Origin of the sequence: Pontibacter sp. Tf4 (genome assembly GCF_014212495.1) — a bacterium.
In the GTDB taxonomy this organism is placed as follows: Bacteria; Bacteroidota; Bacteroidia; order Cytophagales; family Hymenobacteraceae; genus Pontibacter.
Map to the genome: position 1 here is coordinate 57,672 of NZ_JACKZC010000001.1, position 115,343 is coordinate 173,014.

Consider the following 115,343-nt stretch of genomic DNA (forward strand, 5'->3'; position numbering starts at 1 on the left):
GGTCAACTCTGGTTGCGATTGTCATCCCCCTACCCCCTTCAAAGGGGGACTTGGGAAGAAGTATAATTCCACTCCTTGGATGGATTGGGAATAGACCAGCTATAGTAAGCCAACAATTTAACCTTTAACAATTTAACAATCCCCAACCTATCGGTTGGTGTACTGCTCCTGGTAATAGTGTGTATAGTTGCCGCTGGTCACGTGCTCCAGCCACTCGTTATTTTCCAGGTACCAGTCTACGGTTTTGCTCAGGCCCTCTTCAAAGGTAACTGAAGGTTTCCATCCCAGCTCGTTTACCAGTTTGCTGGAATCAATAGCATAGCGCAGGTCATGGCCGGCACGGTCTTTTACAAAGGTGATTAGCTTGCGTGAGTGGCCTTTCTCACGACTCAGTTTTTCGTCCATCACATCACATAGCAGCTCTATCAGGTCAATGTTCTTCCACTCGTTAATGCCGCCAATATTGTAGGTATCGCCTACTTTGCCTTCATGGAAGATCACATCAATGGCACGGGCGTGGTCCAGCACATAGAGCCAGTCGCGCACGTTCTCTCCTTTGCCATATACCGGCACCGGACGCTCGTTTTTAATGTTGTTAATGGCCAGCGGAATCAGCTTTTCCGGGAAGTGGTTCGGGCCATAGTTGTTGGAGCAGTTGGATATTTTTACAGGAAGGCCATAGGTATGGTACCAGGCACGCACAAAGTGATCGGAACTGGCCTTGGAAGCCGAGTAAGGTGAGCGTGGATCGTATGGGGTTTCTTCTGTAAACAGACCATCTTCGCCTAGTGAGCCATATACTTCATCGGTAGAGATATGGTAGAACAGGTGTTTGCTCAGATCATCTGCCCAGTACTTTTTAGCCGCATGCAGCAGGTTCACGGTGCCTATTACGTTGGTCTGCACAAAAGCCAGCGGGTCAGCAATAGAGCGGTCCACGTGCGACTCAGCCGCCAAGTGGATTACCGCATCAAACTTATAGTTGGAGAAGATCTCGTCCAGGTAAGCGGCATCTACAATGTCGCCTTTCAGGAAACTATAGTTCTCTTTGTGCTCTATGTCTGTCAGGTTCTCCAGGTTACCGGCGTAGGTCAGCTTGTCCAGGTTATAGATCTGGTAGTTCGGGTACTTGTTTACAAACAACCGCACCACATGCGAGCCGATAAAACCTGCCCCGCCTGTTATTAATATCTTCATGTTATAAGTTTGCTGTAGTGTTTTGTAAATGTAATTGCCAGTCCCAGGCGCTTCTCATGGCTTCTTCCAGGGTGCTGGTAGTTTTAAAGCCGAGCTCTTCGGTTGCTTTGGTTACATCGGCATATATTTTAGGCACATCGCCCACGCGGCGCGGACCAATTTTATAGTTCAGTTTTACGCCTGTAGCACGCTCAAAAGCATGAATGGCTTCCAGCACAGTATTCCCCTGCCCGGTGCCAACATTAAAGAACTCAATAGCATCTGCTTTATTTTGCAGCAATCTTTCAATAGCTACCACGTGCGCTTTTGCCAGATCCACTACGTGTACATAATCGCGAATGCAGGTGCCGTCCGGGGTGTCGTAATCGTCGCCGAAAACAGTGATCTGCTCGCGGATGCCGGCAGCAGTTTGCGTAATAAACGGCACCAGGTTGTTTGGTACACCCAGTGGCAATTCGCCGATCTGTGCAGAAGGATGCGCACCGATCGGGTTAAAGTAGCGCAGGGCTATACTTTTGATGTTGCTGTTGCCGCTGTTGGCCAGGTCGGTCAGGATTTCTTCGCATACTTTTTTGGTGTTGCCATATGGCGAGTTGGCTTTCTGCACCGGCGTTTGCTCCGTTACTGGCAGTTGCTCCGGAATGCCATACACCGTGCACGACGACGAGAACACCAGTTTCTGTACATCAAACTCCTGCATTACCTGCAACAGCGTTACCAGTGAGCCAACATTGTTGTGGTAGTACATCAGCGGCTTCTCCACCGACTCCCCTACTGCCTTATAAGCTGCAAAATGGATAACGCCAACTATGGTTTGCTCCTGTTCAAACACATTGCGCATCGCGTCGGCATCCGTACAGTCGATGCGGTGGCATGTTACATCGCGGCCAACTATAGCTTTTATGCCTTCCAGCGAGCGCTCCTCGGAGTTAGAAAAATTATCAACTATAACCGGCTCATAGCCTGCCTGCAACAACTCTACTACCGTGTGTGAGCCAATGTAGCCGGCGCCGCCTGTCACTAAAATCTTTTGCATGTTTTATATGTTCAGCTCCGAGAGCCGGGTTTAATCTTTTATTCTTTGTAAAGTTACAACATTCTGTTTAATCATCTAACTGCCCGCACCATACGGTCTTTTCCAAACAGATCCTGTACTATTTTGGCTTCCGCAAAACCAGCCTGCAAGAGTACATCGCAGGTTTCCTGCCCGTAGCGCTCGTTTATCTCGAAGTATAGTTTGCCGCCTGGTTTCAGCAAACTATAGCCAACTACAGCAATGTGCTTGTAAAACTTCAGCGGGTCGGTGTCGGGTACGAAAAGGGCCAGGTGCGGTTCGTAGTCTAGCACGTTAGCACGCATTAGTTGCTGCTCTTTTTCCAGCACATAAGGCGGGTTGCTGGTGATAATGTCTAACGAAGCCGGAGCTATAGTTTGTACATCGTCAAAAATATCCTGATGCAGCCAGTTTATAGGTTGGTTATAGTTTGCGGCATTTGCTTTTGCCACTTCCAGCGCGTCTCCCGATACTTCCAGGCCATATACTGCTTCCGTTTTCAAGTTTTCAGCCAAGGCTATAGGAATGCAGCCGCTGCCGGTGCAAATATCCAGTACCCGTAAGTTTTGCTGATTCCGGTGCTCCTTTATCACCAGGTCCACCAGTTCTTCCGTTTCGGGGCGCGGAATAAGCACGTTCTGATTTACCTGCAACTCTAATCCATAAAAATGCGCTACGCCCAACACATACTGCAGCGGCTCGTGTTGCAAAAGACGTTTAACTATAGTTTGTAGCTTATTTTGCTGATCTATAGTTACTTCCTGAAGTTGATTTAAACTCAGCTGCACACGGTTCTGCTCCAGTACATGCTCCAGCACCTGCTGGGCCATAGCGCCTGCTTCAGACTCCGGGTAAATTGTAGTAAGCTGTTGTTTTAAAGTTTGTGCTATTTGCTGAACGGTGGCCACGGCTATAGTTTGTGTTGATTTCAATATCTTTGCAAAGTTAACTTTATCTATTTGAAAATTTGGAGATCTGAAGATGTGGAGATGAATTTGCACGTCTAACCAAAGACGCAAATGGAAAAGACGCAAAATCTTGCGTTTCTACATTCATAACTTTCTAACTTACAAACTTTTTAACTTTCTAACTTGAGCGAAGTGTCTTACATGCGGCGTGCACTGGAACTAGCCAGGTTGGGCAGCGGTTACACCGCTCCTAACCCAATGGTAGGCTGCGTGGTAGTGCATAAGGGGCAGATAATTGGCGAAGGATGGCACCAGCAGTATGGTGGCCCGCACGCCGAGGTAAATGCCATTGCCAGTGTGCAGGACAAAAGTTTGCTGCCTGAGAGCCGTATATATGTAACCTTAGAGCCTTGTTCGCATTTCGGTAAAACGCCGCCCTGCGCTGATCTTTTGATTGATAGCGGCGTGCGCGATGTGGTTATCTGTAACTTGGACCCGAACCCCTTGGTAGCCGGACGTGGTGTGCAGAAGTTGCTGAATGCAGGCATAAAAGTAGAAACCGGCTTGCTGGAGCAGGAAGGACTGGAACTGAACAAGCGTTTCTTTACCAGCCATCGTTTAAAGCGGCCTTACATTATCTTAAAATGGGCTGAAACTGCTGATGGTTTTGTAGCCGGCCCGGGTTGTAAGCAACTACAGATCAGCGGGGCGCTGGCCAAATGCTTTGTGCATAAACTACGCGCCGAAGAACAGGCCATTATGGTAGGCACCCGCACTGCACTGCAGGACAACCCACGCCTGAACACCCGACACTGGAGCGGCAAAAACCCGTTACGTATAGTCATAGATCGCCAGCTAATTTTGCCCCAAACTATAAACCTGTTTGATGGCAGCCAGCCAACTATAGTTTACAACTATAAGAAACAGCAAGACCAAGAGAATCTATTCTTTGTGCAGCTGCAGGAAACTGAACCGTTGCTACCACAGATAATGACCGACCTGCATAAGCGGAATGTGATCTCTGTTTTGGTAGAAGGTGGTACCTACCTGCTGGAAAGCCTGTTGCAAGAAAATCTGTGGGACGAAGCCTTCATCCTGAAAAACACTGCCCTAACTATAGCCGAAGGCACAAAAGCCCCAACTATGAACTTTGGCACCTTAATAGAGCAGCAAACATTAGGCACCGACCAACTGTTGCATTACAGAAATCAGTGAACAGTAATCATTTAACAATAAGCAATTAACAATTGCTCCTTTATTCAATCATTCAAAATTCAGTTATTCAAAATTAAACCCCATGGCCGAATCGCTTATCGTTGACCAGAACCTTAGCAAAGAAGAAAAATATAAAAGCCTGTTACCGCAGATCGAAGCCTTAACAACCGGCGAAACCGACCTGATTGCCAACATCTCGAACCTGGTAGCTGCCCTGAAACAGGGGTTTGGTTTTTTCTGGGTTGGCGTTTATTTTAACAAAGAAGGACAACTGGTGCTAGGTCCGTTTCAGGGGCCGATTGCCTGCACTCGCATACCATACCACAAAGGCGTTTGCGGCGCAAGCTATACCCGCCGGGAAACTATAGTTGTTCCTGACGTGGAAGCTTTCCCGGGCCACATTGCCTGCGCCAGCGAATCCAAATCCGAAATTGTAGTGCCGGTTATAAAAGATGGCGATGTAAAACTGGTGCTGGACGTAGACAGCGATAAACTAAACGACTTCGACGAAACAGATCAGAAATACCTGGAGCAGCTGATGAAGCTGGTAGAAAGCTGGTATTAAATATAGATGCTGGATTTTAGACTCAAGACATTAGACTTTATAATTTAAAGCTATAGTTACAAGAGCAAATCTATAGTTTGGGCTCGGTTCGAAAACTCATAGTCCAGATCAACGCTTAAACTATAGTTCTATAGTTTTAAAAACTGGCGCCGGTATCTGACCGGTGACGCACAGTGGGTGCGAGCCTCCAGACTCGCTTGGCTATAGTTGCAATGTACTGCCAAACTATAGTTGAGCCTATAGTTTCATAGCGGAGACGCAAAATCTTGCGTCTCTACATCAAATCCTGACAATCCTATAATCCTGTAAATCCTGATTCAGACAAATAAAAAGGCCGCTGCAACTATAGTTACAGCGGCCTTTTTGTTTTTATAGTCTAATGTTTAGCGTCTAATATCTAACGTCTTTAAAACCTTACCCGAACAAGGTTGGAGCTTCGGTTTTCAGCTGGGCAATTACGGTTTCGCCGCCTTTGGTTTTCTGCCCTAACTGTACTTTAATCTCCGTGTCCAGCGGTACAAAAACATCTACACGCGAACCAAATTTAATAAAGCCGAACTCCTCGCCCTGGCTAACTTCATCGCCTTCGTTTACATACCAGACAATACGACGGGCCATAGCGCCGGCAATCTGACGGAACAACACCTCAGGGCCTGCAGTAGACTCTACTACCACTGTAGTGCGCTCGTTCTGTGTGCTTGATTTCGGGTGCCAGGCTACAAAATAGTTACCCGGATGATACTTAAAATACTTTACGATGCCTGAAACCGGGTTACGCGTAACGTGCACGTTTATCGGCGACATAAAAATAGAGATCTGCTTACGCTTGTCCTTAAAGTATTCCGGCTCTTCTACTTCCTCTATTACCACTACTTTCCCATCGGCAGGGGCTACCAGCAGGTCTTCGTGCAGCAGCAGGTTGCGGTACGGACTCCGGAAAAACTGAAGTATAAGCAGGAACAGCACTGCAGATACACCGGAGAAAATTTTGTTGAAGGTATTGTTTTCGGAGTTGAAGTGGTAAAGCAACAAGTTGATTGCTACTAACCCTAACAATGTAAAAAACAGAATTTTTCGTCCTTCTTTATGAATCTTCATTCTTGTGTTGTGAAATTACTGCAGCTACTTTTATAAGTTATAATAGCCCATCCAGTTTCGTGGATGGGCTATTATCTGCATCAAAATTATATAAACTTTCGCTTATTTTTATAAAAATCTTTGCTTAGAAGCCTCCGCGGTATTTGTACGTCATGGCTACCTTGTCTATAGCCACAATGTAAGCGGCAATACGCATTGGTACATTATACTTTTGCGATGTGGCATAAACACGCTCAAACGACTCGTTCATGATACGCTCGGCACGCTCGTTTACGCGGTCCAGTGTCCATTTAAAGCCCATGCGGTTCTGTACCCACTCAAAGTAAGATACGGTTACACCACCTGAGTTTGCCAGGATATCCGGCACCACCATAATACCTTTTTCGTTGATGATGTTGTCGGCTTTGTAAGAAGTTGGTCCGTTGGCACCCTCCACAATCAGGCGGGCCTGTATCTTATCAACGTTCTTGATCGTGATCACATCTTCCACAGCAGCCGGGATGATCACATCTACTTTAGAAGTAAGCAGTTCATCCGGGTCCATCATTTCAGCACCTTTGTAACCTTCCAGTCGGCCGTTGTGTGCGTTCTTGTACTCAATGGCATCTTCAATATCAATGCCGTTATCGTTCCAGTAAGCGCCGCTCACGTCGCTCACGCCTAATATCTTCACGCCACGTTCGGCCATCAGTTTAGCAGCCCATGCACCTACGTTACCAAAGCCTTGTATAGCAGCCGTAGATTTTGAAGGGTCCATGCCCAGTTTATCCATCGCTGCCATCGCCGATACCATCACACCACGGCCGGTAGCCTCTACGCGGCCAAGCGAACCGCCCAGTACAAGCGGCTTGCCGGTTACTACAGCGTGTACCGTAGAGCCTTTTGTTTTAGAGTACTCGTCCATCAGCCAGGCCATTTCGCGCGGACCTGTACCCATGTCCGGAGCCGGAATATCCTGATCCGGGCCAAAAGTATCAGCCAGTGCAGCAGTGTACGCTCTTGTCAAGCGCTCTATCTCGCCGGCCGACATGGTAAACGGATCGCAGATGATACCGCCTTTTGCACCGCCATAAGGAATATCCACCACCGCGCATTTCCAGGTCATCCAGGCAGCAAGGGCCTTTACTTCATCCAGAAATACATCAGGAGCATAACGTATACCGCCTTTCGAAGGGCCCAGTATAGTAGAGTGTATTACACGGTAACCTTCAAATACGCGAACCTTGCCGTCATCCATCGTTACAGGCACGTTCACGATCACCTGGCGGGTAGGCGATTTTAATACGTTATATGTCTCTTCATCCAACCCCAATACTTCAGCAGCAATATTGAAGCGTGACATCATCGATTCGAACGGGTTCTCCCTATCCTTGATCGGTGCTGGCTCTTTGTATAACATTATTTTAATCTTTTGATTTGATCAGTTTGATTAAGATTTATGAAGTAAAGGTATATAATTTATGCATACAACCGCCTACTATACAGCAAACAAAAATCAGAAGATCTGAAGGAAAGCAACTATAAACGGGATGGCTATAATCAGGCTGTCGAAGCGGTCTAAAATGCCACCGTGCCCGGGCAGCAACGTACCCGAATCCTTAACCCCCAGGCTGCGCTTCAGCAACGATTCTACCAGGTCGCCGAGCACACCGAAGACCGATACGATCACGCCTATTCCCAGCCATTGGTACACGGCCAGGTCCTGCAGGTACAGGCTTAAAATAAAAGCTACTATCAAGGTAAGAACAGAGCCGCCTATCCAGCCTTCCCAGGTCTTGCCCGGCGATACGCGCTCCATCAGTTTATTTTTCCCGAAGTTTTTACCGGCAATGTAAGCGCCCGTATCGGATGACCAGATCAACAGCATCAGGCCAAGTACGGGTTGCCAGGTATAGGCCTGGGGCAGGTAGGCAATTTTGTGCAGCAGGCCAAACGGCAATGCTACATACAGTACGCCCAGCAATGTAAAAGCAATATTAGTGAATGGCTGCGGCTGCTTCCGGTATAGTTCCAGCACAAACGCCAGCCCCAGCAGCGGCATGGTCAGGTAAAGCAGTTCGCCCCCTATCAGGTCTTCTTCTATCAGGAAAAGGGCAACGTAAAGTACAGCTCCGAGGGTAATGCCTATAAACTTATTGGGTTTTATGCTTTGGGCTCCGGCCAGTTTATAAAACTCGAACAGCCCAAGCAGCATCAGCCCCAGAAAAAGCAGAAAATAGGTCCACTCGCTTACAACTATACCGCCCACAAACAAGGCCGCGCCCAACACTCCTACTATTATGCGTTGCCATACATTGCTCAGTCCCGAAATTTTCTTACCCATGTAGTAGAGGATGCTATTAGAGCACTAAAGGTATAAAATTATCTATATTTTAAGATACCTATAGTTCAGATTCTGCTGCTGGTTCCGGAAGCGCATCGTTGCGTCGCGGTACTTCCTTAAACTCAGTATAAAGGTAATAAAGCACGGCAGCGCTCAGCAGGAACGAGATCAGTACGCTCCACCAGTTCATCGGCTCCGTCGATTCCACGTCAAAATCTACCGCACCGGTTTGCTGCAGGTACAGCAGCAGCACCGTGAAACCATTGTTGAAAAAGTGTGCAACTATAGGCACCGAAATCCGCCCCGACCAGAAATACAGGTAGCCAAACAAAGCACCTAAAATAGCGCGCGGCACAAACCCGAAAAACTGTACGTGAATGGCAGCAAACACCAGCCCGGCAATCCAGATGGCCACATGCGGGTTGCCTGTCCAGCGGTGCAACTGTTTCTGCAACACACCCCGGAACACAATTTCTTCGCCAATGGCCGGTATCACGGCAATAACCAGCAGGCCTACCAGCAGTTTCGGCACATCATCAAAATTGGCGATCAGTTTGGTCAGTTCGGCCAGCTCATCTTCCTTGGCACGCGCCCACTGCTCAAACTCGTTCATAAAGTCCGGGAAGTTTAGCGTAGCGTTCCAGTTAATGACAACCGAGTTGGCCGGCATAATAATGATCATCAGAATACCCGACAACAAAACCAGCAGCGGCGTTACAGGCATTTTCCAGTTCAGGTATGGATCGATCTTATACCGTAAAACCCGCAGCATGATAAGCGGACCAACTATAAAAGACATAAACTGCACCACGCCCTGCAGTAGCAGCATAATGTTGCGCCCGCTGGGGTGCGAGGCCGGGTCAAGTGCTATATCAGGCATCTCGACAAAGCCAATATTGAAGACAGTGGTAGCCAGTACGGCAAATATAAAACTGCCCACAAAATAGCCGCCTATCATAAATGCCAGCAACAGCAGGATCACATAAACCGGATGTGTCTCTTTAGAGATGAAACCTTTCATACAGGAGTTTAGGTTAAATTGGTGTAAATTTACGCGAATAATTAAATTTTGCTTTGGTAAAGATAGCGAACATAGAACTGGGCGAGTTCCCGCTGCTGCTGGCACCTATGGAAGACGTGAGCGATCCGCCGTTCCGGAAAGTGTGCAAAGCCAACGGGGCCGACCTGATGTACACTGAATTTATTTCCTCTGAAGGTTTGATACGCGACGCAGCCAAAAGTGTGCAAAAACTGGACATTTTTGACTACGAGCGCCCCATTGGAATCCAGATCTTCGGCTCCGATATTGAGTCGATGCGCGAGGCGGCTATAGTCTCTTCACAAGCCGGCCCTGACCTGATAGATATTAACTATGGTTGCCCTGTAAAGAACGTGGCCTGCAAAGGTGCGGGTGCTGCCCTGCTGCGCGATGTGCCCAAAATGGTGAAGATGACCGAGGAGATTGTGAAAGCAACCAACCTTCCGGTTACTGTTAAAACCCGCCTTGGCTGGGACGAAAACACCAAGTACATAGTTGAGACCGCCGAAAGATTACAGGATATTGGCATAAAAGCCCTGAGCATACATGGCCGCACACGCGTGCAGATGTACAAAGGCGAAGCCGACTGGAGCCTGATTGCCGAAGTAAAGAACAACCCGCGCATGCACATCCCGATCTTCGGAAACGGCGATATCGATTCTCCCCAGAAAGCGCTGGAATACCGCAACCGTTATGGCGTAGATGGTATCATGATTGGCCGCGCCAGCATTGGCTACCCGTGGATCTTTAATGAGATAAAGCATTACATGGCCACCGGCGAAATGTTAGCAGGCCCGACCCTGGAGGAACGTGTGGAAGTTTGTCGCCAGCACTTTACGCACTCCCTGGAGTGGAAAGGCGATAAACTGGGCATTTTTGAGATGCGCCGCCACTATACCAATTACTTCCGTGGTCTGCCGCACTTCAAACCGCTCCGCATGAAGCTGGTACAGTCCGAAGATATTCAGGAGATTTATGATACGCTTGACGAGATTGCTGCCACGATGAGCTATGCGGAGTTAGAAAGCTGATTCAGTTAGAAAGTTAGAAAAGTATAAGTTAGAAAGTTATACGATAGGCGCCTGTTGCTTTTTGCGGCAGGCGCTTTTGTTTTTGGACCAGTGATTAAGGGGATTTTTCTGATTATCAGGATTCCTGTCTGAACTGCGGATTAATGGAGATTTAATGGATTTTGGGATTCGTTATAGTTTGATCTATAGTTCTATAGTTGCTGCAGCTACATATATTCGCTGGCGCGGGTTTTCAACCCGTGTCTGATTGTAGGGTTGAGTTTGCAACTCAACTGGCCCGAAAGGGACAGGCTTCAGCGCTGGCTATAGTTCTATAGTTGCCTTTTTAACCCACCCCTACCCCTCCCGAGAGGGGAATTTCAGCCCCTGCTATAGTTTGAGCTACAGTTCTATAGTTGCTGCTGGTCATCCCCCTACCCCCTTCAAAGGGGGCAATTCTGCTAAAATCATAAAAAATAACGCCCTCGCTCGCCTCTGGCGAGTGTGAGCTATTTGGTGGCGTCTCGCCACCTGCGCCTTAGGCGCAGCTTTAAGCGGCCTGAGTCCGCAGGTAACGCACGCTCGCCAGAGGCCGGCGAGGGCAAAATAATAGAATGAGACAGCCTTGCCTTTGAAGGGGGAAAATTCTGCTGTTGCTATAGTTTACCTCTACTTCTTTAATTCATACTTCCTAAACTCTTACTTCCAAACTTTTTAACTTTCTAACTATAAATTCCTCTACTTTTGCGCACTTCTAAATCTTAACTTTCTAACTCGCTTGTCTACTATTACTCAACATCAAAAAACCGGAATGCCGGCGCTTGCCTGGTTCCTGGTCGTTATACTGGCGCTTATCTGGGGCACCTCCTTTATCCTGATCAAAAAGGGACTGGTGGTGTATTCGTCGGATGAGCTGGGGGCCTGGCGCATAACAATTGCCTTTCTTACCCTGCTGCCATGGGCAATCAAACATATCCGGCAGGCAAAGCCGCGCCACTGGAAGTTTTTACTGGGCAGCGGCCTGCTGGGCAACCTGATTCCGGCTTTTCTGTTTGCCTATGCCGAAACCCGTCTTGCCAGCGGGCTGGCTGGTGTGCTTAATTCGCTGACAGCTCTTTTCACGCTGCTGGTGGGTGCCGTCTTTTTTCACCAGGCCATTACCTGGATGCGGATGCTGGGTATCCTGATCGGTATTGCGGGCACAGCGGTGCTTATCTTTTCGGGTGGCGAGAATACCAACTTCGACAATACTATGTATGGGCTGTACATTGTAGTGGCTACCATCTGCTACGGCGGCAGCGTAAACATCATCAAGTATAAACTGCAGGGTTTGCAGCCGTTTGTCATGTCGAGCCTGGCGCTGCTGACAGTGGGGCCGATGGCATTTGTTTACCTGCTCACCACCGATGCTTTTAACAAATTGCAGCATACACCGGGCGCCGGCGAAGCGCTGCTCTACATTGGCATCCTTGCCGTATTCAGCACAGCTGTCGGGTTGGTGCTATTCAATAAGCTTATTCATATCTCTACGCCGCTGTTTGCCAGTTCATCCACGTACCTGATACCTATAGTTGCGCTGATGTGGGGCGTGCTGGACGGCGAAACCATTCACCTGTGGCATTATGTAGGCATGGTCATTATCCTGGTTGGGGTATTTATCGTGAACCGCGCCAGGTAGCGGCATAAACTATAGTTATAAGAAAGGCTCCCGCAGAACAGGAGCCTTTTCTTTTGCAGAAACTATCAGGGTTTTATTCTTTGATGAGCTTCAGCGTTTGTTTGTGGTTGCCCAGCGTTACGGTGAGCAGGTACAGGCCGCGCGGCAGGTTCTGGTTTAGCACCAGCTGCAGCACCGATGCTCCCTGGGCTACCTCCTGCTCCTGTTGCAGCACTGCTTTGCCTGCAGCTGTGTATAAAGCTATAGTTGCTTTGCCGCTCTGCTCGGCCTTCACCCCGATCTGCACATCTTTTACAAACGGGTTAGGGTAAGCCATAAACGTGGTAGCGGTTACCTGCCCGAAATCGATGGCGCGGGGAGCGTATAGTTTTGATGTTCCGTCGTGGTCTGTTTGTTTGATGCGGTAGTGCAGCACGCCAAGTTTGCCATTGCGGTTATCGGTAAAACTATAGTTCTGGACTATGGCCGAAGTGCCTGTTTTGCTTTCTACAAAGCCAAGTTTCTGGTACGTTTTGCCATCTGCAGACACCTGCACCTCAAAGCCGGCATTGTTTTTCTCAGAGGCTGTTTTCCATTCCAGTACGGCATTCAGCCCATCCTTCCAGACTCTGAAATAAACCAGTTCCACAGGCAGCGGTATCAGGCGGCTACCCAAGGTAAAGCGGGCCAGCTTTTGCGCTCCGTTCAGGGTCACTATCTTTCCGGTTACATCCGGTTCGTTAGTAGTGGTCTCCAGTTTCCAGTTATCGGTGGTGTTGCTCAGGTTGGACGAAGAATAAATGGCCAGGTCGGTTTCTGTTAAGCCATTCAGTTCGTGGCTGTAGTATTGGAGGCTAACTGTCGCGTTCAGGTTCTGGTTTTCGCCCTGGGGCTCTACTTTATAGTTGCGCAGAATGCTGGTGCCGGATGTGCCCACGGTTGTGCCGGTTACGCGTGTTACTTTTGTTAAACCGGGTGCGCCGGCCGTAGGCGTAATACTGATGCCCAGCCCGTTAAAGGTCTCTGTGGTGTTTGCGGTAAGAGTACGTTCCGTTTCGATGGTGCCTTTTAAATAGCCCTGTGTATTGCCTGTTTCGGAGAGGGAACCGGTCGCGCCGTGCAAAATCACTTTATTGGCCGCTCCTGTCAGCAACTCCCCGGCGGTAAGGGTCAGCGCTTTCTCTACCTCTATAGTTCCGGCCAGGGTTTTAATGCCGGCAGCTGTAACGCTCAGGTTCTTATAGTTCAGGGCAGGTACCGTCTGGGTTGCGCCATCAAAAATGATCGTATTTTCTGCAGTCGTAAGGTCTGCGGTGGCAGCGCCGGCTAAAGTAAAGGCGCCATTCACAGCACTTATACCCGCAAAAGCTTTGGTACCGGAACCACTCAGGGTAAGGTTGTTATAGTTGAGCGGCAGCACCTGCTGGTTACCGGCTTTGGTATAGTTGATGGTTGTAGCATTGGTACGTGCGTCTACCGGCATCGTCCCTGTTCTGGTAAAGGCCTCTGCTATCCGGGTCTCGCCAGTGGCAAAGGTTTTAGCGCCTGTGCTGCTCAGCGTGAGGTTGTTATAGTTAAGTGCTGCCACCAGCTGCGCTCCGGCCCCGTTGTATTCTATCGTTAAGGGTGTAACTACTGTGGCTTCAGTTCCTTTTACCAGGTTGCCGGCAACGCGGGCTGTGCCTGCCTCAAATGTTGCTGTTCCTATATTTTGCAGGTGCAGATTCCCATATTGTATGCTTTTCACAAGCTGGTTGCTGCCTTCGTACACCGCAAAGCTGGCAGGGGCCAAACTATAGTTATCAAAGGTCGGCAATGTACTTGTACCAGCTACGCGCATGGTAGCAGCATCAGCAATTGTCAGTACCGATGTGCCGGTGGCTTTCTCGGTGAGGGTGCGGTTGGCAGCATTCAGGGTTCCGGTCAGTACATCTATGGTTTGCAACCCCGAAATATCTGCTGAGAGTGTAACTGCTGTAGCCGGCGCTGCTTTGGTAATACGCAGCTGGTTCATCAGCAAAGTGGATGAAGATGTTACCGTAGCCGCCACTGTGCCCGTAAAGGTTACCTGGTTTGCCGGTGCACTGAAATTGTTCCCGTTATTGGTCAGGTTACCGTACAAAATCAGATCTTTGGAAGCGCTCAGTCCGCTGCCTGTTGCTATGGTCAGGTTATTGATGCTGGTGCCGCCTATACCCGAGCCGTTCAGGTTAGCGGCCGTATTGGTGAACAACAGGTTTGTATTCGGAGCGTTGATAATGCCGTCGGTTGTCAGGTTTCTGTCTAAGGTAAGTGTTGCGGCTGCATCGTTCAGGGTGGTATTGCCGGCAATGTACATCTGGTTGGCTACGCGGGCATCTGCCAGTAACGCTCTCGTGCCCGCACCTTGCAGCGTAAGGTTGCCATACGTTACACCGGCTATGCCAGCACTACCGCCTTCGTAAATGGTGTTGCTGTTCAGCGCCAGTGTATTTGTGCCAAAGCCAGCCGGAAAAACCGCTGTTCCATTTATCTGCAAAGTTGCATTATCGGCCAGCGACAATTGTCCGCCGGCACCGTTGCGGTTCATGGTATGGCCGTTCAGCACAAGTGTTCCGGCATCTATAGTCAGGTTACCGGTTAACGTAGAACTGCCGGTTGTTGTCAGGGTGTTGGCGGTAGTCTTTTGCAGGTTATTAAAGCTGGTAGCAGCAACCAGCTGCGCCGAACTGCCTGAAAAAACAACGGTGCTGCTGCCCGGCACAAACGACGTTGTACCTGCCGTAAGCCAGTTCCCTTTCAAGTCTATAGTTGAGGCATTGCCCTGCAGCGAGCCCGCCAGTATACTTACATGACCAGCTACCTGCAACAGAGGCACCTGCAGATTTAAACCACCTGTGTTGGCTATAGTCAGGTTGCCGCTTATGCCTGGCGCTGTTGTGGCCGTATAGTTGGCGGTACCGGCTGTTTTGTTTATAGTTAAGTGATGATAGGGAACTGCTCCCATTTCCTGCGTGCCTGATCCGTTATAAGTTACTGTGGATGTGCCTGCTGTAAAAGAACCTGCTTCGTAAGTGTAGTTTCCACCAATGTTCAGGTTGCCGGATGCCAGGGAGATACTTCCGGTGCCGCGTTGCTCTATGTTACCGGTAACTATAGTTGTACCAGCTCCACTGCCAAACGACAGGCTGTTTCCGGTGCTGCCATCATTCAAAATCAGGTTGCCGCCTATAGTTACTTGCTGGGCTCCTGCATTCAGTTGATGTTGCACACCTGCTCCTGAGCCAGTGGCTACCAGGTTATAGTTTGTGCGCAGCGAGCCCGAAGCTATAGTTAGCTGCATCTGGTTCGCGCCGAAAAACTTAATATCCCTAACCCATTCTGCTGCACTTATAGTTGGTTGTGTTTGCGGCACCAACCCACCCAGTTCAACAAAATCAGAGCTGATCGGGCCTGTAATCCCACGGGTAGGGGCGCCATCGGTCCATACCTCCCAGTTCGCTCCATCTGACCATGCTATAGTGTTTGCGCCTCCATCCCATTTGTAAGTGCTCGGGTTATCGGTCAGGGTCCAGAAACCATTTATAGTGGCAAGGTTGTTCCGGCGCACCCAGTTTTGTGTCGCATCGTAAGCATGCCTGCTGGCATTAGACCAGGTTCCTGCCCCGGTTGGCGAATAGTATAGTTTCAGGCCATCTTCTTCACACCCGTTCAGCTCCGCATCTTTATACTGCAACTGCAGGCTGGCACTACTAAAGCTTCCGGATGGCATCTGTATTTCATAAAGCCTGTTGATCGATTTTCCGTTAACGAAACCTGTTGGCTGAAACCCCGCCGCTCCGGTCCGCATGGTTACCTCATTTATACCAGATGCTCCGGCAAAGGATAGTGTGGCAAGAGGCCCGTTAAAAGCATAACTGGTGCCGGAGGCAAAGGTGTGTAGCCGGGTTAAGGTCCCAACCACCCATCCGTTTCCTGTTCGGTTACCGAGTAGCGTTACCTTGTTTGCTCCGGTGTGTAAATCGCCGTTTGTCAGGCTTAAATTGGTGGTTGTAACATTGCTGTTAAGGGCAACATAGTTGATGGCAGCAGTCTTGTTTATAGTTAAGCCGCTGAAAGTGGTTTCGCCGGTTATAGTGGTATTGACAGCACCATTAAACGCAACCGTGCTTGAGCCCGGCACGAAAGCACCGTTGTTAACCCAGTTGCCTGCTACCGTGTGGGTAAGCGACGTTCCGCCATTAAAAGTGGATCCGGCCCCGATTGTTACATGCCCACCTATAGTTAAGGCATTGCTGGCGGTGTAGGTAGTATTGGCTGTGCTTGTCAGGTTGCCCGCAATGGTCATGGCTTCGGCAGGCATTGTTTTGGCAACGGGGCTGCTACCTGTCGTACTAAAAGTTAAATGCCCGTAGGTGTTGTGCTGAACTGTCTGGGCGCCTCCATAATACTCTACGGTGCTGGCCGGGCTAAACGTGCGGGATGTAAAGTTTACCGGTGTGTTCGCAGGCCCACCTATTTTAAGGGTGGCTCCAGCTGCAACGGTAAGGCTTCCGCCCGTTGCCTGCCGCACCAGTTGGTGAGCTCCCAAATCAAGGGTAGCACTGTTTACATTTACCTGTGTATCTGTCGCTCCCGACGAAACAGTGGTAGGCCCGATAAGCCGCTTTACACCAGAACCACTTATCACGAGTTTTTGATATACTATCTGATCATATATATTCTGATCTATAGTTCCGGCATAGTCTATCGTACTGGTATGTTCTATGGTCGTTCCATTGTAAGCTATAGTTGGCTTTATAGAATAGTTGTCGAGATAATTCTGAGCTTTTACAAGAATAGTGGCTCCATTCATCAACTGAAAAGCTACTGCGGATTTGTTGCCCCAGCTGATCTTGTAATTTCCTGGATCTATGACAGCTCCCGGATGCACAATCAGGTTACCATAGTTGTAATCAGTCAGATCAATTGTAACATTGTTTTCTAAAGTAAGCCTGCCCTTTACATGAAGCTCTAAAAATTGCGTTTCTTTTGAACCGGAGATCTTTTGGTTTGTACCATTAAATTCTACATAATGTATATTTATCCAATTCTTATTCTGAGCTACAGGTTTTTCAATATAAGTCCCATTATTAACCCAATCTCCTTTAATAAAAACTGGAGTTCTTAGGTTCTCTAAAGTACCATTTGGCAAAATGTTCAGCGTTGTTTCAATGTGCAACCCATTTAAATTTTCGACTCTAAGGTTAGCAGGTTGCTCTCCACCCCCTATTGTTAATGAAAAACATTCTGCTCTCTTGTTTTGCCCCTGATTAGTCTGGATAGATTCGGGTTGTTTCTGCCCCCCTGCACCATTAATAATAACATGCGTGTTAGCATCTGGCACTGCTGCTGGGCTCCAGTTACCTGGTTCCTCCCACTTAGAGTTTATTTTTCCTGTCCAGGTTGCGGTATTGGTTTGGGCAATGGCAGTGGTGCATAAAAGAATACAAAAGGCTGCTGACAGCAACCACCCGAAAACAAGAGACCATTTAGATAAGAGTATACTTCTATCCATCTGTAACTGAAATTAAAGTAAGAGTACCCGCCTCAGCTTTTGCCTATCGCGGTAGTTAGATTTTAATCACATCAGATTGAATTAATTCGTCTAAGCGAAGTAGTTCAATAGCGTAATTCTGTTTGTCAGATTTGGAAGCGAATATTCTATTCAGAAATTGAATTAAATCACAGGGCATTTGTACTTATGTCTTCTGTAAAGAAACCATCTTGTACCGTACTATAAATATATAGTAATTTACGAATACACAAAAGAATTTGTTAGGATTTTTTGTACAAATAATTTAACAGGCTTATTCACATATTCTTTCCCATGATCGAAATATACCAGAGGCTATTTAAGAAGAGTTTATAACATAACAGACCGGTAACTATAGGCTTTATAAAACAGAAAGGCCCCCGCGTTGGCGGAGGCCTTTTCCTTGTAGTTTCAGGTATTTGCGTTTATTCTTTCATCAGTTTAAGGGTCTGCACCTGCTGATTCAGTTCTATAACCAGCATATACAGCCCCGGCGCGTAAGTTCCTGAGCCCAGGTTAAGAGTATGGTCATCTTTACCAGCTTCAACCTGCAGCACTTCTTCCTTCAGTAACTGCCCGGAGACAGTGTATAGTTTAACATGCGCCTTGCCTGCCGTTGGAGTCTCAATAATGACACGCAGGTTATCGGTAAACGGATTCGGGTATACTATAGCCGGTGCAATTTTAGTTACAGTGCCATAGTCAATTACCTTAGGTCCGTATAGTTTAAAAGTACCGTCAAAATCGATCTGTTTGAGGCGGTAATATTGCACTCCATTTTTACCGTGGCGGCTGTCTGTAAAGCTATACTCCTGTTTAATAGCCGAAGTACCTACTCTGCTTTCTACAAAGCCTATTTTCTGGAATGTAAGGCCATCGGTAGAAACCTGCACCTCAAAGCCACTGTTGTTTCTCTCCGAAGCCGTTGCCCACTTCAGCACAGCATTGGTTCCCTGCTTAACCGCAGTAAAGCTCAGCAACTCTACAGGAAGTGGCGTTACATTGCTGCCTAAAGTCATTCTGGTCAGGCTGTTTATACCTGTGGAAGTCAATGAATTCGTGTAGGTATCAGGAGCAGCTCCCGAGTGTTTCACCCACTGATCTTGCGCCCCATTTACCCCTTGAACCAAATTATGTAAACGAAGCTCAGCTTCTTCGGCTTGCAAGCCATTCAGTTCGCTATCGAAGTATTTGAAAACGACTGTTGCATTCAGGTTTGTGCTGTTTACCTGCTGTGTACTTGTCTGAGAGTAGGTGCTGTTACCTGCAGTTGTGGAGCCTGTAAAGGTAAAGTTTCGGTTTATGCTTTGATTACCTGTACCACCTGTTATTGCTGCTCCAGCACCTGTGTGCCGTTCCACTGTAATCTCACCTGGCGCTACAGCCGCAGTAATTTCCAAGCCCATGCCGCCAAATGTTTCGGTGGCAGTGGTCAGCGTGCGGGTTGTTTTAACCTTACCAGAAACAGAATTGCCTTCGCTTTCTATGATCCGGGCAGTCGGGGCTAATGTAAATACTTTCCCTGTTGTAGTGATGTTACCTTTCTCAAGCTTCAGTTCCGCGGCTATGTCAGTATCATCAAGCAACGTTTTAACTCCACCTCCTGATACCAGCAACTTACTGTATGCAATCCGGCCCGGTATATTCTGTGCGCCCGTACCGTTGAAGTCAACAGTAGCTGTGTTTGTGGTCATGTCAACAGATGCATTATTTACTGTAAGAGCATTGGCAACTCCAGTTATGCCGGAGAAGGTTTTTATACCACCGGTACTTAGTGCCAGGTCATAGTAAGCTGTTGGTAAAACATTCTGATTACCTGTCCCATTATAGTCTACCTTAACTCCTGTGTCATCCGCATCAACAATAACAGTTTCTGCTTTGGTAAGAGCTCCGGCTATACTTAAGGTTCTATTACCTACTGCTTCAAGCTTTGCACTAAACGTTTTTGTTCCTGCATTGCTTAACACCAGGTTTTTATAGGCAAGCGGTGCTACTGTCTGATCGCCTGCACCATTGAATTCTACTGTTTCAGGAGCTACTACTACCTGAGTAGATTCGCCTTTAACAGTTAAGCTTCCTGCTATTTTTGCAATGCTAGCACCTTCTGAGTTGTTCTCAAAAGTAGCTGTGCCAGTATTCATCAGGGCAAGATTACCATACTGCACACTCTTTACCTGCTGGTTTGCTCCGTAATATTCTACTGTACTGGCTGGAGCTAGACTAAATACATCAGCAGCAGGTAATGTACTGTTGCCTCCTACTTTTATAGTTGCCCCTGATAGCACAGCAACTGTTGTATTTACTGGAGTAATGGTAGTAACACCATCTATTGTTTCTGCTAAATCAGGATGTGCTGCTACTTCGTTTGTCTCAAAATCTAATATCCCCGATTCAACTGATACGTTAAGAAGTTTATCTATATTAGCCTTCAGTGCAACCTTTAGTGTCTGGTCGGCTTTAGATACTCTTATATTCGACAAGCTAAGCGGCACCTTTGGAGTTGCAGCCATTCCAGTAGGCGCTGAAATGTCTGATGGACCAGCACCTACAAAACATATTGTTGCGCTACTTGCATTAAAGGAGCTTCCATTATGTGTCAGGTTACTGTACAGGTTTACATTGTTATTAACGGTAAGCTTTGAATTTGATGTCGTTACAATGTTACCTAAGCTAGTAATGCCTGTACCATTTATATTAGCGTTTTCATCAGTAAAAGTAAAAGTTGCCCTTCCTGCGGCCAAAGTTCCATTATTTACCAGATTACCACCTATGTAATAGTTGATTTTCAGCGAATCTCCATTTACTGGATTATAAACGAGGTTTGAACCACCCTTAAAGGTAACTCCTGCACCAATTGTTAAATTACCGGTAATGTTCCAGGCACCACCTAATAGTGGCATCAAGGTTTTATGTAGTGCCTCTCCTTTTACACCAAAAGCACTTGTGTTCGCTATAGTTAAGTTATTTAGAGTGGTCGGCACCGCTCCCAATAAGGCAACTGGCTCTGTTCCACCTATTCTCAAAGTGCCTGAGCTTTGGAATGCATCACCGCTAGTACCGAACTTCAAAGGATAATATGGCTTTGTAGGTAACAAATCAACTATTCCCTGATTTATAGGGCTAAAATCAATCAGGCCGGAGCTTGTGATCGTCCCTTCATTTGATATACCTGTGTATATGGTATGTGTATAACTTCCTCCATGAAACTTAGCTCCAGAAGTTACAGTTAGCACTCCTCCGACTGTCCAGTTAACGCTTGTGGTTACACCACCCGTATTGCTGATTACTACGTTTCCGAACAATGGTGCGGCAGTAGAGTTTAATACGGGAGAAACAGTGCCAGCGAATATTACAGTCGGAGGTCCGGCTGCCCCAGGTATAATTGGTGCTAACAACTGAATTGTTTGTGGTCCAGTCCCAGCAAAAATTGCTTGACCGCTCGCCTTTAAAATTCCGGTATTTATAAAATCCCCAACTACTTGTACTAATCCTTTAGCAGCATCTAAAGCACCCTTAATATCTACTTTACCAGCAATTACCATCACCGGATTAAGTGTTGGGTTTGCAGTACCTTCTAAAGTTTCTAACTTGTATTTCGCTCCGTCCTGAACAATCAGGTTATAAAAATTCAATTGATTTGTAGGTGCTGAATTAGTGCCCGCTGTACCTTTCAGGACCTTTTCGGTGCCATCAGAAGAAGCCAAGATAAGTGTACTTGCACCTCCTTGCTGGGTTGTTCCGTAGTTGATGAAGTTATCGCTAATTGTTAAGGTCTTTCCGTTTGCATTAAATATGGCTGAACTGTTAATTATAAGTTCTCCGGTTGCACCAGTTGTTCCTTCTAACTTCTTAGCAAAACCATTGCTGCCGCCGTTAGAAAAAACTAATTTACCATAGTTCAGCGCCCTAACATTTTGCTCAACAGTAGAGCCTGAATAAAGCACTGTACTACTACGATCTATTGTACTAGTGGTAAAGTTGGCAGGGAAGTTATCAGCGCCCTTCAGATCCAGACTAGCTCCTGCTGCAATAGTTAAGACACCACCAACGGTACTTCTGTTCATGGTAAAAGATTCCAGGTTTAGGATCCCCCGCTCCAAAGTCACATTACCATTCACAGCGAGATTACCTGCTACTGAAGCACCGGTTGCTGAAGTATTCTTAAAGACAAGATTGTTGAATGAAGATGCTGTTATAGTTTGAACTACCGTACCTTCAAATATAACAGTGCCTGTGCCAGGCACAAAGCTACCAATAGTTCTATACCAGTTGCCTTTTAAATTAATATTAGAATTTGTGGCGTTAAGCAATCCAGTAGTATTTGTTCCAGAATTCCCGATTACCACATTCCCGTTAATCGTTACAGTACCAGGCGCGTCTAAAGCTGCTTGTAATACTAACGTACCATTGAATACATTTAAATTACCAGCTATAGTTCTGCTGCCTGTAGTACTGTATTGTGCTGCACCACTGGCTTTCTCTATTGTAAGATTGTAATAGGGCACATTTGCAACGGTTTGCGCTGCGCCGCCATTATAAATTACAGTACCCATAGCAGTAGTAAACTTACCTGTTCCCAGTGCAGCCTTATTATAGTCTCCACCCACGTACAGGTTACCACTGCCAATGTATATGTTCGCCTTATCCTGGTTTATCGAGCCCTTAGCCACAATATTACCTGCTGATTTTTTCAGGTGCACTACCTGATTATCACTCTCCAGAATTAAGCTACCATTTATAGTCAGGTCTCGGTTTGCTGTTCTGATTTCATGCTTGGCTGTACCTGCTCCAATAGCTGCTAAGTTACCTCTTACAAGTAAGCTATAGGCTGGAACAGCAGTTGCAGTTGAATCTATAGATAGCGTCATGCCTGCATTAGGTTTGAACTGCAGACCTTTCACTTTCGCTTCTGACCGGATAACGGGCTGACGGTTATTAACTGGCGCAACAGAGCCTAATTCAACTATATCAGATGTTCCAGGAGCAGGTTTACTAACAATTAAATCACCCTTTGCATCATATGCTGACCAGTTAGCCGGAACTTCCCATGCATCACTCACACTACCATTCCATACATACAAGTTAGATTGGTCTGTTAAGGTCCAGAAGCGGTTCAGGTCAGTAATATTTTTTCTCGCTACTCTATTCTCATCAATATTCCAGTCGTGCTTTAGGCCAGAATCCCAACTCGTAGAACTATTCTCTGAAGTAGAATTTGCTAGCTTCAGGCCTTCTTCGTCCTCGCGCTCTGTGTTACCATTAAGTTCTGACTCTTCGTACTGTATCTGGAAAATAGCCTTCTTATAAGCACCATTTTCCACTTTAACTTTATACAGTCTATTTATTGGCACCCCGCTGGTTACTCCCTGCACAATCTGTGGTACTGAAGTAACCGAGATGCTTGTTATTTTGCTAGTAATGTTTGATGTTTGAGCATCAATATTCGGGAAGATTATTTTAACAAGCGGGCCATTAAAGCTATAGCCATCCGTTGCAGTAACCGTTATTCTTTCATCAGCCCGGTTATCTACGATTTCCTGCTGCTGAAATCCCTCAGTCAGTTCCCGTGTTATCGTTCCAATTACCCAGCCGTTACCTATCCGGTCTTGTAGCACTTTAACTTTGATGGCTGAAGCGCCAAACGGATCCACACCTGATTTTATAGTCGATATAGAGCCTTTAGTTAAGTTGAGCGTGTTAGTCGTTATATTAACTTCTGTAGTAACTACACTGGCAACCGTTTTGTCTAAAGTAAGGGTAGCAACAACTATAGCTGCAGCCGTAGTCGGGCCAGAGATTTTTGCATCAGAAGTTCCAGCAAATATGAGACTGCTGTTTGCGCCTGAATATATTCCGTTGTGTACCCAATCTCCATAAAGCGTATGTATATAGCTTCCTGCAGTAAGAGATACTCCACTATCTATAGTTAGTGTACCGAGTGTGGCAATATTTCCGGCCGCTGTTTTCGTCGCTGACACACCAGCTTTCGACAATTCTAAATGATAGTAAGTAAAGTTATTTACAGTTTGTCCGTCTCCGTTATAAACTACTGTGTTTGGAGCTGTTGCAATAAAATTTCCGGTGAGTCCGGTAAATGCGCCTTTCACACTCATCTTAGAGGCTGGCGCCATAGTAAGTGTAGTTCCGTCTGTTATAGTTACATTATTCAATTTATGAATACCACCAAAGGTTGAGTTTCCATTAAAAGTGACGGTTCCTGCAGTAGCCTCCAGGTTATTACCACTCAGGTTAGACCTGATAAAAAGATTTGTGCCTGTTTCAACGACCGCGTTTGTAGTAGCACGGGCGATGTTTAAATTAAAGAACTGCGTGACCCCGGCACCAGCATGAGAAATTGCATACTTAACTGATGGGTTTAAAGTGCCCATCGTCACTGTACCGGCTGTGGCAACAAATGATCCCCCGGAACTGGTGGTAAAATTGCCGTTAACCAGAAATGATGCAACCGTACTTGTGTAACCAGCAATTGTAAGGTTATTCAGCGTAATTCCGGAACCGCTTATAGTTGCTGGGGTTGTGTTTGTGCCCCCAGCCATTAACAATCCGTTAGTTGCTTGTGTTAGTGTACCTGCGCCTGTGGTAACCAGATTACCATTTATAGTTAAGTTTTGTCCGGTAGGTATTGTTATTGTGGTCCCTAAACCTGCAACCTGCAGGTTGTTGAATTCATTTTTGAGTGTTGTACTTAGCGCAACAGTTGATGTTCTTTCTATTTTTTTGCCGGTACCAGTTAATATGACTGTACTCGTATTTCCTGTAAAATCTGCATCATTAATCCAGTTCCCACCTATTGTATGCGTAAAGCTGCCACCTCTAAAAGATGCTGTTCCACTCAGGTGCACATCTCCGGCAATATTTATGTTGCTTAAAGCAGTGAAAGAAGCAGATCCTGCTCCTTTTAAATTACCTGCTATTACCAGCGTAGTACCTGTAGATGGTACAGGCATTGTCTTTACACCGGTACCTATTAAATGTAAGTTACCGTAACCTTTGGCTACCTCGGCCACGTTCTGTGCACCACCATAGTATTCTACTGTGCTTAAAGGCCCTAAGTCTACTGTTTGATAATTTGAAGGAAAGTTTGAAGCGCTCAACATGAGCTTTGCTAAGTTGGCGACGTTCATTGTTCCACCTAAGGCCGTTCTGTTTAAGGTAAAGGTTTTAATATCCAATGTAGCAGCATCCACAAATAAGTTCGACATCACGTACGAGTCTGCTAACAAGGTCTTTGTGCCAGTACCGCTAATCCTGAGCACGCCATAGCTATATTGCGCTCCTGAAAGTATATCCTGATCTATAGTTCCGGAATAGTTTATTACACCAAGTGCGCTTAACACAGTAGGAAACATATCGACTGTCGCAGTATGATTAGTGTAATTCCCCCTAAATGTAGCTGCTTTTACTAATAGAGTACCTCCCTCTGCTACCGTGAATACCGGAGTTAGTCTGCTATCAGCACTTGTTGTAATTCTAACCTGATTCGATTGTGGGTCAAGAATACCAGATGTACTTATTGTTAACTCTGGTCGGTTGGTAGTAACAATTTGATTGGGATTATTTGTTTTATAAGCATTTACCTGAATGATATTCAGGGTTTTTGATAGTGTGATGGCATTAGAAATTGTCAGGCTACCAAAACCACCTCCATTAGGGGCAATGTCTATTATTTTATCTTTACCTAAGAACTCTGATTCAGGCCAGATCTTGCTTCCGCTTCCTCTACCATTATTTTCTGAGTAGGCACTTTCTCTATATAAGCCCCCAACTGCAACAGTAAAACTTCCATGATAGTAGCCTGTAGCTCCCTGGTTCCAAAGAACACCATTAGCACCAATTCTTACATCCCCCGTTATTGTCATAGACCTTGGTGCCATCTTAAACTCAGCATCAAAGCTTTCACCTATTGTTAAGGAATTAATAGTATAATCATTCCAATCGTTTATAATCGGATACCTGTTGGCATTTATAAACCTGTCACCTATAACCACATCATCAGCAGGTCCTGGTATACCCATAGGAGCCCAATTACTCCCTGTATTCCAGTCGGTACTTGTGGCGCCTGTCCATGATTTTTTTTCTGCAAAGCTGTTAAAAGCTACAAACAGAAGTACAACGCATACAGCAGCCGAAAAACGCTTAGCTGACAGCAAGCTGTTAATGAATGTAAAGGTTCTCATAGGGTGAAATAAAGTATACTAATATGTATGGTGTTTTATGTAATGGTAACCGCTCATAAACTTTTAGAGCGTATGAGGCCAGGCTTTGGCGTGAATGTTAGGAGCGGAATAGAATTTTTCATAGTTTTCACTTCCAAAAGCCTGTAATTTTTCCTGTTTTGCATACTTAGCTGTTCATATCAAAACAGGCCATATTTCAACATAACGAGCATTTTTTCAAGTATTAAATATACTATAACAACACCCATCGTCTTATATTTATAGAAGTTATAGAAGGATTAACACTTAAACAATAGTCCACGCAGTGAGCATTATTCGATCTCAACTATATACAATACCCACCCTGCCGTATATCAAACAGGAACACACACGCATGGTAAAGTGCAACAAAAAACTTTATTAAATACCGAAACAATTAGCTTAAAGATACCGTATAAGCGAATCAGAATATTAGCAATATAATATATTGAACTTTTCTTAGCTATTTTTAAAAATAGCACAACAGCAGGCAAATCTTTTACTCAAAAACTTATAGATAATAAATCTGACCTGTTGGCGGGATTTAGCTCAGCTTTGGCACTTGATTTATAGAATCTTACTTACTTTACAGGTAGGCTATAAAAATCGTGGGTGAGGGCGCGGGCACCGTAGCTTTCTTTATACTGCACAAGGCTCTGATTTAAGAATTGGCCCTGTTGCTCCGTAGAAACCCCAAAACTAAAGTATAGTTTATGAGTAAATACGGCTGAGATCAGATGGTCTGTAAGCAAACCCAGCGCGCCAATACTTTGTCCCTCAGGAGTAGCAGCTATATACTGGCAGTGCGCCACAGTAGCTGTTTCGTAGATCAGGATGCCGGCCAGCATGTTGCCTTCTTTTTCAGCAGTATATAGTTTGATGTTACCGGAGAAGCGGGAAGCAAGCAGTTGCATTTCTGCAGCGGTGTGCGCTGGCGTGGTGCTATACTTTTCGGCAAGAACCTGACGAACTATAGTTTGGAAAGCTTTGTAGTTATGGCTCTGACCGAGTGTTATTCCCTGTTGCCTGGCTTGCTTTAACCTTCGTTTGCGAAGTGTATTGTATGGCAACCGATTCTGCAGTGAAATGACAGTGTTCAGGTCGCGGCGGTAGAAGACGGCTTTATTCCTGAAAAGGGCATATAAGTCTTCGTCGGCGGGTTGCTGGTGGTAAATGTGCGGAATGGCTTTATAGTTTATCGTCTCAAAACCAAGCTCCTTGTAATACTGCATCATCGCATCAAACACGTCCAGCATCAGCTGTGCTTTCATAGTTGCTCCGCTAACTATACCGCCGTAGCTCAACCCGCCATGCGACTGCACCTCCAGGCCCACCACATTGGCCGGCAGCAGCGCTACCAGTTTCCCATTTTTATAAAACAGTAACGAGTGGTCTTCAAACCTTTCAGCATGATACTCCATGTAGTCGCGGTACAGCAGAAAGGTGCCGTTTTTGGAAGTGCTTACAAAAGCATCCCAGGCATCTTTATAATTCGCGCTATACTTTACAACTTCCAACAGACCGATGATTAAGGGGATTTTACTGATTTATTATGATTTCTGACTGAACTGCATGTTAATGGGGATAATGGAATTAATATAAGCATCCACCCCCTGCATAACAACACAACAATCAACAATTTGACACTCAACGATTCAGCACGATCCGGAACGTGGTTCCCTTGCCTACCTCCGATGACCGGACATAAAGCCTGCCCTGGTGATAATTGTCAATAATGCGCTTGGCCAGCGCGAGTCCTAAGCCCCAGCCACGTTTTTTGGTAGTATAGCCCGGCAGAAACACAGAATCCATTTTACTTTTCGGGATGCCCTTGCCTGTATCGGTTATATCGATGGCAATGTTGCTTTTGCCCAGCAAAAGGAGTTGCAGCGTTATACTTCCACGACCTTCCATCGCATCCACCGCATTCTTGCAAATGTTCTCTATCACCCAGTCGAAAAGCGGTACGTTTACCTTAGCCGTTATTTCCGGCGAAAAAGTTGTAACCACCTGCATGTCTACCTTGCTCGAAATGCGGTTCTGCAGATAGTTGATGGCATTCTGGGTAACCTGCAGGATGTTCTCGTCACGGAGCAGTGGCACAGATCCGATGTTGGAGAAACGCTCCGTAATTACTTCCAGCCTGCGGATATCTTTCCAGAGCTCGGCAACTATAGGTTCGTTCTCAAATTTGGGGCTGGCCTTCATGTACTCGTACCACGCCATCAGCGACGACAACGGCGTGCCCAGCTGGTGTGCGGTTTCTTTGGCCAAGCCAACCCAAACCCTGTTCTGCTCTGCCTTACGCGAGTAGCTGAATGCAAAATAAGCCATCAGGGCAAAGCAGGCAATTACCATCAGCTGCACATACGGGTAGTAACGCAACTGCGAGAGCAGGTCCGAATCCTTGTAGAAAACATAATTCACCGATCCTTCTGCCCAGGGCACAACTATAGGTTCGTGCTGCGCCTTCATTTTCTCTATCTGGCGCTGCAACAGTTCATTCACTTTCTCGGGGTCGTCTGCAATATGCTGCGGAATGTCGATGTTTTTAGAGTCGAGGATGTTCTCATTTTCGTCGGTCAGGATAACGGGCACTGTAGTGTTAGCCGATAGTATCTCCTCCTCGATGAACACAATGTTGTCGTCGGATGGCGCACTGATCATGTAGCGAAGGCCCTTGGCATAAAGCTGCACCAGTTCCTGCTCCCGCTCCGACAACTTACTGACCAGAATATTGGTATAGGTTATAGTTGCAGCCCCGATAATGAGCGCGATAATAACAACTATAAACTTGATCCGGTTTTTCTGAGAATAGATGGGAATCATGCAGGCAACACGAAAATTATCTGAATTTAGTATAAATTGAATAATAAGGGCAAGTAAGTTTTATTTTTGTTAAATCAAACCGTAAATTTGCGTTTTAGTATTTCTAAAGCCATTATGCTACAGAATTTTAAAGCAATCAGCCTATCCTATAAGAAAGCACCGCTGGATATCAGGGAACTGATTGCCTTAGATGAGACCTCCTGCAGGCAATTCCTCCAGACGCTTAAGGATTTTATCCAGGCGACTGATATTCTGGTCCTTTCTACCTGCAACCGAACCGAAGTTTATTATAACGCCGATACCGACTATAGCCGCGAAATTGTAAAATTGCTCGGCATTACAAAAGGCATCGACAACATATCGCAGTACTTCGATTACTTTACCATCCTGAACGAGCATAACGATGCCGTGCAACACCTCTTTGATGTGTCGATGGGACTGGAGTCGCAGGTGGTGGGCGATATGCAGATCTCGAACCAGGCAAAACAGGCGTACCAGTGGAGTGCCGATAACGACACCGCCGGCCCGTTCCTGCATCGCCTGATGCACACGATCTTCTTCACCAACAAGCGCGTGGTACAGGAAACCGCTTTCCGCGATGGAGCTGCCTCTACCTCGTATGCTGCCGTGGAACTGATCGAAGAGCTGACTGCTGATATTGCTGATCCGAAGATTTTAGTGGTTGGTTTAGGTGAAATTGGTGCCGATGTGTGCCGCAACCTGAAAGACAGCAGCTTTACCGACGTTAAAATTACCAACCGCACCCTTACCAAGGCACAACACCTGGCCGAAGAGTGCAACATGCAGGTACTTCCGTTCGAGGAGATCGTGCAGGGCCTGAAGGAAGCTGATGTGATCATCTCGTCGGTTGCCCGTGAGACACCGTTCTTCACAAAGGAAATGATCCAGCGCCTCAATATCCTGTCATTCAAGTTCTTTATCGACTTATCGGTGCCGCGCAGCGTGGAGCCTGAGGTTGAAACGATACCGGGCGTGCTGCTCTATAACATTGATACTATTCAGAACAAAGCTTCTGAGGCACTACAGCAGCGCATCAATTCTATTCCGAAGGTAAAAGCGATCATCGCTGAGTCTATCGAGCAGTTCAACGACTGGTCGAAGGAGATGGTGGTGTCGCCAACTATAAACAAGCTGAAGAACGCGCTTGAAACTATCCGCCAGGAAGAGATTGCGCGCTACATGAAAAAGCTTGGCCCGGAAGAAGCAAAACACATAGACAATATTACCAAGTCTATGATGCAGAAGATCATAAAACTGCCGGTGCTGCAGTTAAAAGCAGCCTGCAAGCGTGGCGAAGCCGAGACCCTGATCGATGTACTGAACGATCTGTTCAACCTCGAAAATCAATCTGAAGAGATTCAACTATAAGACTATAGAAATAAGTAAATAGCTATTTTTTTTTAGTGAATGAAAAGGCCAAAGGCCCCCGATAATGTGCATAAGAGCAGCGTCGGAGGCCTTTGGCCTTTTAAATAACAGACTGACGTAAGTTAAGTGTAGAGGTATTAGATATCAATACAGCACTCTTCCAGGCAATCTATCACATCAATTAGTTTCGGGATTGAAAGCGAGTAGTAGATCTTTGTGCCTACCTTAAACGAAGAGAGGACGCCTTTATCTTTTAGCGTGATCAGGTGCTGACTGGCAATGGCCTGTGGCAGATTCAGATACTTATATATCTCAGTTACAGTCATTTTCTCCTCCTTGCCCAGCAGGTCAACTATAGCCAGCCTTTTTGGGTGAGCCAATACTTTGAGCATGGCAGCCGCCTTATCTATCTTCTTTGATTCGATGCGAGATAACAAACTTTTCATAATTAATAATTATACCTAACAGTTTCTACATTATTTTCCTATCCTATTCATAATAAGATATATACGAGGCTTACGTTATTTGGCTGAAGTGTTTGCCAGCATTTTTTTAACTTCGCCACATGGATACTTATCACGTGATCGGCTTGATGTCCGGCACATCACTCGATGGCCTTGACATTGCATATTGTAGGCTTACGTATAAAAACGAAAATTGGATATATAATATACTTAATGCTGAAACGTTACCTTACAGCCCCTATTGGATTGACTCTCTCCGGGGTGCCGAAACATCGGATGCACTTACCTTAATTGCACTTGACCATGCTTTTGGCAGATACATGGGCGAGCAGGTGCAGCAGTTCGTGAAAAAACACAACCTTAAACCAGACTTTGTGGCCTCGCACGGTCACACCATTTTTCACCAGCCCGGCAAACACATTTCGCTGCAGATAGGCAACGGCGCTTACCTGGCCGCCCACGCCCAGTTGCCCGTCGTCTGTGATTTCCGGACCCTGGATATAGCCTTAGGCGGACAAGGTGCGCCTTTGGTGCCCATCGGCGACGAACTGCTTTTCTCGGAACATGATTATTGCCTGAACTTAGGCGGCATTGCCAACATATCCTTTAACCACCACGGCCAGCGCATTGCTTATGATATAGCTGCGTGCAACATGCTGCTGAACACACTGGCCAGCCAGGCCGGCTATAGTTATGACAAAGATGGCGACATGGCCCGAAGCGGCAAGCTGGACGCACACCTGCTGGAACAGCTCAATGCCCCGTCTTATTTTTCGGAGCCTTATCCGAAGTCGCTGGGCAAGGAATGGGTACTGGAGCACAGCCTGCAAACTATAGCCAACAGCCCGGCAACTATAGCTGATAAACTGCACACCACCTGCCACCACATTGCGCAGCAAATTGCCAATGCCCTGCAACCTGCCAACTATAAACAACGCGTGCTGGCCACCGGTGGCGGCGCTTTTAACCTGTACCTAATGGAATTGCTGCAGCACTATGCCGGCACCAACTATAGCATAGAAGTACCTGCCCCCGGGATCGTGTCGTTTAAGGAAGCGCTGGTGTTTGCCTTTTTAGGCGTGCTGCGCTGGCGTAACCAGACAAACAGCCTGCAGTCTGTAACCGGGGCCAGCCGCGATAGTGTGGGCGGCGCCATTTATTGGGGCTAACCTGCGTGCTCTATAGTTATTTTGTACCTTTGCCCCACAACCCGAAATACCAGAATAAACATGAAAGATTTACTCGCAAAATTCGAGAATAAAAGACCTGAAATAGTATTTGAGTGGAAAGATGCTGAAACTGAAGCCGAAGGCTGGGTAGTGATCAACTCGCTGCGTGGCGGCGCTGCTGGCGGTGGTACCCGCATGCGCAAAGGCCTGGACAAACGCGAAGTAGAATCGCTGGCGAAGACCATGGAAGTGAAGTTTACGGTATCCGGCCCGGCTATTGGCGGCGCTAAATCCGGCATCAACTTCGACCCTGCCGACCCGCGCAAGCAAGGCGTTCTGGAGCGTTGGTACAAGGCCGTTTTCCCGCTGCTGAAAAACTACTACGGCACCGGTGGCGACCTGAATGTGGACGAGATACACGAAGTAATTCCGATAACTGAAAGCTACGGCTTGCTGCACCCGCAGGAAGGCGTGGTAAACGGGCACTTCCATGCCACCGCATCGCAGCGCGACAAACGAATTGCCCAGCTGCGCGAAGGCGTTGTAAAAGTGATTGAAGACGATAGCTATTCACCATCCACAGCACGCAAGTACACCGTAGCCGACATGATAACCGGTTATGGCGTAGCCGAAGCCGTGCGCCATTATTACAACATCTGGGGCGGCGACCTGAAAGGCAAGCGCGCTATTATACAGGGTTGGGGCAATGTAGGCGCTGCAGCCGCTTATTACCTGGCATCTGAAGGCGTAAAAATTGTCGGCATCATCGACCGCGTGGGTGGCCTTATCAACACCGATGGCTATAGTTTTGAGGAGATAAAAGAACTGTTCCTGAACCGCAAAGGCAACACCCTGCACGCTGATAACCTGCTCTCGTTTGAAGAAGTGAATAACCAGATCTGGTCTGTGAACACCGATATCTTTATTCCGGCAGCGGCATCGCGCCTGGTTACCCGGGAGCAGTTAGAGCGCATGATCGGCAGCGGCTTGCAGGTGATCTCGTGTGGCGCCAATGTACCGTTCCAGGACCCGGAGATCTTTTTTGGCCCGACCGGCGAATTTGCCGACCAGAACATTGCTGTTATCCCCGACTTTATAGCCAACTGCGGCATGGCCCGCGTGTTTGCCTATTTAATGGAGAGCGAAGTAGAAATTACCGACAAAGCTATCTTCTCCGACATCTCTCAAACTATAGCCAATGCGCTGCAGAAGTCGCATGCTAAAAATTCGGGCAAAACAGAGATCGCAAAAACTTCTTTTGAAATTGCTTTAAGCCAGCTGTTATAAGTATGGATTACACGCACTGGAGAGAAATACTGAACTATAGTTTCCTGGGTAATACTGTTTCGAATTACCTGTGGTTTGCGGGCATTCTGCTGTTTGGGTTTATCTTTAAAACGCTGCTATCCAAGCTGCTGTCCGGTATTTTGTACAGACTGGTAAAGCGTTTCTCGCACGAAGATAACCTGCCTGCCTTCCGGCGCCTGCTCATTCAGCCGCTGGAGGTGCTGCTGTTTCTGGTGTTCCTGTATTTCGCTTTCCAGGCGCTTAACTACCCGCTCGACCCAACTGAGATACGGAAAGGCGACCATATCATCAAAACGTTCATGTTCCGCACCTACCAGGTGTTTGTGATCGTGGCGCTGGCATGGGTGGTTCTGCGCTTTGTCGATTTTATCGGCCTCATTTTCCAGCACCGCTCCTCGCTCACAGCCTCCAAGCTCGACGACCAGCTGGTGCCGTTCTTCCGCGATTTTGCCAAGGTAATGGTGGTGATCTTTGCCTTTCTGGTAATGCTGGGCACAGTGTTTGGCGTAAACGTGGCAGGCCTTGTAGCTGGTTTGGGGGTAGGCGGTCTGGCCATTGCCTTTGCCGCAAAAGAGAGCTTAGAGAACCTGCTGGCATCGTTCACCATTTTCCTGGATCACCCGTTTGTGGTCGGCGACCTGGTGGAAGTTGGCGGCATAACCGGAACTATAGAAAAGATCGGTTTCCGGAGCACGCGTATCCGCACCCTCGAGAAGTCGTTTGTAACGGTGCCCAACAAAAGCATGATCGATAAGCCACTTAACAACCTGACGCTGCGCACTTTCCGGCGGGTGCAGTTTGATATACCGCTTACGTTTGATACCACTGCTGCCCAGATCAGAGCCATAAGCACCGAACTGCAACAGTACATCAACAACCACCCGCAGGCCAACCAGGATGCCATTGTGCGTTTCCAGACCATAGGACCGGCTTCTAAAAATATCATGGTGCTGTACTTTGTGGAATCGATGGACTGGACGGAGTATGTGAACATAAAAGAAGAGATGATCTATAAAGTAACAGAGCTGGTGGAGAAGCATGGCGCGCAGTATGCGCCTACGCAATCGGTGTTTATGCAGGCAAGCGGGCAACCATTGCCGGACACTTCCAGGCCAGCTGCAGAAACTAACAAGACATCAGACTTTGAGTAACTACAAATAAAAAAGCCGGAGAAGCTCCGGCTTTTTTTTCACCCTTATATCTTATTTTGTCTGTGTTACGTCAGACGTTATAGTTTCCCGGGTTCAGTTGAACCTATACAGGAAGCTATATCTAAATAAAACCTTATCCCTACAAACTACAACCAATCATAAATTGTAGTTTTGATTTGATTAACGCACCTACAAGGCTATAGTTACAATTTATTTATAATTTTTTCGTTATACCCACCATTTCAGCAGGTAAACATGCCTTATTTTAATGCTAACAAATAATAGGATTTATACAATATAGAACCATACATTTTAAACTATACTATAGTTGTTTGTAAGTGCTTGTTGCTTAGCAATTTAAGAACGCCCTGTGTTAAGGCAACTATAGGTATCAGATGAGAGGTGAGTTGATGGTCAGTTAAAATCGAAGTATTCGCCTTCTTCCAGCTCCACGGTCTTTTCCTTCTTCACGGGCTTTTTACCTTTCAGTAGCTGTTTTAGCTCCTGCCCTTCCTGTTTCAGGTCGTCTTTTATTTTCGCGCGCACGCGGTCATCGTCGTAGGCCAGCTTAAAGTTGTTTTCTTTTCCTTTCAGTGTCAGGAAGAGCATGCTGCTGCCGGCATCCGTATCTTCGGCCACCACACCAAACACAGCATCTTTATCCGGTCGGCGCTTCTGGAACAACGGCATCTTTATTTTATAGTCCATGTCCTGGTCAAAGGTGTGCATCCCCGAAATAGAGACCGAAGGCAGTGGCGACAGGTTGGTGCGGATATCCATTTCCGGGATATAGATGGTGCGGTCCTGGATGTAGAAATTGTTGCGCAGCTCCGAGAACTTCATGTTGGCCAGCTCCGAGCGCTTTACAAAGCCCGACAGCTTTTGCATTGGCGTAAAGTTGATGAGCTGCCCGTTGCGTATAACCGCCTCTATTTCGGCCTGTAGCAGATTGGTTTTCGGGCTGAGCTGGCTATCCAGGTACACATCCGAAATGATATTGGCGGTCAGGCTTCCGCGCAGGTGGCGGTCAACTATAAAATCCTGGTTAAAGTTCTCGAACACATAAAACAGGCTGTCTACGCTCATGTTGTTGAGCCTGGTAGCTGTACTTACCTTAATGTGGTTTCGCTGGCGGGCGTCCATGCTGCCGCGCACGGCAAAGTTGCCGCCAATAGCGTTAAACGAGATGTTTGGCGTGGTAATAACCTGGTTCCGAAGCGTTACCTCCCCTTTTATGTTCTCGCCTTTAAACCTCCGGAACTTCAGTTTATTAACCGATGCCCCCAGATTAAAAGCTATGTTTGGCGAAACCTCCAGCCTGTAACCCGATTCGCTTTTACGGGCGCTGGCCGGCGTGTTCAGGTCTTCGCGCAGCAGCTGGTCAAAGTTCAGGTAATTACTGCTGAAATCGGCATCTACCATCAGGCGTTGCTTGTCCAGCAGCAGCCAGGCCATTACGTTGTTAAACATACCGTTCAGCACAAAATCCGATTCGCCCAGCTTGCCCCTGAAATCCGACACGGCCACATCGTTGCGCTTAAACATAAAGTTGCCGTACATGCCTTTTACCGGCAGCGGCAGGTCGCGCAGATTCAGGCTTACATTGTGCAGCGTTATGTCTCCGGAGGTATTTACCGTCTGGTTACCGGGCCTTGCCTTAAACTCGTTAAAATTACCAGAGAAAGCGATCTTTACATCGGCCAGGCCACTTCCGGATGGCACCTGCTCCAGTTGCAGCAGCCCCAGCACATACGCCACATCCACCATACCGCGCGCATCAAAAGCTATAGTCGGGTTCTTAAAGTTTTTGTAAGACAGGTTGCCTGTAAATATCCTGTTGTTAAGCGAGCCTTTCAGGTTTCTGAGCACCAACTCTGATGTGGTGGCATTCTGTTTTGCGCCGTTGGTAAAGCTGCCTTCAAAGCTTAGTTTCTCCAGTCGCTGCTTTACATCGGGGTGGTAAAAGGCAGCATTGCGGCAGCCAAAGTTAAACGTGATCTCCGGGTTATGCTTCGCCGAGACCTTGCCTTTTACGGCTCCACTGAAGTACACATCGCCATCGGAACGATACTGGTTAAACTCTTTGGTAATGTGCTGCGGCAACAACGACAGCATAGACTGGATGCTCGTATTCTTGCCTTTCAGGGTCAGGTTCAGGTCTGTGGTAGTGGCAAAGTTTATAGTTCCGGCCACTTCGTAGGCAGCATTCTCTACATTTACCACACTTGGTTCCAGGTTTATGGTTTTGCCAATGCCGTCAATGGCCAGGGCCGTGTTCAGCTTTATTTGCTTGCCTTTAAAATACTCGCCACTGTTCAGCTTTATGGTGTTTATAGTTGCATCGCCGCTGGCTTCTATTCCGATCGTTTCCGGATCTATCGTTAAAGCTGCCTGTAGTTGGTGGGCATCTACTTCGTACGCCTGGTTCAGCTTCAGGTCTGTGTAATGGATGGCTACGCGTTTAAGGTCGATGTGCTCGAGGTTAAAGGCAAATTCGCCGTCTTCTGTAGCTGTCGTATCCGTTTTGATGATCTCGTAATTCACGCTGCCATCCTTTAGTACTTTAACATAAATCGCCCCGTCTTCCAGGTACAGCTCGTTCACGTTGTACTTGCCGCGCAGTACATCCCAGATGCTGAAGGTGAAGTATAGTTTGCTCAGCTTAGCCAAAGATGCTTCGCTCTCCGGCACGGCCTCCACAACATTTACTTTATCCAGCGACACGGCCACCTGCGGAAATTTATCGAACAGCGAAAGCGAGATAGTGCCTACTTCCACCTTCGTTTTGATGTGCTTGTTGGCTTCCGTTACAAAAAGTGCGATGATCTTGTCCTGATAAGTGTATACCAGCGCAAAGGCGATCGTAACTATAGCCACAACTATAGCTATCGCATAAAATAGCACTTTTTTAACAAGACCAGTTTGCTTCAAGAGAATTATCAGATTTTAAGCATCTTACAAAAGATAAAGGTACAGCAGTTAATACAGGCGAACAACAGGTGCAGCAGCTCCGAAAAAAAATTTAACAAATTTTTTTGAAATGTTTTGCAGTTACAAAAAATCGCCCCATATTTGCATCATCAAACGGGGACAACAGGTCAACGAAACAATAAAACGGGGTGTTAGCTCAGCTGGTTCAGAGCACCTGCCTTACAAGCAGGGGGTCACTGGTTCGAATCCAGTACGCCCCACAAAGGACAACTTAAAAAGTTGTCCTTTTTTTATGTCCATACTTTTCTGATCTGCACTTCAGTCTTCCTGCCAATCTATAGTTTAACGCCTCACCACAAGCTATAGTATAATTCCCTGATTTCCATTTGCTTGAGTTTGTATTTTTAGTGTATTTAAGGTTTCTATGGCTATAGTTATGTAGTTGCCAAACACACCCCTACCCCTCTCAAGGGGGGAATTTCTGGCTTAGTTATAGTTGGAGTAGCTATAGTTTCATAGTTGCCGGTTTCAAACCACCCCTACCCCTCCTTATCCAAGGAGGGGAACACTGCTACTACTATAGTTTGACTTATAAATTTATAGTTACAGACCACGAACAGGACAGGTTTACCTGTCCCTACAGAATTGCAACCACGAGAAAAACAGATCTGCCTTAACTAAGAAATAATACATCAACTATAGCTAAAGCAGTTGCTATCGAACTGATCTCAGTCTTTGGGTTGAGCGCCTTTGACTTGTTGCGGTGCCGTCAGGCAATCCGACGCAGGAGGATAGCAAGAAGGCAGCAGCGCGATGCCCGAAGACGGGGCCTCCCGGCCCGGGAGGGAGCCAAACAAACTATAGAACTGTAGGTAATTAGAGCTCCCAGGATTGGTAGAAACTATAGAACAATGGCTTGGTTCCAGTGGTAGGCAAAGTCAACTATAGGACTATAGCCAACTATAGTCTGCGATAGATTTCTCACTTTGTTCGAAATGACAATAGGTACTATCAAACACATAAGCTCTCTCGACTTCGCTCGGGATGACAATATTCGCTTAGTATGACAGTAGAATAACTATAGGTTGAGATATACCCTTCACAGCAAAGCCGACTCTTTTTCGACTCTTATCTCAAGAATGCTCAGAATGATAACAGTGAACTTTAGCTTTTAACCAATTCTTTGCCAAAAATGGAAAAAGAAACTATATTTTGGAGAGCAAAAGCTTATGAAGTTGCAGGACTTGCGGTATCAGGAGCTGCTGGTCGTCATTGTAAATGATGTGCTGGGCACGGGCTATTTTCTCCTCTTCCTCCAACTGTTTAGCAATAATGGCTTCCACATCGTGGCGGGTGCGGTGCGGGTCGCGTTGCAGGGTGCGTTTTATGCGTATGTCCAGCGGGGCAGCTACTACTATAATTTCATCCAGCTGTTCCCACGATCCGGATTCAAACAACAGAGCTGCTTCTTTTAAAACATAAGGTGCCTGCTGGTTAGCTTCTACCCATTTTGTGAAGTCGTTGCCTACGTGCGGGTGCACCAGGCTGTTGAGCAGTTCCAGTTTCTGAGGATCATGAAAGGCAACGCTGGCCAGGTAAATGCGGTTAAGTTCGCCAGCTTCGGTATAAGCTTCTGGTCCGAAAGCCTCGGTCAGTTCCTGTTTCAGCGCTTTGTCGTGGTGCATTACCCACTTGGCACGGGTGTCGGCATCATATACAGGCACGCCCAGCAGCGCAAACAGCCGGCAAACTATAGATTTGCCCGCTCCTATGCCTCCGGTTATGCCTATTTTCAGCATGTTAGTCCTGTACTGGGATTACTTTTACGCGCTGTGGCTGCAGCGTTATTTTGCGCACACCTACTGGTTTCTGCACCAGCTCTGTGGCAATAGTAGAGTCCTGAGGGTTATAGTTGGCGAAATTTATGACAGCTTTAAACAGCTCGCGGTTCAACAGGGCCACTGAATCGTCGAACAGCTGGTAGCGCACCACCACTGGTTGTGGCTGTATACTATAGGTTTTCCCCTTCGGAACGTTCACAAGCTCGGGCACCAGTTGGCGCTCCTCGCTTACCAGGGCCTTTACGGTTATAGTTGCCGTTGTTTCTTCTAAACTTGCAGCCACCAACTCAGGCGAGGCATGTGTGATAGGCACCTCTAATTTAGCCGATGCGGTTAAACCTACATTTGGCAGGCGCACCGGGTATGGGCTCGGGAAACTACGGATAATAGAAGATGGCCCGACAAAGGTAACAGAATCCGGCTCGAACTTGATTGGCCCTACCACTTCGTAGTTTTCTGCGGCAACTGCCTGTTTTGGGTCGTGCTGCAGGGCAAGGGTACGGCTTATCTTCCTGTCGAAATTGAAATGAAGGGTATCGGTTACCACAAAGTTGAGCTGCAGGCCATCCATGGCATTTACCAGAGCAGGGCGCAGCGCCGATCCTAAAAGATAGTTGTTACGCGGAAGGTTGCGGATATGGATCTCGGCAGGCTGCACTTCCAGCCGGAGGGCTTTGCGTAGCAGTTTCCAGCCTTTGGCCGTTACGTTTACCAGTACTTCTTCGGGCAGTGGCTTCAGGGGCACCAGTTGCTGCTGGTTGTAGATAAACTTTACGGGATACGTTGTCTGGGTAGAATAACTCTTATTGAGGGCGTTGAGCAGCCAGAACGTAGAAGCAGCCACAAAACAAAGCAGCACTACTCGCCAGTACTGCTTTGTTTGCGGCCTGAATGGTTTCGTAAACCATACAACTATATTTTTGACTCCTTCAAACGGCAATGGCTCTTAGCTGTTTGGTTGCTGATTTACCCTTGCCGTTGCTTCCATCGAAACAGCCGATTTGTCGAAGGTCAGGCGTACACCTTTGTCTACTTCAACAGTAATGGTATCATCATCCAGGGCTACAAGCTTACCATGAAGTCCGCCTATAGTTACAATGTTCATTCCTTTGGTAAGCTCATCACGAAACTTTTTCTGGTCCTTCGCCTTTTTCTGCTGCGGACGGATCATGAAGAAATAAAATACAAGGATGATGGCGCCGAACATCAGCAACTGAGGCAGTACGCCTCCGTCTGCTCCGGCCTGTAAGAGTATGGTTTGCATTAGTGTATTATAAATGTAGAATTAGTTTCTTTTTACCGGACCATCAGCGCCGGCTGTAGGTATGTTGCTGGCCTCTACTGTACCTTTCAGCGATACCTGTGTAATGTTAGGCTCGGTGTTGGCACGGATAGTTACCATTGGTGCCTGCTGGCCGTATTTGCCTGTGCTGTTAAACTGCACTTTTATTTCGCCGGTCTCGCCTGGTGCAACTGGTGTTCTGGTCCACTCCGGTACAGTACAGCCACAAGATGCCGAAGCGTTCTCGATGATAAGCGGCTCTTTGCCTGAGTTAGTGAACGTAAAGGTATGGTTCACTACTTCGCCCTGCTTCACAGTTCCGAAATCGTAAACAGTCTCTTTAAAGCTCATTACCGGTGCATTCGGGTTAGCAGCTGGTGCAGCCGTCTGCTCTGTAGTAGCCACATTCGGGTTGTCTACAGTTGTTTCCGCAGTTGGCATTGTTGCCGTTGCATCTGTTTCCGCAACCGATGCATCAGTCGTGTTTTCCTGGTTGCAGCTGGTAGCCATCAGGGCTACAGCCATTGCAAAAGTGAATATCAGGTTCTTTTTCATACTTATAATAACGTCTGATGTTAGTATTATAGTTTAGCTATGATGTTCTGAGCAAACTCCATCGTACTGGCTTTTCCGCCAAGGTCGCCGGTGCATTCTTCTTTGTTGGCCAGCGTTGCATCCAGCGCCGCCTCAATGCGGTAAGCCTGGTCTTTCAGGTCAATGTGGTGCAGCATCATAATAGCCGAACGTAACAGTGCTGTCGGGTTGGCAATGCCTTTGCCGGCAATATCCGGAGCTGATCCGTGCACAGCCTCAAAAATAGCCATGTCATCGCCAATGTTGGCACCGGCCACCACACCAAGGCCACCTACTAAGCCGGCACAAAGGTCAGACAATATATCGCCAAACAGGTTGGTTGTTACAATAACGTCAAATTGCTCCGGTTTTACAACCAGCTGCATGCACATGTTGTCAATGATCTTGTCATCAGCCTGAATATGCGGGTACTCTTTTGCAATTGCATTGAACTCGCCCAGGAACATAGCGCCTGCGCTTTTCAGGATGTTAGCCTTGTGTACTGCTGTTACTTTTTTGCAGCCGTGCTTATCGGCATAGGCAAACGCAGCCCTAATAATTTTCTGGCAACCTACACGCGTAAGGCGGGCAACCGAGTCAGAGATCTGCAGGCGCTCGTCAAACATCTCCAGGCCAGAGTACAGGCCTTCGGTGTTCTCGCGGAAAAGTACCGAGTTTACGTTCTCGAATTTGGTTACAAGGCCTTTGGTTGTTTTGGCAGGGCGCACGTTGGAGTACAGGTCGAATTTCTGACGCAGCTGTACGTTTACGCTTTTAAACCCTTTGCCCACCGGCGTCGTGATCGGGCCTTTCAGGGCCACTTTGTTTTTCTCTAAAGAAGCGATCAGTGTAGCCGGTATCAGCTCCCCGATGGCATCAAATGTGGTCTGCCCCGCATTTTCTTCTTCCCAGGTTACGGGAACTTGTGCAGCACTAAAAACAGCTTTTACTGCTTCTGTAATCTCAGGGCCTATTCCGTCACCCGGAATCAGTGTGATCTGTCTCATGCTATAGTTCTTTCCTGCTGTTGATCTCGTTAATAAGTAAGTCTACGTCGCCCAACAGTTTTTCTGCCTTGTCTTTTGCATCCTGTATCACGCGTTGTCCTTCGGTTCTGGCGCTGGTTGGTACGCTTTCGCCTTTGGCCACTAACTGCTCCAGCAGGTCAGACAGTGTATCGCGGTACTTCTCTAAGCGGTAGCTAAGCCAGCTACGTGTTTCCTGGCCCTTTTCAGGGGCGAACAGTATACCTGCGGCAGCTCCTACTGCGGCACCTGATACAAAAGCCAGAGCGGCGGTTGTTTTCTTACCCATAGTTGTATATGCTAATATATCGGATCTTAATTATTCAAATTTTCCTTACGGTAATTCCGGCAATGTGGTAAACCGGCGGTGCAGCTTATTTGTTATCAATAAGTCCGCGGCCCGATTTACGTATCTCGCCTTTGTTTACGAGCTCCTGTGCCAGCTTGTCCAGCACACCGTTCACAAACTGCTTGCTTTTAGGGGTGCTGTATATCTTGGATATCTCGATGTACTCGTTGATGGTAACTTTTACAGGTATGCTGCGGAAGATGTGCATCTCGCAAAGTGCCATCTTAAGTATGATCTTGTCCAGCAGGGCCACACGCTCCACGTCCCAGTTCTGTACGCTTTCCGCGATCATGGCTTCGTATTTTTCGTCTTCCTGCAGGGTTTGCTCGTAAAGTTCTTCAAAGAACGCCTTGTCATCTTCCCAGTTCGGCGACAGGTCCAGCAGCGCGATATCTTCGGTGTTGCCTTCTGCTTCTTCCCCGAACATTTTCAGGGTTTTGTTTACCAGGCTCTTTACAATGGCTTTGTTTTCGGCCCAGTTAAGGTCCTGCTCTTCAAACAAAGATTGTAAAGTTTTTTCTTTAAAGATAATGTTTTTATAAATATGTTTCACCAGCTCAAAGTCGTCTGTAAGCGACGGAGACGGGTTTTGCAGGTATGCCAGAAACGCTTCGTCCTGCTTCAGCACGTTGCGGTATACCTGGGTAATTTCACTTACATCGGAACCCCAGCTTATGTTGCGACGGATGATGTGCTGCTGGTAAGATTTGTTGTTTAGAATGCGCTGCACCAGCTGGTTGCGCAGGAATTGTTTTACATCGGGGCCTTTGGCTTCGGTAAAGCGTTTGCTACGCTTTTCTTCCTCTTCCTTTACCAGGTCCGTAAGTACTTGCAGCAGCTGCAGGTTAGCCAGGTAGTGGTCGTAAATGAGCTCTACAGCCGTAAGCATCTGGTTGTGGTAAAAGCGCAGATCTTTACGGGTCTGGTTCTGGTAGCTAACTATAGCTCTGTTCACCGCATCTACTATCACTTTTTCTGCATCTTCTGCATCGAACTGGTGCTTCTCGTACCACTCTTTAAACAGTAGCTGCGCGATCTGCTTTTGCCCTTCAAGCAGTTTTCTGTCCTGCACTTCCATGGTGTTCAGGTCCGGTGCAAAATCTTCTCCGATCTGGTCAAGCGCCAGCAGATAGTCAGAACCTTCAGCCTGCATGTATGCATAGATCGCCTGCATGGCTTTAATTCGTAGTGTTCTGCGGTTAAGCATAATTTTTTATAAAGAACGTGTTGTTTGTGTAAAATTAAAATGGCGCCGGGCGCCGGCTATACCATACGCAGACTGCAAGACAATCAGCCTATAGCACAAATAAATTGGGATACGTAATTAAAGTAAAAGTGCCACAGGTACTGCAGCACTTTTACGTTTATGGTTTCTCAAACAGATCAGGTCCGGATTAGTATCTTGACTTGATCTTGCTGATGCTGTTGATACGCTTCTCAGCCATTTTCATAGCTGCCAGCTGGTTGTGTATACCTTCTTTCTCAGCCAGGTCAAAGATATCCAGGGTGTAGCCATAGATACGCTCTGTCTGGGCGTAAGCGCTCTCACGGTTGTAACCGATCAGCTCAGAGTATACGTTGATCAGACCACCCGCATTGATCAGGAAGTCTGGTGCATAAATAATGCCTTTCTCCACAAGGGCCGGGCCGTGCACTTCTTCTTCGCGCAGCTGGTTGTTAGCCGAACCAGCAATGATCTGGCACTTCAGGCGGCTCAGGGTGTTATCGTTGATAGTAGCACCCAGCGCGCATGGTGAGTAAATATCTACATCCAGGTCATAGATCTCGTCCATGCCTACTACTTTTGCGCCGTATTTGTTAGAGATCTCACGCAGACGGTCTTCGTAGATGTCGGTGATGAAGATCTGGGCATTTTCTTTGGCAAGCAGTTCTACCAGGTAACCACCTACGTGGCCAACACCCTGTACAGAGATCTTTTTACCTTCCAGTGAATCTGAACCATAGGCTTTTTTAGCAGCCGCTTTCATACCCATGTAAGTACCGTAAGCAGTTACCGGCGAAGGGTCGCCGCTACCGCCCATAGACTCTGGCAAACCAGCTACGTGATCTGTTTCCATCTTGATGTACTCCATATCTTTTGTAGTGGTTCCTACGTCTTCGGCTGTAATGTAAGCACCGTTCAGGTTCTTCACGAAACGGCCGTAACGACGCATTAACGCTTCAGACTTATCTTTTTTGGCATCGCCAATGATAACCGCTTTACCACCGCCCAGGTTAAGACCAGAGATAGCAGCTTTGTAAGTCATACCTCTTGACAGGCGCAGTACATCGTTCAGTGCTTCCGCATCCGATGCGTACGTCCACATACGGGTACCACCCAGGGCCGGGCCTAATACTGTATTATGAATACCGATAATAGCCTTCAGGCCAGTATCGTGGTCATGGCAGAAAACAACTTTCTCGTGGTTGTATTCTGAAATCTGACCGAAGATAGAGTTCTCTTTCTTCAGTTCTACTTCTTTAATTTCGACCATTTATGAAATTGGTTTAGTGTTATTCTATCTTTGTGCCGAAGAGTACAGTGCCTATGCCCTTTTGCGCTGCAAAATTAATTCTTTTTTTGATTAATTCAATTTGTACTTTGCTTCTTATCGTAAAAGCTCAAAGGCTTTAATAACTAACTGTGAAATCGTTACGCTACTTAAATAAATACCTGCTTAAATATAAATTCCGCCTCTTCTGGGGGCTGGTATTCATTATTATCTCCAACTTCTTCCAGATTTTGCCGGCCCAGGTGGTACGCTATGCCTTTAACCTGATAAAGGAAGGCATTAACCTGCACAACCTGTACGAGGGCATGGACCAGCAAAGCCTGGTTTATGACATTTTCGCGAAAAGTATTCTGGTATATGGCGTGGTGATACTGGTGATGGCCTTGCTGCGGGGCGTATTTCTGTTTTTTATGCGGCAAACCATTATTGTGATGAGCCGCCTGATAGAGAACGACCTGAAGAACGAGATCTACGAACACTACCAGAGCCTGCCGCTAAGCTTTTACCGCAAAAACAACACCGGCGACCTGATGTCGCGCATCTCGGAGGATGTGAGCCGCGTGCGCATGTACCTGGGGCCTGCCATTATGTATGGCCTTAACCTGGTGGTGCTGTTTGTGATGGTGATCCCGTACATGCTGTCGGTAAACGTGAAACTGACGATGTATACGCTGATACCACTGCCTATCCTGGCCATCAGTATTTACTATGTGAACAACATTATCGAGCGCAAATCGGATGAGATACAGCGCAGCCTTTCGGGCATTACTACTTTTGTGCAGGAAGCATTTTCGGGCATCCGGGTACTGAAATCGTTTGTACGCGAAGACGACTCGCATCATAACTTTACCAAGGCAAGTGATACCTACAAAGAAAAATCGCTGGACCTGAACTTTGTAAACTCGCTCTTCTTCCCACTTATCCTTTTTCTGGTTGGCCTGAGCACCATCATCACCATTTACATTGGCGGCCAGGAGGTTATAAACGGTAGCATCACCACCGGTAACATTGCCGAATTCATCATTTACGTGAACATGCTTACCTGGCCTGTAACCTCTCTGGGCTGGACGGCCAGCCTGGTGCAGCGTGCAGCGGCATCACAGGCGCGCATCAACGAGTTTCTGCATACCAAAAACGACATTGTTTCCCGTGAAAACATCAGCAAGGAAATTACCGGCGATATCCGCTTTGAGAACGTAGATTTTATTTACCCCGATACCAATATCCATGCACTGAAAGGTGTGTCGTTTGACATAAAACACGGCGAAACACTGGCGGTTATCGGCAATACCGGCTCCGGCAAAAGCACAATCGCTACACTGCTTCCGCGCATGTATGATGTAAGCCGTGGCCGTATCCTGATTGATGGCGTGGACGTGCGCGACTATAACATCGAGAGCCTGCGCAGCCAGATAGGTTATGTGCCACAGGATGTGTTTTTGTTCTCAGACAGCATCCGAAACAACATCGGGTTTGGTTTGCCAACTATAACCGAGGAGCAGATGGTGCAGGCGGCCAAAGATGCTGATGTGTATGAGAACATTATGCGTTTCCCGGAGAAGTTTGAGACCAAGTTAGGAGAACGCGGCATTACCTTATCGGGTGGGCAGAAGCAGCGTGTTTCTATAGCCCGGGCACTGGTGCGTGAGCCAAGCATCCTTATTCTGGACGATTCGCTGTCGGCAGTAGATACCAAGACCGAAAATGCTATCCTGAACAGCCTGCGACGCATTATGCAGAACCGTACGTCCATTATCATTTCGCACAGGGTATCGTCGGTGAAGCTGGCGGACAGAATTCTGGTTCTGGATGATGGCGAGATCATTCAGCACGGCACCCACGAAGAACTGATCCGGGAGAAAGGCCTGTACAAAGAGCTTTACGAACGCCAGCTGCAGACGGAAGAACTGGAGTAGTCTGAACCGGGATTAATGGAGATTTGACTGATTTTCAGGATTATCATTTTGCTATAGCCTGGGCTATAGTTCTATAGTTGCTGCAGCATTACACTTCTCCCGCTGGCGCGAGAGTCCTCGCTCGTGCCTAATTATGGTGTTGAGTTTGCAACTCAACTGGCCTGAAAGGACAGGTTTAGTGATGAAGTTGGCTATAGTTTTATAGTTAGGAAACCCACCCCTGCCCCTCCCGAGAGGGGAATTTGGCTATGTTATAGTTTCGGCTATGGTTCTATAGTTGCCGTTGAACATCCCTCTACACGCTTCAAAGAAGGACTTTCTGCCTTTGCTATAGTTTGATCTATAGTTCTTTTTGCTGTTCCGGGCATCCTTATCTAAAACTATAGTTACTGGGGACTTCTCAGCGAGCGCTGAATTAACCCTGAACACTGCAAAATCTTACTTTTTACCTGTCTGTTTTGCCGGATATAACTATGCCATTATTGGGTTGTCGGAATTTTTTAGAGCAGATTCTGTTATAGTTACGTATAGCATAATCACATTCACCACTAAACTTACTATATATGGCTATTGACTTACAGCAGATCGGCAAGAGATTCAGGTTTTACACGCACCTGAACGAGTTGGAAATGAACGACCTGAAAGCGATGACAGGCAGCACAGAAGAAACGCTGAACAACATCCTGAATGGCTGCAATATTTTGTTGGATGAGTTGGTCGCTATTGTTAAACACTTCCCTGACCTGAACCCGCAGTGGCTGATCTATGGCGAGGGCAGCATGTTTAAACCCAAAGACCATAACGGCGACTGCCAGGATACTCCAAAAAACTGCCTGAAGAAAGAAAAGGCCGCTTACCTGCAGCAGATGAAGAATATGCTGCTGGAACTGGATGCCGCTGAAGTAGCAAAAGGCCACCATGCCGATGTTGATGCCCTGATGGCCAAACTGAACGAGCTTAAAACCAAAGCCTCTGAAGCTGAATAATTTACTCCTTCTTGCCTTAGCCCTGTTGCTTACTGCTGATACCGTTCCAGGGAAGCGGAACGGCAAATAGCTATTTTATCAGCTCTGCCTGGCAAACGCACCGGAAGCCCACTTTATCGGATGGGGTGGTGTATAGTTGCCTGTCGGTTATTTTGGAGTTGCTGAGTTCGTCTTTCCAGCTGCCGCCTTTGGCTATGCCTTTCTCGGCCACCATTTCGGCTACGTTGCCCTGCACGTGGTAGGCGCCATAATCATTTGGCCAGCCACCATACACATAAGCTGGCGTCCGGAACTGCAAAAAGTATGGGAGTGGCCGTTTTACATTTATGAACAGGTCATGGACTTCAGTTTCTTTTAAATCCTGTTTAATTTGTGCTACAGGTTTTGGCTCTACTATCTTTTTAGCTATAAAAGCTGCTGCCTTAGGATTTACTTTGTACTTTACTGCACCCGTAGCTGTACTCCAGGGAAATTTATCCTTATCCACTCCGGCAGAAGCTATTATCTCCCACTCCTGCTCTGTGGGCAGCCTATAGGTTACTTTTACTTTTTGCTCCCTTTTGGGAAATGAGTTTATAAATTCTGTCACCACTTTAGAGCGCCACTGGCAATAAGCCACGGCTTGCTCGTAACTCACGCCGACTATAGGGTAATACAAATACTCCGGGTGCCGGAAGTAAATAGAATCTACAGGCATTTGTTCCGACATCTCACGAAGAATTGTATCTCCTCCAATCACACTATAGTTGCGCCCCGCGCCACCACGTCTTCCATAACCTAACTCTTCGTATCGGTGATAGTCGCGTTCATTTAGCTTTATAACGGTAGAATCTGGCAACATGCTTTGGTAAAAGGCAGCTGAAGAATCCCGCTTTATGTAGTGCAGAAATTCCTGCCAATGAATATTGGCTACTTCCGTTTCATCAAAGTATAGCTGAAGTGGGGTTATAAATATACCACCGGGCGTGTATTTAACTGAAATGTCATCCGGGTTATTATCAACTATAACCTTGTTCATTGTTGCCGACTGCGCTTTACGTTCCGCCTCTTTTTCTTCTTTAGTCAGATTAAGCGTATCTACCCATTTTACACTTCCCCATTTAATCAGCTTACTTTCCTGAAAGCCTTTAGAATTATAGTAGACAGGCCAATCGTTGTATAAGCCGGTCTTGGTACTGGATGCTCCAATAAAAGCTGAATTAGGCGTTCTGTAGCTACACGCCGAAAGCAGGCAAACCAGAATCAGCAGAAGAAAACTATAGTTGCGCATAGGCTATAGTTGTTTTTGGGCAGAGATTCCGTTTAGGATTAGCGAAATGGTAAATAACACATCCTGCTCTATTTTGGCGAAGTTTATAGTTGGTAGTTGCTGGTAAAAGGCGCGCTCAAATTCATCGAACTGGATCAGGTCTTTCACTACCATCATAGAGTAGCCTACACGCTCGGCTTCGCAGGGAATAAACACGCCTTTCTCAATGCCTTCTTTTATAACAGCAGCATAGTAGTTGGTTTCCTTGGCCCGTGATTCGGCGAAAAGCTTCTGGAACAGACTGCGCGTTTCGATGAGTACTTTTATGGAAATGGTGTGCTGTGTTACGATCTCCTGGTAATAGCGCAACGACGACCGGATGTATAACAGAAGCTGTTTATGCGGGTCCGGCTCCTGCTCGGCAATTTTCTTTATCCGGTACAAACTATCTTTCCACTCCTGCGAGAAAGCCTCTATAAACAGTACTTCCTTGCTTTTGTAGTAGTAGTACAGGGTAGGTTTTTTCAGACCGATAGCATGGGCAATGTCATCGAGGGTGGCTTTGCTGTAGCCAAGTCTGCCGAACACGGATTTGGCCGCCTCCAGGATCAGCTCTTTTTTTACGTCTGCTTTTTTGCCCAAAGTGTAGCGGCTATAGTTTAGTTAGCCCTACCAAATATACCCGATTATTCTATAGTTGCAAGGTTATTCTTTCAGCGGCACTTCCAGTACTGCTTTGCGGTCCGCCGGAAACCACTCCACGTAAAATTCTTCCAGTTTCAGCTTGTTCTCCTCGGCGTACGCAAACAGATTAGTGTATAGTTTACCCGGCGCGATCATGTAATGGGCATTAATCTCGGAGTGCACTACCTGGCGGCCGCCCGGCACACGCAACAGTTCATAGCCCTCGGGCAGGCTTATAGTTGAGTCCTGGATAACCACGCCTATAAAAGCTCTGATGGTATCGGTTTTACTTTCGGGGTTGCTGTAGTACACATTGCCTAGCACGCCCTGGAGTTTATTTTCGGCCAGCAGCTTAGCGGCCTTCTGGAAAGCGTTTCCGAAAGCTTCGTCCTTCACGGTGCCCTTAAAGGGTTGTCCGGCCAGCAGCAGCGGCTCCGATGTAGCTACCAGCACTTTTGGCTCGCTGAACCCGCCAACGTAGGCATAGATGCCCACCATAATGGCCATGATAACCCCTATCGCTATTAAAAATTTCCTGCTCATATATTGATCATATTCTTGTACTGCATCTGGTATAGTTGGGCGTAATAACCGTTGTGGCGCAGCAGTTCTTCGTGGTTACCCACTTCTTTTATCTCGCCTCTATCCAAAACTATAATCTTGTCTGCTTTCTGTATGGTACTCAGGCGGTGTGCAATAACTATAGAAGTACGGCCGTGCATCAGCTGGTCAATGGCATACTGTATCAGCTCTTCGGTTTCGGAGTCTACGCTGGAGGTGGCCTCGTCTAAAATAATGATCTCAGGATTATACACCATCGCCCGCACAAATGAGATAAGCTGGCGCTGCCCTACTGATAAGGTGGCACCGCGCTCCATTACCTGGTAGTGCAGCCCGCCCGGTAGGCGCTCTATAAACTTGCGGGCACCCACCAGGTCGGCGGCGCGCCACATCTGCTCTTCGGTAATGGCTTTGTTGCCCAGGCTAATGTTGTCGGCTATAGTTCCGGAGAACAGGAACACATCCTGCAGCACCACGCCAATGTGGTGGCGCAGCACGCTCAGGTCGTATTCTTTTATGTCGTGCCCGTCAACTATAATATGGCCTTTGTTTATCTCGTAAAAACGGTTTAGCAGGTTAATGATGGATGTTTTACCAGCCCCGGTGGCACCTACAAAAGCAACCGTTTCGCCGGCTTTTACATTAAAGGATATATCGCGCAGCACCCATTCTTCGTCGTTGTAAGCAAACCACACGTTCTCGAACTGCACATTGCCTTTTATCTTCTCCGGTGTGTAGGTACCGTTGTCGGCAATCATTTCTTTGCTGTCCAGCAGCTTCATTAAACGCTCGGTGCTAACCACGCCTAACTGCAGGGTGTTAAAGCGGTCAGCGATCATGCGTATCGGGCGAAAGAACATCTGGATGTACAGGATAAAGGCCATCAATGTACCCAGCGATGTTTCGTTATCTATCACGCCGTGCGCGCCATACCACACCAGCAAACCAAGGCCAGCCGCACCAATTATTTCGGCTACCGGAAAGTAAATGCTATAGTACAGCACCGACTTCACATTGGCCCGGGTATGCTCCTTGTTGATCTCCCGGAACTTCTCCATTTCGCGCTTCTCGTTGTTAAAGATCTGCACGATGCTCATGCCGGTGATATGCTCCTGCACAAATGAGTTGAGGCGCGCCACAGCCGTACGCACTTCCTGGAAGGTTTCTTTTATCTTCTCTTTAAAAATGTAGGTACTGATGAGCATGATCGGGAAAGTAGACAAGCTGACCAGTGCCAGCTCCCAATCGATGTAGAACATGAAACCCAGGATAAATACCAGCTGCAGGATATCGCCGATCATAGCCGCCAGGCCTTCGCTGAACACATCCGACAGCGTTTCCACGTCCGACACGTTTCTGGTTACCAACGTACCGATCGGGGTGCGATCGAAGAATTTCAGCCTTAAATCCAGGATGTGGCGGTATAGTTTTACCCGGATGTCGCGGACCACGTGCTGCCCCAGCCAGCCGGCAAAGTACGTGTGCAAATACTGAACGATGGCATGTACCACCAGCAGCACGGCCAGTATCACGAACATTTTGTTCAGGCCCTGCCAGTCGTTCTGCAGGATCTCGTTATCTACGGTATATTGTATCAGGAAGGGGCGCACAGCAGCCAGAATAGCCGAGGCAAAGGTCAGGAATACGATAAAGTAGAAAATGCGCACATAGGGCTTCACAAACTCAAAGAGCCGCTTCAGCACATCTGCATCGAATACCCTGCCTGTATTTTTAGGTTTGTCTTCCAAAATCTGCGTTCTGTTTTAAATATAAACGAAGCTCCCGCCCTGCGCGTGCAGGCATTTATACTTAACCAGTCGCAAAGGTAAGTGTTTTTAACAGACTACAGCAGCAGTTAGCGCAGCGGAACGCTATTGTTTTACAACCTTTACGTGCTGCACCCCGCCGGCGGTTATCAACCGGATAAAGTATATACCGGGCAGCAGGCCTGCGGTGTTTACCTCCTGCACAAAAAGCTGGCCTTTGTTGCCATTGCCCTGCTGCAGCATACCGGCCGGTTGCCCCTTTAGTGTGAGGAGTTCCAGGCTATAGTTTCCGGCAGCAGGCAAGGCAAACTCCAAGGTGGTAGTGGCTCCCAGGGGGTTCGGGTAGGCCAGCAGCTTAGCTTCTTCCTCTACATACCCACCCGGCAGAAGCGGGTCGCAGGCGCCCAGGTAGCACCCGTGGTCTAAATGCTCCTGCACTTTACTTTTTGGTACACAAATCGTTTGCCCTTTATGGCAGATAAGTACTTTCTCATTGTTATCGCCGCAGCTGGCATCGGTCACTTTCAGGTAGATTTGCTGCACAGCCAGGCCGCCGTTGTGGTGCCATTTGTCTTCTGCCATCAGCTTTATGGTGTATTCGCCGGCATCGGCTATAGTTGGCGTCCCGGAGAGCACGGCAGTACCATCTCCCCTATCCATCAGGCGCAGCCAGGCAGGTAACTGGTCCGCCAGAATCGCTAACCTGTCGCCGTATGGCAGGTCGTTGTCCTGCACAGTTACCTCGTAGCTATAGTTGTAGCCAGCGGCCAGCGGGTATTCTGTCGGGGCTGAAGTGAATGTTGGCGGCGAGTTTACTACTATGTTAAAACTATGGCTTACTTCATTGTGCTGGTCGTCGCGGGCTTTTACAGTGATCTTGTTAACACCCCAGTTTCTGGTTTCGGGTTGCCAGTTTACCTGTAGCTGTACCGGGTTGGCGGCTATAGTTGGCAAAGTGGCTACACCGGCTGGCAGGCCTGTTATTTCGGTAAAATTTAATTTAGTAGTGGCACCTGGGGCCGATGCCTGTAGTTTAAAATCCATCGTTTGCCCGGGCACTACAAAACTATAGCTGCCGGCCACAGGCGTAGGTGGTACATCAAACGTGGGTTTATAGCTTACCTGTATGGTTACCGAAGTGGTGGTTTGTACGCCTTTTACATCCTGGGCTATAAAGTTGATGACGTGGGCTCCTACATTGGCTGAGGTGGGCATCCAGGAAAAAGAGCTTTGCACCGGGTTACCGTTTACGGGCAAAGCCGGCGATAGCGCAGCATCTGCGGGCAGGCCGGTAGCCTGAAGCATGATTACATCTCCGGCATCCGAGTCCTGTGCCTTCACCGTGAACTTTACCTCCTGCCCGGGCGCTACCTGGTAAACGGCCTGGTGTGCAGGCGTTATACTATAGTCAAAAACGGGCGGGGTTGATTGTTCGGTAATAAGGATCACGAAATCGGTGGTAACGCTGGCGCCGCGGCTGTCGGTAACGGTAATGGCGGCATTGTATAGTTCGCCTGCTGCCTTGCCTGCCGTACTGAATGTTATTACACCTGTAGTTGCATTTACAGTTAAACCACTGGGGTTAACGCCGCCGCCCATTTCTTCTTTTGTTGCAAGCCGGTAGGTAAGCGCATCGCCGTCTGGGTCGGTGGCCGGCACCTGAAAAGCTGCATTTGCATTGCCGTAAGGCAGGTTAACTATAGCTGGCAGCGTGGCTACCGGGGCGCTGTTGCTGTTACCCACGGTAACTATAGTTTGCAGATTCCAGCTGCCTTCGGGGTTATTTTTGAGTTCGCTTACGCGGCAGCAACCAGTAAAAGAGGCTTTGTAGTTGCCCGCCGAAGGGTAGGTTTTGGTAATGATGGCCTCGCCGTACATCCAGTCGTCCACTTTGTTTACGGCCGTAACTTTTAACGGAATAGAAGCCGCCGTGCCATCTCCAAAGTTAAAATCGCCGGGGTTTACCGTTTGCCCCACCTCCGCATAAAAAGCCGTATAGCGCCACGACTGGCTTACTTTAAACTCTACGGTGTTGCCACTCACCCAGCGCCAGCTCACGTTGCCATACCTGAAATGCGACGCCTGCGCTATTGTTGCCACCAGCAGCAAAACTATAGTTACGGAGAACATTTTTGTAACGCGATGGCAGCCAACCAGGCGCATCAGCGACTTTAAAACTCGGATGGCAGTTTCAGGGTGTAAAGGTGCCTGCATAGGCATTAGGGTTATAGGTCTGTTATGGCAATGGATTTAGAACTTTCTCCTGTTGCAACTATAGTTTGAAAACCGGGGAAACAACAGGCTTTTGCGAGGCGGCTAAAAGTAAACTATATTATACTTTGTCTATGCTTCAACGCGATTACCACACACAGGTTTCACTAAAAATTTAACTTTACCTATATTTAATGATCAACTACAAAACAAAAGAGCCGCAACTATACAGCTGCGGCTCTTTTACTTGTAATTAAACTTTTCTTATTTTACCCACCCCTAACCCCTCCAAGGAGGGGAATTTCTTCTAGCCTATAGTTCACTTCCTATCTCTATAGTTACAGTTAAAAATTAACTATAAAGCTATTGTTTATGAAAAGTCAACTACGGCAATTCCCCTCCTCGGAGGGGTTAGGGGTGGGTTCACTTTAGCTGACAATCAATCTTTAAGCATAATTTTTTACGCTTACCTGCACTTTTTCAAGCGCCTGCTCTATGTCATTAATGATATCTTCGGGGTGCTCCACACCAACCGAAATACGTACCATGCCTTCACCTATGCCCATCACAGCGCGGTCGGCCGCAGAAATATCAGAGTGGGTCATGGAGGCCGGGTGTTCTGCCAATGATTCTGTTCCGCCTAAGCTTACGGCCAGTTTTATCAGGCGCAGGCTGTTCAGGAACTTAAAGGCTTCTTTTTCGCCCCCTTTTATGTCAAACGAGATCATCGACCCTGCCGACAAGCACTGCTTTTCATAAATAGCCTGCTGCTGCGTATTGTTTTGCAGATCGCCTAAGTAGTAAATCCGGTCTATTTTCGGGTGGTTCTTCAGGTATTCGGCTACGGTTTCGGCACCACGTGCCATGGCTTCCATGCGAATTTTCAGGGTTTCCAAGCTTCGCATCAGCATCCAGCCGGTCCACGGGCTCGCCATCGAACCCATAAACGTACGCATGGCTTTTACCTGTTTCATAATGGCTGCCGAGCCTAAGCACGCACCAGCAATAAGGTCGGAGTGGCCGCCAATGTATTTGGTTGCAGAATAAACCAGCAGGTCAGCGCCGTGCTTTAGCGGGTGCGAGAACAGCGGCCCCAGGAAGGTGTTATCAACGGCAACTATAACTTTTTTATCGTCGGTAGAGTGTTTTTTAGCAAGTGCGGCACAGGCTTCGATGTCTACCAGGTGGTTGGTTGGGTTGGCTGGTGTTTCGATATAGATCATCGCCAGCTTACCGGCTACGCCCGATTGCTCCAATAATTCTGCTACCTCGTCGGCTTCCATGTTGGCCCGGAAACCGATGCTCTGGATACCGAACTTAGGCAGGATGTTTTTGATATAGTAATCAGAACCACCGTAGATGGGCTCGCTGTGCAAAATTACGTCGCCGGGCTTTAGCAGAGCCAGCAGCATGGTGCTGATGGCAGCCATACCGCTTGCAAATACGGCCGCATCTTCGGCACCATCCCAGAAGCGTAAGCGGTTTTCCAGTATCTCCAGGTCGGGGTTGTTCAGGCGACTATAGATCAGGCCCATTTGCTCTTCGGCACCTTTGTCGCGCAGGCCGTAAGCCAGCTCAAAAAATGCCTTGCCTTCTTCGGCGTTCTTAAAAACGAAGGTTGATGTCTGGTAAATAGGGGCTTTTACGGCCATTTCCGACCATTCGGGGTTGTAACCGTAACTCATCATTAAGCTTTCCGGCCGCAGGTGCTTGCCGTTTAAATGCGGTCCGCGCTGGTCCTCTTCAAGTTGCATAGATCTATAGTTTATTTTGGGTGAAATTCTGAAATAAGTGCTCCGGGTACTCTACTCTGGCTAAATACAAACCTTCGGATGGCGCTGCGCCGCTGGCCTGGCTCCTGTCCTGGCTGGCGATCATCTGCTCGAATTGTGCTATAGTTAGCTTTCCACGACCAACATCTACCAGCGCGCCAACTATAAGCCGCACCATACCGCGCAAGAAACGGTTCGCTCTGATGGTAAAGGTCAGCTCATCGCCTTGCTGTTGCCAGTGGGCTTCATACATGTTGCAGCGGTAATGTTTGGTATCGCCTTTTACTTTACTAAAGGTGGTAAAATCTTCGTACTTCAGCAATATATTGGCTGCTTCATTCATTTTGGCTACATCCAGGGCACGGCTGTGGTACCAGGCATAGTAGCGCTTAAACGGGTTTTTGCGGAGCGTAATATGGTAATGGTAGGTGCGGGCAAAAGCGTCATAGCGGGCATGCGCTTCGTCGGGCATCAGGTATAGGTTGTAGGCGGAGATATCGTTGGGTAAGATGCGGTTGAGGCGGTACACGACCTGTTGCGGATCCAGTTGCTGGCTGCAATCGAAGTGCACGAACTGCTGGCTGGCGTGTACGCCAGTATCGGTGCGGCCGCTGCCGGTAGTAACTATAGTTTCGCGCAGAATTTTACTCAGGCTGTCATCCAGCACTTCCTGCACCGAAAGGGCGTTGGGTTGTACCTGCCATCCATGGAAACGTGTGCCGTCATAGGCGATCTCTAAAAAATACCGCATGCAACAAAGTTATCATTTCCATTTAATGCGGCACCAAACTATAGCCCATAAAAAAGCCCGGCTACACAAAGCATAGCCGGGCTTCGGGACACTATTAGGTATTCTCTATGATTGGAAAAGTAAATTAGTTACCGGTTCTGCGCAGAATCACATCACGGATAGTTCTTGGGTTGCGCTCCTGCTCTTCGCGTCTGCGTTCTTCTACACGGCGCTGCTCCTCAGTACGGCGTCTTTCCTCCACACGGCGTTGCTCTGTAGTTTTCTCCCAAGGGTAATCTCTGCGGTCACCAATTCTTCTGTCACGGTCGCGGTCTCTTCTGCGGTCCTCATCGCGTTCCCAGCGGTCATCGTCGTCGCGGTCGTGCTTTTTATATTTTTTGTTATGCTTGGCATATGCTTTCTCGCGCTTCCACTCGGCGTGGGCACGGTGCTTTTCGTTCACAAATTCGGGGCGTTTGCTTCTTGCATTGCTGTTGCCCTGCGCCATGGCTTGCTGCCCAACTATCGTCAGCACGGCTACCATTATCAGTGTCAATACCTTTTTCATAAGCTTCAGTTAATATCTTGTTTTGCTATATACAAAGGCAGTGCCAAAAGCGAATTTACCGTTATAAATATTTTCTTACGGGCAGGTGCCAGCAAACAGAAAGCCTGTTCTTTCAGCAGAACAGGCTTTCTAAATATTGGTAAGAGACTTAGAATTATAGCCCCGGGGAATGATGATTTACAGGAACGATACAGAAAAAGCAGCATGAACATTGGTTGCATTCACTTCATCATCTGCTATCGTGTTGTATTGCCACTTGTAGTTAAAGGAGCGCACCAAACCAAGATTTGCGGAATAAATGAGCCGTTTCTTCATCCAGCTTTTATTCAAGCTGAAAGATAGATCAACCCAATGCCTTTCATAATTCTGCTGACTTGCAAAGGCATCGTAATAGAAGTCGTTGTTATGCACAGTTCTCTCTATTACTCCGCCAAACCTGTTCTCTCCCTTTATCCAGTTCAGCCCAATAGTCTGGCTACTGCCGCCGGGGCCAATGCCGGCACCCAACATTTGCCCTTTGTGCGTGTACCCGTGCATTACCTGATAATGTGTATACCAGCCTTCCAATGCTCTTACACTTTGCGTAGGTGGGCTTGGCAAATGGGTAATTTCCCCAAACAACTCTACCTCCCTCCCTGTAGCCGTTGGAAATAGTTTCTTTATTCCAATTAAATAAGCTCTTGCGTGCTCTGGCTCCAGTATAAAATCTCTTATGTTCTGGGCATGGTCGTTTCTGCCATACTCAAAATAGAATTCGGCTCTGCTTTCTGGTAAAACCATCCGTGCAAAGAGGCTGATAAGCTGATCCCGGCCAAATTCATCTTCTTTTTTTGCGTTACTTTTAAACAGCGCCGAGACAATCGGCAGATAGCCGTTCAGGTCGGAAGTAACATTATGGCTGTATTGGTAAAAAACTCTGCTCACACCCAGGTGTAACCCCGGTGTCCATTTCGGGTTCCAGGTAACCACCATGCCATTTAAGTATCTGTCGCCATCAGGCTTAGGAGTGTACAACTTTTGTCCCTGATAAGTGCGGGCGGTATCAGGCGGTAAAATATCAGAGCCTTTTAAAAAGCCGCCTACCACCTGCCATTCAAACGAACCTATCTTTGTTTTTACCGGAGCCGTTGTATTAAAAGTAAAATGTGCGAAACCTGCTGCGGTATTGCTCATTACCAAAGAGTTTCTGACGCCAGGGCCCCACCACAAATTTTCTGTAGATACCCCTAAGGATAGTTTCTTATAGTTAAACCGCACGCTGGACTGCCCTGGCAAAAGCTTGCTGTAAGTACCCTCTGCAAACCTTTCGGGTGCATCTATACGGTTTAATACTTTATAGTAACTCTTCCAGATGTTGTCATCCAGAGAGGTAGGGAAGGTAATGAAAGCGCTGTTTTGTGCAAATACGAGTTCTGGCTGAAGCTGAATGCTCAGTGGCCCAACTTTGGTATATAGCCCGGCAGACAACAGATTTTGGTAACCTCTCGCAGGTATCATGGCCCCATCATTCCAGCCGAACGGATGATGAGAGTTGTACTGTTGTTTTAATGTCAGCGGAAGCAACGATATAGCAACCCTGCTCTTTGTATACAGTACCTTCTGGTTTACGCTTAGGCCGGAACTATCTGCGGTTAATGCAAGAGAATCCGACACCGGAGCACCTGTGGAATATAAAGGTCTTATCAAAAAAGAGATATTCTCATTTAACTCTCCCCTTAACTGATGTAGCCTTGCACTTTCTTCTAAGAGAGGAGTACCAACAGGTAGCGTTTGAGCGTAAGAGGCTGTGCTAACGATAAAAAATAAAGAGCTTAAAAACGCCCGGGCAGTAGAACTGATCATAAAAAATATACTCCATAGCAGACTGGTTTAAAAAGGTTATTTCGACTCATTTTAAACCAGTCTGCTATTTACACAACGATTTTAAAGCTCAACAAACCGCCTGGTTACTTACACATTAAACATCTTCTTAGCTGCTCTTACACTTTATGGCAATAAGTATAAAACCTGCTATACAATAGCGTACTCAGCTATATAAAGCGGTTTATGCTTTTAATAACCTAAGCCTTGCTGCATTAAACTTACTTTTATGGCTACACTTTCTCGTAAATAATGGCTGCGCCCTGTCCTACGCCCACACACATGGTTGCCAGGCCGTAACGCACGTTGTCGCGGCGCTTCATTTCGTGCAGTAGGGTAGCCGAGATGCGCGTGCCGCTTGCCCCCAGCGGGTGACCAATGGCAATAGAACCACCGTTCACGTTCACGATAGCCGGGTCGATGCCCAGTTGCTGCACACATGGCAGGGCCTGTGCGGCAAAGGCTTCGTTAATTTCGGCCAGACCAATATCGTTTATAGTTAAGCCGGCTCTTTTCAGGGCTTTCAGGGTGGCAGGCACCGGGCCCATGCCCATGTGCGCCGGATCTACCCCAGCTATTCCTACACTTACCACACGCGCCATCGGCATTAAATTCAGGCGTTTCACGGTCTCTTCGCTCACTATAAGCGAGGCGGCTGCACCATCGTTTATGCCCGACGAGTTACCGGCTGTTACGCTTCCCCCTTTTTTGAAAGCTGGAGCCAGCTGTCCTAACTTTTCTATAGTTGATAAGCGCGGGTGCTCGTCGGTGTCGAAAATGATCGGGTCGGCTTTGCGCTGCGGCACAGGCACGGGGATGATCTCATCGCTGAACCTGCCGGCTTCGTGGGCGGCTTTATATTTTAGCTGCGAACTATGGGCAAACTCATCCTGCGCTTCACGTGAAACACCTTCGCGCTCGGCCACATTTTCGGCGGTCTCGCCCATGGCAAACGGGTGGTGCAGTTTAGATAAGGTTGGGTTGGTGAAGCGCCAGCCTATAGTTGTATCGTAAATTTCAGGAGTGCGCGACCATGCTGTTTCGGCTTTTGCCATCACAAACGGGGCTCGCGTCATGCTTTCTACGCCACCAGCCAGGTACACTTCGCCATCACCACTTTTTATAGCGCGGCTGGCATCTATAATACTCTGTAACCCGGAAGCACACAGGCGGTTAACGGTTACGCCACCAATCTCTAAAGGCAAACCGGCCAGCAGCAGGGCCATGCGGGCTACGTTACGGTTGTCTTCACCAGCTTGGTTGGCAGCACCCATCACCACGTCTTCAATCAGCTCGGGGGCTACCTGCGGGTTGCGGGCCATCAGTTCTTTTAAGATGAACGCGGCCAGGTCGTCGGGGCGCACGGTGCTCAGGCTGCCGCCAAACTTGCCAACCGGTGTTCTGACTATATCTACAATGTAAGCAGTATTCATATTTTAGTTTTACAGGTCTTTGTCTAATTTTGCATCTCTTTGCAAGTTAAATTAACCAACACATGATACAAAGAATTCAAACCGTATTTCTGTTTCTGCTGGTAATCGCTGTTATCTCGATGCTGTTTTTACCGCTGTGGTCTAAAACCGATGCCGCTACCGGCGAAACCGTTATACTGACTGCCTGGAACCTGAAAACAGAGGTGGCAAATGCCGATGCAACAGCTGCTGCAGCCTCAAAGAGCACGATCGCGATCGGGTTGCTGGCCATTGCTGCGGCTATAGTTGCGCTGGTAGAGATCTTCCAGTTCCGCAACCGCCTTACCCAGATAAAAATGGGCCTGCTGAATACCCTGCTGCTGGCTGCGCTGTTTGGTACGTCGTTTTACTTTGCGGCTTACGTTGGCGGCGAAATGGTAGGCGGCACCGACAATGGCTCTTACGAAGCCGGTTTCTATATGCCGATGCTGGCCCTGCTGCTCAACTCCCTGGCAAACCGCTTCATCAAACGCGACGAAGACCTGGTAAGATCAGTTGACAGACTGCGTTAAGTTAGAAAGTTAGAAAGTTTGGAAGTTAGAAAGTTAACTCTGAACTATAAACTATAGTTATAAGGCCGCTTCCGGGTAATGGGAGCGGCTTTTTGTTTTAGTATGAGACAATGTATTTTAAACCTACCCCTCCGAGGAGGGGAATTCTGGTTTATTATTTTTATCCAAACCCTTTGCTGGCGCGGATCTGTGATCCGTGACTTACCTATAAAGTTGGATCTGTGATCTGACTGGGCCGGAGGCCCAACTATAGCAAAATGAAAAAGCCGCTATCCGTTTCCGGAAGCGGCTTTTTACTACACAAACTGTTTAACTACTTTAACTTTAACACAAAATCTTATAGTTCTATAGTTGGCAGGACACTGTGAGGTCTGTGGCAACTTTCTAACTTATCCTTTTCTAACTTTCTAACTATAGTTACCGTCTCCGGCTGGTGTATTCTTCCAGCTCGCGCACGCTGCTATCGAATTTGAAGACGTCGTACACGTAGTAGAAACGCTCTTGGTCGCAGACGTAATCGTAAGCGAATTTGGCAAACTCTACGCGGGTGCTTTCATAGTCGAATTGCTGCAGGATGTATTTCAGGTCTTCGGCCAGGATGCTGCTGTTGCGCAGGGCTTCGCGGGCTATCGTTAATTTGGTGCTCTCGAAGCTGCGGCTCTTCATGGCATCAGCTAAGCGGTCCACATCCTGGCGGCTCAGCAGGTAATCACAGCGGTCATCGCTCCGGTCGTAACGGTCATCGTAGCGCGGCGGAGCTGGCCGGTAAGGCTCTGCCGGTGGGTACGGTACACGTGGCACTACAACCGGCGGCGGTGGCAGCAACGGCACTTCACTCAGCAGCCTCAGTTTTACCTTGCCTTTTCGTTCCACTACATCCACAGCATAATTGCTCTCGTAGCCATCGCGCACATACACTTTGGTGCCCAACTGATAATCGCGGTAGCGGTCGCGCACTTTTACTTCCACATAGTGCTTGCCGGGGCGCAGGTGATCGATGCGCACAACGTTTGATGCCTTGTGGTTTACCAGTTTACCGTTCAGTTTCAGGTAAAAAGGCTCGCCGGCAGGTGCCCGGAAAGTAAGTACAGAAGCTTGTACCAGTACCGGCATCGCCAGCAGCACAAGCAGGAGCGGAAGTAGAAGCTTTCTCATGGTAGTATAGTTTAAACGCTATACTTTACCATAACCAATTACTGTGCCAGATATATAGGTTTTTACTGTTAAAGTTTAAGGCTATAGTTACTGTAACCTTTTAAATTGTTTATTTACAGAGCTATGGCTTTTGCTATGAGCAACAAAAAAGCCGCAGGCAAAACACCTGCGGCTTAATAAATTAACTGTAAGCTAGGCGCTGTTGTTATAAATTATAGTTTACTCCAATACCTATTGACTTAGCTATACTTGCGTAGTAACTATTGTGACCTATGTTTTTATAGTACAGGTTAACTTTACCAAAGCCATCTAAACGGTTGCTAATTTTATAGTTTAACTGCAACCCGGCTGTAACTATACCATAAACGCCTGAGTCTTTGTCGTCATAAGTAACTTTCTTTTCGCCTTCGAACTCTTCTGATTGCTGATGCCAGACAGACCCAAATATGGGTACAAGGGAGGCAGTGGCTGATATTCGCAATCTTTGATTCTGGTGCGAACTGAATGGGGTAAATAATACTGTTAAGGGGACGGATAAAGCCTGTATTTCTCCTTTGCGATAATGATTAATAATCGTATCGTTTTGCCCATAGTAAATCCCGGAAAGTTCATCTACCCGCTTTCTACCATAAGTTAAACCTACCTGAAGGTTAAGGCTCTTCGCTAATTTGTAACCTGCATTTAAATGTAAAACTGGTGTTACACCACCTCCAACTCTTTTAGAAGGATTCCACATTGTATAAGATATACTACTAAGCTCAACTCCCACATAAAATCGCTTTAAGGGAGCTATAGTTGTATCCACCTGCACTTGCGCTACCACTGCTAAAGTTGAAAGTGTGAGTATGAAGGTTAAGAAAAGTGTTTTCATAAATGGTAGGTTGTTGAGTTTCTTACTTCTCTCGCTTCAGATTGAAGTTATAGTTAAAGCCTAAGGCTAAGGAGCCTGGATAAGGATATTCATCTCGTGGGCGAAGCCCTCTGTTAAAGTTACGGCTGATGACATAGTAATTGAAGTAAGTATCAAAGCGCTTACTTACAGGATACTTTAGTCCAAGGCCACCTGTTAAGTATGTGTTTATACCTGATGTTTTCTCCCTATAAGTTATAGTTTTCACTCCATCCCGTGTTTCTGATTTCTCGGCTAAGGTGGTGCTATACATAGGTGTCAGCATGGCTGTACCGTAAAATTGTAACTTCTTGAAAGGGTAAAACAAAACAAGATCTGCTGTAATGGGTACACCTACGCCTTTTGTTTTAGATATGTCACTATAGTAAATCAATTTATCAGCTGACTCTACGTAAACAGAGCCGAAATCTCTGCTGTCAGTGCCATACCATACTCCAGCCTGAATTCTAATTCGTTTAGTTATATTATAACCAAAATAGATAGAAGTATAAGGTTGGATGTTTCCGCCTTTAGATTCATTTTTATATTCCAAATCATAGCCTATTGCAAGGCCATTGATGCCTATGTAGAAGGGTTTATAGTTTTGCACTGCAATATCAGGATTAACCTGAGCAACGGCGACTAATGTGGAGAGTGAAAGCAGAAGAGACAGGAACAGTGTTTTCATAAAGGGTTTAGGTTGTTGAAAGTATGAGAAATAAGCCGCAGGAGTAGCTCCTGCGGCTTATAATCTAAGCTATCAACTATAGCAGTTATCTCCGTGGCATCCCAAATCTATACTTAATACCCAAAGTACCATTTGCCACATTAGTAAAGCCCCCTTGCCTGTTAGGTTTCAGGTAGTATATCCCCCTAAAGTCAGCAGAAAAGGCTAATGGAATTTTACCCAAACCGATCTCAGTGCCTATTACAAACCCTGCTCCCACTTGCGTTGTTGGTTTTGGTTCTTCTCCATAGAAACTTCCCCAACCTTCTTTAGTAATATGCAGCAGCCCGGCTCCACCTCCATAGTATAAAAGAAAGTGATTGGAGTTTAATAACTTGCTATGTCTTTCATACATTAGGGCTAATTGATAAGCATTGTTATTGAAAATGACCTTCGATACACTTGCCTCCAAAGCACTCTGCTTACCAATAAAGTATTTAGCGTTAACTCCCATATCAAAATCCCCTGCAAAATTCAGGAGCCTGACACCTATAGCCAGTTTATATGGTGGTGCAGTGGCGTACTCTATTTGTCTTTGAACTTCAGTTGAGTCTACCCTCTCCTGCGCTACCGCTGCTAAAGTTGAAAGTGTGAGTATGAAGGATAAGGAAAGTGTTTTCATAAAAGGTAGGTTAGATTGGTAAGCATGCCTAAACCTAAGTAATTAAATCCAACTGAAAAAGGTAATCGGACTACGCTTTGTAACATCGCTTTCTGAAACCCAAAATCTGCATAAAAGCTTCTAAAAGGCAATTAAGCCAAATTTCTGGCAAAAAAACACCCCTTTTGATGACCGTTTGTAACATCAGGCCAACAAAAAAGCCGCAGTTTTTTTTACTGCGGCTTTCTCTGTAGCTATAGTTGCGGCTATCCCTTAGCCTTCGTAGTAAAACTTGCCGTGGGCGCTTTTTATAGTTAGCTCGTTGCTGTTGCTGGCTTCTACGCGGCCAATGATCTGGGCATCTACGTTAAAAGATCTCGAGATCGCGATCAGTTCCTGTGCGTATTGCTCCGGCAGGTAAATCTCCAGGCGGTGGCCCATGTTAAACACCTTGTACATCTCTTTCCAGTCGGTGTGGCTTTGCTCCTGTATAATGCGGAACAGCGGAGGCGTGGCGAACAGGTTGTCTTTTATGATGTGTACCTTGTCGGTGAAGTGCAGCACTTTGGTCTGGGCGCCACCACTGCAATGCACCATGCCGTGTATGTGTTGGCGATGCTCCTGCAGTATTGTTTTAACTATAGGCGCATACGTGCGCGTTGGCGAGAGCACCAGTTTGCCCATTTCCAAACCGGTTTCAGGCTCCACGTCGGTTAGCTTATAGTTGCCCGAGTAAACCAGGTCGGCTGGTAGTTCAGGGTCGTAGCTTTCAGGGTACGATGCCGCAATGTAGTTATGGAACACATCGTGACGGGCCGAGGTAAGGCCGTTGCTGCCCATACCGCCGTTGTACTCGCTCTCGTAAGTAGCCTGCCCAAATGAGGCAAAACCTACAATTACATCGCCGGGCTGTATGGTGTGGTTGCTGATCACTTCGTCGCGGCGCATGCGGGCCGTTACGGTGCTATCTACAATTATAGTACGAACCAAGTCGCCCACATCGGCTGTTTCGCCGCCGGTGCTGTAAATACCCACACCGTTATCGCGCAGCAGTTGCAGTATTTCTTCGGTACCGTTTATAATGGCGGCAATTACCTCGCCGGTCACCAGGTGCTTGTTACGGCCAATCGTAGACGAAAGCAGGATATTATCAGTAGCACCTACACACAGCAGGTCGTCGGTATTCATTACTACGGCATCCTGGGCAATGCCTTTCCAAACGCTCAGGTCACCGGTCTCTTTCCAGTACAGGTAAGCCAGCGATGATTTGGTACCGGCCCCATCGGCGTGCATGATGTTGCAGTAGTCCGGGTCGCCGGTCAGTATATCCGGGATGATCTTGCAGAAGGCTTTTGGGAAAATACCTTTGTCGATGTTTTTGATGGCGTTGTGCACATCTTCTTTGGAAGCCGACACGCCACGGCGCAAATATCTGTTTTCCATAGTTCGGGATGATTTGCCTACAAATTTAACAAAGCAGCCGGGATAAGCGCTGTAAAGGGGCAAAATAGTTTAGGTTGAATTATGAATTATGAATGGTTTGGTTTGGCTGGATCTTTAAATAGGGTCCCTACCCCAGAGGTTTACAGGATTGGGGATACCTCACCCCAGCCCCTTCCTTTTATCGAGGGCCCCTACCCCCAGAACAGGAGAGGGAGTTAGTGCTATTGCTGTAGTTTGAGCTATAGTTTAGAGGTTTCCAGTTAACCTACCCCTACCCCTCCCAAGAGGAGAATTTCTGCTACTTCTATAGTTGGCAGCTATAGTTTCATAGTTAGCGTTGGTCATCCCCCTACCCCCTTCAAAGGGGGACTTTTCTGCTACTGCTATAATTTTATAGTTACGTTTGTCCAACCATCCTGCCCCTCTGAGCTGCGCTCGCTACCTTCGAAATTGCTTGTCGGTAGTTTATGGAGGTAATTTTTACTGCTACTCCTTCTATAGTTATTTCGGCTATGCCTGAGGCGAGAGTCGATAGGGACGAGCATAACTCAGTAGTCTGAATCAAACAAAAACCAGTTTGTAACCTGATCTAAGATCTTCCACCACTTAATTCTTCATGGAATAATAATATTATTTAACCCGCTGATACTATGTAGTTACCTTGCCTTTATTACCATTTACTAATATTATATGAGGAATATAACTATGGTTATTTCTTTTTGCATCCATAGGCGTACTATTAATGCTAAGGTTCCCTATTCGAATCAAAAATAAAGTTTCTAAAATTCAGATTCTGTCATCCAGTTGCAGGCGCTTTAAAGAACTGCCAATCACATTATCTCTATTTTCTACAGATAGCTTTTAAGTGCTTCTTTTACATTCTGAAGCATCTTACACCGGAAAACTCTCCCTCGACTGCTTCATGTGCTTAATCTAAATCCTCTGCTATTGGCCAATAACCTCTATTATGCTATGACACATTTATAACTTAAATCATTAACACTATGAAAACTGTATTCAAACTTATGGGAGGACTAATAATCCTTGTGTCTCTGGGGTCCTGTGAGAAGGATGAAATAGAATCTCTGGATCCTGCTGCTGCAGGTTCTGCCACTATCAAAGGTGTAGATAATTTTAATAACGGCATGATCAATTCGTATAGCAGCGAAGTGGTACTGCAGTGGAATGAATTGTTAAGCCGGTCTATTGACAACCGTATGCCACAGCCGGCAGAAGTAAAGATCTATGCTATGGTTACCCTGGCCATACACGATGCCCTGAACAATGTTGTTCCGAAATATAAGACCTACGCCTTAAGCAATTTAGATGTAGATGTCAGCGGAATTACTAAAAAGAACATACATGCCGTTGCCGACGCTGCGGTTTCACAGGCCGCCCGTGATATGATCGTAAGCCTCTTTCCGCAAGCTACTTCAGCTGCCGATGCGCTATTAGATACAATTCTTTCGGGCACTGAGGACGAAGCCATGGAAGCCAGGGGCGCTGACATTGGAAGCAGAGCCGCTGCTGCCGTGCTGGCTAAAAGGGCTGCCGACTTCCCTATAACATTTGCATCATCTACCTTGGGTACAGCGCCAGGTGAATATAAAGCTAATTACGAGCCGTGGGTTTCAAGATTTCCAATGTTACAGAATCCGGTATTTGCTCCCAACCTGGGTAGCCTGACTCCGTTTGGCATCGAATCCGGTGATCAGTTTAGAAACGAAGCACCATATCCCCTGAATTCAGCGGAATACATTGCGGACTATAATGAAGTAAAAGCCCTTGGCTGCACAGATTGCCCCTTAAGAACAGCAGAACAAACCCAGATTGGAGCCTTTTGGGTAGAAAACACATCCAGTTCTATGAACAGGCTGGCCAGAGCGCTGATTGTTCAACGAAAGCTGGATGGCTGAGAAGCTGCCCGGCTCATAGCGCTCATCGAAATGTCGCAAATGGATGCTTACATCGCTTCATTTGATGGTAAGTATTATTTCAATTTATGGAGACCGATTACAGCCATCAGGGAAGGAGACCAGGATGGGGTAGACGCTACAATAGGAGATGTTACATGGACATCTGTTTTTGACACACCGCCTACACCAGAATTTCCTTCTACCCATGCCTACAACGGTGCCGCCGCTGCAGCAATCTTTAAATCTTTTTTTCATTCAGATCAGGTAAAACTCGACCTGGTAAGCCCATACTATGCAGCCGGCGTAGAACGCCACTTTAGCAGCTTCTCCCAAATTGCCTATGAAAACGCTGTGTCCAGGATCTATATAGGATACCATTTCAGGTACGCGGTTGAAGTAGGTTTAAGACAGGGGACAGAACTTGGCTATTATGTGTACGAGAATAACCTGAGAGAACTTAAAAAGGTGCTATAGTTTTCGTGCTTTTAAAAGCTGTTTTACTTGTGGCAGGACAGTGATTCCGGGGAACAGTTCCTGTTCTATAGTTGCCTTGGTCCAACCACCCCTGCCCCTCAGAGCTACGCTCGCTACCTTCGAAATCGCTTCTCGGTAGTCCAAGGAGGGGAACTCTGATACTGCTATAGTTGAAGCTATAGTTCTATAGTTTACGATATTGAGCGGACAGGTCGCGACCTGTCCCTACGGAATTACAACCACGAAAAGTAACCGATATACTACAGCCAAGCGCAACAACAGTAACTATAGCCAAAGCATTTACTATCGAGCTTGATCTCAGTCTTTGGGTTGAGCGCCTTGTAGATTTCTGGTGCCGAAAGGCATTGCGAGGTACGAGCAAAGGAATTTACACCGCGCGATGCCCGAAGACGGGGCCTCCCGGCCCAGGAGGGAGCCAAGGAAACTATAGAACTGTAGGTAAGTAGAGCTCCCAGGATTGGAAGTGGCTATGAAAGAAAAGGCTTGTTTCCAGTTGCAATTGGCTTCAACTATAGCACCAGACGCTAGCAGGAGCTGCGCACGCTGCTAGGTCTTTACTAAACTATAGGCTGAAATAGATTTCTCACTTTGTTCGAAATGACAGTAACAGAAACTATAGGACACATAAGATCTACACCCGAAACAACAATGGGGAAAATAAAAGCGAAAAGGCGGCTGAAGCATAGACTCCAGCCGCCTTCTATGTATAGCGCTACACTGATTACTCCTGTATACGTACCACTTTGAATTCGGTACGGCGGTTGCGCTGGTGGTCTTGTTCGGTTTTGGCATTTCGTACCACCGGGCGGGTCTCCCCGTAACCTTTGGCGGTAATGCGACTGCGGGAAATACCTTTTGAAATAATGTACTCCACAGCTGACTCGGCACGGCGCTGCGACAGGTCCAGGTTGTAGATATCGGAGCCACGGGCATCGGTATGGGAGCTTAGCTCAATGGAAATGTTCGGGTTATCTTCCAGTATCTCTACCAGTTTATCCAGTTCCACGGCCGCATCTGGTCTGATGTTGGCCTTATCGAAGTCGTAGAAGATATTTTCCAGCACGATCGGTTTTTCTTTTACGATCTCGTTCAGCACCAGCGTGGCTGTCAGGCGTACATCGGTCACATCTTCGGTGAGTTGGTCCTGCGATGGCATTTTGCCGGTGGTGGTAATACGCTGGCGTGCTGTAAAGAAACCTGCTTTTTCCGAGATCAGCGAGTAGGTAGAAGCTGTATCCAGCGCAAACGAGAATTTACCTTCGGCATCCGAAGTAGTTTCTTTTATTTTCTGGCCTTTTTCGTTCTGTAGTACAACCAGCTGGTTTGGAACTATAGTTTGCTGCTTGGCTCCTTCGCGGCGCAGGTAAACCGTGCCATCTACATAAAAATTAACCTGCTTGCGCTGCGATTTCACAAACCCGTACAGATCGTCACCCCCTTTGCCACCTTCGCGGTTAGAGGAGAAAAAGCCACGGGTAGTGTTCTGGAAATAAATGCTGAAATCGTCACCGGGCGAGTTGACAGGCGCGCCCATGTTTACAGGCTTGCCGTTTTCCACGCGGAACAAGTCCAGGTTGCCCAGGCCAGGCAAACCATCTGAGGCAATGTACAGGGTACCATCGGGTGCTACATGCACAAAGCTTTCGTTGCCGGGTGTGTTAATATCCGGGCCCAAATTTTCAGGCGAGCCGAAACGGCCGTTTTCGCCTACTTCTACCTTATAGATGTCGTTGCCGCCCAGACCGCCTTTTCTGTCGGATGAGAAGTACAGCGTTTTACCATCCGGCGAGAAGGCAGGAGAAGAATCCCAGGCGCGTGGGTCGTTTATCGTTAACAGCTTCGGTTCGGTCCAGGCATTGGAGCGGAAGTAAGTAACGAACAGGTCCACGTTCTGGCGGCCTTTTTTGGTGCCCTCGTTGCCGCGGGCAAACACCATGGTGCGGCCTTCGTTGGTAAAGGTTGCCATGGCATCGTGTATGTCTTCCAGGTTTACCTGGTCAAACTTGCGGATCGGGTTGCTGCTTTCGGCCATCGAATCAGAAAGCGGTGTTGCATAGATGTCGATAAAACCTTCGCCGTTGCCCAAGTAGGCCTTGCCTGACCCCCGGGTAGAGGAAAATACCAGCTCATTGTTCAGGATGTAGGGTGCAAACTCGGAGCCTTCGGTGTTCAGTGCTGTCAGGTTTTGTATCTCGTATGCCTGTGTGCCACGCATAATATCATTCAGTTGGCTGAAGTTCTCTACTTCGCGGGCAGCCAGTCCTTTAAGGCGGGAGTTGGTACCAATGCGGGCATAATCCTGTAGTTGGTTCAGGGCTTCTTCGTAGTTGCCGTTCGCTTTCAGGGCCATGCCATAGTAGTAATACGCATCCTCTTTCTTAAAACCGGCATCCAGAGCAGCCTTGTAAAAAGGTTCTGCTTCGGCCAGGCGGTTCGAGAGGCGGTAAGACTCCGCGATCTTATAGTTCACTTCGCCCGGGTTACCGGCATTGGCAAGCGCGCCTTTGTAGTATTCTATGGCTTTGTCGTACTGCTCCATCTCAAACCTTTTGTCGCCTTTGCCAATTTGCTGAGTGGCGCCACAGGCACTTACTATAAGGGCAATAACAGCCAGTAAGCACAGGTGCTTTAAAGTATAGGTCAATTGGTTTGTGTGTAGCATCTACGTATGAGCTTATAGTATGTCGGGCAAGGTTAAAAGTACCGCGATAGCCAGCTGTGCTGTGCCTGTTTGGGCCAGCCGGTCTGCAGGTCGCCGTACGTGTTTACAAGCGTATCGAAGTATAACGTATCTTTGTTTATATCGCCGGCTGCTACTTTTTCTTTCAGCTGTCCCACACTTACCAACTCCACACCACCTTCCTTCAGGAAAGCCAACTGCGAACGGTCCAGGAACGACACCTGAAAGCGCTCTCCCAGTTCCCGTACAAAGTTTACAGACTTATCAATAGAGCACCCGCTGGAAGCTGTAGCACTCTCGTTGTTTGCCAAAACCAGGAAACGGTCGTGCAGCAGTTCTGCCGATGCCTGCAGGTCGTTGCCATGGCTGCTCCAGTCGGTTGCGAACGCCTGTAGCAAGGGTTTCATCGCTGCCTGCTCTGCCTCAGTCAGCGGCCTGTTTGCCTGGTATACCCAGACACGCGCCTGCGCCGGCAGCTCATCAAACGGAATATACATATTCTTAATTGTTGAATAGTTGATTGTTAAATTGTTAGTTCACAAAATGGGTGAACTGCAGTTACTGCAAACTATAGTTTCCGTGGTTAAGTATGATTTAACTCTATCAGCAAACAACCATTAAACAATTTAACAATGCAGCAATTATTTAGTTAGTCCTTCAGCTTGTGCGATCAGTTCAGCGATATCGAACACTTTTACGTTTTGTTCCTGCTCCTTGTTCTTTACGCCGTCGTTCATCATTACCATACAGAACGGGCAGGCTGTAGCAATCACACCTTCTGCTCCTAAAGTAGCCAGCGCCTCTTCGGTTCTTTCGATGTTTATTTCTTTACGGCCTGGCTCTGCTTCTTTAAACATCTGGGCACCACCGGCACCGCAGCACAACCCATTGGCGCGGCTGCGCTTCATTTCCACCAGGTCGGCATCCAAAGCAGCCAGCACATCGCGCGGCGCTTCGTAAATGTCGTTGGCTCTGCCTAAGTAGCAGGAATCATGATAGGTAATGCGCTTGCCTTTAAACGCCTCGCCGCCCTGCACGTGTACTTTCCCTTCGTTTATAAGTTGCTGCAGGAACGTGGAGTGGTGAATAACCTCATAGTTACCGCCCAGGTCCGGGTACTCGTTTTTGATGGTGTTAAAGCAATGCGGGCAGGCTGTTACTATTTTTTTGATGTTATAGCCGTTCAGCACTTCGATGTTGGTAAGCGCCTGCATCTGGAACAGGAACTCGTTACCGGCACGCTTGGCCGGGTCGCCGGTGCAGCTTTCTTCGGTACCCAACACAGCATATTTCACGCCCACATGCTCCAGAATCTGTACAAACGCACGGGTTACTCTTTTATAACGATCATCAAACGAGCCGGCACAGCCAACCCAGAATAATACTTCCGGTTCCTGACCATTAGCAGCCATTTCGGCCATGGTAGGTACTTTTATTAACTTTTTATTTTCTTCCATCTGAGTATTTGTAGAGATGTTAGATGTTAGACTATAGACTTAACAAAACTTTCCCGAAAGTAAAATCTACTGCTTTCATCTAAAATCTAACATCTAGTATCTATAATCTATAGTTTAATTCTTACTTGGTAAGTATAGTTCGTCGGCCCAGTTAAAGCGGTCGGATGCCGGGAATGCCCATGGTGCGCCGTTATTCTCGATGTTGGTGAACATGGCGTTGAGCGATGCCGGCGCAGCAGATTCTTCTAGCACCAGGTAACGGCGCAGGTCCATAATGGTAGACAGCTGGTCGATGTTAACCGGGCAGGATTCTACGCAGGCGTTGCAGGTGGTGCAGGCCCATAGTTCTTCCGGGGTAATGTAGCCACGCAGTAACGTTTTTTCATCGGTGGTTTCTACGCGCTCCACACCCATTTCCTTGTAGTGGTTTGGTCTGAAGATAGCCGGATGTTCGCCTTTCTCTTCCATACGGTCGCGGGTATCCATCACAATCTTACGCGGCGATAGCAACTTGCCTGTCAGGTTAGCCGGACAAACGGATGTACAACGGCCGCACTCGGTACAGGTATAACCATCCATCAGCTGTTTCCAGGTCAGGTCTTCCACGTCTTTTGCACCAAAGCGCTGCACTACCGGGTTGCCTTCGGCATCTACTTCCGGGGCAGGTGGCTGGTAGCTTGGGTCCAGCATTGCTTTAATCTCATGCGTAATGGCCGGGTTTGTAGTCATTTTGCCCTTTGGTACCAGTTTAGAGAAGTACACATTCGGGAAAGCCATGATAATATGGAAGTGCTTGGAACTTGGCAGGTAGTTCATAAACGCCAAAATACCAATGATGTGGATCCACCAGCCTACATTTGCTATAGTTGCCAGCGTACCGGCATCAGCGCCAAAGGCATTCACAAACATGCTGCTCACCGGGAAGGCGCCAGCCAGTTCGTGCCCTTTTAATTCTGCCAATTTCAGGTCAGCTATGTTAAAGGCAAACAGCGCAAACATCAGCACGATCTCGGTGATCAGGATCACATTGGCATCCATTTTAGGCCAGGCACGCATCTCTACGCCGGTCGCCAGACGCGGTACGCGCGAAACATTACGGCGCCACAGGAATATAGCACAAGCCACAATTACCAGTGCAGCCAGTATCTCGTTCACCGCCATCAGGCCATCATAAAACGGCCCCATGAAGCCCAGCACACGGTGCGTACCAAAAATACCGTCGATCAGGATCTCCAGCACTTCGATGTTGATCACCAGGAAGCCGACATACACGAACAGGTGCAGCACAGCCGGCAGCATGCGCTTAAACATTTTCTGTTGCCCAAAAGCCACCAGCAATGTTTTATTGATACGCTCCGACGGGTTGTCTTCCAGTACCAGGTCGCGGCCCAACTGTATGTTTTTTCGGATTTTGCGGATCTGCCATACAAACAGGCCAATGCCTATGGCTGCCACAATCAGGAAGATAATGTTTGAAATTCCTATCACGGTAAATTATTCGTTATACATACCAATTTGTAGCTAAAGATAGCAGGATATTAAGAAACATGTACACCTACGCACTTTTTTAAAATATTTTTCTGCCGAATGTTTGCTACTTAAAAGTTAGTTACTACTTTTGCATACCCTTACGGAAAAGGGTGACACAACAGAGCTGGTGATGTAGCTCAGTTGGTAGAGCAAAGGACTGAAAATCCTTGTGTCGTTGGTTCGATTCCAATCATCACCACAACCAAACCCTTGTCAGAAACGGCAAGGGTTTTTTGTTTTTATGCCTTCCGGTTCTATAGTTCCGCAGCTATAGTTTGCCTTACCCTATTTTATATCTTTTTGCTTATATTGTCTCAGCGTCTATACTATAGTTTATAAGTATTGGATGCACTACAGACTTTTCTCATTTCCCTTAAACTATAGATGATCCGACTTTTAATCGTTTTAGCGCTGCACTTTATAATATTCGGCTGTTCTGGGATGAAAGGCTCTGGACAGGAAACTATAACTAACAGCAGCAAACCGGCATCGACGCTCGTGGAAGAAAAGGGAGATACAGTACCCGGGACGGAAAACTCTTATTCCATTTTCAGCGATCCAGCACTAAAAGATCACGTGGTTGCTGCAGTTCCGGGGAATGATTTTACACTTATTACGGAGCGGTCCGGCATTTTTATAAGTCCTGATACGATAGAAATTGAACGCCTGAAGCAAGAATACGGGGAAGAAGACTTTTATACAGCAGCTGATGATAATCTCTACTATGAGTATGAAGCTACTGAATTTCTGAAGAAAAAAGGGGTAAAGACCATTTATCCGAACACTCGCTATCTAAAATTTAAGACGGGCTCGGGGCAGGAGTATTTTTTTGACACGAAACCTGCCGGAAGCCATAAATGGTACTTAATTCTATTTGATCCTTCTAAAGATCACCCCGCACTTATTAGTGCTATAAATATCACAGAGGATTACAGCAAGTATTTTGGCACAAACTGATACGCTGCATAACCATAGCTACAACTCTCCGGATTCTGAATGCAAGTTTTTTTAGTTACCTTAAACAGGATTACTGCCTTCAACCCAAAAAGTAACAAACTATAGTTAATAACAATTAGCCCTCAGCTCTAATATGGCAGCCGAATAGCCCACATCGTTTGCTTTATTGAAGTAGATGCACGCCGAGTCGGGCTCCTGTAACTCTATTTTCGTGCGGCCCATCAGCCAGTTCAGCCTGCCATTATCCTCATCCAAGGCCAGCGCCCGACGGTAATCGTGCTCCGATAGCTTAAACGCTTTAATTTTATAGTACCCGAAGCCACGGTACGTAAGGGCATCTATCCGCTTCTGCTCATTTTCGCTGTAGCGCAGGTAAGTAGAGAGGTCGCTTAGGGCAGGTTTATATTTTTTTAGGTAAAAAAGCCGCACTTCGCCGCGGGCAAGGTAAGCCTCCCAGAGTCGCTCGTTCAGGTTAATGGCCCGTGTCAGATCCTCTTCCGCCTGCAGGTAACTGGCAAGGTGTTGCCGGCTAACGCCCCGCATAAAGTACACTTCCGCCGACGGTTCTTTTTCGTGCGCGATGGCCTGGTTAAAATCCTGCAGGGCTGCCTCGTAATCTTCAAATACATTCAGTTCCAGCTTACCCCGCTCCTTATACGCTTCCGAATGCCCCGGCTTAAAATGAATGGCGTCGGTCAGCAAACTATGAGCGCTACTGTATTTACCATCAGCTATATAGGTTAAAGCTGTTTTATAGTTATCTTCACTTGCAATATGGTCCATTACCACTTTCAGCAGCAGGCTGAAAAGCACAATGCCACCAACAAGAGCCAGGGTAATGTAAGCGTCCTTGCGTACAAACTTGCGTTCATCAGTGCGGATAGGGCGGTAATAGCGTTCCGAAACAGGGGCAGGTTCGCGGGTGTAGCGGTAACGTTCCTGGTAATAAGCCTGCTGTTGCTGCATCATCCGTTGGCGCTCGCGCAGGTATTGCAGCTTCAGGTCGTAGCGGGCGCGCTTGCCGGGGTTCGACAGGGTTTGGTACGCCGTATTGATCAGCTTAAAACGGTCTTCTGCTAAGGTGTTGCCCGGGTTTTTATCCGGATGGTACTGCAGGGCCAGTTTTTTATACGCCTGCTTTATTTCCTGCTGCGTGGCAGCGGGCGTAATGCCAAGTAGGGTATAAAAGTTCTGCTCCAAACTATAAAGGTTAAGGTACAAAGGTAACTAAAACACAATTCAGCTCTTTATGGTATATAAGGCACCAATGTAATTATACTTTACGTAAATATTTGAATACACCTGCGTATACAGTGTGAGCACTTAAACAAGCAAAATAAAACTATGGCAATGGAAGATAACGGCACACGGGAAAAAAATACAAATATCATCGAGAACCTGATGGGTTACATCGATACCCGCATCGATATTATACGATTAGAGGTACAGGAAAAGCTGAAGTCTTCTTTTGTAGGCATAGTACATGGCGTTTTGCTTGGTCTGGTTGCCTTCATGTGCCTCATCTTTGTAAACATCTTCCTGGGCCTGCTGCTTAATCACCTCCTCGACAGTACGTTCTGGGGATTCGGCATCATTGCGTTGTTCTATGTGGTGTTGCTGGTAATACTGGTAATTGGCTTAGATAAAAAGATGTTCCAGGGCATGGCCGACAAAACTTTCGACAACACAATTTACAAGACCGATAAAAGAGAAAAATCTATATGAGCGACGTTAACAATCCTTTGTTCGATAACCAGCGGGAATTTCTGGAGCGCCAGAAAGAAGAATATAAGAATGCCTTGCTGGGCGATGTAGAACACATAAAAAGTCAGAGCCAGGAAATAGGCAAAAAGGTAGCCATAGCCGGCGGCGTAGTGCTGGCCGGTTTGCTGCTAAGACGCATGTTTACCAGCAGCGATAAAAAAAAAGCCCAAAAGGTAGCCAAGGCTAAAAAAGGCACGAAAGCCGCTACCGGCACCATACCTGTTTCGCACCCGATACCCGATTACGACCCGGTGGCACACCACGTAGTAACGGACTATAATGCCGAAGAACCTATGGCGGTAACGGCCGCCAAAGAGAAGGCCAAAAAGCAGAAGAAGCAAAAAAAAACCGGGCCTGGTCTGGTGCAGCGTTTTATGAGCTCGCCTTACGCCCGCACCATGGCATTAGAGGGTGTTGCGCTGCTGATGGCATATGTAACTAAAAAGGCAGCAGAACGCATGCATTCTGAACCTGAAAATAACGATATTGCAGCAAAGGCTGTTCCGGCAACCGAAGCAGACCCCGTTGTAAAAAGCGCTACAGAAAAGCATGCCATTTAACACTCTTCGCCAAACGCAGCAAACCAAACGCACAGGCCGCAAGCATTTTGCCGTTTTACTGGACCCTGACAACCTGGATGAAGCCAGTTGCCTGAACCTGCTGCAGCTTAGCGAAGCCAGCCACGTTGATTTCTTTTTTGTAGGTGGCAGCCTGGTTACCACCGAGAACCAGGCAACTATTATTCAGCTTATAAAACAGCATAGCCGCATACCGGTTATACTTTTCCCGAGCAACAGCATGCACATCGATAAACAAGCCGATGGCATCCTGTTGCTTTCTTTAATTTCGGGCCGCAACCCCGATTTCCTGATCGGCCAGCACGTACTCTCCGCTCCCATACTTAAAGCCAGCGACCTGCAGGTGTACCCTACCGGTTATATGCTGGTAGATTGTGGCCGCCAGACCACAGCTTCTTATATGAGCGGTACTACACCCATCCCTTACGACAAGCCAACTATAGCCAGCTGCACGGCTATGGCCGGTGAGTTACTCGGGCTAAAGTACATGTATTTGGATGGCGGCAGCGGCGCGGCTAAACCAGTGAGTGCGGAGATGATAACAGCCGTGTGCGAAGCGGTAGAAGTGCCGGTTATAGTTGGCGGTGGCATTAACACACCAGCTAAAGCGAAAACTGCGCTGGATGCCGGTGCCGATGTAATTGTAGTAGGTAACCACATAGAAAAAAACCCCGGCTTTCTGGCCGAGGTTTCCTCTGTAGTTAATTCTTATAATCTTGCCTTAGATGTTCATCGCTGATTCGCGGCGACGCATCTTACCGGCAGGAATACCGAACATCATCTTAAATCTGCGGCAGAAGTAAGCCGTATCTTTGTAACCAACTTCTTTACCAATTTCACGGATGCTCTTCTTGGTAGTTCTAAGCAGGAACACCGCACGCTCCATACGCTGGTACTCGATGTAATCCTGTGGGTTAATACCGGTCAGCATTTTGAAGTACTGCCCTACATAATCCTCGGATACGTTCGCAACGTTAGAAAGCACTTTGTTCGAAAGATCGCCACCTAAGTTCTCCTTGATGTAGTTGAACAGGTCTATCAGGCGTGGGTCTTTGAAGTAGGTGCTGTTGGTTGCCAGCTGCTCCACAAACATTCTGTTGCGAAGGATATGACGTACCACCTCTACTACAATGTTCTCGGTGTAGATATTGATCAGGCGCTCTTTACCTGGCAGGTCCTGCATGCTCTCTTCCACTACTTTGATCACCAGGTTGGCCAGTTTGTTGTTTCCTGAGATCAGGAACGCAGGCACATCCAGAGATGCAAAGAAGTTTACTGAATCGAACACTTTTGCTTCGAAGCTCACAAAGCTGTGGCTTTCTTCCGCATCGCCGATCAGGTCAAGATCGCTGTTATTTTTAAAGAATTTCTCTTTATTCGTGATCAGGTCATCGTTAGAGATCACCTTGCCTTCGCTGGCACCATATCTTACACGCGTGCTACGACCACCCGGAATAAACAGCAGTTCCCCCTCTTCTACCTGTTGCTCCTCGTCGCCGAATATTATACTCCCCTTATGGAGCAGTATCAGGTTGTTGCCAACATCGTAGTAGTTGCGTACCGTAAACGGCTGTTGCAACACCAGATTTTTAGCCTTAATGAACCGCACCCCAAGCGATTCAATAATTTTATTGTAATCTTCCATTGTGTAACCAACTAACTTTTTATACTATAAACCCGTTAATTATGGCTTAAAGCTAAGACTAATCTTTATAAAATTCAAATTAATTTTTAAAATAAATTTTAATTCAGAAAAACCTATAAATAGCCTAAGCAGCACAGAAACACATTTTTACAACTGAAATTATTTCAGCAGTTCTCTTGAAATTACTATTTTTTGTATTTCAGATGTGCCTTCGTATATCTGTGTGATTTTTGCATCGCGCATCAAACGCTCCACATGGTACTCTTTCACGAAACCGTAACCGCCGTGCACCTGTACCGCTTCTATAGTTGTATCCATCGCCACTTTTGATGCAAAAAGCTTCGCCATTGCGCCGGACTTACCATAGTCAGCATGTGTGTCTTTGTCGTAGGCTGCCTGCAGACAAAGCAGACGCGCCGCCTCAATGTTAGTAGCCATATCCGCCAGCTTAAACTGGATAGCCTGGTGCTTGGCGATCTCTACGCCAAATGCCTTACGCTCTTTAGAATACTTAACTGCCAGCTCATAAGCACCTGAAGCGATACCCAATGCCTGCGACGCAATACCGATACGGCCACCCGCCAGGGTAGACATGGCAAACTTAAAGCCGAAGCCATCTTCGCCGATGCGGTTCTCTTTCGGAACTTTCACGTCGGTAAACATCAGCGAGTGCGTGTCAGAGCCACGGATACCCAGCTTGTTTTCTTTCGGGCCGATCTCAAAACCTTCCATGCCACGCTCTACAATAAGTGCGTTAATACCACGGTGGCCTTTGGCTACATCTGTCTGTGCAATAACTAAGTATACAGATGCTGTGCTACCGTTTGTGATCCAGTTTTTGGTACCGTTCAGCAGGTAGTAATCGCCTTTGTCTTCAGCAGTTGTTCTTTGTGAAGTGGCATCAGAACCAGCTTCCGGCTCCGATAAACAGAAGGCACCAATGATCTCACCGGTTGCCAGGCGGGTCAGGTATTTCTGCTTTTGCTCTTCGGTGCCGTATTTCTCAAGGCCCCAGCAAACCAGCGAGTTATTTACCGACATTACAACAGAAGCCGATGCATCTACTTTAGAGATCTCTTCCATGGCCAGTACATAGGAGATGGTATCCATACCGCCACCGCCGTATTTCGGGTCCACCATCATACCCAGGAAGCCCAGCTCGCCCATCTTCTTGATCTGCTCTGCCGGGAATTTCTGGTGCTCATCGCGCTCAATTACGCCCGGTAAAAGTTCTGTCTGAGCAAACTCGCGGGCAGCTTCCTGCACTGCCAGGTGTTCTTCTGTTAACTGAAAGTTCATATAATGTATATTTCAAATAAGGTAAAACGATAATTATTCGGGTGCAAAACTATAAAATACAGCAATATAATTTTAACATGAATGCCAATAAATGTTTATATCTGTACCTGTTACCGGCCAGCAACTACAAACTACAGCTAATAACCTACAAACAGAAACGCCACCCGTACCGAAGTGCAGGTGGCGCTTTGTATATTTATAAACTATAGTTCATTAGTCGCGGCGGCCCATCAGCAGAGACGCATAGTATAATAGCGTGGCCAGCGAACCAAGCGCAGCCACTACGTAGGTCATGGCAGCCCATTTAAGTGCATCTTTTGCCATGCCGTATTCGCGCTGTGTTACAATTCCGTTTGAGCTGATCCAGGCAAGCGCGCGCTTACTGGCATCGAACTCTACCGGCAGTGTCACAAAGCTGAACAGCGTCGTCAGGGCAAACAGGGCCACCCCTATTGCCAGCGGAATTGGTGTAGACTGCAGCATCAGGATACCGATCAGCAGGATCCACTGCATGTAGCGCGAGGCAATACTTAAGGCAGGCACCATGGCCGAACGGAACTTCAGGAAACTATAGGCTTTGGCGTGCTGCACGGCGTGGCCGCACTCGTGCGCTGCTACTGCTACGGCTGCTGCGCTGCGGGCATCATACACATACTCGCTCAGGTTTACTGTTTTATCGGTCGGGTTGTAGTGGTCTGTCAGTCTTCCGGCTACCGAAATTACCCGTACGTCGGTAATGCCGTTATCGGCCAGCATTTGTTCGGCCGCCTCACGTCCGCTTATGCCGGAGCTCAGAGGTATCTGTGAGTATTCTTTAAACTTGCTTTTTAATCGCCAACTTACAAGCCAGCTTGCAAGCATCATGGCAATCATTATAATCCAGATCATGGTTCGTTTAGTCTATTTTTGTTTTAATTGATTCTCTATCTTATTTACGATGTTTGTAGTGGAATAACCGGTAACCAGCGGAACTGTTTTCACTTCGCCACCGGCCTTTAGTACTTCTTCGTGACCTACAATCTGCGCTACGGCATAATCGTCACCCTTTACAAGTATATCCGGTTGTATGGCTTTTATCAGTTCCAGCGGGGTATCGTCGTCAAACAACACTACGGCATCTACAAACAAAAGCGATGCCATAACCCGCGCGCGTGACATTTCGTCCTGAAGCGGCCGGTTCGGACCTTTTATACTGCTGATTGAGCGGTCTGTATTCAGGCCAAGCACCAGTTTATCGCCAAGTTGTCGTGCTTTTTCCAGGTAATCCACGTGGCCCAGGTGCAGCAGATCAAAGCAGCCGTTCGTGAAAACGATCTTCTGGCCCTGGCTGCGCCATAGCTGTAGTTGCTCTAAAAGTTGTGGTAAGGTAAAGATCTTATCGGTTGAGTTCATGGTCTGCTATAGTTTCAGGGGTTGCCGCCATAGTTGGCTTGCGCGACATACCTGCTATAAAACTAAGCACTCCCATTAAAACAACCAAAAGCGTTTGAGAAGTATGCGCCAGCAGCGCGTAAGCCATTCCGGCCTCTTTAGGCACCCCGTAAAGTAATAACGTGGCCTGTACCAGTAAATGATATACACCAATGCCGCCCTGCACCGGTGCTGCCATGCCCAGGCTGCCCACCACCAATACCGAGAGTGCAGCACCATAACCTAAGTTACTTGTACCCGGCAGCGCGTAAAAAACGACCAAACTGGTTCCGTAGTACATGAGCCACACAAAAAAAGTATGTCCCCAGAAAGCGGCCTGGTTATCCAGTTTGGTGATACTGAAAATGCCCTGTAACATGCCTTTCACAAATTGCACAGCTTTCTGGAAAAAAGCATTGTTGCGCAGCTTGTTCAGATACTTCAGGCCGACAAGGAACAGAACTATAGTTACAGCCAGCATAGCGGCCGCCACCCAGTAAAGCGAGCGTACAGTTTGCTCCAGGTTGCTGTACTTATCATGAAGCAGGCCCCAGAAAAAGTCTTTTATCTGGTTGAATTCCGAAAGAAAGGCAACAGCTATCACCAGCAGTAGCAGCAGCATATCCACAAAGCGCTCGGCTATAACGGTACCAAAGCCTTTGTTTACCGGCAGGCCATCGGAGCGGTGCAGCATGGTGCAACGTACCAGTTCGCCTACACGCGGCAACACCAGGTTGGCCACATAGCCCACCATCATGGCATTATAAGTATTTACCAGAGAAGGTTTATAGCCCGTTGGTTTTATCTGCATCTGCCAGCGGTACGCCCGACTCAGGTAAGCCGCTACGCCCATCACCAGCGACAGCAGCACCCAGCCATAGTTGGCATTCTTCAGCTCTGCCCATAGTTTCTCAAAGTCAAGTTCTTTTAAGGCGTACCACATCAGAAATGCAGATACACCAAGCAGTAAACCATACTTGAGAAAAGAGAGCAGCTTTTTCATGCAGTGGCTTGCTTAAACCAGGCGGTTATGCTGATCCGGGAAAACTAAGGTAGGTTTATGGGCTTTCGCATCCGCAAACGGAATGCTGCAGTAAGAAATTACGATAACGATATCGCCTACCTGCACTTTGCGCGCGGCAGGGCCATTTAAGCAAACGGTTCCGGTTCCGCGCTCCCCTTTAATTACATAGGTCTCGAAGCGCTCGCCGTTGTTGATGTTTACGATGGTGACTTTTTCATTCTCCACCACATTGGCGGCATCCATCAGGTCCTCATCAATGGTGATGCTGCCTACATAATGCAGTTCGGCCTGGGTTACCTTACAACGGTGAATCTTGGATTTTAAAACCTCAATATACATGGTTTGTAACTAAATAAAGCGCAAAGTTAGGCAATTGGCAGCAGACATACTATAAAACTATAGTCCCTGCCCCTACTGCCTTTATTCAAACAATTTATACTTCTGTAAGATTCACTACCAGGTTATCGATCAATCGGACAGGTCCTACAAAAGCGGCAATACACAAGGCAACCTCGCCTTCGGCTATAGTTTCTACGGGTTGCAGGTTCAGCGGGTCGGCAATTTCAAAATACTCCAGCTCCACTTCCGGCTTGTTGTTAAGGTAATCGGCCACGGCTGTTTTTATAGTTGCTACCGGCTGTGTTTTAAGCTGAGCTTTTGCCAGTTCCAGCGCCTCGTGCAAACTAACTGCTGTTTGGCGCTGCTCCGCATTCAGGCGTTTGTTACGCGATGACATGGCCAGTCCGTCGGCTTCGCGCACAGTTGGGTAGCACACCAGTTCAATATCAAAACCAAGCCCAACTATAAGCTGCCGAACTATAGCTACCTGCTGCAGGTCCTTCTGCCCGAAATAGGCTTTATGCGGCTGCACCATGTTAAAGAATTTGCCAACTATAGTTGCTACACCGTTAAAGTGTCCCGGGCGCATGGCGCCTTCCATTACCTGCTCCAGCTTTCCGAAACTAAACTGCAACATAGTGTGTTGTGGATATATAGCTTCCGGACTCGGGGAGAAGATAAAATCACAGCCAGTGGTTTGCAGCAATTCTATATCGGCCTCTAAAGTGCGTGGGTATAGTTTGTAGTCGTCGGGGTTGTTAAACTGCGTCGGGTTTACAAAAATGCTGCACACCGTAATGTCGTTATCTTTTACCGATGCGCGCAGCAGTTGCAGGTGGCCTTCGTGCAGGGCACCCATAGTTGGCACAAAGCCTATGCTTTTGCCGCTGCAGCGTAGCGCCTGCATTGTTTGCCGGAGCTCGCTTACCTGCGTAATTACTTGCATATGTTGGTTTTCAGTGTAGGAACTTTAAAAGCCGGCAAAAGTAAGTCACAGCAGATAAAATTGAAAATCAGAATAAAAAATACTAATTTTGCACGTCCCAATACTGTTGCTTATTAATTTTTAATTACAAACTCATGTCTAAATTGCGAATCCTTTACGCCGCCACCGAGATCCTTCCCTTCCTTCAGACCACAAAAGTAGCAGAGTTTCTGAATACGTTGCCACAGGCTATGCAGGAAAGAGGTATGGAGATCCGTATTTTTGTGCCTCGGTTCGGTATTATAAACGAGCGCAAGAACCGTTTGCATGAGGTTGTACGCCTTTCCGGAATTAATATTGCTGTTGGCGACGACGAGAAACCGCTGGTAATCAAGGTGGCTTCTATCCCGAATGCCAAATTACAGGTATATTTTATTGACAACGAAGACTATTTTCACAGAAAGTCCGTTTTTGTTGACAAAAACAACAAGTTTCATCAGGACAATGACGAGCGTGCCATCTTCTTCTGCAAGGGCGTGCTGGAAACCGTGAAGAAACTGGGCTGGGCCCCGGACATTGTGCATTGCAACGACTGGATGACCGGCCTGATACCAATGTACCTGAAAACAACTTACAAAAAAGACCCTATCTTTAAAGATTCGAAGTCGATGTTTACGGTGTATAACCACAACTATACCCATAAATTTGACGGCGACCTGGCCGAGAAAGTAAAAATGCTGGACATTGACGACAGCATGCTGGCTCACCTGAAATCTGCCGACATCGACAGCTTCCTGAAGATAGGAATGGAGTATGCCGATTCAGTGATCAAAACGAACGAAGACTTCAGCGACAACATTAACGCTCTGTTCAGCGACTTCACAGCCAAGAACATCAGCACTGTTAGCGCCGACGACACCCTTTTAGATTCATACTATAACCTGTATAATGAACTCAGCCGTTAGAAGATTTACCCTTTTCTTCTTTTCACTTGCCGCACTTGCATCCTGCGAAGATCCATCAGACATAGGTTTAGACCTGCAGGATGAGAACCTGATCGGAACACAATATACTGAGCTGGCCATAGAAGCCGGAACCGTACTGCAACCAGACTCCATTTTAGCTTTTAACCAGAGCCGTGCTGTGCTGGGAGGTTATCAGGATGCGACGCTGGGTAATGTAAAGGCTACCGTTTTTACAGAGCTTTCTCTGTCCGGGACTGACCTGAACTTTGGCGAAAACCCTGTGCTGGATTCTGTAACGCTTACCCTGGATTACGATGTGATCTATGGCGCGGCGGGCCATGAGCTGTCTTTCAACATTCACCGCCTGTCGCAGGGCTTTAACGAAAAGGCGTCTTACTTCACCAATTCGTCGTTGCCTTACGAGAGCGAAATACTGGGCGATACAACCTTTAAGCCGGAACTGATAACGGAAAAAGATAGTGTAACCAAACAGGAAAAACAGTTCTACAGAGTACCAACCATTCACCTGGAGCGTGCTTTCGGGCAGGAGTTGCTGAACCAGTCGGGCAAAACGCCGCTTAAAACGCAGCCTAATTTTGTGCAGTACCTGAAAGGCCTGGCTATAGTTCCGACAGAGGAATCGCCGCGCGTGATGATAGGCCTGAACCTGGGTAGCAATACCAAAATGGTGCTTTACTATAAGAATGGCACCGACACCACCCGTAAATCGCATACTTTCTTATTCTCGGGTATGGGCGCCAGAGACTTTTCGCGCATAACTGCCAACAGAAGCGGTACGGCGCTGGCTAACCTGCAAAAAGGAGAATTGCTTCCGGCTGAACAGGTTGGCGGAGAAACGTATCTGCAGTCGAGCACGGCACTTTTAACAAAACTGACCATTCCGTTCCTTGAAGAATTAAAGGAAGAGCACGGCAACATTGTGATAAATCGCGCCGAACTGGTACTGCCTGTTAAAAACGGAACAGAGGTAACAATAAAACCGCCTTCTAAACTGGCCATGTATATTGCCAATGGCAACCGCATTAAGGAAACCAGCGGCGGCGAGGCAATTACGGTACCAAAGGACCTGACCTATGCCATCAACTCGAATGGTTACCCGGCAGAACTGACCTATAACAGTAAAAAGAACGAGTACTCAGCCAACATTACAGCTTATATACAGGCCGTGCTGCTTGGCCAGAAACCAAACGCCAGCATCCTTGTAGGGCCCGCCAGGTTCTCTTCTACCAGTTCGGCAGGTACTACCATGGCAAGCAAGGAGATCATCCCTTACAGAGCTATCCTGAGCAACACAGCTGAGCGTGGCATGAAACTGCGCGTTTACTTCACAAAACTGGATTAAATTATATCATAAAATACTTTTTAACAGGTACCTTTGCGGGTACCTATTTTTTGTGGGTATCGATTATAGTATTTACACAACAGACTTATGTGCGGAATTGTAGCATATGTAGGGCACAGAGAAGCTTGCCCGATCATTATTAAAGGCCTGAAGCGCCTGGAATACAGAGGATATGACAGCGCAGGTATTGCCCTGATGAATGGCAACCTGAATGTTTATAAGAAAAAGGGGAAGGTAAGTGAGCTGGAAACATTCATAGCTGACAAAAATGTACACGGCAACATTGGTATGGGCCATACGCGTTGGGCTACCCACGGCGAACCGAACGATGTAAATGCACACCCGCACTATTCTTCTTCGGGCAAAATTGCCATTATCCACAACGGCATCATCGAGAACTATGCCTCTCTTAAAACACTGTTGATAGAGAAAGGCCATACCTTCCAGTCCGATACCGATTCTGAAGTTTTCATTAACCTGATAGAGGATATCCGCAGCACAACCAACTGCACCTTAGTAGAGGCTGTACGCTTAGCCCTGCACGAAGTAGTTGGAGCCTATGCTATAGTTGTGCTGTCTAAAGACGACCCGAACCACCTGGTAGCTGCCCGTAAAGGTAGCCCGCTGGTAGTTGGTGTTGGCGAAGGCGAATATTTCTTTGCATCAGACGCTACACCGATCATTGAGTATACCAACGATGTGATCTACCTGAACGACCACGAAATTGCGGTGGTGAAAGATGGCGTGTTAGACATCCGTACAAAAGAAGACGTGCAGCAGACACCTTATATTCAGCGCCTGGAGCTTGCCCTGGAGTCGATTGAGAAAGGTGGCTACGAACACTTTATGCTGAAAGAGATCTATGAGCAGCCACGCTCTATCCTGGACAGCATGCGCGGCCGTATGATCGCTGAAAACAACCACCTGATGATGGGCGGTGTGCGTGAGTACGAGAACAAGTTTGTAAATGCTAACCGTATTCTGATAGTTGCCTGCGGTACCTCGTGGCATGCCGGCCTTGTGGCTGAGTACCTGATCGAAGACCTGGCACGCATTCCGGTTGAAGTAGAATATGCTTCGGAGTTCCGTTACCGCAACCCGATCGTGAACGAGAACGACATCGTGATCGCTATTTCGCAGTCTGGTGAGACAGCCGATACACTGGCCGCGATAGAACTGGCAAAATCAAAAGGTGCTACTATTTTCGGTATCTGTAACGTGGTGGGTTCGTCTATTGCCCGTGCTACCGATGCCGGCGCTTATACACACGCAGGTCCTGAAATTGGGGTGGCCTCCACCAAAGCCTTTACTGCGCAGGTTACGGTGCTTACACTTATTGCCATGATCATCGGCAGCAAGCGCGGAACCATCGAAACATCCAAACTACACCAGCTGATTGCTGAACTGGAGCAGATACCGGCGAAGGTAGAGCAAACCCTGAAGCTGGATGCACAGATACAGGAGATCTCTGCGATCTATAAAGACGCTACTAACTTCCTGTACTTGGGCCGTGGTTATAACTTCCCAGTTGCCCTGGAAGGCGCGCTTAAACTCAAAGAGATATCTTACATACACGCAGAAGGTTACCCGGCTGCCGAAATGAAGCACGGACCGATCGCTCTGATAGATGAGCACATGCCGGTCGTGGTAATTGCCACCAAGGACAGCTCTTATGAGAAGATCGTATCGAATGTGCAGGAAGTGAAAGCCCGCAAAGGCAAAGTAATCGCGATCGTAACGGAAGGCGATACCACTATACCAGCCATGGCTGACCACGTGATAGAGATTCCGGAAACGAGCGAGCACCTGATGCCATTGTTATCGGTGGTACCACTGCAGTTACTGTCTTACCACGTAGCGGTAATGCGCGGCTGTAACGTAGACCAGCCTCGTAACCTTGCAAAATCTGTAACAGTAGAGTAATCTATAGTTATTATAAAACAGAAAAGGAGACCCGCACAGGTCTCCTTTTTTTATCAGCAATAGTTTATAGTTGCAGCTATAGTTTCGTTTAACTTTATTTCTGTCCTCGCTCGCGTCCCGCGGGTGTGAGCTACCTGCGGACTCTGGCCGCTATAAATCAGGTTTGCTACTAAACTATAGATTAATATGTGTTGGGGCTAACGTGGCGGGACGCCACCTGTTGCTCACACTCGCGGGACGCGAGCGAGGGCGATTACCTAAAACTTATAGTTCAAACTTTTCGCCACGCAGGAACTTGGTCTTCAATAGCGGACATACTTTGTAGCGTTCTTCTTTGGTGTCGTTGTACACGGCCTGCAGTACGTTGTAAACATTCTCTATCCCGATCAGGTTCGCCCACTCAAACGGACCTTTCGGGTAGTTGGTGCCCAGTTTCATGCCCAGGTCTATGTCTTCTATAGTTGCTGTTTGCTCCTGCAAAGTATAGCAGGCCTCGTTAATGATCATACAGATAATGCGGGGCGTAACCAGTCCGGCACGGTCTTCCACTACCAGAAACTCAGCCCCCAGCTCGTTACACACTTCTATCAGCGCCGACTCGGAGCGCTTGTTGTACAGGCTTACTTCCAGCACCGGGCGGTTAAAAAGCGATGGCAGTCCGTTAAAGCCGATCAGTGTGCAGGGTTTCTCTACCCCTGATGCTTTGACAAGGGCAGCCAGCTGCACCGTAGCAGTATTACAGAAAACAACTTGTTCGCGGGCATACAGGCTCAGGCGCTCCGGCTGTTCGTGCAGCAAAAAGTCAAATACCACATCGGATGGCTCTAACTGCTCGTCGATGATATTGTGGCTTTGCAGGAACGTGTAACGTACACCGTTGTTCGATTCCGGAAACTTTTGCCTGAACTCATGGGCCATTTCGGGGCCGGCCAAAACAAGTATGCGCATAAATCTGTATTTTTGATGGTAAAGATAAACATTTAACTTAATTCAGAATGGCACATACTATCGTTAACGCACAGAATGCACCAGCCCCGATCGGGCCTTACAGCCAGGCAACTATGGCCAACGGCGTACTTTATGTTTCCGGACAAATTCCGCTGAACCAGCAAACGGGCGAACTGGTAACGGGCACCATCGAAGAAGAAACGCACATGGTCATGAAAAACCTGCAGTACATTCTTAACGAGGCGGGCATGGATTTCAACAACGTAGTAAAGTGCAGCATTTTTGTAAAAGACCTGAACAACTTCGGCAAAATAAACGAAACGTATGGCAGCTACTTTACCAGCAACCCACCAGCCCGCGAAACCGTGGAAGTAAGCCGCCTTCCAAAAGATGTAACCGTAGAGATATCTTGCATCGCAGTAAAATAAAACTTCTGAACCAAGATTTTTCTGGCAAAGGACAAAAGACAAAGGAATAAGCTTCTGCGTTTTTTGTCCTTTTTGTCTGAATCAAGATCTACAGCATTATAAGATTTTCAGGATTTCGGCCTTTGCTATAGTTCAAATTATAGTTCTATAGTTGCTTCATTATCGTTGGCGCGGGTTTGTAGCCCGTGCCTAACTATAGGGTTGAGTTTGTAACTCTACTGGCCCGGCGGGACAGGCAATTCCGCTAGTGCTGGCTATAGTTTTATAGTTGGCGTTTGTCATCCCCCTGCCCCCTTCAAAGGGGGACTTTCTACTACTAATATAGTTAGAACAGCTATAGTTCTATAGTTAGCAAACACACCCCAACCCCTCTCAAGAGGGGAATTTCGGTTATTGCTATAGTTAAACTATAGTTTTATAGTTCAGGTAAGCTCCCATTTAAACTCCCAAACTTTCTAACTTCCCAACTTTCTAACTATCAAATATTCGCTCCCTGCACGGCTTCGCTTTCATCTTCTCCGGATGGTGGTGTAGCTATAGTTTCTTCGCCGTACACTTCCTGGGCATGTTTACCGGGTTCTGCGTTTACCGCCGAGTTGCCGACTTCTATTTCCTGCCTGATAACGCGCACGGCATAGGTGGCCGGGTAAATGTTATGGCCGTATTTGCGGGAATACACAAACGTAAAAACCGCTCCGAAAAAGATGATCTGGGAGGTAAAGAACACCCACGTCAGTATAATGACCACAGAGCCCGCCGCGCCGTACACCGAGGCCACATCGTTTTTGCCCAGGTAAAACCCGATAATTCCCCTGAAAACGGAAAAAAGCACCGCTGTCACCACAGCTCCTACCCACACATCGCGCCATTTGATTTTGGCATCCGGCAGAAACTTATAGATACAGCCAAACAGGAAGGTCATCATCACGAGGCTGGACATGAAATTTGCCAGATGCAAGATGTATACCACCCAACCTGATAACCGTGCCGTCAGAAAATCGCCGACTATAACCAGTACCGTGTTGGCCAGCAACGAGAGCAGCAGGATAATGGCAATGGCCAGGATCATCCCAAACGACAGGAAACGGTCGAGCACCAGTTTAATGTAACCCCGTTTGGGCTTGGGTTTAACAAACCATATTTCGTTCAGCGAGTCCTGCAGCGATACAAAAAGGCCGGTTGCGGCAATAAACAGTGCTGTCCCGCCAACTATAGCTGCCAGGTTCAGGTTACTGAAAGCATTCACGTTCTCCACCATCTTCTGCACCGCATAAGCACCTTCCGAACCAATAAGCTCCTTAATTCTATAGTAGATCTCGCCGGACACGGCCTGCTCTGACAGAAAATAACTGCTGGCACTGATGATGATAATGAGCATGGGCGGCAACGCGAAAATGGTATAGTAGGCCAGTGCGGCGCCCTTCTGAAATGAGTTATTGTCCAGGAACTCTAACCATGTTTCCTGGAGCAGGCACCAAACCATGTGTAGCCGCTTACGTACCATGCGGGTAGCTTTTAAACTGCATACTAAGCAGATACGCAAACGCCTGATATTGTTTGTACTTGCCCTACTCCTATTAAAGAATAGCCTGCAGGCAAACCAGCCTTTTTCGCTTACTATTCCATAGTTTATTTTGTAAATTGCGCCCGAATTAGAAGATTACAAGACGACGACCATACATGGAAAGAGAAGTAAGAGTACGCTTTGCACCAAGCCCGACCGGGGCGCTACATATAGGCGGTGTTCGCACGGCCCTTTACAACTACCTGCTGGCCCGTAAAACAGGCGGCAAAATGATATTGCGCATCGAGGATACAGACCAGAACCGTTTTGTACCGGGTGCTGAAGATTACATCCGTCAGTCGCTGGAGTGGTGCGGCATTGAGCTGGATGAAAGCCCATGGAACGGTGGCCCGTATGCGCCTTACCGCCAGTCGGAGCGAAAGCCAATGTACATGCAGTATGCCCTGCAGCTGGTAAACGATGGCCATGCGTATTATGCTTTTGATACAGCCGAAGAACTGGAGGCTATGCGTGAGCGCCTGAAAGCTGCCAAAGTAGCCACGCCACAGTATAATGCCATTACCCGCGCCACGATGCGCAACTCGCTTACCATGCCCGAAGATGAAGTAAAGAAGCTTCTGGAGTCTGGCGCACCGTATGTGATCCGTTTAAAAGTGCCGCGTAAAGAAGAAATCCGCCTGAAAGACCTGATCCGTGGTTGGGTAATGGTGCACTCTTCTTCTATAGATGATAAAGTATTGATGAAGTCGGATGGCATGCCGACCTACCACCTGGCTAATATTGTGGATGACCACCTGATGAAGATCACGCACGTGATTCGTGGGGAAGAGTGGTTGCCATCTGCGCCGCTGCACGTATTGCTGTACCGCTACCTGGGCTGGGAAGATACCATGCCGGAGTTTGCGCACCTGCCACTGCTGCTGAAGCCAGATGGCAATGGTAAGCTTAGCAAGCGCGATGGTGATAAGTTAGGTTTCCCGGTATTCCCGCTGCGTTGGGTAGATCCGTTTACAAACGAGGTTTCGTCTGGTTACCGCGAAAGTGGTTACCTGCCTGAAGCTTTCATCAATTTCCTGGCATTCCTGGGCTGGAACCCGGGCACGCAGCAGGAGATCTTCTCGATGGAAGAACTGGCAAACGAGTTTACAGTTGAGCGTATCGGTAAATCCGGTACCCGCTTCGATATTCAGAAAGCCCGCTGGTTTAACGAGCAGTATTTAAGAGCCAAGCCGGACAGCGAACTGGCAGTTTACTTATTGCAGGCCCTGGAAGAACACAATATCTCTTGCACCCCGGAGAAGGCAGAGAAGGTAGCAGGCCTGATGAAAGAGCGCGTTAGCTTTCCGCAGGAATTCTGGAAAGAAGCCGCTTATTTCTTTGTAGCGCCTACAGAGTTTAACGAGAAAGTAGCCTCTAAAAAGTGGAATGCGCAGTCGGTGGCGGTATTTGAAGAGTTTAAGAATGAGCTGCCAACTATAGCCGACTTCAATGCTGATTCGGTAAAAGACCTGCTGGTAACGATACTGGAGCGCCACGGCATGAAGATCGGACAGGTAATGCAGGCACTCCGTCTTGCTGTAACCGGCGCCGAAGCCGGCCCTGACCTGATGCAGATCATTGAGATCATCGGACGCGACGAGACTATAACCCGCGTCGAAACAGCTATTGCCAAACTGAGCCAGTACGTTACTGCTGCCTAAGCAACTATAGCTTTAAACTATAAGGCTGATCCTGCAAAAGGGTCAGCCTTTTTTATTGTGCCAAACTATAGCTAAAGTGCCTTATCGCAACTATTTGGCTTTTTATACTTATACATCAGGGAGTTTAAATGAAAAAAACATGGCCAGAAATAAGAAACCCGATAAGAGTAAAAAGAAATCGAAAGTGCACAAGGACCTGGAAGGCTTTGAAATAAAGGTAAACGAGCACGGCGAGATCATCTCAAACTATAGCATTGATAAGATCAACGAGTTCCTGAACAAGAATGTGGACGATAAGAAACTGATGAAGCGCGACGCTGCCGAAAAAGCCAAGCGCGAAGAAGAGGAAGAGTATCACATTGAGGAAGGTGAAGAAGTAGAAGAAACGGAAGAGGATTTTGTGCGCGGCACCAGCTCCGTGTCGGATGACGAGGAAGACCTGCCAAAGCTTAAGAAAAAGAAGGATACGGAAGAGGACGACGAAGAAGACTAACTATAAATTCGGTGCCTTTTACCAACTATAGCTGCAGGTTAGAGCTATAGTTGCCTTCAACTTTTCGGCTAATTCCCTATATTGCTCTCTATAACTAACCTGAATCTATACTATGAGAAATTCTCACGAAATTGACTACAAGATCTTTGGTAACGACATACAGGTGCTGGAGATAGAGCTGGACCCGCAGGAGACGGTAATTGCTGAAGCTGGCGCTATGGTGTATATGGAAGAGGGCATTGAGTTCCAGGCTAAAATGGGCGACGGTTCCAATCCCAGCCAGGGCTTTTTCGGCAAGCTGGTTTCGGCAGGCAGCCGCCTTATTACCGGCGAGTCGTTGTTTATGACGCACTTTACGCACATGGGCCACGGCAAAAGCCGCGTTGCTTTCTCGGCTCCTTACCCGGGCACCATCCTTCCGGTTGACCTGCGCAACATGCGCAACAACAGCCTGATTACGCAGAAAGATGCATTTCTGGCTGCAGCACTGGGCACTAAACTGAGCATACACTTTAACCAACGATTAGGCGCAGGCTTTTTTGGTGGCGAAGGCTTTATACTACAGCGCATGCAGGGCGATGGCATGGCCTTTATACATGCCGGCGGAACTATAGTTGAGAAGCAACTGAACAACGAAACCCTGCGCGTAGACACCGGTTGCGTGGTAGCGTTTGAAGAAGGTATTGATTTCAGTGTGCAACGTGCCGGCGGCCTGAAGTCGATGATCTTCGGTGGCGAAGGTTTGTTTTTGGCTACGTTGCGTGGCACAGGCCGCGTGTGGTTGCAGTCTATGCCGGTTAAGAAACTGATCCAGGCACTGATGCCACACGGCGAGAACGCTAAAAAAGAAGGCAGCATTCTGAGCAGCTTCCTGGAGTAGAAGGTCGCTTCGCTCCCAATTATGAATTAGAAATTATAAATTAGGAATGGGCTATAACTATAGTTTATAGTTTGGCTTTAACAATAAAAATCCCCGGCAGGTCTGTACTTGCCGGGGATTTCTTTTTATGCTGTTTTATGCCGCAAGTTTAGCGGAGCGTAACTTGTGGCTGTGTATGGCGGCCAGTTTGTAACTGGCCTTGCTTTGCAAAAGCAGGAAACACTATAGCTGCAACTATAGAACTATAGTTTATATCTTAGTAATGGCATCTTCAAACTATAAACCTGCTAACGTAAATTTTTCTGCTCGCGCAGAAAGTAAGTTGAAAACTTACAACCAAACACAGCCACAAGTTACGCTCCGCTAAACTTGCGGCAGAAACTGAATTTTAGTATCCTGCTCTAAACAAAAGAGACACAACGTATTGTGTCTCTACAAATCATGTTAAATCTGCTTCATCCCTTTAATCACCGGTTCAGACAGCAATATACTGCAACATCTCTTCCAGGAACTCGCGGGAGTTGCTCAGGCGCGGCACTTTGTTCTGGCCACCCAGTTTGCCTTTATCGCGGAGCCAGTTCATAAACGTACCTTTCGGGGCAGCGTGCACAATTGGTTCCTGCAGTGCAATGTCGTTCTGGCGCTTGGCATCGTAATCTGAGTTTACTTCGCGCAGCGTTTCATCCAGCAGATACGTGAACTGCTTCAGGTTGTCAGGTTCTTTTTCGAACTCTATTATCCATTCGTGCCCGCCACGTTTGCCGCTCTCCATGTAAACTGGTGCAGCTGTAAAGTTAGAGATAATTGCTCCTGTTACTTCGCAGGCCCTGGTAATGGCAGCCTCAGCATTCTCTACTATCACTTCCTCGCCAAAAGCATTTATAAAGTGCTTGGTGCGGCCTGATATTTTTATGCGGTACGGGCTCAGGTTTGTAAAACGAATGGTATCCCCGATCTTATAGCGCCACAGGCCGGCGTTTGTAGAGATAACGATAGCATAGTTCTTGCCTAACTCTACCTGGTCCAGTGTCAGTGTTTTGGGGTTTTCCTCGTCAAACTGGTCCATGGGTATAAATTCGTAGTACACGCCATAGTCCAGCATCAGCAGCATTTCGTCTTCGGTGCCTGCCTGGTCCTGTATCCCGAAAAATCCTTCCGACGCGTTGTACACCTCCAGGTAGTTCATTTTATCAGAAGGTATGATCTCGCGGAACAACTGGCGGTAAGGCCCGAACGCCACAGCCCCGTGGGTAAAGAGCTCCATATTCGGCCATACTTCCAGGATGTTGCTCTTGCCGGTCACTTCCAGAATGCGCTTCAGGAGCACGTAAGTCCAGGTGGGCACGCCGCTCAGGCTGGTCACATTTTCCTGCACCGTCAGCTCCACCATTTTCTCTATTTTCTCGTCCCACTTGTCCATCAGGGCAACTTTAAGCGGTGGCGTACGCATAGCTTCCGCCCAGATCGGCAGGTTCTGCATAATCACCGCCGACACGTCGCCGCACGATACCTTGGCATTTAGCTCGCTTGGCCGGTGGCTGCCGCCTATGCTCAGGCCTTTGCCGGTAAAAAGCTTGGTTTCCGGGAACAGGTTCACGTAGATAGAGAGCATGTCCTTGCCGCCTTTGTAGTGGCAATCTTCCAGGCTTTCGGTGCTGACCGGGATATACTTGCTGCGGGCATTGGTAGTGCCCGACGATTTGGCGAACCACTCTATTTTACCGGGCCACAGCAGGTTCTGTTCGCCTTTAATAACGCGCTCTATGTATGGGTATAGTTCCTCGTACGTGCTGACCGGTACACGTTCCTGAAACTCACGCACGCTCAGTTTATCGCTGTAGCCGTACATTTTGCCCCATTCTGTGCCCTTTGCTTTTGTAATCAGGTTCTGAAACAGCTCCTGCTGCACCTCATGCGGGTACTTCCGAAACAGATCAATATCATGTATCCGCTTCTTCATCACCCAGGTAACTATAGAGTTTATTATTTCCACAAATTCAGTTATCAGTTAACAGTTATTAGTAAACAGTAATCCGCCTAAGGCTTTAAATGTTTTGAGTTGATTCTTGTGGATTTCAGAATTGAAAACAGAATCTTGCTTAGCTCATCCACATCCTTTAACATACTTTCAGTAACTGAGCTATCTAAGTAATTAGTATCTCTAAGTAAACTTAACCAATATTTTGTTTCCAGACTCTCTTTGTAAGCCAGCGAAATCTTTGACGAGAAATCGGCAGTAGAAATACCACCATTTGCCTCTGCTACATTTGCACCTATAGAAGTACCACTACGCAGCAATTGCTTTGAAAGCACAAACTCTTTCTTCTCTGAACTAAGATGCTGATAAGCTCTTACAACCCTGATTGCAAAGGCATAGCACTTGTTATAAAGGTTATTGTCATTCATTCCGAAGCTATATAGGCTATACTTAGCGGAATAAAAAGCAGAAGGTTCTAAAATCTGATCATTGTTAACTGCTTACTGTTAACTGATCAGATTTTCCGCTTCAGCTCGAAGTGTTTGCCCAGGTATACGCGGCGTACCTGTTCGTCTGAAGCAAGGTCTTCGGCGGTGCCCGATTTCAGGATCTTGCCTTCGAAAAGCAGGTAGGCGCGGTCGGTAATGGAAAGGGTCTCGTTTACGTTGTGGTCGGTAATGAGTATGCCGATGTTTTTACTTTTGAGCTTGGCAACTATACTTTGGATCTCTTCTACGGCAATCGGGTCTACGCCTGCAAAAGGCTCATCCAGCAATACAAACTTAGGATCTACGGCCAGGGCGCGGGCAATTTCGGTACGGCGGCGCTCACCCCCGCTCAACACAACGCCTTTATTTTTGCGCACATGTGTTAACGAGAACTCTTCCAGCAGCTCTTCTACTTTCTCCTGTTGCTCCTGCTTGGTCTTGTTGGTCATCTCTAACACAGCCTGTATGTTCTCCTCCACCGTCAGTTGCCGGAAAACCGAGGCTTCCTGCGCCAGGTAGCCCACCCCGCGCTTAGCCCGCTGATACATTGGTAGTGCTGTTATATCTTCCGTATCCAGGAATATCTTACCGGCATTTGGCTTCACGAGCCCCACGATCATGTAAAACGACGTTGTTTTACCGGCACCGTTCGGCCCCAGCAACCCCACAATTTCGCCCTGGTTTACTTCCACGCTCACATCATTTACAACGTGGCGTGCTTTATATTTTTTAAATAGATGTTCAGCTCTGAGTATCATTTGGCTAAGTTACGGATAATGCAGCATACTGCAATGATGCAACTATAACGCCAGGCAGCGTGTTAGCGGTATACTTCTCCTGCTAATGTCCAATTTAACTTATACAACAATATGTATAAACGTTGCTGCATCAGCTTGTATTTCAGGAGATAGTTGTTTAGATTAAAATACTTTTAGCCACTTACCATTTTATGATGCTTTCTTTACTCCTATCTTTCAGTAGATATGCTGCGCTTACCGGCATGTTTTGGTATTCCTCAGTAGCGGGCCATAGTTCCGCTGTTGCAGAAAACAACCCCATAAAAACCGAAACCAATACCGACAAGACCAATAACAGCAGTTCTTCGCTGAAAGGGATAGATGTATCGCGGTGGCAGAAAGAAGTGGACTGGATGCAGGTAAAAGATGCCGGTGTATCCTTTGCCTTTGTAAAAGCCACCCAGGGCGATTTCAGGCTGGATCCATTTTTTGCACGTAACTGGGAAGAAACCAGACGCCACGGCATAAAGCGCGGCGCCTACCATTTTTTTAAGCCTGAAGCTCCTGTTGAAGATCAGATAAAACTGTTTACGAGCACAGTAACGCTGGCTACCGGCGACCTGCCACCAGTACTCGACGTGGAAGTAACAACACCCGGCATGAGCGGCGAGGAACTACGCGCCAATATAAAAACGTGGCTTGAGGCTGTAACCAAGTACTATGGCGTAAGACCTATTATCTATACCAGCCAGAACTATTACCGCCGCTGGCTGAAAGGTCATTTCTCTGATTATCATTTCTGGATTGCCCGCTACAGCCCGGTAAAGCCCGAAGTACACCACACCGATAGCTGGATGTTCTGGCAGTACACCGACAGCGGCTCGGTGGCCGGCATAAACTCAGCGGTAGATATCAACTTTTTTGCCGGAGACCTGGACCAGTTAATGAAACTGTGCTTACCCGAAATGGCTACTGCCAACGAGCAGGAAAGCCCGCTGCAGCAGTTCAGGCACACGTATCCGCAGCCATAGTTTGCTAAAGATAAACTATAGAAAGGCAGCCTTACCACCCGGTACAGGCTGCTTTTTTATTTCAGGCGGATGTCTTTTACAGACAGCTGGATGGAGATGTTGCCCCGGTAGTTATTCTCTTCTACGGTATAGCACACATCAAACGGAATACCTTTGGAGATGCGGTCGTAGTAGTCGCCAAACCCGAAGGCGATGGCATCAAAATACGTATAGTCGTCCTGGGTAAGGCGTAGTTTCAGGTGGGTATCGCCTACTACGCGCAGGTTGCCTGTATCATACACGCACTCCGACACAAACACCGGCCGCATGTTGCCCGGCCCGAACGGCTCCATCTGCTTTATAATACTGAAGAAATTCTTTGTGATCTGGTTCAGCCTGATTTTGGCGTCGATCTCTATCTGCGGGCACTTCTGCTCTTCGGTAATAGCATTGGCTACAAACTGCTCAAAACGCTCCCTGAAGGCCGGAATGTTCTCGACAGGTAATGTTAAGCCTGCGGCATACATGTGCCCGCCGTATTGCTCCAGCAGGTCTGAGCAGCTCTCGATGGCACTGTGCACATCAAAGCCATGCACCGACCGCGCCGACCCCGACGCTTTGCCATTTGAATGTGTAAGAATGATGGTAGGCCTATAGTACTTCTCGATACAGCGCGACGCTACAATTCCGATCACGCCTTTGTGCCAGTTCTCTTTGTAGAGCACCGTCGAGTTGGCTGTCCGCAGAAAATCGTCTTCTTCGATCATCTGCAGGGCTTCTTTGGTAATATTGCTGTCCTTGTCGCGGCGCGCCTTGTTCGATTCGTTGATGATGTCGGCCATCCGGAGGGCTTCGTCTTTGGTCTGGGCCAGCAGCATCCGTACCGAGTTTTTGGCGTCGCCCATACGGCCGGCAGCGTTTATGCGCGGCGAAAAACCGAATACGATGCTCGTAATATCCATTTCGCCGGTAATACCCGCCAGGTCTTTCAACGCGTCCAGTCCGGGGCGCATTGGCTTAGGAGAGTTCAGCAGTTGCAGTCCGTAGTAGGCCAGTATCCTGTTCTCGCCGGTAATAGGCACAATGTCTGAGGCGATGCTCACTACCACCAGGTCCAGAAAATTGAATAGTTCTTCCAGGTCTACGCTGTTCTGCAAACAGAACGCCTGCAGCAGTTTAAACCCAACCCCACACCCCGAAAGCTCTTTGTACGGATACAGGCAGTCGAATTGCTTGGGGTCCAGCACAGCCACAGCCTGAGGTATATCATCGTCGGGCAAATGGTGGTCGCAGATAATAAAATCTATCCCGAAGCTGGCTGCATAAGCTACTTTGTCTGCTGATTTTATGCCACAGTCCAGGCTGATGATGAGCCCGAAACCATTGGCGGCCGCATAGTCTATCCCCTGCGTTGATACGCCATAGCCTTCCTTGTACCTGTCCGGAATGTAAAACTCGATCTGGTGGGTATAATGGCGCAGAAAACCATACATCAGCGCGACCGACGTGGTCCCATCTACATCATAGTCACCATAGATCAGGATCTTTTCGGAGCGGTGCAGGGCTTCTGTCAGTCTGTTTACAGCGCGGTGCATGTCCTTCATCAGGAAAGGATCATGCAGGTCGGCAAGCGAAGGACGGAAGAAAGCGCGGGCTTCCTCAAAACTATAGATACCACGCTGGCCCAGTATGCCGGCCAGTGTCGGGCTTATCTTCAGTTCCCCGACAAGTTTGTCTATCGTTTCTTCAGCTACCTCCGGCTTATATACCCACCTTTTCTCCATTTTGCTTGCTGTACTAAATCAGATATCTGCAAAGTTAACTAATTTAAGCAGGTTTTAGTTTGTTCCTGGCTGGCTTCCGCGCCTTATTTGCTTTAAAATCTGTACTTTTACATTTTCACAACATTTGCCGCCATGAAACGATTCAGAGCTGTTTATGAGAAGTATAAGGATTACTCCCTTGATCTGGTGATGTACGGGACGTTTCTCCTCTTTCTCCTCATCCTGTTCATCTTTTTCAGCTAAGATTTAGGCCGGTTATTTTGTACCTATAGTTCTATAGTTGCGGTTGGTCCAACCACCCCTGCCCCTTAGATGTTACGCTCGCTGTTTTCGGAATCGCTTCTCGGTAGTCTAAAGCGGAAGATTTGCTGCTTTATTATAGTTTGATTTATAGTTAGCGAACACACCCCTACCCCTCTCAAGAGGGGAATTACTGCCATGATTATAGTTGGGGGAGCTATAGTTTCATAGTTGGCGTTGGTCATCCCCCTGCCCCCTTCAAAGGGGGACTTTGCTGCCTTTACCATAGTTTGAACTATAGTGCTATAGTTACCGTGGTTCAAACCACCCCTACCCCTCCTTATCCAAGGAGGGGAACTCTGATATTGCTATAATTCAATAGCTATAGTTTTATAGTTAACGATATTGAGCGGACAGGTCGCGACCTGTCCCTACGGAACTATAGCCACGAGTAAAACAGATCTGCTTTAGCCAAGAAACTTCAAGTAAACTATAGTTACAGCAGAAGCTATCGAACTGTTATCAGTCTTTGGGTTGAGCGCCTCGAGAGGTTCCGGTGCCGATAGGCAATCCAAGGCACGAGGATAGCAAGAAGGCAGCAGCGCGATGCCCGAAGACGAGACCTCCCGGCCCGGGAGGGAGCCAAGCAAACTATAAAACGATAGGCTCTTAGAGCTCCCAGGATGAAAGGTAACTATAGAACAACGGCTTGTTTCCAGTTGCAATTGGCTTCAACTATAGAACTATAAGACAAATAAGATCCCTCGACTTCGCTCGGGATGACAAAGGAGCAGCTATAACTTATCAAACTATAGCCAAAGCTTAAATCCTGTAGATTCACTAATCCTATAAATTCTGATTCAGGCAGCTATCAATTCACACTATCGCCGCGTAGTTTACGGAAGCGTTTTCGGGCTTCGGCTACGAAAATGCTGCCCTGGTGCTTCACGAGCAGGTCGTTGTACAGCTGTTGTGCTTTGACGGGGTCTTTCAGGTTCTCTTCGTAAATATAGGCCATCCGGAACAGGGCATCGTCGCTCAGAATGTCGTATTGCGGGTTTCCGGCTATTTTCTGCAGGCTGGCGATGGCTTCTGTAAAATTCCCCATTCTTTCCTGTATGGCGGCTTTTTGGAAATAGATCTCGTCGGTTAAACTATGGCCGGGATATTTCTGCAACATGGCATCCAGTTGGGTAAGGGCTTCCTGCATCTTGTTCTGAAACACCAGCAGTTCGATGGCGGCATATTCTTCCATGGCGGTTGTTGATGTATCTAGGCCGGTGTTATCCGTGATCAGCAGGCTCAGGTCCATGGCATCGTTGGCAATTTCGCGGCTGGTGGCCAGTTTCAGAATATCCAGGTGGGCCTGCGCCAGTTCAAAATCTCCTTTAAAGTAGCTCAGGCGGGCATTCCGTAATTTTGCTTCGTAGCCAACCGGCGTGTCTTTATGCGATTTTTCGACCTGCGAATAAAGCAGGGTCGCTTCCCAGGGTTCTCCTTTCAGCAGGTAAATGTCCCCCAACGTCAGCTTGCTTTCTGCTACGAGGTTGGCATTGGCGCGGGGCATGGCAATGGCTTCCTGCAGTAATTCAATGGCTTTGGCTTTATCATCCAAATAAAAGGCATACAGGTTGGCCATGTGCTGCAGTACCTCTGCGGTGGCGGCACTGCGGCCTACTTCTGTCAGCAGGGCATCGTAATCAGCAATCAGGGCGCGTATCTTTTCTCTATCAACCGGAAATGTATTCTGCACCTGCTCCTCGCGGGCATTGATCAGACGCTGGCGGGCCACCAGGTAAAAAGGGCCTTCCGGATACTCATTTACAATGTACTCAAACGCCTCTATGGCACTTTTATAGTCTTTGTTTTTGGCACTGATGTTACCGAGCTCCATAACCCTGGAGCCACCACTGCGGGTACGCTTGTCTACGGCGCGTGCCTGCATCAGGGCAGCGTAAAAGTCCAGCCGTTGTATATATAGCCAGATCAGTAGCTCGCTGTAGGCCAGTTTATCGGGTTGCTGCTGCACCCGCATGATCAGTTCCTTCTCCAGCGCATCCAAAGCTTTCTCGTCGCGCAAACTGTTCTGGAGCATGTTTTGTACATAGCCTATCTCTGTTTCATTTTCCTGCAGCAGGTTTAGCACTTCTGGCACCAGGGCTTCATTCTTCCGGCGGTACGTGTACAATGCTATCAAAGGGCGGTTGTGCTCCAGTGGGTCTTTGCTCAGTTCCCGGCTGCGCAGGTAGGTCTGCTCTGCCTGGTCGTATAGTTCGTTCTGTATAAAAGCGCTCGCAATGGCTATAGCCGATTCAGGAGTTGTCTGCGAAATGATCTTGTTAAAATGCTTCTCGGCGGCGGCCTTATCGCCGGCTGCCTGGAATACCAATCCCAGATCTACTTCATAGTTATAGTTGCCGGGGTTCTGTTTTATAGTTCGTTTTACAAGCTTTTCGGCAGCTTTATAGTTGCGCAGGGCCAGCAGCGTTTTAAGGTAATCAGGGTAAGTGGCTGCAAAATAGCGTTTGTCCTCTACCAGCTTTTCAAACAGGGCTTCGGCTTTCTGGTACTCGCCTTTGCTGTAGTACTCGCGTGCCAGTGCCAGGTCCTGGCCTGTTTGCGCCTGTGCCGTTACCGACAACAGCGCCAGGCAAAGTGCCAGTAGCAGGTATAGTTTTCTGAATGGAGCCATAGGTGTACTTACAACGAGTTTTTGCCTGAACTTGATATAGCTATTTGCTTGCTTCTGAGGTTAAAAGTTAAATGTTGTACGTTGGATATCCTATAAAACAAACGAGCCACTCTGCGGGAGTGGCTCATTTTATACTATAGCAACCGGCGGCTTAGAAGAACTTAACGCGGTTATCTACAATGTTGGATTTCTCTTTAATGGCATCAAATGCTCTGCTTTCTACGTTACCGGTGCGCATGTTTACTAACTGCTGCTTCACACCAGAAAGGTCTTTTACTTCCGGAGCTTTGTTCAGGGCAGTAAGTTCTACCACCATCACACCACCGTTTCCTTCGAAAGGCTGTGTACGGCCACCCGGCTTCAGACCGAAAGCTTTACCTACTGCTACCGGCTCCAGGCCGATGCCAGGTATTGTTCCGGCTGCAAACGTTACATCGTCAGCTGTTCTAAGCATAGCATCCGGGCCATAAGCGGCAGCCATCTGGTCTACAGTGCCTTTTGTTTTCTGTATCTTCTCGATGATCTGTTTTGCCTTCAGTTCGTTACGAACGGCAGCTGTCAGCTCATCTTTGATATCCTCAACTTTAGCGTAGCCTTTTTCGTGCTTACCAGTCAGTACAGCTACCACAAACTCATCACCGATCTCGAATACCGGCGATACATCTCCTACTTCTGTATCTTTGGCATATGTCCAGCGCACAAGCTCGCGGGCATTGGTCAGGTTGCCGGCCACAATGTTGTTCTTACCGATCTCTTTTACTTCCTGCTTTACAAGGGCTTTGTTTTCGGCAACATTCTTACGGAACCCTTCCAGGTTGTCGCTTGTGCCTGACAGCTCATCAGCTATCGCATAAGCAGCATCGCGGGTAGTTTCGCTTGGCTCAATAGCGCGCTGTATAGTTGCAATCTTGTACGAGCGGCTTGTTTTAGGAGCAGTAACTTTTACAATGTGGTAACCATATTCCGTCTCCACAAGCTCTGGCAACAGGCCAGCCGATGAAGCACCAAACACGGCTTTCTCGAATGGCGCTACCATCTGGCCAGACTCAAACCAACCCAGGTCACCGCCCTGCGAGGCAGTACCGTCAGAACCATGCTGCGCTGCCATCTGGGCAAAATCAGCACCTTTCTTTATCTGATTCAGGATATCAGTAGCTTTAGCTTTTGCTTCTGCTTTTGCTTCCGGGGTATCAGCTGATGGCTGGATAAGGATGTGGCTTGCTTTGGCAGCACTCTTACCACCATCTTTAACATCCAGTACTTTATACAGGGTATAAGATGTCTCGGTCGTATACGGGCCGTAAACTTTGCCTTCTACCAGGTTTTCGTTGCGCAGTTGCTCAGGCAACTGGCCCGGGATCACATAAGTACCGTTAAATGGCACATCAGAGTTTGTATTTACGAAGGCAGAGTCGTTGGTAGCTGCTGCAAACTGCTGCGCTACAGAGGCCATTTCTTCCTGGTACGACTTGTTATCTTCTTCTGAGGCAGCTACCGGAATGGAAACATACTCTATGCTGCGGCCTTCCTCTACTTTGTAAAGCTCTTTGTTGCGCTCATAAAAATCTTTCAGCTGCGCATCAGTTACGGTTACAGCCGAATCCGATATCGTAAAGAATGGTACGTACATTACTTTAACCGATGCGGTGGCATTCTGCGCGTTAAAGAAGTTTTTGGCTTCTGCTGTAGTTACATAAACAGACTTGCTCAGCAGGTTGGTGTATTTTGCACGAACGCGGTCGGCGGCTATACCCTGCTCAAAGTTGGTCCACATTGGTCTGTCTTCCGGCGACATGTTCTGCAGGTACTGCACGATCTGTGCCTGGTCGAATTCACCTGTCTGTGGGTTTGTGAAAGCCTGACGTACTGCCGGGTGTATGTTGTTACCCTGCACCATATCAAACAGTTCTTCTTCCGATACGGCTATGCCCAGGCGCTCGTACTCTTTCTCTAAGGCAATTTTAAAGATCAGCTGATTCCAGGCCTGCTCACGCATCATAGCCATTTCACCTTCGTTGGCGCTTCTGCCTATCTGCGCTTCATAGTTCGCCTTGGTTTGCTGGAAAATATTATCAAACTCCTGGTATTCAATCGTTTCACCAGCTATCTCACCAATCTCGTTGGCGTCGTTTCCAAGAAGCCTTGAGTTTGGCCCAAGCAGGTCGCCGCCTACTACAAAAATGCCAAGCCCAATGGCAATGGCGCCTACCGCCCAACCAGACTTCTCTCTAATCTTGTTAATTAATGCCATTATCTGTTTAACTTATAAAAAGGATTGTGCAAAATAAGGTTAATCGCGCTAAAATTCAAAATTTTATGCATTTCTGTTTAATGTTCCGGTTCTGCCTGAAAATCTGATGCTTTTACCAGCCGGACGGTGTTTATCCGGTTTTCGTCCATGGTCAGGATCGTGATCTGGTACGGCGGGTGTTGCAGCACATCGCCCGGCGACGGTATCTCTCCTATCTCTGAAAAAATAAAGCCCCCCAGCGTCTCATAATCGCCTTCGGGCAGATCCAGGCCATACTTATCGTTCAGGTAGTCAATTTCCAGGCGGGCGCTCAGCATGTATATACCTTTATCGGGCGCGGCCTGCTCCAGGGTATCATCCAGATCGTACTCGTCCTCTATCTCCCCGAAAATCTCTTCTATCACGTCTTCCACGGTCACGATGCCGGCTGTGCCGCCAAACTCGTCCAGCACCACGGCTATGCTGCGGTGTTCAGCTACAAACTTTACAAACAGCTCGCTGGCCAGCATGCTTTCCGGCACAAGGCTAACCGGCACCAGTATATCTGCTATCTTTTCCGGCCGCTTAAACATATCCAGCTGGTGGCAATAGCCAATAATGTTATCGATGTTATCGCGGTACACCAGTATTTTGGAATGGCCGGTCTCGGTAAAGGTTTTGCGCAGGCTTTCCACAGGGTCGTTTTCTTCCACAGCTTCTATCTCGGTGCGTGGCACCATACATTCGCGCACCTTTACAGTCCTGAATTCCAGTACATTATGGAAAATTTCCGGGTCAACTTCCGGGGCGTTCTCCTTATCCGGATGATACAGCCTGTTTTTGATGTAGGTGTTCAGATCCGTAAAGCCAAATACCGGTTTCTGGTCCGAGAATTCTATTTTAAACAGCTTTTCGGCTACCAGTTTGCTTAGCTTAACAATAACATACACTACCGGGAACAACAGGTAGTAAAACACAACTATAGGCAGCGCCAGCACCTGCAGCATGCGGTTCGGGTTGATAACGAACAGGCTACGCGGCAAGAACTCTGCTGTCAGCAGCATAACCACCGAAGCCACGGCAATCTGAATTACCAGAATAAGCAGGTCGTATTGTACCTGATCCGGGAAGGTGTGGGAAAGCACATTATGCAGCAGGCCGGCAATTGCAAAGCCATACAGCACCAGGGCAAGTGTATTTCCGATCAGGGCAGTGCCCATCAGGCGCGAAGGATGCTGCAACAGGTGCCACAATATGCGGCCGGAGAGCACCCCGTTTTTACCGCTAAGCTCTATCTGCAGCCTGTTGGCCGACATAAAAGCTATTTCGACGCCCGAAAAAAATGCGGACAACAGCAGGCCTGTTACTAAAAATATGATCTGGTCGGGTTCTATCATGTCAGGTTATACCGTTACCGGGACTGGCTCTTCTTTTTGCGGTAGCCATACAGGATGTACAGCCCCAAGGAAATCATAAAAATCCAGTAGTTAGCGGCAACACTTTCTTCTATGCTTCTGTGGATGCCAATGATCATTGCCACAAAAGACAGCGATAATAAAATGGTATTAATTAATTTTTGGTTCATTACTCTTCCAGGTCAAAAACACCTGTTATCTTTTGGATGGTATAATTCTCGAAGTTCTGGTCAGAGCGCAGCCCATGCCCGGTTACCACGCGGTTCGGAGTTGTTATCTTCACAAACTTATCGGTATAGATCTTGCGGCGACGGCGGTCCCAGTATAGTTCCTCTGTTTCCAGTTTTTCCTGTTTCAGGATGTTATGCACCTGCACATCTCCTTTTGCAAAATATATTTCCTTGCCTTTATCCTGGTGGCCATAGTTGGCGCGCATAGTAGAGGTTACCTGGCCTTCCTGCTGCATAAACTCCACGTAAAACCCTTTCGGGAAAACGCCGTCTCCGCCTTCAAATTCCTGCTGCACAGGTGCCTTCATCCGGATCATAAGCTTGGCTGAATCGCTGTACAGGGTAAAAACATCTTTGTTCTCGATCACAGGGCCCTTGTACTTCACTTCTTTATCCGGGTCTTTCAGGTCCTCGCGGCAGCCTGCGCCTGTTATCGCAAAGGTTAACAGTAGTACATATTTCCAGCATTTTCTGTTCATTGGCCGCTCAGTGGTTTCTGTGTGAAGTTAGCAAATTTTGTGCGAATGTGTAAATGCCCGGGCAATACGGTAGCTTATAACACAAGAAAGGCCGCTTTACAACGGCCTTCTGTTTCAATCTATAGTTGGGTATAGCTATTCTATTCTTCGCTTAATAAACCAGCGGCTGTTTACGGTAACGCCAATGTTGAACTGGAAGTAGTTTTCCTGTACACGGCCGTTGTCTTTAGTACCACGCATACCGTAGCCGAACGATGTGTTTAGCTGGTACATATCATAAATGGTAGAGCGGCCAAACGGAAATGTTGCCCCGAATGTAACGCCTTTGTCGTTCAGTTGCTCGCCGCCAACCTGGTAAGGCGTATTGCCATAGTAAAGACCTCCACGATAAGTCACACGCTCGAAGTAATTACCCACCGAGTTAGCATCTGGCGTGAATTCGGCACCAACGCTGGCACGGTAGCTGTCAACCAGTTTCTGTTCGTTGTTAAGGTCTTTAAAGTCAGACCATTTCTGTGTAAGGTAATCTGCTGCCAGTGTAAAGTTAGAACCGTTATCGATGCTGATACCTGCTGCAAAGCTCGACGGCAGATTTACCTTGCCTGTTGTGCTAACGGCAAATAAGCTGTCCTGTACGCTTAAAGGGGTGCGGCGCTCGAAGGATGCGTAACGGTCAGCATCCAGGTCCGTTTTGTGGGTATAAACAGCTCCGGCACTGAAAAACAGCTTATCGGTTACTTTGCTTCTATAGTTGGCTCCGGCTTTAAAAAGCAGTGCATTGTACTTTGTTTCCTGGCTTCTTACTACCTGCTCTACCTCTAAGGTTCTGGAGTCAGTTATAGTAGAATCCAGTATGGTTGAAATAGACTCCTTGGTGATATTACCGAACAGGTAAGACGCGCTGCCACCAATAGTAAGGCCTTTGGTCAGGCGGATACCGTGGCCGAACGACAGCTCTGAAATGCCGCCATCGCCAGTATATTGTTCTGTGATCACGATATCTTCCGAGATCCTGTTGCGTGATATCACATCATACGACACGTTGGAGTACGGGCGCAGGCTTAGGGCTGTGGTCCAGCGCTGCGACATGATCGGGATGGCTAAGGAAACTGCCGAAAGATTAGCAGTACCGTCTGTCTGCGACTGGGTGGCATTCTGCAGTTTTTTTACCTCACCGGCTACGCCTAATTCAAAAACAGTAGTGCTGTTATAGTAGAGCAATGCGGGGTTGGCCGTATTTATCTGGAAAATATTTCCTGCGCCAACGCCTGTATTAGCCATACCTGCATTCCGGATATTGCCTGTGTTATAGTTGTACTCGCCTATGCCGTAGCGTGAGTAAGGGGCATTACCAATATTCTGTGCCTGTGCACCATACCCTAAGCAAAGTACAGCAGCGCAAACCAGACCGCGAAGTGTTTTATACATTATGAATCAAAATTCTGTGAAGCCCGATCAAGACTAATTCAGGAATTACAAAGATGCGTCCTTTTAATTTACTTTCAAAAAATCCTGCATCGCCACCGCAAAGTATAACGGTTAAATCCGGCGCTTTTTTGGAATATAGTTGTATTAAACCGTTAAGTTCGGCTATAGTACCCACCAAAACGCCACTCAAAATAGACTCTTGTGTGGTTTGCCCGGTTAGTGTAAAGTTATCAGGAATTTGGTCTATTAACGGAAGCCTTTGTGTAAAAGTATGCAGGGCCTTTAATTTCATGCGCAGCCCCGGCGCAATGCCGCCGCCCTCGTAACTTCCGTTGCTGGTCACAAACTCATGGGTAATGGCTGTGCCGGCATCAAACACCAGGCAATTCTGTTCCGGGAAAAAGTAATGTGCCCCAACGGCGGCTGCAATTCTGTCGGCACCCAAGGTTTGCGGCGTTTTATAGTTGTTTAAAACAGGCAAGGCTGTCTGTGCCGATAAAACCACTGTTTTACCGGTTACAGACAGCCTTGCGCTATAGTCTGCAGCATCGGCGGCTACGCTGGCAACTATGGCATGCTCAAATGTATGGTTTGTTATCTCTGCCGGGATGTTTTCCAATCCCTGAAAATAGCCCTGTTTTACCAGGTTATTTCCTTCGAAGATGCCATACTTGGTGCCGGTATTGCCCGCATCAACCGCAATGCTTTGCATAGGTTCTTACATAAAGTATTTCAGACGGATCAGCTCTTTCTCTGAAAGGTAACGCCAGTTGCCGCGTGGCAGGTCTTTTTTAGTCAGGCCTGCATACTGCACTCTGTCCAGCGATACTACTTCGTAACCAAGGTGCTCGAAAATACGGCGCACAATGCGGTTACGGCCAATGTGTATCTCCAGCCCCAGGAACTTGCCTGTATCGCCGATCATCGCCACATCATCTACTTCGGCTTTGCCATCCTCCAGTTCTACGCCTTCCGCTACTTTCAGGAAATCTTCTTTCGTGATCTGCTTGTCCAGTTCTACCTGGTAAATCTTTTTAACACCGTTAGATGGGTGCGTCAGCTTTTGGGCCAGTTCGCCATCGTTTGTAAACAGCAGCAAACCAGTTGTATTACGGTCTAAGCGGCCCACCGGGAAGATGCGTTCGTTTGAAGCTTTTTCTACCAGGCTCATCACTGTTTTGCGGCCTTCCGGATCGTCTGTTGTGGTCAGGAAATCCTTTGGCTTGTTCAGCAGCACGTATACCAGTTTCTCGCGGTTCAGGATCTTTTTGCCATACTGCACGGTGTCTTCCGGACGAACTTTAAAGCCCATTTCGGTTACAACCTGGCCGTTCACTTTAATTTCACCCGATTCGATCAGCGTATCAGCTTCGCGGCGCGAGCAGATACCGGCATTAGCAATGTAACGGTTCAGGCGGATAGTGCCGTCGTTCTCTTCCTTACGGTTGCTTTTTTTGATGCGCGGATTGTTCTCGTAATGCTTGGTGTTATAGTTTGGTGTTTCCGGCTCGCCCAGTTCTTCACGGTTCGAGAAGCTGGTTCTGCGGTCTCTGCTATTAAACTTGCCACCACGGTCAGACTTGAAGTTTCTTTTCTCACCATCAAAGCTGCGCTCTTCTCTTCTGAAAGGTCTTTCTTCGCGGTTGTCTCTTCTGTCTGATTTAAACGGACGACGTTCGCCGCCTTCGTTTCTGTCTGAACTATAGTTGCGGCGCTCGCCACGATCTTCACGGTTAAAGCTACGTTTTTCGCCGCGTTCTTCTCTGTTGAACGGTTTGCGGTCCTCGCGGTCGTTTCTGAAAGAGCGTCTTTCCTCGCCACCTTCTTCTCTCGGTCCACGACGGTCCTCACGACGATCGGAGCTATAGTTACGACGCTCGTCTCTTTCGGTGCGTTCGCCAAACGATCTGCGTTCGCCACCTTCTCTTCTGTCGTTGTAAGGCTTGCGCTCTCCACGATCTGAGTTGAATGAGCGGCGCTCTCCGCGGTTATAGTTACGCTCCTGGCCTTCCTCGCGGCGTGGCTTAAAACCACCGCGCTCTTCACGCTCTTCGTTTCCGCGCTTAAAGCTGAATTTCTTTACGCCACTCTCCTCGCTGCTATCTTCTCTTTTAAAGGCAGGGCGGTCGTTGCCAAAAGAACGGCCTTCGCTATTTCTTCTGTCAGGGTTAAATGATCTGCGCTCACCACCTTCGTTTCTGTCTGAACTATAGTTGCGGCGCTCCCCACGATCTTCACGGTTAAAGCTGCGTCTCTCACCACGGTCTTCGCGGTTAAAGTCACGCTTTTCGCCACCTTCTCTGCGGTCTCTGAACGATCTTCTTTCGCCTTCTTCGCCTCTTTCAGAATTGAATGAGCGGCGGTCTGTATCTTCGTATTTATCTCTTCTGTTAAATATTTTTTTCTCGCCACGGTCATTACGCGGACGGTCAGACGAGAAGCGGTTATTCTCTCTTCTTCCTGCGCCGTCGTTGCCGCGGGCAGGTCTTTCGTTATCTCTTGCCATTGTTAATTTCTTTTGATGCAGTATCGCTACTGTACCTTATATGCAGTAAAATTGAAAATTCGTTGTTGTGTGGGGTCGCTAATCTGCTATTTCGCCAATGGTATTCTCTTCGGTGGCGAAGTCTTTTAGCTGTGGAAGGTCTTTTATGTGGTTGATACCAAAGTAATCCATAAACTTCTGCGAAGTGCCGTAAAGTACCGGCCTTCCGATGGTATCGGCTTTTCCTTTAATTTCTATCAGGTCTTTTTCCAGCAGTTTCTGGACGGCGTAATCGCAGCCAACGCCACGGATCTGCTCCAGGGCACTGCGGGTAATAGGTTGTTTGTAGGCAATAATTGCCAGCGTCTCGAGTGCGGACGCTGACAATTTCTTTTTGGATTTCTGTTTGAGGTAAACGCTTACCGTTTCCTGGTACTCCGGCTTGGTCAGGAACTGGTAGCCGCCCCCGATCGCGTAGATCTGGAAGGCAAAACCGGTCTCGTTCAGCTGCTCGTTAATGGCTTCTATGCTTTCCAATACATCACCAACAGCAATTTCCATCTGCAGCGCTTCGGTAAGGCAACGCTGTATCTCCTCTATGCTGATAGGTGACTGGGCACAGAAAACCAGTGCCTGTATATGGTGCTGCAGGATATTCAAAGAAGTAAAAGTCTAATCGTTACGCTGTAGTTTGGCTTCTATGGTATGCTGGGTGTGCGGCACGGCACGCAGTCTTTCTTTCGGGATAAGCTTGCCTGTAACTATACAAACGCCGTAAGTTCCGTTCTTAATGCGGATAAGGGCATTCTCCAGCTGCTGGATGAACTTCATCTGACGGGAAGCCAACTGGTTCAGGCTTTCTTTTTCTGCCGTATCAGCTCCATCTTCCAGTACTTTGGTAGGAGATGCCGTGTTATCAGTACCGGTATCGTTGCGGCGGCTAAGGGTTTCCTTAATGAACGCTACTTCCTTTTTGGCATTCGTCAGCTTTTCGTTGATGATGCCTTCAAACTCCATCAGCTCTTCTCTGGAATAACGCTGTCTTTCTTCGTTCGTATTCATTGTATGGTATAAGTATACTTGCTTGGACTTCGTTTTTTATAGTTACCCTTGCTTTGGTCTTCAACAGCAAAGCTTCTTTTATAGTTTATTTTACCAATTGTTACGCCCCTGTTCATTGCTTTTAACAGAGTAGTTTTTGGTAAAATTCGTGCAAAAATAGTAGTAATATTTATACTTTGCTACCTATCCTGCCATATTTAAAATTTTTTAACACACAGTATCAGCACTTTCCGTAACACAGTACAAACTTTTCGGGCTCCTGCTTCTGTTTGCGGGCACTTTCAGTACTGACTTACAAAAACCAGTCCAATTTACTGTGTTTCAGAACTATAGCTAAAAACCCTAAAAGCTAAGCATATGGATGACGGCTGCAGCTGCTTCCACGCCTTTGTTGCCATGCTTTCCGCCTGCTCTATCCAGGGCCTGCTCCAGGTTATTGGTCGTAACCAGGCCAAACGCTACCGGCTTGTTGTACTTCAGCGACACGTTGGTCAGGCCGTTTGCCACCGCGTGGTTAATGTAATCGTCGTGTTTGGTATCGCCTTTAATTACAACACCAATACAGATCACGGCATCAATCTCCTCGTGCTGGGCTAAAAACTGGGCTCCTAAGGTAAGCTCAAAACTGCCCGGCACTGTGTTACGGAAGATGTTCTCTTTTTGTGCGCCGTGCTTTAAAAGTGTTTCGATGGCGCCGTTGCTCAGGGCGTCGGTAATGTCTTTGTGCCACTCGGCTACTACCAGGCCAAACTTTTTGTCCGCCATATCGGCGAAGGTAGCGGTGTTGTACTCGTTCAGGTTCTTTAAAGCTGTTGCCATACTTTATAATTGCTGATTGTTAATTGTTGATTGTTGCCTGTAGACAAACAACTATAGTTATAGTTTAAGGCAGGTTATAAAACAGAAGCGCTTTTGCCTTATAGTTAAAGACAAAAGCGCTTGTATAGTTTATACGCAGGCGTAAATTAGTTTGCGCCTCCGGCCAGCATTTCTGCACGGGCCTTGTATTTTTTAGCGTCGTTCAGTTCAGCTGATGTTACGTAGTCTTTCACGATCTTGTCGTACGCTTCGGCAGCTGCCTTATAGTTGTTATCGGCTTCGTAAGCGATACCGGCTTTCATGATGTACTGTGGCGAAAAGAACTCGTTGGCATTGTGGTTAGCCGCTTTCATGTACTGGTCAGCCGCTTCCTTGTTCTTGCCTTGCTCTGATAAAGCATCACCGATTAAACTATAAGCACGGGCCTGCAGCAGGTAATCATCTGATTCAAATTCTTCCAGGTGATTCTGTGCTTCTGCAAACTTTCCTTCTTTTAAAAGGGCTACACCAGCATAGAAGTTAGCCAGGTTACCGGCATCTGTTCCGCTGTACTCATCAGCAATTGCTACAAAGCCTTTGTACTGGCCATCGCCGTTCAGGGCTTTGTTCAGCGAGTCGGCTTCGAAGTAATAAGTAGCCTGGAACATAGCTTCCTGAGCTTCCTGGGCCTGCGTGGTGCGGTGGTTATAGTATAAAAATCCTGCTACAATAAGGGCAGCAATGGCGGCAAACACACCGAGCAGTTTCGACTTGTTTTTCTTCACGAAATCATCCGTGTGCGACAGACGTTCTGCTAACGCATCCGGATTCTCAACCAGCTCCTCAAACTCGCTGTGCTTCTTTACTGTTTCTTTAGCCATCAGTATTAATTGAATTAGAAATTCAAAAGTAGGAATAAAAAATTGGATATAAATCTATGTCCCTTATTTCGGAACACCAAATTTATAATTTTTAATTCCTAATTCTAAATTATTTTAGTCCATCACGTAAGGGTAGTCCGGCTCCACGTAAATATCTGTGTACAACTCAGATGGGTCCGGATAAGGAGACTCTTCGGCAAATTTAACGGCATCTGCTACCTGCTGCTTCACTTTCTCGTCTATCTGCTCCAGTTCTTCTTCGGTGGCCCAGCCATTTTTAAGGATGGTAGCTGCAACTGCTTCAATCGAGTCGCGGCCTTTGTAGTCTTCCAGTTCCTCTTTTGTTCTGTACTTGGCAGGGTCCGACATAGAGTGGCCTTTGTAGCGGTAAGTTCTGAACTCCAGCAGGGTTGGTCCTTCGCCGGCGCGGGCACGTTCTGCGGCTTCTGCAACAGCTGTGTGCACGTTCTCTACCACCATCGCATCTACAGGCATAGAAGGAATATCGTAAGACAAGCCTAATTTATATAGTTCCTGTACGTTTGAGGTACGACGTACCGATGTACCCATCGCATACCCGTTGTTCTCGATCACGAAAATAACCGGCAGTTTCCAGGTCATGGCCATGTTCAGCGCCTCGTGGAAAGCACCCTGACGCACAGCACCATCGCCCATGTAGCAAATGCACAGGTTACCGGTTTTGTTATACTTCTCAGCAAAGGCAATACCAGCACCAAGCGGCACCTGACCACCAACTATACCGTGGCCTCCCATAAAGTTCACGTTCTTATCGAACATGTGCATGGAGCCGCCTTTACCTTTAGAGCAACCGGTTACTTTGGCAAACATCTCTGCCATGATAGCGCCCGGATCAGTGCCCAGCGCCAGCGGGTGTGCGTGGTCGCGGTAAGCTGTGATCCACTTATCGTCTTTGGTAAGCGCGGTTACGGCACCGGCCACACAGGCTTCCTGACCAATGTATAAGTGGCAGAAACCCTTAATCTTTTGCTGGCCGTATAGCTGACCTGATTTTTCTTCGAAGCGGCGCATGAGTTTCATCGACTCAAACCACCACATATATGTTTCCTTTGAAAACTTTGGCTCAGCCTGTACCTTTGCTTTCGCCGACTTCGCGCTTGCCTTTTCTTTCGTAGCCATGGTAAATATCTAATCTGGGTTTATCCGTTGCATGCTCAGGCAGAAAAAGTACCTTGCAGGCGGGGCTATAGGCCCGGAACGGGTTTAGCTGCGAAATTAAGGAAAAAGAAATCAATTAGAAACTGAATGCTCCTCGAAAATCTAAGTCTGCTGTTTTTCAAGAACTACGACGATGCCTCCCTGGCTTTCTCGGAGCACATCAACTGCTTTATCGGCGACAACGGCAGCGGCAAAACCAACCT

At 47.6% G+C, this 115,343-nt stretch carries 93 protein-coding genes and 2 tRNA genes (1 of these 95 only partly in view); 28 read left to right on the top strand and 67 right to left on the bottom strand.

Going from position 1 to position 115,343, the window contains the following annotated elements; genetic code table 11:
• Positions 1 to 147: 147 nt before the first annotated feature.
• From rfbB to prmC, 3 genes are all read right to left on the bottom strand, one after another.
• Positions 148 to 1,197: a dTDP-glucose 4,6-dehydratase gene (rfbB, locus tag H7F15_RS00250; protein WP_185194949.1), complete on the bottom strand. Its 1,050-nt coding sequence runs from the start codon at positions 1,195 to 1,197 to the stop codon at positions 148 to 150.
• A 1-nt stretch (position 1,198) separates the two neighbouring features.
• Entirely contained in the window at positions 1,199 to 2,233 is a 1,035-nt protein-coding gene (galE, locus tag H7F15_RS00255) for a UDP-glucose 4-epimerase GalE (RefSeq protein ID WP_185194950.1), read from the bottom strand.
• Positions 2,234 to 2,304: 71 nt separating this feature from the next.
• Positions 2,305 to 3,183, bottom strand: a complete 879-nt coding sequence (gene prmC, locus H7F15_RS00260) for a peptide chain release factor N(5)-glutamine methyltransferase (protein ID WP_221626952.1) — start codon at positions 3,181 to 3,183, stop codon at positions 2,305 to 2,307.
• A 168-nt stretch (positions 3,184 to 3,351) separates the two neighbouring features.
• Between prmC and ribD the strand changes: the two genes are divergently transcribed.
• Entirely contained in the window at positions 3,352 to 4,374 is a 1,023-nt protein-coding gene (gene ribD, locus H7F15_RS00265) for a bifunctional diaminohydroxyphosphoribosylaminopyrimidine deaminase/5-amino-6-(5-phosphoribosylamino)uracil reductase RibD (RefSeq protein WP_370523372.1), read from the top strand.
• 82 nt (positions 4,375 to 4,456) lie between these two features.
• Positions 4,457 to 4,939 (top strand): GAF domain-containing protein, encoded by a 483-nt coding sequence (locus H7F15_RS00270; protein ID WP_185194951.1) that lies wholly within the window; start codon positions 4,457 to 4,459, stop codon positions 4,937 to 4,939.
• A gap of 414 nt (positions 4,940 to 5,353) precedes the next feature.
• On the opposite strand, the gene H7F15_RS00275 is transcribed toward H7F15_RS00270, so the two are convergent.
• The 4 genes from H7F15_RS00275 to H7F15_RS00290 form a co-directional block, all read right to left on the bottom strand.
• Complete coding sequence (locus H7F15_RS00275; protein ID WP_185194952.1) at positions 5,354 to 6,037, bottom strand: phosphatidylserine decarboxylase family protein; 684 nt, start codon at positions 6,035 to 6,037, stop codon at positions 5,354 to 5,356.
• A 124-nt stretch (positions 6,038 to 6,161) separates the two neighbouring features.
• Positions 6,162 to 7,436, bottom strand: coding sequence for a Glu/Leu/Phe/Val dehydrogenase (locus H7F15_RS00280; RefSeq protein WP_185194953.1), 1,275 nt, complete (start codon positions 7,434 to 7,436; stop codon positions 6,162 to 6,164).
• A gap of 96 nt (positions 7,437 to 7,532) precedes the next feature.
• Complete coding sequence (locus tag H7F15_RS00285; protein ID WP_221626953.1) at positions 7,533 to 8,360, bottom strand: phosphatidate cytidylyltransferase; 828 nt, start codon at positions 8,358 to 8,360, stop codon at positions 7,533 to 7,535.
• Positions 8,361 to 8,418: 58 nt separating this feature from the next.
• Complete coding sequence (locus H7F15_RS00290; RefSeq protein ID WP_185194954.1) at positions 8,419 to 9,381, bottom strand: CPBP family intramembrane glutamic endopeptidase; 963 nt, start codon at positions 9,379 to 9,381, stop codon at positions 8,419 to 8,421.
• Positions 9,382 to 9,434: 53 nt separating this feature from the next.
• Between H7F15_RS00290 and dusB the strand changes: the two genes are divergently transcribed.
• Together dusB and H7F15_RS00300 are read left to right on the top strand one after the other, a co-directional pair.
• Positions 9,435 to 10,430 carry a tRNA dihydrouridine synthase DusB gene (dusB, locus tag H7F15_RS00295; RefSeq protein WP_185194955.1) on the top strand — a complete coding sequence of 332 codons (996 nt, stop codon included), beginning with the start codon at positions 9,435 to 9,437 and terminating at the stop codon, positions 10,428 to 10,430.
• Positions 10,431 to 11,220: 790 nt separating this feature from the next.
• Positions 11,221 to 12,087, top strand: a complete 867-nt coding sequence (locus H7F15_RS00300) for a DMT family transporter (protein ID WP_185194956.1) — start codon at positions 11,221 to 11,223, stop codon at positions 12,085 to 12,087.
• Positions 12,088 to 12,160: 73 nt separating this feature from the next.
• Here H7F15_RS00300 and H7F15_RS00305 read toward each other — a convergent pair whose 3' ends face one another.
• The 4 genes from H7F15_RS00305 to H7F15_RS00320 all read right to left on the bottom strand — a co-directional run bounded on the left by H7F15_RS00305 (position 12,161) and on the right by H7F15_RS00320 (position 28,665).
• A complete protein-coding gene (locus tag H7F15_RS00305) occupies positions 12,161 to 16,900 on the bottom strand; it encodes a T9SS type A sorting domain-containing protein (protein WP_185194957.1) in 4,740 nt (1,579 codons plus the stop codon).
• Between the two features lie 1,145 nt (positions 16,901 to 18,045).
• A complete protein-coding gene (locus tag H7F15_RS00310) occupies positions 18,046 to 25,818 on the bottom strand; it encodes a T9SS type A sorting domain-containing protein (RefSeq protein ID WP_185194958.1) in 7,773 nt (2,590 codons plus the stop codon).
• 599 nt (positions 25,819 to 26,417) lie between these two features.
• Entirely contained in the window at positions 26,418 to 27,353 is a 936-nt protein-coding gene (locus tag H7F15_RS00315; protein WP_255481009.1) for a GNAT family N-acetyltransferase, read from the bottom strand.
• A 130-nt stretch (positions 27,354 to 27,483) separates the two neighbouring features.
• Positions 27,484 to 28,665, bottom strand: a complete 1,182-nt coding sequence (locus tag H7F15_RS00320; RefSeq protein WP_185194959.1) for an ATP-binding protein — start codon at positions 28,663 to 28,665, stop codon at positions 27,484 to 27,486.
• 114 nt (positions 28,666 to 28,779) lie between these two features.
• Here H7F15_RS00320 and hemA point away from each other — a divergent pair, with 114 nt between their 5' ends.
• A complete protein-coding gene (hemA, locus tag H7F15_RS00325; RefSeq protein ID WP_185194960.1) occupies positions 28,780 to 30,054 on the top strand; it encodes a glutamyl-tRNA reductase in 1,275 nt (424 codons plus the stop codon).
• 137 nt (positions 30,055 to 30,191) lie between these two features.
• Here hemA and H7F15_RS00330 read toward each other — a convergent pair whose 3' ends face one another.
• A complete protein-coding gene (locus H7F15_RS00330) occupies positions 30,192 to 30,500 on the bottom strand; it encodes a helix-turn-helix transcriptional regulator (protein ID WP_162347343.1) in 309 nt (102 codons plus the stop codon).
• 119 nt (positions 30,501 to 30,619) lie between these two features.
• Here H7F15_RS00330 and H7F15_RS00335 point away from each other — a divergent pair, with 119 nt between their 5' ends.
• Genes H7F15_RS00335 through H7F15_RS00345 form a run of 3 tightly spaced genes read left to right on the top strand, consistent with a single transcriptional unit; the run spans position 30,620 to position 34,146 of the window.
• Complete coding sequence (locus tag H7F15_RS00335) at positions 30,620 to 31,687, top strand: anhydro-N-acetylmuramic acid kinase (RefSeq protein ID WP_185194961.1); 1,068 nt, start codon at positions 30,620 to 30,622, stop codon at positions 31,685 to 31,687.
• Between the two features lie 60 nt (positions 31,688 to 31,747).
• Positions 31,748 to 32,974 (top strand): Glu/Leu/Phe/Val dehydrogenase dimerization domain-containing protein, encoded by a 1,227-nt coding sequence (locus H7F15_RS00340; RefSeq protein ID WP_185194962.1) that lies wholly within the window; start codon positions 31,748 to 31,750, stop codon positions 32,972 to 32,974.
• Positions 32,975 to 32,976: 2 nt separating this feature from the next.
• Positions 32,977 to 34,146, top strand: a complete 1,170-nt coding sequence (locus H7F15_RS00345; protein WP_185194963.1) for a mechanosensitive ion channel family protein — start codon at positions 32,977 to 32,979, stop codon at positions 34,144 to 34,146.
• Positions 34,147 to 34,560: 414 nt separating this feature from the next.
• Here H7F15_RS00345 and H7F15_RS00350 read toward each other — a convergent pair whose 3' ends face one another.
• Positions 34,561 to 37,050 (bottom strand): AsmA-like C-terminal region-containing protein, encoded by a 2,490-nt coding sequence (locus tag H7F15_RS00350; RefSeq protein ID WP_370523348.1) that lies wholly within the window; start codon positions 37,048 to 37,050, stop codon positions 34,561 to 34,563.
• A gap of 212 nt (positions 37,051 to 37,262) precedes the next feature.
• Between H7F15_RS00350 and H7F15_RS00355 the strand changes: the two genes are divergently transcribed.
• Positions 37,263 to 37,337, top strand: a tRNA-Val gene (locus H7F15_RS00355).
• A gap of 945 nt (positions 37,338 to 38,282) precedes the next feature.
• Here H7F15_RS00355 and coaE read toward each other — a convergent pair.
• The 8 genes from coaE to H7F15_RS00395 all read right to left on the bottom strand — a co-directional run bounded on the left by coaE (position 38,283) and on the right by H7F15_RS00395 (position 44,642).
• Positions 38,283 to 38,876 (bottom strand): dephospho-CoA kinase, encoded by a 594-nt coding sequence (gene coaE / locus H7F15_RS00360; protein ID WP_185194965.1) that lies wholly within the window; start codon positions 38,874 to 38,876, stop codon positions 38,283 to 38,285.
• Between the two features lies 1 nt (position 38,877).
• Complete coding sequence (locus H7F15_RS00365; protein ID WP_185194966.1) at positions 38,878 to 39,777, bottom strand: hypothetical protein; 900 nt, start codon at positions 39,775 to 39,777, stop codon at positions 38,878 to 38,880.
• An 87-nt stretch (positions 39,778 to 39,864) separates the two neighbouring features.
• Complete coding sequence (gene yajC / locus H7F15_RS00370; RefSeq protein WP_185194967.1) at positions 39,865 to 40,182, bottom strand: preprotein translocase subunit YajC; 318 nt, start codon at positions 40,180 to 40,182, stop codon at positions 39,865 to 39,867.
• A 21-nt stretch (positions 40,183 to 40,203) separates the two neighbouring features.
• Entirely contained in the window at positions 40,204 to 40,755 is a 552-nt protein-coding gene (locus H7F15_RS00375; protein ID WP_185194968.1) for a DUF1573 domain-containing protein, read from the bottom strand.
• A gap of 26 nt (positions 40,756 to 40,781) precedes the next feature.
• Positions 40,782 to 41,780, bottom strand: coding sequence for an isocitrate/isopropylmalate dehydrogenase family protein (locus H7F15_RS00380; RefSeq protein ID WP_185194969.1), 999 nt, complete (start codon positions 41,778 to 41,780; stop codon positions 40,782 to 40,784).
• A gap of 1 nt (position 41,781) precedes the next feature.
• Positions 41,782 to 42,087, bottom strand: coding sequence for a YtxH domain-containing protein (locus H7F15_RS00385; RefSeq protein ID WP_185194970.1), 306 nt, complete (start codon positions 42,085 to 42,087; stop codon positions 41,782 to 41,784).
• A gap of 85 nt (positions 42,088 to 42,172) precedes the next feature.
• The gene (nusB, locus tag H7F15_RS00390) at positions 42,173 to 43,354 is read right to left on the bottom strand and encodes a transcription antitermination factor NusB (protein WP_185194971.1); all 1,182 of its coding nucleotides are present in this window, start codon (positions 43,352 to 43,354) and stop codon (positions 42,173 to 42,175) included.
• Positions 43,355 to 43,541: 187 nt separating this feature from the next.
• Positions 43,542 to 44,642 carry a Glu/Leu/Phe/Val dehydrogenase gene (locus H7F15_RS00395; RefSeq protein ID WP_185194972.1) on the bottom strand — a complete coding sequence of 367 codons (1,101 nt, stop codon included), beginning with the start codon at positions 44,640 to 44,642 and terminating at the stop codon, positions 43,542 to 43,544.
• Positions 44,643 to 44,791: 149 nt separating this feature from the next.
• Here H7F15_RS00395 and H7F15_RS00400 point away from each other — a divergent pair, with 149 nt between their 5' ends.
• Together H7F15_RS00400 and H7F15_RS00405 are read left to right on the top strand one after the other, a co-directional pair.
• Positions 44,792 to 46,576: an ABC transporter ATP-binding protein gene (locus tag H7F15_RS00400; protein WP_185194973.1), complete on the top strand. Its 1,785-nt coding sequence runs from the start codon at positions 44,792 to 44,794 to the stop codon at positions 46,574 to 46,576.
• A gap of 563 nt (positions 46,577 to 47,139) precedes the next feature.
• Entirely contained in the window at positions 47,140 to 47,562 is a 423-nt protein-coding gene (locus H7F15_RS00405) for a hypothetical protein (RefSeq protein WP_185194974.1), read from the top strand.
• Positions 47,563 to 47,632: 70 nt separating this feature from the next.
• On the opposite strand, the gene H7F15_RS00410 is transcribed toward H7F15_RS00405, so the two are convergent.
• The 10 genes from H7F15_RS00410 to H7F15_RS00455 all read right to left on the bottom strand — a co-directional run bounded on the left by H7F15_RS00410 (position 47,633) and on the right by H7F15_RS00455 (position 60,396).
• A complete protein-coding gene (locus H7F15_RS00410; protein ID WP_185194975.1) occupies positions 47,633 to 48,832 on the bottom strand; it encodes an SUMF1/EgtB/PvdO family nonheme iron enzyme in 1,200 nt (399 codons plus the stop codon).
• Positions 48,833 to 48,835: 3 nt separating this feature from the next.
• On the bottom strand, positions 48,836 to 49,453 hold the full coding sequence (locus tag H7F15_RS00415; RefSeq protein ID WP_185194976.1) for a TetR/AcrR family transcriptional regulator: 618 nt from the start codon (positions 49,451 to 49,453) through the stop codon (positions 48,836 to 48,838).
• 63 nt (positions 49,454 to 49,516) lie between these two features.
• On the bottom strand, positions 49,517 to 50,038 hold the full coding sequence (locus tag H7F15_RS00420; RefSeq protein ID WP_185194977.1) for a GyrI-like domain-containing protein: 522 nt from the start codon (positions 50,036 to 50,038) through the stop codon (positions 49,517 to 49,519).
• Complete coding sequence (locus H7F15_RS00425; RefSeq protein ID WP_185194978.1) at positions 50,035 to 51,804, bottom strand: ABC transporter ATP-binding protein; 1,770 nt, start codon at positions 51,802 to 51,804, stop codon at positions 50,035 to 50,037. The genes H7F15_RS00420 and H7F15_RS00425 overlap by 4 nt, the downstream gene beginning before the upstream one ends.
• A gap of 123 nt (positions 51,805 to 51,927) precedes the next feature.
• Positions 51,928 to 54,036 (bottom strand): putative Ig domain-containing protein, encoded by a 2,109-nt coding sequence (locus tag H7F15_RS00430; protein ID WP_185194979.1) that lies wholly within the window; start codon positions 54,034 to 54,036, stop codon positions 51,928 to 51,930.
• A 443-nt stretch (positions 54,037 to 54,479) separates the two neighbouring features.
• The gene (locus H7F15_RS00435) at positions 54,480 to 55,787 is read right to left on the bottom strand and encodes a cystathionine gamma-synthase family protein (protein WP_185194980.1); all 1,308 of its coding nucleotides are present in this window, start codon (positions 55,785 to 55,787) and stop codon (positions 54,480 to 54,482) included.
• 4 nt (positions 55,788 to 55,791) lie between these two features.
• Entirely contained in the window at positions 55,792 to 56,556 is a 765-nt protein-coding gene (truA, locus tag H7F15_RS00440) for a tRNA pseudouridine(38-40) synthase TruA (RefSeq protein WP_185194981.1), read from the bottom strand.
• A gap of 124 nt (positions 56,557 to 56,680) precedes the next feature.
• Positions 56,681 to 57,103 carry a hypothetical protein gene (locus H7F15_RS00445; protein WP_185194982.1) on the bottom strand — a complete coding sequence of 141 codons (423 nt, stop codon included), beginning with the start codon at positions 57,101 to 57,103 and terminating at the stop codon, positions 56,681 to 56,683.
• A 177-nt stretch (positions 57,104 to 57,280) separates the two neighbouring features.
• Positions 57,281 to 58,945: a capsule assembly Wzi family protein gene (locus H7F15_RS00450; RefSeq protein WP_185194983.1), complete on the bottom strand. Its 1,665-nt coding sequence runs from the start codon at positions 58,943 to 58,945 to the stop codon at positions 57,281 to 57,283.
• Positions 58,946 to 59,196: 251 nt separating this feature from the next.
• On the bottom strand, positions 59,197 to 60,396 hold the full coding sequence (locus H7F15_RS00455) for an acetyl-CoA C-acyltransferase (RefSeq protein WP_185194984.1): 1,200 nt from the start codon (positions 60,394 to 60,396) through the stop codon (positions 59,197 to 59,199).
• A 62-nt stretch (positions 60,397 to 60,458) separates the two neighbouring features.
• Between H7F15_RS00455 and H7F15_RS00460 the strand changes: the two genes are divergently transcribed.
• Positions 60,459 to 60,947 (top strand): DUF4293 domain-containing protein, encoded by a 489-nt coding sequence (locus tag H7F15_RS00460; protein WP_185194985.1) that lies wholly within the window; start codon positions 60,459 to 60,461, stop codon positions 60,945 to 60,947.
• A gap of 417 nt (positions 60,948 to 61,364) precedes the next feature.
• On the opposite strand, the gene H7F15_RS00465 is transcribed toward H7F15_RS00460, so the two are convergent.
• From H7F15_RS00465 to H7F15_RS00485, 5 genes are all read right to left on the bottom strand, one after another.
• Positions 61,365 to 62,102: a DUF4476 domain-containing protein gene (locus H7F15_RS00465; RefSeq protein ID WP_185194986.1), complete on the bottom strand. Its 738-nt coding sequence runs from the start codon at positions 62,100 to 62,102 to the stop codon at positions 61,365 to 61,367.
• Positions 62,103 to 62,307: 205 nt separating this feature from the next.
• Positions 62,308 to 62,973 (bottom strand): hypothetical protein, encoded by a 666-nt coding sequence (locus tag H7F15_RS00470; protein WP_185194987.1) that lies wholly within the window; start codon positions 62,971 to 62,973, stop codon positions 62,308 to 62,310.
• 22 nt (positions 62,974 to 62,995) lie between these two features.
• Complete coding sequence (locus tag H7F15_RS00475; RefSeq protein WP_185194988.1) at positions 62,996 to 63,679, bottom strand: outer membrane beta-barrel protein; 684 nt, start codon at positions 63,677 to 63,679, stop codon at positions 62,996 to 62,998.
• An 85-nt stretch (positions 63,680 to 63,764) separates the two neighbouring features.
• Entirely contained in the window at positions 63,765 to 64,340 is a 576-nt protein-coding gene (locus H7F15_RS00480; protein ID WP_185194989.1) for a hypothetical protein, read from the bottom strand.
• Between the two features lie 252 nt (positions 64,341 to 64,592).
• The gene (locus tag H7F15_RS00485) at positions 64,593 to 65,762 is read right to left on the bottom strand and encodes an AIR synthase related protein (protein ID WP_185194990.1); all 1,170 of its coding nucleotides are present in this window, start codon (positions 65,760 to 65,762) and stop codon (positions 64,593 to 64,595) included.
• Between the two features lie 1,025 nt (positions 65,763 to 66,787).
• Here H7F15_RS00485 and H7F15_RS00490 point away from each other — a divergent pair.
• Together H7F15_RS00490 and H7F15_RS00495 are read left to right on the top strand one after the other, a co-directional pair.
• Positions 66,788 to 67,678: a hypothetical protein gene (locus H7F15_RS00490; RefSeq protein WP_185194991.1), complete on the top strand. Its 891-nt coding sequence runs from the start codon at positions 66,788 to 66,790 to the stop codon at positions 67,676 to 67,678.
• Positions 67,679 to 67,708: 30 nt separating this feature from the next.
• Positions 67,709 to 68,152: a vanadium-dependent haloperoxidase gene (locus tag H7F15_RS00495; RefSeq protein WP_185194992.1), complete on the top strand. Its 444-nt coding sequence runs from the start codon at positions 67,709 to 67,711 to the stop codon at positions 68,150 to 68,152.
• 742 nt (positions 68,153 to 68,894) lie between these two features.
• Here H7F15_RS00495 and H7F15_RS00500 read toward each other — a convergent pair.
• The 4 genes from H7F15_RS00500 to H7F15_RS00515 all read right to left on the bottom strand — a co-directional run bounded on the left by H7F15_RS00500 (position 68,895) and on the right by H7F15_RS00515 (position 73,798).
• The gene (locus H7F15_RS00500) at positions 68,895 to 70,835 is read right to left on the bottom strand and encodes an OmpA family protein (RefSeq protein ID WP_185194993.1); all 1,941 of its coding nucleotides are present in this window, start codon (positions 70,833 to 70,835) and stop codon (positions 68,895 to 68,897) included.
• A gap of 32 nt (positions 70,836 to 70,867) precedes the next feature.
• A complete protein-coding gene (locus H7F15_RS00505) occupies positions 70,868 to 71,350 on the bottom strand; it encodes a hypothetical protein (RefSeq protein ID WP_185194994.1) in 483 nt (160 codons plus the stop codon).
• 144 nt (positions 71,351 to 71,494) lie between these two features.
• Entirely contained in the window at positions 71,495 to 72,274 is a 780-nt protein-coding gene (locus tag H7F15_RS00510) for a (Fe-S)-binding protein (protein ID WP_185195435.1), read from the bottom strand.
• Between the two features lie 150 nt (positions 72,275 to 72,424).
• Entirely contained in the window at positions 72,425 to 73,798 is a 1,374-nt protein-coding gene (locus H7F15_RS00515; protein ID WP_185194995.1) for a (Fe-S)-binding protein, read from the bottom strand.
• Positions 73,799 to 73,966: 168 nt separating this feature from the next.
• On the opposite strand from H7F15_RS00515, the gene H7F15_RS00520 reads away from it, so the two are divergent.
• Together H7F15_RS00520 and H7F15_RS00525 are read left to right on the top strand one after the other, a co-directional pair.
• Positions 73,967 to 74,039 (top strand) — tRNA-Phe (locus H7F15_RS00520).
• Positions 74,040 to 74,224: 185 nt separating this feature from the next.
• The gene (locus tag H7F15_RS00525) at positions 74,225 to 74,797 is read left to right on the top strand and encodes a hypothetical protein (RefSeq protein WP_185194996.1); all 573 of its coding nucleotides are present in this window, start codon (positions 74,225 to 74,227) and stop codon (positions 74,795 to 74,797) included.
• A 105-nt stretch (positions 74,798 to 74,902) separates the two neighbouring features.
• Here H7F15_RS00525 and H7F15_RS00530 read toward each other — a convergent pair whose 3' ends face one another.
• Positions 74,903 to 76,018, bottom strand: coding sequence for a DnaJ domain-containing protein (locus H7F15_RS00530; RefSeq protein ID WP_255481010.1), 1,116 nt, complete (start codon positions 76,016 to 76,018; stop codon positions 74,903 to 74,905).
• 123 nt (positions 76,019 to 76,141) lie between these two features.
• On the opposite strand from H7F15_RS00530, the gene H7F15_RS00535 reads away from it, so the two are divergent.
• Genes H7F15_RS00535 through H7F15_RS00545 form a run of 3 tightly spaced genes read left to right on the top strand, consistent with a single transcriptional unit; the run spans position 76,142 to position 77,878 of the window.
• On the top strand, positions 76,142 to 76,522 hold the full coding sequence (locus H7F15_RS00535) for a phage holin family protein (RefSeq protein ID WP_255481011.1): 381 nt from the start codon (positions 76,142 to 76,144) through the stop codon (positions 76,520 to 76,522).
• Positions 76,519 to 77,121 carry a hypothetical protein gene (locus H7F15_RS00540; RefSeq protein WP_185194997.1) on the top strand — a complete coding sequence of 201 codons (603 nt, stop codon included), beginning with the start codon at positions 76,519 to 76,521 and terminating at the stop codon, positions 77,119 to 77,121. Before H7F15_RS00535 ends, H7F15_RS00540 begins: the two co-directional genes overlap by 4 nt.
• On the top strand, positions 77,111 to 77,878 hold the full coding sequence (locus H7F15_RS00545) for a geranylgeranylglyceryl/heptaprenylglyceryl phosphate synthase (protein ID WP_185194998.1): 768 nt from the start codon (positions 77,111 to 77,113) through the stop codon (positions 77,876 to 77,878). The genes H7F15_RS00540 and H7F15_RS00545 overlap by 11 nt, the downstream gene beginning before the upstream one ends.
• On the opposite strand, the gene H7F15_RS00550 is transcribed toward H7F15_RS00545, so the two are convergent.
• The 7 genes from H7F15_RS00550 to panC form a co-directional block, all read right to left on the bottom strand.
• Entirely contained in the window at positions 77,861 to 78,784 is a 924-nt protein-coding gene (locus H7F15_RS00550; RefSeq protein WP_185194999.1) for a helix-turn-helix domain-containing protein, read from the bottom strand. The two genes, H7F15_RS00545 and H7F15_RS00550, sit on opposite strands and share 18 nt — an antisense overlap.
• Before the next feature lie 159 nt (positions 78,785 to 78,943).
• Positions 78,944 to 80,083, bottom strand: coding sequence for an acyl-CoA dehydrogenase (locus H7F15_RS00555; RefSeq protein WP_185195000.1), 1,140 nt, complete (start codon positions 80,081 to 80,083; stop codon positions 78,944 to 78,946).
• A gap of 213 nt (positions 80,084 to 80,296) precedes the next feature.
• Complete coding sequence (locus H7F15_RS00560) at positions 80,297 to 80,971, bottom strand: zinc metallopeptidase (RefSeq protein ID WP_185195001.1); 675 nt, start codon at positions 80,969 to 80,971, stop codon at positions 80,297 to 80,299.
• Positions 80,972 to 80,983: 12 nt separating this feature from the next.
• Entirely contained in the window at positions 80,984 to 81,475 is a 492-nt protein-coding gene (gene rfaE2, locus H7F15_RS00565) for a D-glycero-beta-D-manno-heptose 1-phosphate adenylyltransferase (RefSeq protein ID WP_185195002.1), read from the bottom strand.
• Positions 81,459 to 82,496 (bottom strand): lysylphosphatidylglycerol synthase transmembrane domain-containing protein, encoded by a 1,038-nt coding sequence (locus H7F15_RS00570; protein ID WP_185195003.1) that lies wholly within the window; start codon positions 82,494 to 82,496, stop codon positions 81,459 to 81,461. The genes rfaE2 and H7F15_RS00570 overlap by 17 nt, the downstream gene beginning before the upstream one ends.
• Before the next feature lie 12 nt (positions 82,497 to 82,508).
• On the bottom strand, positions 82,509 to 82,856 hold the full coding sequence (panD, locus tag H7F15_RS00575; RefSeq protein WP_162428040.1) for an aspartate 1-decarboxylase: 348 nt from the start codon (positions 82,854 to 82,856) through the stop codon (positions 82,509 to 82,511).
• A 94-nt stretch (positions 82,857 to 82,950) separates the two neighbouring features.
• Positions 82,951 to 83,802 carry a pantoate--beta-alanine ligase gene (panC, locus tag H7F15_RS00580; RefSeq protein ID WP_185195004.1) on the bottom strand — a complete coding sequence of 284 codons (852 nt, stop codon included), beginning with the start codon at positions 83,800 to 83,802 and terminating at the stop codon, positions 82,951 to 82,953.
• Positions 83,803 to 83,936: 134 nt separating this feature from the next.
• Here panC and H7F15_RS00585 point away from each other — a divergent pair, with 134 nt between their 5' ends.
• The 3 genes from H7F15_RS00585 to glmS all read left to right on the top strand — a co-directional run bounded on the left by H7F15_RS00585 (position 83,937) and on the right by glmS (position 88,032).
• Entirely contained in the window at positions 83,937 to 84,746 is an 810-nt protein-coding gene (locus tag H7F15_RS00585; protein ID WP_185195005.1) for a glycogen/starch synthase, read from the top strand.
• A complete protein-coding gene (locus H7F15_RS00590; RefSeq protein ID WP_185195006.1) occupies positions 84,730 to 86,109 on the top strand; it encodes a DUF4270 family protein in 1,380 nt (459 codons plus the stop codon). Before H7F15_RS00585 ends, H7F15_RS00590 begins: the two co-directional genes overlap by 17 nt.
• Before the next feature lie 87 nt (positions 86,110 to 86,196).
• Positions 86,197 to 88,032: a glutamine--fructose-6-phosphate transaminase (isomerizing) gene (gene glmS, locus H7F15_RS00595; protein ID WP_185195007.1), complete on the top strand. Its 1,836-nt coding sequence runs from the start codon at positions 86,197 to 86,199 to the stop codon at positions 88,030 to 88,032.
• 264 nt (positions 88,033 to 88,296) lie between these two features.
• Here the strand turns inward: glmS and H7F15_RS00600 are convergent, their stop codons facing one another.
• Positions 88,297 to 88,980, bottom strand: a complete 684-nt coding sequence (locus H7F15_RS00600) for a 3-hydroxyacyl-CoA dehydrogenase family protein (RefSeq protein WP_185195008.1) — start codon at positions 88,978 to 88,980, stop codon at positions 88,297 to 88,299.
• Between the two features lie 47 nt (positions 88,981 to 89,027).
• On the opposite strand from H7F15_RS00600, the gene H7F15_RS00605 reads away from it, so the two are divergent.
• A complete protein-coding gene (locus H7F15_RS00605; protein ID WP_185195009.1) occupies positions 89,028 to 89,408 on the top strand; it encodes a RidA family protein in 381 nt (126 codons plus the stop codon).
• 478 nt (positions 89,409 to 89,886) lie between these two features.
• Here the strand turns inward: H7F15_RS00605 and H7F15_RS00610 are convergent, their stop codons facing one another.
• Positions 89,887 to 90,912, bottom strand: a complete 1,026-nt coding sequence (locus tag H7F15_RS00610; RefSeq protein WP_185195010.1) for a YihY/virulence factor BrkB family protein — start codon at positions 90,910 to 90,912, stop codon at positions 89,887 to 89,889.
• Positions 90,913 to 91,088: 176 nt separating this feature from the next.
• On the opposite strand from H7F15_RS00610, the gene gltX reads away from it, so the two are divergent.
• The 3 genes from gltX (at position 91,089) to H7F15_RS00625 (ending at position 94,006) form a co-directional block, all read left to right on the top strand.
• Positions 91,089 to 92,633, top strand: a complete 1,545-nt coding sequence (gene gltX / locus H7F15_RS00615; RefSeq protein WP_185195011.1) for a glutamate--tRNA ligase — start codon at positions 91,089 to 91,091, stop codon at positions 92,631 to 92,633.
• 139 nt (positions 92,634 to 92,772) lie between these two features.
• Entirely contained in the window at positions 92,773 to 93,126 is a 354-nt protein-coding gene (locus H7F15_RS00620; RefSeq protein WP_185195012.1) for a hypothetical protein, read from the top strand.
• Positions 93,127 to 93,238: 112 nt separating this feature from the next.
• Positions 93,239 to 94,006, top strand: a complete 768-nt coding sequence (locus tag H7F15_RS00625) for a TIGR00266 family protein (RefSeq protein WP_185195013.1) — start codon at positions 93,239 to 93,241, stop codon at positions 94,004 to 94,006.
• 475 nt (positions 94,007 to 94,481) lie between these two features.
• Here the strand turns inward: H7F15_RS00625 and H7F15_RS00630 are convergent, their stop codons facing one another.
• The 3 genes from H7F15_RS00630 to lptB form a co-directional block, all read right to left on the bottom strand.
• Positions 94,482 to 95,966: a GH3 auxin-responsive promoter family protein gene (locus tag H7F15_RS00630; RefSeq protein WP_185195438.1), complete on the bottom strand. Its 1,485-nt coding sequence runs from the start codon at positions 95,964 to 95,966 to the stop codon at positions 94,482 to 94,484.
• A 77-nt stretch (positions 95,967 to 96,043) separates the two neighbouring features.
• The gene (locus H7F15_RS00635) at positions 96,044 to 96,412 is read right to left on the bottom strand and encodes a four helix bundle protein (protein WP_185195014.1); all 369 of its coding nucleotides are present in this window, start codon (positions 96,410 to 96,412) and stop codon (positions 96,044 to 96,046) included.
• 86 nt (positions 96,413 to 96,498) lie between these two features.
• The gene (lptB, locus tag H7F15_RS00640; protein WP_185195015.1) at positions 96,499 to 97,230 is read right to left on the bottom strand and encodes an LPS export ABC transporter ATP-binding protein; all 732 of its coding nucleotides are present in this window, start codon (positions 97,228 to 97,230) and stop codon (positions 96,499 to 96,501) included.
• A gap of 191 nt (positions 97,231 to 97,421) precedes the next feature.
• Between lptB and H7F15_RS00645 the strand changes: the two genes are divergently transcribed.
• Complete coding sequence (locus H7F15_RS00645; protein ID WP_185195016.1) at positions 97,422 to 98,240, top strand: glycoside hydrolase family 25 protein; 819 nt, start codon at positions 97,422 to 97,424, stop codon at positions 98,238 to 98,240.
• A 56-nt stretch (positions 98,241 to 98,296) separates the two neighbouring features.
• Here the strand turns inward: H7F15_RS00645 and recJ are convergent, their stop codons facing one another.
• The 14 genes from recJ to pdhA all read right to left on the bottom strand — a co-directional run bounded on the left by recJ (position 98,297) and on the right by pdhA (position 115,101).
• The gene (gene recJ, locus H7F15_RS00650) at positions 98,297 to 100,003 is read right to left on the bottom strand and encodes a single-stranded-DNA-specific exonuclease RecJ (RefSeq protein WP_185195017.1); all 1,707 of its coding nucleotides are present in this window, start codon (positions 100,001 to 100,003) and stop codon (positions 98,297 to 98,299) included.
• A 1,111-nt stretch (positions 100,004 to 101,114) separates the two neighbouring features.
• A complete protein-coding gene (locus H7F15_RS00655; RefSeq protein ID WP_185195018.1) occupies positions 101,115 to 102,935 on the bottom strand; it encodes a tetratricopeptide repeat protein in 1,821 nt (606 codons plus the stop codon).
• 151 nt (positions 102,936 to 103,086) lie between these two features.
• Positions 103,087 to 105,186 carry a peptidylprolyl isomerase gene (locus H7F15_RS00660; protein WP_185195019.1) on the bottom strand — a complete coding sequence of 700 codons (2,100 nt, stop codon included), beginning with the start codon at positions 105,184 to 105,186 and terminating at the stop codon, positions 103,087 to 103,089.
• Positions 105,187 to 105,263: 77 nt separating this feature from the next.
• The gene (locus H7F15_RS00665) at positions 105,264 to 106,562 is read right to left on the bottom strand and encodes a hemolysin family protein (RefSeq protein WP_185195020.1); all 1,299 of its coding nucleotides are present in this window, start codon (positions 106,560 to 106,562) and stop codon (positions 105,264 to 105,266) included.
• A gap of 14 nt (positions 106,563 to 106,576) precedes the next feature.
• Positions 106,577 to 106,750, bottom strand: coding sequence for a hypothetical protein (locus H7F15_RS00670; protein ID WP_185195021.1), 174 nt, complete (start codon positions 106,748 to 106,750; stop codon positions 106,577 to 106,579).
• On the bottom strand, positions 106,750 to 107,289 hold the full coding sequence (gene lptC, locus H7F15_RS00675; RefSeq protein ID WP_185195022.1) for an LPS export ABC transporter periplasmic protein LptC: 540 nt from the start codon (positions 107,287 to 107,289) through the stop codon (positions 106,750 to 106,752). Before lptC ends, H7F15_RS00670 begins: the two co-directional genes overlap by 1 nt.
• Before the next feature lie 135 nt (positions 107,290 to 107,424).
• A complete protein-coding gene (locus H7F15_RS00680; RefSeq protein WP_185195023.1) occupies positions 107,425 to 108,717 on the bottom strand; it encodes an OmpP1/FadL family transporter in 1,293 nt (430 codons plus the stop codon).
• Positions 108,710 to 109,429 carry a type III pantothenate kinase gene (locus H7F15_RS00685; protein ID WP_185195024.1) on the bottom strand — a complete coding sequence of 240 codons (720 nt, stop codon included), beginning with the start codon at positions 109,427 to 109,429 and terminating at the stop codon, positions 108,710 to 108,712. Before H7F15_RS00685 ends, H7F15_RS00680 begins: the two co-directional genes overlap by 8 nt.
• Before the next feature lie 6 nt (positions 109,430 to 109,435).
• Entirely contained in the window at positions 109,436 to 111,223 is a 1,788-nt protein-coding gene (locus H7F15_RS00690) for a pseudouridine synthase (RefSeq protein WP_185195025.1), read from the bottom strand.
• Positions 111,224 to 111,301: 78 nt separating this feature from the next.
• Entirely contained in the window at positions 111,302 to 111,862 is a 561-nt protein-coding gene (gene scpB, locus H7F15_RS00695) for an SMC-Scp complex subunit ScpB (protein ID WP_185195026.1), read from the bottom strand.
• A 12-nt stretch (positions 111,863 to 111,874) separates the two neighbouring features.
• A complete protein-coding gene (locus tag H7F15_RS00700) occupies positions 111,875 to 112,264 on the bottom strand; it encodes a TraR/DksA C4-type zinc finger protein (protein WP_163911378.1) in 390 nt (129 codons plus the stop codon).
• A gap of 342 nt (positions 112,265 to 112,606) precedes the next feature.
• Positions 112,607 to 113,083, bottom strand: a complete 477-nt coding sequence (gene ribH, locus H7F15_RS00705; RefSeq protein WP_185195027.1) for a 6,7-dimethyl-8-ribityllumazine synthase — start codon at positions 113,081 to 113,083, stop codon at positions 112,607 to 112,609.
• A gap of 146 nt (positions 113,084 to 113,229) precedes the next feature.
• The gene (locus tag H7F15_RS00710) at positions 113,230 to 113,943 is read right to left on the bottom strand and encodes a tol-pal system YbgF family protein (protein WP_185195028.1); all 714 of its coding nucleotides are present in this window, start codon (positions 113,941 to 113,943) and stop codon (positions 113,230 to 113,232) included.
• A 114-nt stretch (positions 113,944 to 114,057) separates the two neighbouring features.
• A complete protein-coding gene (gene pdhA, locus H7F15_RS00715) occupies positions 114,058 to 115,101 on the bottom strand; it encodes a pyruvate dehydrogenase (acetyl-transferring) E1 component subunit alpha (RefSeq protein WP_185195029.1) in 1,044 nt (347 codons plus the stop codon).
• A 126-nt stretch (positions 115,102 to 115,227) separates the two neighbouring features.
• On the opposite strand from pdhA, the gene H7F15_RS00720 reads away from it, so the two are divergent.
• On the top strand, positions 115,228 to 115,343 hold the 5' end (the start) of the coding sequence (locus tag H7F15_RS00720) for a DNA replication/repair protein RecF (RefSeq protein ID WP_185195030.1). 991 nt of this gene lie beyond the right edge of the window; 116 of the gene's 1,107 nt are visible here — the first part of the coding sequence; it begins with the start codon at positions 115,228 to 115,230; its stop codon lies off the right edge, out of view.

Coding starts and splice junctions, on each gene's coding strand:
- H7F15_RS00525 (WP_185194996.1), top strand. CDS start 74,225: ATGATCCGACTTTTAATCGTTTTAGCGCTGCACTTTATAATATTCGGC.
- H7F15_RS00445 (WP_185194982.1), bottom strand. CDS start 57,103: ATGAAAAAGGTATTGACACTGATAATGGTAGCCGTGCTGACGATAGTT.
- H7F15_RS00340 (WP_185194962.1), top strand. CDS start 31,748: ATGAAAGATTTACTCGCAAAATTCGAGAATAAAAGACCTGAAATAGTA.
- panC (WP_185195004.1), bottom strand. CDS start 83,802: ATGCAAGTAATTACGCAGGTAAGCGAGCTCCGGCAAACAATGCAGGCG.
- H7F15_RS00310 (WP_185194958.1), bottom strand. CDS start 25,818: ATGAGAACCTTTACATTCATTAACAGCTTGCTGTCAGCTAAGCGTTTT.
- H7F15_RS00430 (WP_185194979.1), bottom strand. CDS start 54,036: ATGCAGGCACCTTTACACCCTGAAACTGCCATCCGAGTTTTAAAGTCG.
- glmS (WP_185195007.1), top strand. CDS start 86,197: ATGTGCGGAATTGTAGCATATGTAGGGCACAGAGAAGCTTGCCCGATC.
- truA (WP_185194981.1), bottom strand. CDS start 56,556: ATGCGGTATTTTTTAGAGATCGCCTATGACGGCACACGTTTCCATGGA.
- H7F15_RS00290 (WP_185194954.1), bottom strand. CDS start 9,381: ATGAAAGGTTTCATCTCTAAAGAGACACATCCGGTTTATGTGATCCTG.
- H7F15_RS00320 (WP_185194959.1), bottom strand. CDS start 28,665: ATGATTCCCATCTATTCTCAGAAAAACCGGATCAAGTTTATAGTTGTT.
- H7F15_RS00280 (WP_185194953.1), bottom strand. CDS start 7,436: ATGTTATACAAAGAGCCAGCACCGATCAAGGATAGGGAGAACCCGTTC.
- H7F15_RS00630 (WP_185195438.1), bottom strand. CDS start 95,966: ATGAAGAAGCGGATACATGATATTGATCTGTTTCGGAAGTACCCGCAT.
- H7F15_RS00380 (WP_185194969.1), bottom strand. CDS start 41,780: ATGAGACAGATCACACTGATTCCGGGTGACGGAATAGGCCCTGAGATT.
- H7F15_RS00465 (WP_185194986.1), bottom strand. CDS start 62,102: ATGAGAAAGCTTCTACTTCCGCTCCTGCTTGTGCTGCTGGCGATGCCG.
- gltX (WP_185195011.1), top strand. CDS start 91,089: ATGGAAAGAGAAGTAAGAGTACGCTTTGCACCAAGCCCGACCGGGGCG.
- H7F15_RS00610 (WP_185195010.1), bottom strand. CDS start 90,912: ATGGTACGTAAGCGGCTACACATGGTTTGGTGCCTGCTCCAGGAAACA.
- H7F15_RS00460 (WP_185194985.1), top strand. CDS start 60,459: ATGATACAAAGAATTCAAACCGTATTTCTGTTTCTGCTGGTAATCGCT.
- H7F15_RS00710 (WP_185195028.1), bottom strand. CDS start 113,943: ATGGCTAAAGAAACAGTAAAGAAGCACAGCGAGTTTGAGGAGCTGGTT.
- H7F15_RS00535 (WP_255481011.1), top strand. CDS start 76,142: ATGGCAATGGAAGATAACGGCACACGGGAAAAAAATACAAATATCATC.
- rfbB (WP_185194949.1), bottom strand. CDS start 1,197: ATGAAGATATTAATAACAGGCGGGGCAGGTTTTATCGGCTCGCATGTG.
- H7F15_RS00480 (WP_185194989.1), bottom strand. CDS start 64,340: ATGAAAACACTTTCCTTATCCTTCATACTCACACTTTCAACTTTAGCA.
- H7F15_RS00685 (WP_185195024.1), bottom strand. CDS start 109,429: ATGCAAAGCATTGCGGTTGATGCGGGCAATACCGGCACCAAGTATGGC.
- H7F15_RS00635 (WP_185195014.1), bottom strand. CDS start 96,412: ATGAATGACAATAACCTTTATAACAAGTGCTATGCCTTTGCAATCAGG.
- H7F15_RS00495 (WP_185194992.1), top strand. CDS start 67,709: ATGTCGCAAATGGATGCTTACATCGCTTCATTTGATGGTAAGTATTAT.
- H7F15_RS00540 (WP_185194997.1), top strand. CDS start 76,519: ATGAGCGACGTTAACAATCCTTTGTTCGATAACCAGCGGGAATTTCTG.
- H7F15_RS00625 (WP_185195013.1), top strand. CDS start 93,239: ATGAGAAATTCTCACGAAATTGACTACAAGATCTTTGGTAACGACATA.
- H7F15_RS00270 (WP_185194951.1), top strand. CDS start 4,457: ATGGCCGAATCGCTTATCGTTGACCAGAACCTTAGCAAAGAAGAAAAA.
- H7F15_RS00620 (WP_185195012.1), top strand. CDS start 92,773: ATGGCCAGAAATAAGAAACCCGATAAGAGTAAAAAGAAATCGAAAGTG.
- H7F15_RS00450 (WP_185194983.1), bottom strand. CDS start 58,945: ATGATCAGTTCTACTGCCCGGGCGTTTTTAAGCTCTTTATTTTTTATC.
- H7F15_RS00335 (WP_185194961.1), top strand. CDS start 30,620: ATGGATACTTATCACGTGATCGGCTTGATGTCCGGCACATCACTCGAT.
- pdhA (WP_185195029.1), bottom strand. CDS start 115,101: ATGGCTACGAAAGAAAAGGCAAGCGCGAAGTCGGCGAAAGCAAAGGTA.
- H7F15_RS00510 (WP_185195435.1), bottom strand. CDS start 72,274: ATGGCCGAAATGGCTGCTAATGGTCAGGAACCGGAAGTATTATTCTGG.
- ribH (WP_185195027.1), bottom strand. CDS start 113,083: ATGGCAACAGCTTTAAAGAACCTGAACGAGTACAACACCGCTACCTTC.
- H7F15_RS00660 (WP_185195019.1), bottom strand. CDS start 105,186: ATGGCATTAATTAACAAGATTAGAGAGAAGTCTGGTTGGGCGGTAGGC.
- H7F15_RS00545 (WP_185194998.1), top strand. CDS start 77,111: ATGCCATTTAACACTCTTCGCCAAACGCAGCAAACCAAACGCACAGGC.
- H7F15_RS00435 (WP_185194980.1), bottom strand. CDS start 55,787: ATGCAACTTGAAGAGGACCAGCGCGGACCGCATTTAAACGGCAAGCAC.
- H7F15_RS00665 (WP_185195020.1), bottom strand. CDS start 106,562: ATGATAGAACCCGACCAGATCATATTTTTAGTAACAGGCCTGCTGTTG.
- H7F15_RS00550 (WP_185194999.1), bottom strand. CDS start 78,784: ATGGAAGATTACAATAAAATTATTGAATCGCTTGGGGTGCGGTTCATT.
- H7F15_RS00385 (WP_185194970.1), bottom strand. CDS start 42,087: ATGGGTAAGAAAACAACCGCCGCTCTGGCTTTTGTATCAGGTGCCGCA.
- H7F15_RS00500 (WP_185194993.1), bottom strand. CDS start 70,835: ATGCTACACACAAACCAATTGACCTATACTTTAAAGCACCTGTGCTTA.
- H7F15_RS00485 (WP_185194990.1), bottom strand. CDS start 65,762: ATGGAAAACAGATATTTGCGCCGTGGCGTGTCGGCTTCCAAAGAAGAT.
- coaE (WP_185194965.1), bottom strand. CDS start 38,876: ATGCTGAAAATAGGCATAACCGGAGGCATAGGAGCGGGCAAATCTATA.
- H7F15_RS00645 (WP_185195016.1), top strand. CDS start 97,422: ATGATGCTTTCTTTACTCCTATCTTTCAGTAGATATGCTGCGCTTACC.
- H7F15_RS00690 (WP_185195025.1), bottom strand. CDS start 111,223: ATGGCAAGAGATAACGAAAGACCTGCCCGCGGCAACGACGGCGCAGGA.
- H7F15_RS00455 (WP_185194984.1), bottom strand. CDS start 60,396: ATGAATACTGCTTACATTGTAGATATAGTCAGAACACCGGTTGGCAAG.
- H7F15_RS00275 (WP_185194952.1), bottom strand. CDS start 6,037: ATGAAGATTCATAAAGAAGGACGAAAAATTCTGTTTTTTACATTGTTA.
- H7F15_RS00285 (WP_221626953.1), bottom strand. CDS start 8,360: ATGGGTAAGAAAATTTCGGGACTGAGCAATGTATGGCAACGCATAATA.
- H7F15_RS00670 (WP_185195021.1), bottom strand. CDS start 106,750: ATGAACCAAAAATTAATTAATACCATTTTATTATCGCTGTCTTTTGTG.
- recJ (WP_185195017.1), bottom strand. CDS start 100,003: ATGGAGAAAAGGTGGGTATATAAGCCGGAGGTAGCTGAAGAAACGATA.
- H7F15_RS00405 (WP_185194974.1), top strand. CDS start 47,140: ATGGCTATTGACTTACAGCAGATCGGCAAGAGATTCAGGTTTTACACG.
- lptB (WP_185195015.1), bottom strand. CDS start 97,230: ATGATACTCAGAGCTGAACATCTATTTAAAAAATATAAAGCACGCCAC.
- H7F15_RS00330 (WP_162347343.1), bottom strand. CDS start 30,500: ATGAAAAGTTTGTTATCTCGCATCGAATCAAAGAAGATAGATAAGGCG.
- H7F15_RS00555 (WP_185195000.1), bottom strand. CDS start 80,083: ATGAACTTTCAGTTAACAGAAGAACACCTGGCAGTGCAGGAAGCTGCC.
- rfaE2 (WP_185195002.1), bottom strand. CDS start 81,475: ATGAACTCAACCGATAAGATCTTTACCTTACCACAACTTTTAGAGCAA.
- H7F15_RS00560 (WP_185195001.1), bottom strand. CDS start 80,971: ATGATCTGGATTATAATGATTGCCATGATGCTTGCAAGCTGGCTTGTA.
- nusB (WP_185194971.1), bottom strand. CDS start 43,354: ATGCTTAACCGCAGAACACTACGAATTAAAGCCATGCAGGCGATCTAT.
- hemA (WP_185194960.1), top strand. CDS start 28,780: ATGCTACAGAATTTTAAAGCAATCAGCCTATCCTATAAGAAAGCACCG.
- H7F15_RS00655 (WP_185195018.1), bottom strand. CDS start 102,935: ATGGCTCCATTCAGAAAACTATACCTGCTACTGGCACTTTGCCTGGCG.
- panD (WP_162428040.1), bottom strand. CDS start 82,856: ATGTATATTGAGGTTTTAAAATCCAAGATTCACCGTTGTAAGGTAACC.
- H7F15_RS00305 (WP_185194957.1), bottom strand. CDS start 16,900: ATGAATGGAGCCACTATTCTTGTAAAAGCTCAGAATTATCTCGACAAC.
- H7F15_RS00700 (WP_163911378.1), bottom strand. CDS start 112,264: ATGAATACGAACGAAGAAAGACAGCGTTATTCCAGAGAAGAGCTGATG.
- H7F15_RS00475 (WP_185194988.1), bottom strand. CDS start 63,679: ATGAAAACACTGTTCCTGTCTCTTCTGCTTTCACTCTCCACATTAGTC.
- H7F15_RS00590 (WP_185195006.1), top strand. CDS start 84,730: ATGAACTCAGCCGTTAGAAGATTTACCCTTTTCTTCTTTTCACTTGCC.
- yajC (WP_185194967.1), bottom strand. CDS start 40,182: ATGCAAACCATACTCTTACAGGCCGGAGCAGACGGAGGCGTACTGCCT.
- H7F15_RS00470 (WP_185194987.1), bottom strand. CDS start 62,973: ATGAAAACACTTTTCTTAACCTTCATACTCACACTTTCAACTTTAGCA.
- H7F15_RS00410 (WP_185194975.1), bottom strand. CDS start 48,832: ATGCGCAACTATAGTTTTCTTCTGCTGATTCTGGTTTGCCTGCTTTCG.
- lptC (WP_185195022.1), bottom strand. CDS start 107,289: ATGAACAGAAAATGCTGGAAATATGTACTACTGTTAACCTTTGCGATA.
- H7F15_RS00395 (WP_185194972.1), bottom strand. CDS start 44,642: ATGGTCGAAATTAAAGAAGTAGAACTGAAGAAAGAGAACTCTATCTTC.
- H7F15_RS00600 (WP_185195008.1), bottom strand. CDS start 88,980: ATGCGCATACTTGTTTTGGCCGGCCCCGAAATGGCCCATGAGTTCAGG.
- H7F15_RS00345 (WP_185194963.1), top strand. CDS start 32,977: ATGGATTACACGCACTGGAGAGAAATACTGAACTATAGTTTCCTGGGT.
- H7F15_RS00570 (WP_185195003.1), bottom strand. CDS start 82,496: ATGAAAAAGCTGCTCTCTTTTCTCAAGTATGGTTTACTGCTTGGTGTA.
- H7F15_RS00490 (WP_185194991.1), top strand. CDS start 66,788: ATGGGAGGACTAATAATCCTTGTGTCTCTGGGGTCCTGTGAGAAGGAT.
- H7F15_RS00585 (WP_185195005.1), top strand. CDS start 83,937: ATGTCTAAATTGCGAATCCTTTACGCCGCCACCGAGATCCTTCCCTTC.
- H7F15_RS00420 (WP_185194977.1), bottom strand. CDS start 50,038: ATGAGCAGGAAATTTTTAATAGCGATAGGGGTTATCATGGCCATTATG.
- H7F15_RS00300 (WP_185194956.1), top strand. CDS start 11,221: ATGCCGGCGCTTGCCTGGTTCCTGGTCGTTATACTGGCGCTTATCTGG.
- galE (WP_185194950.1), bottom strand. CDS start 2,233: ATGCAAAAGATTTTAGTGACAGGCGGCGCCGGCTACATTGGCTCACAC.
- H7F15_RS00375 (WP_185194968.1), bottom strand. CDS start 40,755: ATGAAAAAGAACCTGATATTCACTTTTGCAATGGCTGTAGCCCTGATG.
- H7F15_RS00505 (WP_185194994.1), bottom strand. CDS start 71,350: ATGTATATTCCGTTTGATGAGCTGCCGGCGCAGGCGCGTGTCTGGGTA.
- H7F15_RS00680 (WP_185195023.1), bottom strand. CDS start 108,717: ATGTATAAAACACTTCGCGGTCTGGTTTGCGCTGCTGTACTTTGCTTA.
- H7F15_RS00605 (WP_185195009.1), top strand. CDS start 89,028: ATGGCACATACTATCGTTAACGCACAGAATGCACCAGCCCCGATCGGG.